Source organism: Streptomyces sp. DvalAA-43 (genome assembly GCF_900091725.1).
Lineage (GTDB): Bacteria > Actinomycetota > Actinomycetes > Streptomycetales > Streptomycetaceae > Streptomyces > Streptomyces pulveraceus.
This window is the reverse complement of record NZ_FMBW01000077.1, coordinates 57,269-142,218: the sequence shown is the minus strand read 5'-3', so window position 1 is coordinate 142,218 and position 84,950 is coordinate 57,269. Positions and strand designations below refer to the sequence as shown.

75 protein-coding genes and 1 CRISPR repeat array (1 of these 76 cut by a window edge) are annotated in these 84,950 nt (G+C 71.7%); of the genes, 31 read left to right on the top strand and 44 right to left on the bottom strand.

The genetic code is table 11. The features are described 5' to 3' along the window. Positions 1–39 precede the first annotated feature (39 nt). Positions 40–1,419: an NADP-specific glutamate dehydrogenase gene (gdhA, locus tag GA0115234_RS33315; protein WP_093549182.1), complete on the bottom strand. Its 1,380-nt coding sequence runs from the start codon at positions 1,417–1,419 to the stop codon at positions 40–42. A gap of 209 nt (positions 1,420–1,628) precedes the next feature. Further along, positions 1,629–1,799, bottom strand: coding sequence for a hypothetical protein (locus GA0115234_RS42610; RefSeq protein ID WP_176729343.1), 171 nt, complete (start codon positions 1,797–1,799; stop codon positions 1,629–1,631). Between the two features lie 298 nt (positions 1,800–2,097). Here GA0115234_RS42610 and GA0115234_RS33310 point away from each other — a divergent pair, with 298 nt between their 5' ends. From GA0115234_RS33310 to GA0115234_RS33300, 3 genes are all read left to right on the top strand, one after another. Further along, positions 2,098–3,651 carry a hypothetical protein gene (locus GA0115234_RS33310; protein ID WP_093549207.1) on the top strand — a complete coding sequence of 518 codons (1,554 nt, stop codon included), beginning with the start codon at positions 2,098–2,100 and terminating at the stop codon, positions 3,649–3,651. A gap of 255 nt (positions 3,652–3,906) precedes the next feature. Continuing rightward, on the top strand, positions 3,907–4,335 hold the full coding sequence (locus tag GA0115234_RS42605) for a hypothetical protein (protein ID WP_161275707.1): 429 nt from the start codon (positions 3,907–3,909) through the stop codon (positions 4,333–4,335). Further along, positions 4,332–4,940 carry an RDD family protein gene (locus GA0115234_RS33300; RefSeq protein ID WP_237541924.1) on the top strand — a complete coding sequence of 203 codons (609 nt, stop codon included), beginning with the start codon at positions 4,332–4,334 and terminating at the stop codon, positions 4,938–4,940. Before GA0115234_RS42605 ends, GA0115234_RS33300 begins: the two co-directional genes overlap by 4 nt. A gap of 508 nt (positions 4,941–5,448) precedes the next feature. Here GA0115234_RS33300 and GA0115234_RS33295 read toward each other — a convergent pair. Together GA0115234_RS33295 and GA0115234_RS33290 are read right to left on the bottom strand one after the other, a co-directional pair. Beyond that, positions 5,449–6,708: a L,D-transpeptidase gene (locus tag GA0115234_RS33295; protein ID WP_093549178.1), complete on the bottom strand. Its 1,260-nt coding sequence runs from the start codon at positions 6,706–6,708 to the stop codon at positions 5,449–5,451. A gap of 278 nt (positions 6,709–6,986) precedes the next feature. Then, positions 6,987–7,391 carry a hypothetical protein gene (locus tag GA0115234_RS33290; RefSeq protein ID WP_093549176.1) on the bottom strand — a complete coding sequence of 135 codons (405 nt, stop codon included), beginning with the start codon at positions 7,389–7,391 and terminating at the stop codon, positions 6,987–6,989. 106 nt (positions 7,392–7,497) lie between these two features. Between GA0115234_RS33290 and GA0115234_RS33285 the strand changes: the two genes are divergently transcribed. After that, a complete protein-coding gene (locus GA0115234_RS33285) occupies positions 7,498–7,785 on the top strand; it encodes a hypothetical protein (RefSeq protein WP_093549174.1) in 288 nt (95 codons plus the stop codon). 44 nt (positions 7,786–7,829) lie between these two features. On the opposite strand, the gene hutH is transcribed toward GA0115234_RS33285, so the two are convergent. From hutH to GA0115234_RS33260, 5 genes are all read right to left on the bottom strand, one after another. Next, positions 7,830–9,380, bottom strand: coding sequence for a histidine ammonia-lyase (gene hutH, locus GA0115234_RS33280; protein ID WP_093549172.1), 1,551 nt, complete (start codon positions 9,378–9,380; stop codon positions 7,830–7,832). 77 nt (positions 9,381–9,457) lie between these two features. After that, positions 9,458–10,627 (bottom strand): GGDEF domain-containing protein, encoded by a 1,170-nt coding sequence (locus GA0115234_RS33275; protein ID WP_093549170.1) that lies wholly within the window; start codon positions 10,625–10,627, stop codon positions 9,458–9,460. Positions 10,628–10,722: 95 nt separating this feature from the next. Further along, positions 10,723–11,535: an enoyl-CoA hydratase/isomerase family protein gene (locus tag GA0115234_RS33270; protein ID WP_093549169.1), complete on the bottom strand. Its 813-nt coding sequence runs from the start codon at positions 11,533–11,535 to the stop codon at positions 10,723–10,725. Positions 11,536–11,650: 115 nt separating this feature from the next. Then, positions 11,651–12,823 (bottom strand): adenylate/guanylate cyclase domain-containing protein, encoded by a 1,173-nt coding sequence (locus GA0115234_RS33265; protein WP_093549167.1) that lies wholly within the window; start codon positions 12,821–12,823, stop codon positions 11,651–11,653. Between the two features lie 468 nt (positions 12,824–13,291). Beyond that, the gene (locus GA0115234_RS33260; protein WP_093549165.1) at positions 13,292–14,158 is read right to left on the bottom strand and encodes a biotin--[acetyl-CoA-carboxylase] ligase; all 867 of its coding nucleotides are present in this window, start codon (positions 14,156–14,158) and stop codon (positions 13,292–13,294) included. 159 nt (positions 14,159–14,317) lie between these two features. Here GA0115234_RS33260 and GA0115234_RS33255 point away from each other — a divergent pair, with 159 nt between their 5' ends. From GA0115234_RS33255 to GA0115234_RS33240, 4 genes are all read left to right on the top strand, one after another. Then, positions 14,318–15,901, top strand: a complete 1,584-nt coding sequence (locus GA0115234_RS33255) for an acyl-CoA carboxylase subunit beta (protein WP_093549163.1) — start codon at positions 14,318–14,320, stop codon at positions 15,899–15,901. 14 nt (positions 15,902–15,915) lie between these two features. Then, a complete protein-coding gene (locus tag GA0115234_RS33250; protein ID WP_093549161.1) occupies positions 15,916–16,125 on the top strand; it encodes an acyl-CoA carboxylase epsilon subunit in 210 nt (69 codons plus the stop codon). Between the two features lie 152 nt (positions 16,126–16,277). Then, entirely contained in the window at positions 16,278–16,406 is a 129-nt protein-coding gene (mmpB, locus tag GA0115234_RS43925; protein ID WP_093549159.1) for a morphogenic membrane protein MmpB, read from the top strand. A 31-nt stretch (positions 16,407–16,437) separates the two neighbouring features. Further along, complete coding sequence (locus GA0115234_RS33240; protein ID WP_176729342.1) at positions 16,438–17,049, top strand: Maf family protein; 612 nt, start codon at positions 16,438–16,440, stop codon at positions 17,047–17,049. 65 nt (positions 17,050–17,114) lie between these two features. On the opposite strand, the gene GA0115234_RS33235 is transcribed toward GA0115234_RS33240, so the two are convergent. After that, complete coding sequence (locus tag GA0115234_RS33235; RefSeq protein ID WP_093549155.1) at positions 17,115–17,564, bottom strand: hypothetical protein; 450 nt, start codon at positions 17,562–17,564, stop codon at positions 17,115–17,117. A 422-nt stretch (positions 17,565–17,986) separates the two neighbouring features. Here GA0115234_RS33235 and GA0115234_RS33230 point away from each other — a divergent pair, with 422 nt between their 5' ends. Together GA0115234_RS33230 and GA0115234_RS33225 are read left to right on the top strand one after the other, a co-directional pair. Further along, positions 17,987–19,741 (top strand): acetyl/propionyl/methylcrotonyl-CoA carboxylase subunit alpha, encoded by a 1,755-nt coding sequence (locus GA0115234_RS33230; RefSeq protein ID WP_093549153.1) that lies wholly within the window; start codon positions 17,987–17,989, stop codon positions 19,739–19,741. Between the two features lie 132 nt (positions 19,742–19,873). Beyond that, entirely contained in the window at positions 19,874–20,473 is a 600-nt protein-coding gene (locus GA0115234_RS33225) for a TetR/AcrR family transcriptional regulator (RefSeq protein WP_176729341.1), read from the top strand. 84 nt (positions 20,474–20,557) lie between these two features. Here the strand turns inward: GA0115234_RS33225 and GA0115234_RS33220 are convergent, their stop codons facing one another. After that, positions 20,558–21,538, bottom strand: coding sequence for a DeoR/GlpR family DNA-binding transcription regulator (locus GA0115234_RS33220; RefSeq protein WP_093549152.1), 981 nt, complete (start codon positions 21,536–21,538; stop codon positions 20,558–20,560). Positions 21,539–21,725: 187 nt separating this feature from the next. Further along, entirely contained in the window at positions 21,726–23,165 is a 1,440-nt protein-coding gene (locus GA0115234_RS33215; RefSeq protein ID WP_093549150.1) for an NAD(P)H-quinone dehydrogenase, read from the bottom strand. A gap of 248 nt (positions 23,166–23,413) precedes the next feature. On the opposite strand from GA0115234_RS33215, the gene GA0115234_RS33210 reads away from it, so the two are divergent. The 3 genes from GA0115234_RS33210 to GA0115234_RS33200 all read left to right on the top strand — a co-directional run bounded on the left by GA0115234_RS33210 (position 23,414) and on the right by GA0115234_RS33200 (position 26,487). After that, on the top strand, positions 23,414–23,851 hold the full coding sequence (locus GA0115234_RS33210; RefSeq protein ID WP_093549148.1) for a gamma-glutamylcyclotransferase: 438 nt from the start codon (positions 23,414–23,416) through the stop codon (positions 23,849–23,851). 102 nt (positions 23,852–23,953) lie between these two features. Continuing rightward, a complete protein-coding gene (locus GA0115234_RS33205; protein ID WP_093549146.1) occupies positions 23,954–24,778 on the top strand; it encodes a purine-nucleoside phosphorylase in 825 nt (274 codons plus the stop codon). A gap of 59 nt (positions 24,779–24,837) precedes the next feature. After that, complete coding sequence (locus GA0115234_RS33200; protein WP_093549144.1) at positions 24,838–26,487, top strand: phospho-sugar mutase; 1,650 nt, start codon at positions 24,838–24,840, stop codon at positions 26,485–26,487. A 39-nt stretch (positions 26,488–26,526) separates the two neighbouring features. On the opposite strand, the gene GA0115234_RS33195 is transcribed toward GA0115234_RS33200, so the two are convergent. The 9 genes from GA0115234_RS33195 to GA0115234_RS33155 all read right to left on the bottom strand — a co-directional run bounded on the left by GA0115234_RS33195 (position 26,527) and on the right by GA0115234_RS33155 (position 37,993). Then, positions 26,527–27,351: a phosphate ABC transporter ATP-binding protein gene (locus tag GA0115234_RS33195; RefSeq protein WP_093549203.1), complete on the bottom strand. Its 825-nt coding sequence runs from the start codon at positions 27,349–27,351 to the stop codon at positions 26,527–26,529. 36 nt (positions 27,352–27,387) lie between these two features. Next, complete coding sequence (locus GA0115234_RS33190; RefSeq protein ID WP_107405828.1) at positions 27,388–28,335, bottom strand: sortase; 948 nt, start codon at positions 28,333–28,335, stop codon at positions 27,388–27,390. 164 nt (positions 28,336–28,499) lie between these two features. Then, positions 28,500–29,864, bottom strand: a complete 1,365-nt coding sequence (locus GA0115234_RS42600) for an Ig-like domain-containing protein (protein WP_093549140.1) — start codon at positions 29,862–29,864, stop codon at positions 28,500–28,502. Positions 29,865–29,962: 98 nt separating this feature from the next. Continuing rightward, on the bottom strand, positions 29,963–30,931 hold the full coding sequence (locus tag GA0115234_RS33180) for a substrate-binding domain-containing protein (protein ID WP_202554419.1): 969 nt from the start codon (positions 30,929–30,931) through the stop codon (positions 29,963–29,965). Between the two features lie 221 nt (positions 30,932–31,152). Next, complete coding sequence (locus GA0115234_RS41600) at positions 31,153–33,612, bottom strand: hypothetical protein (protein ID WP_107405827.1); 2,460 nt, start codon at positions 33,610–33,612, stop codon at positions 31,153–31,155. Then, entirely contained in the window at positions 33,609–35,312 is a 1,704-nt protein-coding gene (pstS, locus tag GA0115234_RS33170) for a phosphate ABC transporter substrate-binding protein PstS (protein ID WP_202554418.1), read from the bottom strand. Before pstS ends, GA0115234_RS41600 begins: the two co-directional genes overlap by 4 nt. A gap of 3 nt (positions 35,313–35,315) precedes the next feature. Further along, positions 35,316–36,533: a phosphate ABC transporter permease PstA gene (gene pstA, locus GA0115234_RS33165; protein ID WP_093549136.1), complete on the bottom strand. Its 1,218-nt coding sequence runs from the start codon at positions 36,531–36,533 to the stop codon at positions 35,316–35,318. Between the two features lie 13 nt (positions 36,534–36,546). Next, positions 36,547–37,551, bottom strand: coding sequence for a phosphate ABC transporter permease subunit PstC (gene pstC / locus GA0115234_RS33160; RefSeq protein ID WP_093549134.1), 1,005 nt, complete (start codon positions 37,549–37,551; stop codon positions 36,547–36,549). Positions 37,552–37,612: 61 nt separating this feature from the next. Next, positions 37,613–37,993, bottom strand: coding sequence for a hypothetical protein (locus GA0115234_RS33155; RefSeq protein ID WP_093549132.1), 381 nt, complete (start codon positions 37,991–37,993; stop codon positions 37,613–37,615). Positions 37,994–38,215: 222 nt separating this feature from the next. Here GA0115234_RS33155 and GA0115234_RS33150 point away from each other — a divergent pair, with 222 nt between their 5' ends. After that, positions 38,216–39,019 carry a hypothetical protein gene (locus GA0115234_RS33150; RefSeq protein ID WP_176729340.1) on the top strand — a complete coding sequence of 268 codons (804 nt, stop codon included), beginning with the start codon at positions 38,216–38,218 and terminating at the stop codon, positions 39,017–39,019. Between the two features lie 215 nt (positions 39,020–39,234). Here the strand turns inward: GA0115234_RS33150 and GA0115234_RS33145 are convergent, their stop codons facing one another. Continuing rightward, a complete protein-coding gene (locus GA0115234_RS33145; RefSeq protein ID WP_093549130.1) occupies positions 39,235–39,888 on the bottom strand; it encodes a PH domain-containing protein in 654 nt (217 codons plus the stop codon). 115 nt (positions 39,889–40,003) lie between these two features. Here GA0115234_RS33145 and deoC point away from each other — a divergent pair, with 115 nt between their 5' ends. The 3 genes from deoC to GA0115234_RS33130 are packed head-to-tail and all read left to right on the top strand — an operon-like array spanning position 40,004 to position 43,327. After that, on the top strand, positions 40,004–40,966 hold the full coding sequence (gene deoC, locus GA0115234_RS33140; protein WP_093549128.1) for a deoxyribose-phosphate aldolase: 963 nt from the start codon (positions 40,004–40,006) through the stop codon (positions 40,964–40,966). Positions 40,967–40,971: 5 nt separating this feature from the next. After that, a complete protein-coding gene (locus tag GA0115234_RS33135) occupies positions 40,972–42,411 on the top strand; it encodes an aldehyde dehydrogenase family protein (protein ID WP_093549126.1) in 1,440 nt (479 codons plus the stop codon). Beyond that, positions 42,401–43,327, top strand: a complete 927-nt coding sequence (locus tag GA0115234_RS33130) for an aldehyde dehydrogenase family protein (RefSeq protein WP_093549124.1) — start codon at positions 42,401–42,403, stop codon at positions 43,325–43,327. The genes GA0115234_RS33135 and GA0115234_RS33130 overlap by 11 nt, the downstream gene beginning before the upstream one ends. Before the next feature lie 75 nt (positions 43,328–43,402). Here the strand turns inward: GA0115234_RS33130 and GA0115234_RS33125 are convergent, their stop codons facing one another. Further along, entirely contained in the window at positions 43,403–43,822 is a 420-nt protein-coding gene (locus tag GA0115234_RS33125; protein WP_093549122.1) for a hypothetical protein, read from the bottom strand. A gap of 63 nt (positions 43,823–43,885) precedes the next feature. Here GA0115234_RS33125 and GA0115234_RS33120 point away from each other — a divergent pair, with 63 nt between their 5' ends. Continuing rightward, a complete protein-coding gene (locus GA0115234_RS33120) occupies positions 43,886–44,596 on the top strand; it encodes a uridine kinase family protein (RefSeq protein ID WP_093549120.1) in 711 nt (236 codons plus the stop codon). Positions 44,597–45,003: 407 nt separating this feature from the next. Here the strand turns inward: GA0115234_RS33120 and GA0115234_RS33115 are convergent, their stop codons facing one another. Further along, complete coding sequence (locus GA0115234_RS33115; protein WP_093549118.1) at positions 45,004–45,804, bottom strand: SigE family RNA polymerase sigma factor; 801 nt, start codon at positions 45,802–45,804, stop codon at positions 45,004–45,006. Positions 45,805–45,996: 192 nt separating this feature from the next. Here GA0115234_RS33115 and afsQ1 point away from each other — a divergent pair, with 192 nt between their 5' ends. From afsQ1 to GA0115234_RS33090, 5 genes are all read left to right on the top strand, one after another. Next, positions 45,997–46,674, top strand: coding sequence for a two-component system response regulator AfsQ1 (afsQ1, locus tag GA0115234_RS33110; protein ID WP_176729344.1), 678 nt, complete (start codon positions 45,997–45,999; stop codon positions 46,672–46,674). Further along, the gene (locus GA0115234_RS33105; RefSeq protein WP_093549116.1) at positions 46,671–48,209 is read left to right on the top strand and encodes a sensor histidine kinase; all 1,539 of its coding nucleotides are present in this window, start codon (positions 46,671–46,673) and stop codon (positions 48,207–48,209) included. The genes afsQ1 and GA0115234_RS33105 overlap by 4 nt, the downstream gene beginning before the upstream one ends. Then, entirely contained in the window at positions 48,206–48,850 is a 645-nt protein-coding gene (locus GA0115234_RS33100; RefSeq protein WP_370804641.1) for a hypothetical protein, read from the top strand. The genes GA0115234_RS33105 and GA0115234_RS33100 overlap by 4 nt, the downstream gene beginning before the upstream one ends. A gap of 188 nt (positions 48,851–49,038) precedes the next feature. After that, positions 49,039–49,587: a VanZ family protein gene (locus GA0115234_RS33095; RefSeq protein ID WP_093549114.1), complete on the top strand. Its 549-nt coding sequence runs from the start codon at positions 49,039–49,041 to the stop codon at positions 49,585–49,587. Positions 49,588–49,681: 94 nt separating this feature from the next. Continuing rightward, a complete protein-coding gene (locus tag GA0115234_RS33090; RefSeq protein ID WP_093549112.1) occupies positions 49,682–49,885 on the top strand; it encodes a PspC domain-containing protein in 204 nt (67 codons plus the stop codon). 69 nt (positions 49,886–49,954) lie between these two features. Here the strand turns inward: GA0115234_RS33090 and GA0115234_RS33085 are convergent, their stop codons facing one another. Together GA0115234_RS33085 and GA0115234_RS33080 are read right to left on the bottom strand one after the other, a co-directional pair. Continuing rightward, positions 49,955–50,269 carry a hypothetical protein gene (locus tag GA0115234_RS33085; protein ID WP_093549111.1) on the bottom strand — a complete coding sequence of 105 codons (315 nt, stop codon included), beginning with the start codon at positions 50,267–50,269 and terminating at the stop codon, positions 49,955–49,957. 135 nt (positions 50,270–50,404) lie between these two features. Next, positions 50,405–51,559 carry an adenosine deaminase gene (locus GA0115234_RS33080; RefSeq protein ID WP_093549109.1) on the bottom strand — a complete coding sequence of 385 codons (1,155 nt, stop codon included), beginning with the start codon at positions 51,557–51,559 and terminating at the stop codon, positions 50,405–50,407. 103 nt (positions 51,560–51,662) lie between these two features. Between GA0115234_RS33080 and GA0115234_RS33075 the strand changes: the two genes are divergently transcribed. Beyond that, positions 51,663–52,442: an alpha/beta hydrolase family protein gene (locus GA0115234_RS33075; protein ID WP_161275706.1), complete on the top strand. Its 780-nt coding sequence runs from the start codon at positions 51,663–51,665 to the stop codon at positions 52,440–52,442. Between the two features lie 134 nt (positions 52,443–52,576). Continuing rightward, positions 52,577–53,276: a CRISPR direct-repeat array (repeat unit 29 nt; unit sequence GTGGTCCCCGCGCGTGCGGGGGTGGTCCC). A 44-nt stretch (positions 53,277–53,320) separates the two neighbouring features. Here the strand turns inward: GA0115234_RS33075 and GA0115234_RS33070 are convergent. Continuing rightward, the gene (locus GA0115234_RS33070) at positions 53,321–54,274 is read right to left on the bottom strand and encodes a LysR family transcriptional regulator (protein WP_093549105.1); all 954 of its coding nucleotides are present in this window, start codon (positions 54,272–54,274) and stop codon (positions 53,321–53,323) included. A gap of 62 nt (positions 54,275–54,336) precedes the next feature. Here GA0115234_RS33070 and GA0115234_RS33065 point away from each other — a divergent pair, with 62 nt between their 5' ends. The 3 genes from GA0115234_RS33065 (at position 54,337) to GA0115234_RS33055 (ending at position 57,554) form a co-directional block, all read left to right on the top strand. Then, positions 54,337–55,656 carry an MFS transporter gene (locus tag GA0115234_RS33065; protein WP_093549103.1) on the top strand — a complete coding sequence of 440 codons (1,320 nt, stop codon included), beginning with the start codon at positions 54,337–54,339 and terminating at the stop codon, positions 55,654–55,656. 85 nt (positions 55,657–55,741) lie between these two features. Next, on the top strand, positions 55,742–56,458 hold the full coding sequence (locus GA0115234_RS33060; protein ID WP_093549101.1) for a L,D-transpeptidase family protein: 717 nt from the start codon (positions 55,742–55,744) through the stop codon (positions 56,456–56,458). A gap of 106 nt (positions 56,459–56,564) precedes the next feature. After that, the gene (locus GA0115234_RS33055) at positions 56,565–57,554 is read left to right on the top strand and encodes a sigma-70 family RNA polymerase sigma factor (RefSeq protein ID WP_093549099.1); all 990 of its coding nucleotides are present in this window, start codon (positions 56,565–56,567) and stop codon (positions 57,552–57,554) included. A gap of 33 nt (positions 57,555–57,587) precedes the next feature. Here the strand turns inward: GA0115234_RS33055 and GA0115234_RS33050 are convergent, their stop codons facing one another. After that, positions 57,588–58,064 (bottom strand): STAS domain-containing protein, encoded by a 477-nt coding sequence (locus tag GA0115234_RS33050; protein ID WP_093549097.1) that lies wholly within the window; start codon positions 58,062–58,064, stop codon positions 57,588–57,590. Positions 58,065–58,414: 350 nt separating this feature from the next. Between GA0115234_RS33050 and GA0115234_RS33045 the strand changes: the two genes are divergently transcribed. After that, on the top strand, positions 58,415–61,702 hold the full coding sequence (locus GA0115234_RS33045; protein ID WP_093549194.1) for a S8 family peptidase: 3,288 nt from the start codon (positions 58,415–58,417) through the stop codon (positions 61,700–61,702). 144 nt (positions 61,703–61,846) lie between these two features. On the opposite strand, the gene GA0115234_RS33040 is transcribed toward GA0115234_RS33045, so the two are convergent. From GA0115234_RS33040 to GA0115234_RS32980, 13 genes are all read right to left on the bottom strand, one after another. Next, positions 61,847–62,437: a Uma2 family endonuclease gene (locus tag GA0115234_RS33040; RefSeq protein WP_093549095.1), complete on the bottom strand. Its 591-nt coding sequence runs from the start codon at positions 62,435–62,437 to the stop codon at positions 61,847–61,849. Positions 62,438–62,535: 98 nt separating this feature from the next. Then, positions 62,536–63,813: a thymidine phosphorylase gene (locus tag GA0115234_RS33035; RefSeq protein ID WP_093549093.1), complete on the bottom strand. Its 1,278-nt coding sequence runs from the start codon at positions 63,811–63,813 to the stop codon at positions 62,536–62,538. Between the two features lie 131 nt (positions 63,814–63,944). Continuing rightward, a complete protein-coding gene (locus GA0115234_RS33030; protein ID WP_093549091.1) occupies positions 63,945–64,343 on the bottom strand; it encodes a cytidine deaminase in 399 nt (132 codons plus the stop codon). Next, entirely contained in the window at positions 64,340–65,629 is a 1,290-nt protein-coding gene (locus GA0115234_RS33025) for an ABC transporter permease (RefSeq protein ID WP_093549089.1), read from the bottom strand. Before GA0115234_RS33025 ends, GA0115234_RS33030 begins: the two co-directional genes overlap by 4 nt. Beyond that, positions 65,626–66,741, bottom strand: a complete 1,116-nt coding sequence (locus GA0115234_RS33020) for an ABC transporter permease (protein ID WP_093549087.1) — start codon at positions 66,739–66,741, stop codon at positions 65,626–65,628. The genes GA0115234_RS33025 and GA0115234_RS33020 overlap by 4 nt, the downstream gene beginning before the upstream one ends. Further along, positions 66,738–68,330 (bottom strand): ABC transporter ATP-binding protein, encoded by a 1,593-nt coding sequence (locus tag GA0115234_RS33015; protein ID WP_093549085.1) that lies wholly within the window; start codon positions 68,328–68,330, stop codon positions 66,738–66,740. The genes GA0115234_RS33020 and GA0115234_RS33015 overlap by 4 nt, the downstream gene beginning before the upstream one ends. Positions 68,331–68,578: 248 nt before the next feature. Beyond that, positions 68,579–69,619 carry a BMP family lipoprotein gene (locus GA0115234_RS33010; RefSeq protein ID WP_093549083.1) on the bottom strand — a complete coding sequence of 347 codons (1,041 nt, stop codon included), beginning with the start codon at positions 69,617–69,619 and terminating at the stop codon, positions 68,579–68,581. Positions 69,620–70,006: 387 nt separating this feature from the next. After that, entirely contained in the window at positions 70,007–71,236 is a 1,230-nt protein-coding gene (locus tag GA0115234_RS33005) for an amidohydrolase (protein WP_093549081.1), read from the bottom strand. A gap of 230 nt (positions 71,237–71,466) precedes the next feature. Further along, positions 71,467–72,126: a hypothetical protein gene (locus tag GA0115234_RS33000; RefSeq protein WP_141718517.1), complete on the bottom strand. Its 660-nt coding sequence runs from the start codon at positions 72,124–72,126 to the stop codon at positions 71,467–71,469. 451 nt (positions 72,127–72,577) lie between these two features. Then, a complete protein-coding gene (locus GA0115234_RS32995; RefSeq protein ID WP_093549077.1) occupies positions 72,578–73,633 on the bottom strand; it encodes a hypothetical protein in 1,056 nt (351 codons plus the stop codon). Between the two features lie 11 nt (positions 73,634–73,644). Continuing rightward, positions 73,645–74,580 carry an N-acetylneuraminate synthase family protein gene (locus GA0115234_RS32990; protein WP_093549075.1) on the bottom strand — a complete coding sequence of 312 codons (936 nt, stop codon included), beginning with the start codon at positions 74,578–74,580 and terminating at the stop codon, positions 73,645–73,647. A gap of 78 nt (positions 74,581–74,658) precedes the next feature. Beyond that, positions 74,659–75,900, bottom strand: coding sequence for an acylneuraminate cytidylyltransferase (locus GA0115234_RS32985; protein ID WP_093549073.1), 1,242 nt, complete (start codon positions 75,898–75,900; stop codon positions 74,659–74,661). 20 nt (positions 75,901–75,920) lie between these two features. Beyond that, positions 75,921–77,270, bottom strand: a complete 1,350-nt coding sequence (locus tag GA0115234_RS32980) for a DUF6716 putative glycosyltransferase (protein ID WP_093549071.1) — start codon at positions 77,268–77,270, stop codon at positions 75,921–75,923. 209 nt (positions 77,271–77,479) lie between these two features. On the opposite strand from GA0115234_RS32980, the gene GA0115234_RS32975 reads away from it, so the two are divergent. Together GA0115234_RS32975 and GA0115234_RS32970 are read left to right on the top strand one after the other, a co-directional pair. Further along, positions 77,480–78,469, top strand: coding sequence for a glycosyltransferase family 2 protein (locus GA0115234_RS32975; RefSeq protein WP_093549069.1), 990 nt, complete (start codon positions 77,480–77,482; stop codon positions 78,467–78,469). Next, positions 78,466–79,851, top strand: coding sequence for a polysialyltransferase family glycosyltransferase (locus GA0115234_RS32970; protein ID WP_093549067.1), 1,386 nt, complete (start codon positions 78,466–78,468; stop codon positions 79,849–79,851). Before GA0115234_RS32975 ends, GA0115234_RS32970 begins: the two co-directional genes overlap by 4 nt. A gap of 107 nt (positions 79,852–79,958) precedes the next feature. Here the strand turns inward: GA0115234_RS32970 and GA0115234_RS32965 are convergent, their stop codons facing one another. From GA0115234_RS32965 to GA0115234_RS32955, 3 genes are all read right to left on the bottom strand, one after another. Further along, positions 79,959–82,313 (bottom strand): glycosyltransferase, encoded by a 2,355-nt coding sequence (locus GA0115234_RS32965; RefSeq protein WP_093549065.1) that lies wholly within the window; start codon positions 82,311–82,313, stop codon positions 79,959–79,961. Then, the gene (locus GA0115234_RS32960; protein WP_093549063.1) at positions 82,310–83,824 is read right to left on the bottom strand and encodes a hypothetical protein; all 1,515 of its coding nucleotides are present in this window, start codon (positions 83,822–83,824) and stop codon (positions 82,310–82,312) included. Before GA0115234_RS32960 ends, GA0115234_RS32965 begins: the two co-directional genes overlap by 4 nt. 208 nt (positions 83,825–84,032) lie before the next feature. After that, a complete protein-coding gene (locus tag GA0115234_RS32955; RefSeq protein WP_093549061.1) occupies positions 84,033–84,677 on the bottom strand; it encodes a TetR/AcrR family transcriptional regulator C-terminal domain-containing protein in 645 nt (214 codons plus the stop codon). Between the two features lie 38 nt (positions 84,678–84,715). On the opposite strand from GA0115234_RS32955, the gene GA0115234_RS32950 reads away from it, so the two are divergent. Further along, positions 84,716–84,950, top strand: partial view of an FAD-dependent monooxygenase gene (locus tag GA0115234_RS32950; RefSeq protein ID WP_093549059.1) — the start only. The gene runs 1,193 nt beyond the window's last position; only the first 235 of its 1,428 coding nucleotides appear in the window; the start codon lies at positions 84,716–84,718; its stop codon lies beyond the right edge, outside the window.

The following is an 84,950-nucleotide window of genomic DNA, read 5'->3' as shown; positions in this document are numbered from 1 at the left end:
GAGGCGGGCGGGCCACTGTGGTGTCGAGGGGCCGTCGGGTCAGATCAGGCCCTGGGCCAGCATCGCGTCCGCGACCAGCTCGAAGCCGGCGATGTTGGCGCCGACCACGTAGTTGCCGGGGCTGCCGTAGCGCTCCGCCGTGGTGTAGCAGGAGTCGTGGATGTGGCGCATGATCTCCGCGAGGCGCTCCTCCGTGTGGGAGAAGGTCCAGGAGTCGCGCGAGGCGTTCTGCTGCATCTCCAGGGCGCTGGTGGCCACGCCGCCCGCGTTGGCCGCCTTGCCGGGGGCGAAGGCGACGCCCGCCTCCTGGAGGACGCGTACGGCCTCCGGGGTGGTGGGCATGTTGGCGCCCTCGGCGACCGCCTTCACACCGTGGCGCACCAGGGCCACCGCGTCGGCCTCGTGGAGTTCGTTCTGGGTGGCGCAGGGCAGGGCCACGTCGCAGGGGACGTTCCAGACGCCGGTGCCGGGGACGTACGTGACGTGCTCGCCGCAGCGCTCCGCGTACTCGGAGACGCGGCCGCGGCCCGCCTCCTTGATCTCCTTGAGGAGGGCGAGGTCGATGCCCTTCTCGTCCACGACGTAGCCGGTGGAGTCGGAGCAGGTCACCACGGTCGCGCCGAGCTGCTGGGCCTTCTCGATCGCGTAGATCGCGACATTGCCCGAGCCCGAGACGACGATGCGCTGGCCGTCGAGGGATTCGCCCCGGCTGCGGAGCATCTCGGCGGTGAACAGGACACAGCCGTAGCCGGTGGCCTCGGTGCGGGCCTGGGCGCCGCCCCAGCCGAGGCCCTTTCCGGTGAGGACGCCGGACTCGTAGCGGTTGGTGATCCGCTTGTACTGGCCGAACAGGTAGCCGATCTCCCGGCCGCCGACGCCGATGTCACCGGCCGGGACGTCGGTGTACTCGCCGAGGTGGCGGTGGAGTTCGGTCATGAACGACTGGCAGAACCGCATGATCTCGGCGTCCGAGCGGCCCTTGGGGTCGAAGTCCGCGCCGCCCTTGCCGCCGCCGATGGGCATGCCGGTGAGCGCGTTCTTGAAGATCTGCTCGAAGCCGAGGAACTTCACGATGCCGAGGTTGACCGAGGGGTGGAAGCGCAGCCCGCCCTTGTACGGTCCGAGCGAGCTGCTGAACTCGACCCGGAAGCCGCGGTTGACGTGGATGTCGCCGGAGTCGTCCGACCACGGCACCCGGAAGATGAGCTGGCGCTCGGGCTCGCAGATGCGCTCGATGATCCTGGCGTCCACGAACTCGGGCCGCTTGGCGAGAACCGGGCCGAGGGTCTCCAGGACCTCCCGGACCGCCTGGTGGAATTCCTTCTCGCCCTGGTTGCGCCGGAGGATCTCGGCGTACAGCGGCTCGATGACGCGGTTCTCGGTGGCGTGCGGGGTTACGGAATCAGGGGTGGCCTGCATCAGGTCAAGACCTTCCGTCGATGGGCGTCGCGCGCGAAGACGCCCCCGTCCCGGGAGGCGTCAGCGGTCCCCCTCCCCATTGAGGGCGTCGCCCAGACATCGCACGCTCTGCGGCTCACGGAGGCGACGTACAGAACCGTTGTGGCAGGTCGATTGTCCCAGCCGCCCCGGTGGCCCTCGCAACGGGACCCGCGCAGTGCCGGCCGGGGCTACTGCCGGGCCTCGCGGCGCAGCATCCACAGGCCCGCTCCGGACGCGAGCACGACCACTCCGCTGACCACGCTCAGCGCGATGTGCAGACCGTTCTCCTCCGTCAGGAAGTTCAGTGAGACGTTCGCGGCGATCGCCGCGCAGAGCACGAACCAGAGCAGTGCCTTCATGGGGTTCCTCCGTGGTGGGGACGGTGTCTCGCGGTGGGGACGGTGTCTCGTGATGTCCCCATCCTGCTGGCCGGAGACGGCCGCCACGAGGGGACGGTCCCCCGGGTCCGTGGTGTAGCCAGCTGCACCACGGTGCAGGTGTGCGCACGCCGCCGACCGGTGCGAACGGCGCCGCTAGGGTGTGCCGGTGGGGATCACCGAAAGCACCGGGACGCGCGACGCGGAACGTGGCGGGGAGTGCGGCAGGGAAGACGGGCGGAATCCCACCGGTACGCGCAGGGTCCCGGCGCGGTGGTGGGTGCCGGGGGTCGCCGTGCTCGTCGTCGTGCCGCTGTACCTGCTGTGGGCGCTGGCGCTGGCCACCGGCGGCGGTGATCTGGCGGCGCAGCTCGCCTGGGCCGGCTTCGCCTCCCGGCACCCGGGGTCCGCGTACAACCTCTCCTGGTACGGCGGGATGCACACCGCCAACTACAGCCTGCTGGCCCCGCCGCTCATGGCGGTGTCCGGGGTGCGGACGGTGACCGTCGCCGCCGGGCTCTGCGGCTCGTGGGCGCTGGGGCGGCTCTGTGTACGCGGCGGGGTGCGGTGGCCGGTCGCGGTCGCGGTGCTGGGCTCGCTGGCGCTCTGGTGCAATGTCGCGTCCGGGCGCACCACGTTCGCGCTGGGCGTCGCGATCGGGCTGGTCGCGCTGGTGTACGTACCGCGCCGTACGGGCGTCGCGGCGGGATGCGCGGCGCTGGCGACGGCGGCGAGCCCGGTGGCGGGGCTGTTCCTGGTGGTGGCGGGCGCGGCGTACGGGCTGGACCGGCAGTGGCGGCGGGCAGCCGGGCTGGTCGTGCCGCCGTTCGTGGTGGTGGCCGCGACGACCGTGGTGTTCCCCTTCACCGGCGAGCAGCCGATGGCGGCGGGCAGGCTGTGGGTGCCGTTGGCGGCCTGCGCGGCTCTGTGGTGCGCGGCGCCGCGCGAGGGCGGCTGGCGGGTGGTCCGGTTCGCGAGCCCGGTGTACGCGGCCGGGGTCGTCCTGACCTTCCTGGTCCCCTCCCCCATCGGGACGAACGTGGAGCGGCTGGTGGGGATGGCCGGCCCGCCCGTGCTGCTGGCGGCGTCGGCGGCCCTGCTGCCCCGGTGGGCGCGGGGCGGTACGGCGGTACGGGTACGGGCCGCGCTGCTCGCCGGGACGCTGGTGTTCACCTCGGGCTGGCTGATCGACAAGACCGATGACGATCTGCGGGTCTCCAGCACCGTGCCCGCCTGGGCGGAGCACACCGACGGCGTGGTCGCCGAGCTGCGCCGGCTCGGTGCCGAGCGGACCCGGGTGGAGGCCGTACCGGCCCGCAACCACCGCGAGGCCACGGTGCTCGCCCCGTACGTGAACCTGGCGCGCGGCTGGAACCGGCAGCTCGACGTGGAGCGCGGGCGGCTGTTCTACGGGGAACGGCCGACCCCGGCGGCGTACCGGGCCTGGCTGGACCGGTGGGGCGTGGGTCTGGTCGTGCTGCACAACGGCAGGCCGGACGGGCCCGCCGAGGCGGAGGCGGCGATCGTCCGGCACGGCATCGACTGGCTGCAGCCGGTGTGGCGGGACGCGGAGTGGCGGATCTACCGGGTGCGCGGGGCGGTGCCGCTGGTCTCCGCGCCCGGCGCGGTCGTACGCGGCGACGACGCGTCCCTGGTGGTACGGGTGCCCGCCGCCGGGTCGGTGACGGTACGGATCGCGTACTCGCCGTGGCTGCGGGCGGACGGCGGCGGATGTCTGCGGCGGGACGGCGAGTGGACGCGGCTGACGGTGGGGCGGGCGGGCGAGTACCGGCTGGATTCGCGGTACCGGCTGTGGCCGTTCGGTGCCTGCTGAGGGGGCGGGCGGATGTGGCCTGCCGAGGGGCGGGCGGGGCCTCGCCGACGGAGCCGAGCCCCTGTGGGTGGCCCCGGCCCACGACGCCGAGTCAGGCCCGAGGTCCCGGCGCATCAGCTCCCACATCCGGTCGAGGCAGGGGTCGGCCGCCTTCAGGTCCTCCAGGGCCCGTCCGACGTTCTCGCCGTCGCGGGCGAGGCCACGGTCGAGGCGTTTGGCGGTGGCGTCCCCGGCGGCGAGCACCCGGTTGAGATCGTGGGACGTCTGGAGTATCCGTTCGGGGACGATCATCTGCGCCTCGGCGTAACGGTCGCGGTGGTCGGGGCGGGCCTCTTCCAGCTGGGTGCGCTCCTGCTCCGTGTAGACGCCGTCGCGGATCCGGCGCAGGGCGTCCTTGAGGAGGGTGTGGAACTGCCGGGAGGCCCGGTTCATGGCCGTGCAGTGGGCGCGCCGCTCCTCGAACTTCCGCCGCCCGCCCGCCAGTCGGGCCTCCTCGGCGCGCTGACGCGCGGTCAGCCGTTGCGCGAACACCGGGGCGAGGAGTGTGCCGAGCACACCGACCACTGCGATGATCACGGCGGTGATGGCGGCGGTCATGGCGGCGAGAGCAGTGCGGGGCGCGGGCGGCGTGTGTTCGGTTACCGGGCACATGGTGATGCCTCATCGGCCATGATGCCGTCATGACCATTCCACGGGGTGAGGGACGCTCCCGGAACCTCTCCGTACCGCCTCTGCCGACGGCTCGTGCGGCCCTCCCGCCCACGCCCGGGTACCGCACCGCACCGCACGCACCGCACACGGTGCGCGTACCGCCTCGTGCGGGCGACATGCGCCGCTATCTCGCGGTCGGCCTCGACTGCTATCTCTGCCTGGTCGCCGCCGGCTTACTGGCCCGGCCGTACGTGCATACGGCCGCAGTCACCGAGGCGGTCGGCCTGCTGCTCGGCCCGGCGCTCGCGTTCTCGTTCCTCAACCATGTGGTCCTCACCTCGCTCACCGGGGCCGGCGCGGGCAAACTGATCATGGGGATACGGGTGGTCAGACTGCCCGACGCCGGGCGCCCGGGGCCCTGGCTGCTGCTGCGGCGCTGGCTGTACGGGCTGTGCTGGCTGCCGCTGCAACCCTGGTACGGGCTGCGCTCGTTGCTCTCGGGCCCCGACGCCCTGCCCCGCACCACGCTCTGGAACGGCGGGAACGGCGAGCCGTGCACCGACCCGCTGGGCCTGCGCCAGGTCCGCCACAGCGGCCTCACCGCCCACCGGGCCGCCACCGCGCCGGCCCACCGTTGAGCCGGGCACGCGAGCCCCGGTTCGCAGGCACTGGACCACGACCCTGTCGATGCTCCGCGTCGCGTCGTCGTCACCCCGGCGTCGAGCCGTGGGCGCACGTCAAGGCTGCGCCTCCCCGTCCTGCTCCCGGGGGCGTTCCCACTGGGTGCTGATGTACCGATGATCTCCCACCGGCGCTCCTCCGCCTTCCGGCGGACCGGTTTCGTCCAGGCCTTCCGCGACCCGGCCGCCGAGGACCGGACGGCGGCACTTCGGGCACCGCACCACGCGACAGGTCTGGTCGCGTCCTGGTCCGTGACGCGGCTCAATGGTGCTGATCCATGGGGACAGTTGATGTCAGAACAGTCCAAAGGAACGATTCCCCACCCTCGCTGGGGCGGCCGGACGAGAAGGCCCACGAACGCCGGAGGCGGCGGCACCGCGGATCCGAGGGGATCCGGGTGCCGCCGCCTCCGTACGGGATTCGGGCCGCGCCGGGGATGACGCGTGGAGTCGGACCGGGGTCGGGTCAGGCCTGGGAGCCCGCCGTCCACTCGGCCCAGCTCATGTTCCAGCCGTTGAGGCCGTTGTCGGGGGTGATGGTCTTGTCCGGGGAGTTCTTGACGATGACCACGTCGCCGACCATGGAGTTGTTGTAGAACCAGGCGGCGGGCTGGTTGGCGTCGCCCGCGCCCTTCACATCGGCGAGACCGACGCAGCCGTGGCTGGTGTTGGCGCTGCCGAAGATCGACCGCGCGCCCCAGTAGTTGCCGTGGATGAAGGTGCCCGAGGTGGACAGCCGCATGGCGTGCGGCACGTCCTTGATGTCGTACTCGCCCTTGCCGTCGTCGTCGGTGAAGCCGACCGTCGCACCGTTCATCCGGGTCTCCTTGAACTTCTCGGAGATCACCATCTGCCCGTTGTACGTGGGGTTGGAGGAGGAGCCCGAGGAGATCGGGATGGTCTTGATCGTCTTGCCGTCCTGGGTGACGGTCATCATCTTCGTGTTGGCGTCGACCGTCGAGACCTGGTTGCGGCCGACCTTGAAGGTGACCGTCTTCTGCTGGACGCCGAAGACGCCGTCCGCGCCCTCGACGCCGTCCAGCGCCAGCTTCAGGGTGACGGTGGAGCCGCCCTGCCAGTACTTCTCGGGGCGCAGGTCGAGACGCTGCGAGTTGAACCAGTGGCCGACGACCTGCTGGCCGCTGCTGGACGTCACGGTGATACCGGCCTGGACGGCCTTCTTGTCCGTGATCGCCTTGTTGAAGTTGATCGAGACCGGCATCCCGACGCCGACCGTGGAGCCGTCCTCGGGGGTGAAGTTCCCGATGAAGCTGTTGGCGGGCGAGACGGTGGTGAAGGAGGAGTTCTCGTGCGCCTCGCGGCCCTTGGAGTCCTTCGCCGTCGCGGCGATCTTGTACGTGGTCGAGCGCTCCAGCTGGACGTCCGGCTTCCAGCTCTTGTTGTCGGCGGAGAGCGTGCCCTTGACGGCCGCCCCGGCCGCGGTGGTCATGGTGACTTCGGAGAGCGTGCCCTTGGCGACCGTGACCTTCGCGTCGTTGTTGATGCTCGCGTTGGTCGCGCCGTTCTTGGGCGCGATGGCTATCTGGGCCTCGGACGCGTCCTGGGCCGCCGCCTTGTCGACCTCGGCCGCCTGCGACTTCTTCGAGCCCTCGGCACTGCTGTCGCCGTCGTTGCAGGCGGTGAGCACCAGTACGCCGCCGAGCAGTGCGGACGCGGCCATCAGGCCCCTGCGCCGCTTGCTGTCCGTCATCACACGCTTCTCCATCGTTGCCGAATCCCCAAAATCCCCGAGCGGAAACACCGTCGCCGGCGAAACCCGTCAATGGTCCTAGAACCCATGGAAAGGGTCCTCCGTTCCACATCCAAGAAGGATGTGGGGAACAACACTCATCGACGCGTCCGCGGTGGCGGTGGTTCCCGATGCCGATCGCGTAGGGGCGACCGGCGGACGACACCGGCCCCGGACCGCGTGCGAAGCGGTCCGGGGCCGGTGTTCACCAGCTGCTGGTCCCGCCGCGCGCGGCGACGTGACCGTCGTCGCCCTCACCCATTGTGCGGGACGCGGGCACCACCCTCGGCGTCGTTCTCGAAGTCCGCTTCGTCCTCCTCGCCGTCCTCCTCGTCGTCCTCGTCGTCGAGGTCCCAGGCGTCCGGGTCGTCCGGGTCGTAGTCGACGGTCTCGCTGCTCCAGGACGCCTGGGCGAGCTCGACCCCGGGTACCTCGCTGATCAGGTCGAAGGGGTCGACGAGGGAGGCGAGGGCCTCCGCGCCGTCCTCCCGTACGGCGGTCTCGGCGCGCGTGCGCTCCTCGGCGGACTCGCCGCCCGGTTCCCCGTACTCGGCGGCGATGGACTCCAGTGCGGTGCCGCTGAGGGCGGCGGGGTCGGTGATCTCCAGCACCATTTCGACGCGAAGCCGAACGAACCGTGATGTCTCAGAAGTGCTCATGTGCCGGAGCGTAAGCTCCCCGCGCCCCCGGCTTTCCCGCGACCCGCTGCTTTCACTAGCATCCGCACATGCCTAACTCACGGCTGTGACAAGGGGGATCGATTCCGTGGCCGTCGCTCGCCGCCCGCTCCTGACCGCCACCGCCGCGGCCACGTTGCTGGCCGCCCTGTGGTTCGTCCCGTCCGCCAACGCGACGGACCGGCCGACGCCCGCGCCGGGCGCACGGAGCCAACCGGCCACCACCGCCACGGACACCGGTCCCGGTCCGCGGCTGGCCGACACCGGGACCGGGATCGGGACCAGGCCGTATCTGATCGGCGGCATGGCGTTCCTGGGCATCGGAGCGGCGCTGGTCTCCCACTCGGTACGCCGCCCCGACACCCTGCTCGTCTAGAACACGCCCTGGAGCACGTCGTCCGGAACAGGCCCGCGAGCGGCCTACGCCAGCGGCCCGGTCACCGGCTCGACCGCCGCGACCAGCTTCCCCGCACGGACGAACGCGTCCGCCGCGGCCAGATCCGGCGAGAGGAAGCGGTCCGGCCCCGGCCCCTGGACCCCCGCCGCGCGCAGCGCCTCGATGGCGGCCCGTGAGGCGGGCGCGGGGGTGAGGCCCCCGGCGGCGCGCAGCTCGATGGCGCGGGTCGCCGCGTAGAGCTCGACGGCGACGATCCGGGCCAGGTTGTCGACGGCGGTACGGAGCTTGCGCGCCGCCGACCAGCCCATGGAGACGTGGTCCTCCTGCATCGCGGAGGACGGGATCGAGTCGGCCGAGGCGGGCACGGCGAGCCGCTTCATCTCGCTGACCAGGGCGGCCTGGGTGTACTGGGCGATCATCAGGCCCGAGTCCACCCCGGCGTCGTCGGCGAGGAACGGCGGCAGCCCGTGCGAGCGGTTCTTGTCCAGCAGCCGGTCGGTGCGGCGCTCGGTGATGGAGCCGAGGTCGGCCGCGACGATCGCCAGGAAGTCGAGTACGTACGCGACGGGGGCGCCGTGGAAGTTGCCGTTGGACTCGACCCGGCCGTCGGGAAGGACGACGGGGTTGTCGACGGCGGAGGCCAGCTCGCGGTCCGCGACGATCCCCGCGTAGTCGAGGGTGTCGCGTCCGGCACCGTTGACCTGGGGCGCGCAGCGCACCGAGTAGGCGTCCTGTACGCGGGGCGCGTCGTCCTGATGGTGGCCGGTGAGGCCCGATCCGGCGAGCACCCGCAGCATGTTGTCGGCACTGACGCCCTGGCCCGGGTGCGGGCGGATGGCGTGCAGCTCCGGGGCGAGCACCTTGTCCGTGCCGAGCAGCGCCTCCAGGGAGAGGGCGGCGGTGATGTCGGCGGACGTGTAGAGGGTCTTCAGGTCGGCCAGGGCCATGACGAGCATGCCGAGCATGCCGTCGGTGCCGTTGAGGAGGGCGAGGCCCTCCTTCTCGCGCAGCTCGACCGGGGTGATGCCATGGGCGGCGAGCAGCTCACCGGCGGGGCGCACGGTGCCGTCGGGGCCTTCCGCGTCGCCCTCGCCCATCAGCGTCAGGGCGCAGTGGGAGAGCGGGGCCAGGTCGCCGGAGCAGCCGAGCGAGCCGTACTCGTGGACGACGGGCGTGATGCCCGCGTTGAGGACGTCGGCCATGGTCTGCGCGACCCCGGGGCGTACGCCGGTGTGCCCGGAGGCGACCGTCTTCAGCCGCAGGAACATCAGCGCGCGGACGACCTCGCGCTCGACCCGCGGCCCCATGCCGGCGGCGTGCGAGCGGACGATGTTGCGCTGGAGCTGTGCGCGGAGGTCCTGGCTGATGTGGCGGCTGGCCAGCGCCCCGAATCCGGTGGAGACGCCGTACACCGGCTCGGGCTTGGCGGCGAGCGCGTCCACGATCTCGCGGGCGGCGGCGAGCGCGTCGACGGCGGCGGCGGAGAGCTCGACGCGGGCGTTGCCGCGGGCCACGGCGATGACGTCCTGGGCGGTGGTACCGGACGTCCCCACCACGACTGTATGCATATCCATATTCAGAAGCGTACGGATTGAATCCCTTCATGTCACTAGTGGTCGTACGGTTGACCCCTTACCGATCACCGCACCCCTCAGGGGCGACTGCCGCGCAGGTGGCGGCGGTCGTGCGGGGACCTGGGCGGCGCGTCGGCCAGCCGGATCACCTCGTCGTCGCGCCCCGCCACCACCGGCTTGACCGAACGGGCCGCCTTCGCCCGGTACTGGGCGGCGTCCGCCAGCCGGAACAGCCGCCGCGCCGACACCACCGGACCGATCGGGTCACCGGTCGAGGCGATCCCGCACGCCACCCCGTCACCCAGCTCCAACTCGCCAGCCCGCTCGCAGAGTTCGGTGGCCACCCGGACCACGTCGTCCACCTCCGGACCCACCGCGAGCAGACAGAACTCGTCACCGCCGAGCCGGGCCGCCAGGGCGCCGGGCAGCATGGCGCCACAGCGGGACAGCACCGAGCCGAAACGTTCCAGCAGCCGGTCGCCGACCGCATGGCCATGGGTGTCGTTGACCTGCTTCAGGCCGTTGAGATCGCAGACGACCAGGCTGACCACCGCCCCGTCCTCCCGGTGCCGCTCCACCGCCTCGTCCAGCCGCACATCGACGGCACGGCGGTTGGCCAGACCGGTGAGCGGATCACTGAAGGCGAGCTTGCGGACCTCTTCGAGCCGCTCGCTCTGGGAGATCCCCGCGGCGACCACCGCGGCCAGCACGGTCGCGAAGTCCGCGTCCGCCCGCCCGAACACCGGCACCCCGACCGGGCGGGCCACGTACAGCTCACCCCAGGCCCGCCCGTGCAGCACGATCGGCGCGACCACGCAGCAGCCGCGCCCGCGCCGGCGCAGGGCGGCCACCCGCTCCCGGCCGTAGCCGCTCCCGTACTCCCGCAGCGCCGCACCCCCGCCCGGCGCGGCCTCCGCCGAGCCGTCGGCGGTCTCGACCCAGGCGTCCGGCTCACCGCCCCCGGCCCACCGTTCGTGCAGGAACTCGGTGATCTCCGGGAACTGGTGCACCGGATACGCCTCCGCCTCGGGGAACTCCTCCTCCCCCTCGGCCCGTTCGCCCGCGTTCACCAGGACGCGCAGCTCCCCCCGTCCGCGCTCCCACACGGAGAGCGCGGCGAAACTGCCGCCCAGTGCCTCGCACGCCCCCAGCGCAGCCGCTCGCCACGACCCCCGCGGGGTGTGTGCCGCCGCCATCGCCTGCGCAAGCGCCACCACGGCCCGCAGCCGTGCATCATCACCACCCATCGTTACAGCTTATGTAGTTTTGTGGTGATTTGATCAGTTTGAGACGTCCATCGCGTGCACTTCGCGCCCTTTCAGCGACGAGAGGTCACGCTGCGTCACTCGCCGGGCCAGTTCGGCTTCCGCTTCTCGTTGAACGCGGCCACGCCCTCGGCCCGGTCGCCGGAGAAGGCCACCGACCGCCAGGCGGCGTCCTCGACTTCGAGCCCGGCCCGCAGATCGAGGCCGTGGCCCAGCCGCAGCGCCCGCTTGGCGGCCCGCAGCCCCACCGGGGAGTTGGCGGCGATCCGCCCGGCCAGCGCCAGCGCGGCCGCCCGGTCCTGTCCGGCCTCCACCAGTTCGTCGACGAGTCCGGAGTCGAGCGCCTCGGCCGCCTCCACCCGCCGGGCCGTGAAGACCAGCTCGGCGGCGCGCGCCGCACCGATCCGCCGCGGCAGCAGCTGCGTGCCGCCGCCGCCCGGGATGACGCCGACCGACACCTCGGGCAGCCCGACCACGGCGGTGCGGTCGGCGACGATCAGGTCGCAGGAGAGCGCCAGCTCGAATCCGCCGCCGAGCGCGAAGCCGTGCACGGCGGCGATCGTCGGCATCGGCAGTTCGAGGACCCCGGTGTACGCGGACCGGGCGGTGGGGCGCTGGCGGAGCAGATCGGCGTCGGTGAAGGAGTTCCGCTCCTTCAGGTCCGCGCCCACGCAGAAGGCCCGCTCGTGGCTGGAGGTGAGGACGGTGACCCGTACGGCCGGGTCGGCGGCGAGCGCGGCGCAGGCGGCGGCGATCGAGCGGGCCATGTCCGTGGACACGGCGTTCATCGCCTTGGGCCGGTCGAGAACCAGCTCGGCGACGTGCTCCTGCCCCTCGTGGACCCGTACGACGACGAATTCCCCGAACCGCTGCTCGGACGTGACGGTCATGACTTCACCCCTCCGGTTAACGAGCGTTACCGGAGGGATCCTATGGGGCGGCCCGGACAGCGGCCCCGGGGCGTCCGGGGCCGACCGGATCGGCAGGATCACGCACGTGCGGGAATCAGGACGTGCCGCGGCGCGCAAGCAGCCAGGGTTCCACCACGCCGAGTCCGCGCACCGGGCGCTGCCACATCGGCTGGAGCCCGTAGCGGTACGTGGGCGCGGCGGTCGGCTCCATGCCTTCCTGACGCTCCTTCTCGGCCACCGCGGCCTCCTCCGCCGCCTGCGCCTCGGAGGCCGGGGCGTCGCCGGTACGGGTCAGCTCCTCGGCGAAGGCGCCGTCCACCAGCACGGCGTCCTTCGGCGCTATCGACGTCAGCCGGCTGGCGAGGTTCACGGTCGTACCGAAGACATCGCCCATCCGGGTGGTGACCGTGCCGAACGCGATGCCCACGCGCAGCGCCGGCATGGTCTCGTCCTGGGTCATCGCCTCGATCAGGCGCAGCGCGATCTCGGCCGCGGTGCCCGCGTCGTCGGCGGCGAAGAGGACCTCGTCGCCGAGGGTCTTGATGAGGCGGCCGCCGTGGGCGGCCACCAGGTCGGCCGAGGTGGTCTCGAAGGCCTCGACCAGCTCGCCGAGTTCCTCCTCCTCCAGCCGCCGGGTCAGCCGGGTGAACCCGACGAGGTCGGCGAAGCCGACGGCCAGGCGGCGGTCGACCATCTCCTCGTCGTCGGCGGCCTGCACGACCCGCCCGGTGGCGGCGGCCAGCTGGCGCCGCCACACGTAGACCAGGAACTCCTGGAGCTCCGGGAGCAGCAGCTCGATCAGCGGGTACGTGACCTCGGTACGGGTCATGCCGGGCTCGGGCGGCTCGGTCAGCCCCTCCAGGAAGGAGTCGATCTGCCACTCCGCCAGCCGGGCGGTGGTCTGCCCGGTGGACCGGGCCACCTGGATCGCCATCGGCTCGCTGAGCAGCCCCGCCTCGACGAGACCGGCGAGCCGGCGCAGCGCCAGCACATCGGCCTCGGTGAGCGCCTTGGCCTGCCCGATGTCGGCGAAGCCCATGGCCCGCCAGAACCGGGAGGCCAGATCCATCGAGACACCGGCGGTGCGGGCCGCCTGGAACGGTGTGTAGCGACGGTCGGCGCCCAGGATCAGCTGTTCCAGCCGGATCGCGAGGGGGTCGTCGGTCGGTTCCGCCGTATGGTCGACCTCGTGATGCGGCGTCGCGTGGACCGAAGGGCCCGACGGGGGCTGTGCGCCCGCACCGGAGGTCGTGTCGTCGACGGTCACCAGCCGCCTCCTGCCCGTTCCCTGCGCACTGCCCTGCCGATCTCTCTGTCGGTGGATCGCCTCAACGATACGGCAGGTGTGCCGTGGCTCACGCCCCTATGGCATCCGGGAATGTTCCTGGGTGAGCCGGGGGGCGTGGGTGGTTTCGGCCGGTGGGTGGTTTCCAGGAGGGCACGGATTCATACCCCCGGGCCTCCCGAAACGGATCACGGGTGAGCCGGGGGGCGTGGGTGGTAACGGTCGGTGGGTGGTTTCCAGGAGGGCACGGATTCGTACCCCCGGGCCTCCCGGAACGGATCACGGGCGAGCCAGGGGGCGTAGGTGGTGACGGCCGGTGGGTGGTTTGCAGGAGGGCATGGATTCATGCCCCCGGGCACGTGTTCGGGTGAGGCGGAAGGCTCGGCGGGGCGGCACCGGCGAGCGGTGCGGCGTACCCCGTACATGTCGCAGTGGTCCCCACCCGCCGCCTCAGACCAGCCCGCCCCCCACGCCCCGCAGGTGGACGATGTCGCCGGCCGAGACGGGTTCCTGGAGGCCGTCGTCGGTGGACAGGATCAGGCGGCCGTCGCCGTCGATCGCCACGGCCTCGGCTACGAGCGTGCGGTCGCCGGGCAGCTGGGCGCGCACCGTCCGGCCGAGCGTCGCGCAGCCCGCCGCGTACGCCTCCTGGAGGCCGCTCGCCGCCGCGTCGCCGTTCGCCGCGCGCCACTGGCCGTACCAGTGCTCCAGCGAGCGCAGCACGGCCCGCAGCAGTGTCTCGCGGTCGGTGGAGACGGCCCCGGCCAGGGCCAGTGAGGCGGCCGTGGGGGCGGGCAGTTCCTCGGCGCGCAGGGAGACGTTGAGGCCGATGCCGACGACGACACCGTCCCCGGCGCGCTCGGCCAGGATGCCGCCCGCCTTGCGCTCCTCGCCCTCCACTGTCACCAGGAGGTCGTTGGGCCACTTCAGGGCCGTGTCGACGCCCGCGGCCCGCGCCAGGCCGGTCGCCGTGGCGACGCCCGCGAGCAACGGCAGCCAGCCCCACCGCTCGGCGGGGATATCGCCCGGCTCCAGGTAGACGGAGAAGAAGAGGCCCGAACGGGCCGGAGCCGTCCAGGTGCGATCGAGCCGGCCGCGGCCCGCGGTCTGCTCCTCGGCGACCAGCACGGTGCCCTCGTCGAGTTCGCCCGCCGCACGGCGGGCCAGCTCGGAGTTGGTGGAGCCGATGGTCTCCACGACGTCGAGCGAGGTCCACAGTCCGCCCGGCCGCAGCAGTCCGCGGCGCAGCGCGGGGACGTTCAGGGGTGGCCGGTCCAGGTCCGACCAACGGTTCCGTGGCGCATCCGAAGGTGTCATGCAAGCCAGACTAGGTGTGGCAAACGACGCACTGCCGATCCGTATCCGCGCCGATACCCTACGGATCAGTAGGTGTTCTGCGCCCTACGGATCAGTAGGTGTTCTGCACCTGATCAGCAGCACAGTCGTCCCCGTGACCAGGCAGGGAGCCGCCACCCGATGTCCGAGCCGGAAGAGACCGACATCCACACGACCGCTGGCAAGATCGCGGACCTGCAGCGCCGGATCGACGAGGCGACGCACGCGGGCTCCGCGCGCGCGGTCGAGAAGCAGCACGCCAAGGGCAAGTTGACCGCGCGCGAACGGGTCGGCCTGCTGCTCGACGAGGGTTCCTTCGTCGAGCTCGACGAATTCGCCCGGCACCGCTCCACCAACTTCGGCATCGAGAAGAACCGCCCGTACGGGGACGGCGTCGTCACCGGCTACGGCACGGTCGACGGCCGCCCGGTCTGCGTCTACTCGCAGGACTTCACCATCTTCGGCGGCTCGCTCGGCGAGGTCTACGGTGAGAAAATCGTCAAGGTGATGGACTTCGCGCTGAAGACCGGCTGCCCGGTCATCGGCATCAACGACGGCGGTGGCGCCCGGATCCAGGAAGGCGTGGCCGCGCTCGGGCTGTTCGCGGAGATCTTCCGCCGCAATGTGCACGCCTCGGGTGTCGTGCCGCAGATCTCGCTGATCGTCGGCCCGTGCGCGGGCGGTGCGGTCTACTCCCCCGCGATCACCGACTTCACGGTCATGGTCGACCAGACCTCGCACATGTTCATCACCGGCCCCGACGTCATCAAGACGGTCACCGGCGAGGACGTCGGCTTCGAGGAGCTCGGCGGCGCCCGCACCCACAACACCACCTCCGGTGTGGCGCACCACATGGCGGGCGACGAGAAGGACGCCATCGAGTACGTCAAGTCGCTGCTGTCGTACCTGCCTTCCAACAACCTGTCCGAGGCCCCCGCCTTCCCCGAGACGGCGGACCTCGCCACCACGGACGAGGACCGCGAGCTCGACACCCTCATCCCGGACTCGGCCAACCAGCCGTACGACATGCACACCGCCATCGAACACGTGCTGGACGACGGCGAGTTCCTGGAGACCCAGGCCCTGTTCGCGCCGAACATCATCACCGGTTTCGGGCGCGTCGAGGGCTACCCGGTCGGCATCGTCGCCAACCAGCCGATGCAGTTCGCGGGCTGCCTGGACATCAACGCCAGCGAGAAGGCCGCGCGCTTCGTCCGCACCTGCGACGCCTTCAACGTGCCCGTGCTGACCTTCGTCGACGTCCCCGGCTTCCTGCCCGGCGTCGATCAGGAGTACGGCGGCATCATCCGCCGCGGCGCCAAGCTGATCTACGCCTACGCCGAGGCGACCGTCCCGCTGATCACCGTGATCACCCGCAAGGCGTTCGGCGGCGCGTACGACGTCATGGGCTCCAAGCACCTGGGCGCCGACATCAACCTCGCCTGGCCGACCGCGCAGATCGCGGTGATGGGCGCGCAGGGCGCGGTGAACATCCTGCACCGCCGGACGATCGCCGCCGCCGAGGATCAGGACGCCACCCGCGCCGAGCTGATCGCCGACTACGAGGACACCCTGCTCAACCCCTACGTGGCGGCCGAGCGCGGCTACGTCGACGCGGTGATCATGCCGTCCGACACCCGCGCCCACATCGTGAAGGGGCTGCGCCAGCTGCGTACCAAGCGGGAGTCGCTGCCCCCGAAGAAGCACGGCAACATCCCCCTCTAGAAAGGGTCCTGGCCATGATCAAGGTCGTACGGGGCAACCCGACCCCTGAGGAGCTGGCCGCCGCGCTGGCGGTGGTGCGGGCGCGCGCGGCGGCGACGGCGTCCGACGCGCCGGCCGGCGGGCCGCCGCTGCCCGGCCAGTGGTCCGACCCGGGACGCATCGCCCGGAGCACGCGCCATCTGCCGGGGCCGCGGGCCTGGGCCCGGACGTACTGGCCCGGGTAGCCGCCGGAGTCTCCCCCACGCACGTTTCCCGAGGTCCGGGCCCTTTGGTCCGGACCTCCGGTGCGTCCGGGAACGATCTGGTCCGTACGCACCACGGCGGCTGAGTACCCGTACTCAGGCGCACCGCCCGCCGCGGCAGCAGGATCGTTTCCATGCTGTGGTCCGACCCGGAGAACAAGCCGCCGAAGGAACTGCGCGACGCCCAGGCCATGATGCGTCGCGCGGGGCTGCTGCTCGCTCTCGCGATGATGATCGGGATGCTCGCGGTCGGGATCCGCTGACCGCGGCCGGGGCCCGCCCGGCTCTTCTACGATGACGTGTATGACTGATCAGCGCCGTCTCGTGCTCGCCTCCGCCTCCCCCGCCCGTCTCGGTCTGCTGCGGCAGGCCGGTTTCGCGCCCGAGGTGATCGTGAGCGGGGTGGACGAGGACGCGCTGAGCGCCCCGACACCGGCCGAGCTGGCGCTCGTGCTCGCCGAGGCCAAGGCCGCCGCGGTGGCCGGCCGGGCGGAGGCGGCGGGCGCCCTGGTCATCGGCTGCGACTCGGTGCTCGAACTCGACGGCGAGGCGCTCGGCAAGCCCGCCGACGCCGAGGAGGCCATCGCCCGCTGGAAGTCCATGCGCGGCCGGGCCGGTGTGCTGCGGACCGGCCACAGCGTGACCGACACGGGGACCGGACGCACCGCTTCGGCGACCGCCTCCACGACCGTCCGTTTCGGCGAACCGACGGACGCCGAGATCGCCGCCTACGTGGCCACCGGCGAGCCGCTCCATGTCGCGGGCGCCTTCACCCTGGACGGCCGTTCGGCACCGTTCGTCGACTCCATCGAGGGCGACCACGGCAATGTCATCGGGCTCTCGCTGCCGCTGCTGCGCCGGCTGCTGGGCGAGCTGGGGATCTCCGTCACCGAGCTCTGGGCCTGAGCCGACGCCCTCCGGACAGGCGCCGCCCGGCCCCGGACGGGCGCCGCCCGGACGGGCGCTCCGGATCAGGCCGGGGCCGGAGCATCCGTTCCGGCGCCGTCGGCGGGCTCGTCCGACGGAGCGCCGTACGCCACCAGCGTCAGCACGATCAGTCCGAGCACCACCATCAGGACCGCGAACGCGGCCCAGCCGACCAGCCCGACCGTCAGCGCGCCCAGCACCCCGTGCACCACGGCACAGACGATCAGGACGATGCGGGCGAGACGGCCGGGGGCCCGGTCCCGGACGCCGGCCACCAGCAGGAGCAGCCCGCACAGCACCAGATACAAGCCGAAGACGCCGCCCATCACCCAGGTGCCGTCGGACACGACCTCGGGGTCCGTCCCGGCCAGTGACATGTCCTGGTTCTTCACGACCGTCGCCAGGACGCCGTTGACGAGCACCACGCCCACGGCCTCCACGAACAGCACGATCGCGGCCACGAACGCCACCGGTCTGCGCACCACGGTGCTCACCCCCTGTTACCTGCAGTACGTGCGATAGCGCGGACCCTACTCATGGGTAATGCTCCGGACAAGGGTTCCGGCGATCTCCGCTTTCACTCCGCGTTTCACTCCGCGCGCGTGGCGTGCGCGGGCGTGCGCTCCCTACGCCCCCTTGTCGCGGCTCCAGTACGTCGGGCAAAGAATCGTTCGCCCATTAGTGGGGACTCGACAAAGAAACACGAGAAGTCGCAGTCCGTACGAACAGAGACCTGGACCACACCTCGTGGCTACTGTGCGGTTATGAAACCCGGCGTACCGTGGTGCCACAAGGGATTTCGCGACTTGAGCAAGCCTCGAATCACACTCCGTGTGGGCAAGCTCACCATTGGGGACGGGTCGTAGGGCCGTGTCGGTAGTCCCTAAACTCAGCTTGTTTCAAGGAGGGAGCCATCGTGCGCAAGGTGCTCATCGCCAACCGTGGCGAAATTGCTGTCCGCGTTGCTCGGGCATGCCGGGATGCCGGGATCGGGAGCGTGGCCGTCTACGCAGACCCGGACCGCGACGCTCTGCATGTGCGTGCGGCCGACGAGGCATTCGCTCTGGGCGGTGACACCCCGGCCGCCAGCTATCTCGACATGGCCAAGGTGCTCCAGGCTGCCAAGGACTCCGGGGCCGACGCGATCCACCCGGGCTACGGCTTCCTGTCGGAGAACGCCGAATTCGCGCAGGCCGTGCTGGACGCGGGCCTGACCTGGATCGGCCCGCCGCCGCAGGCGATCCGGGACCTCGGCGACAAGGTCGCGGCGCGGCACATCGCGCAGCGCGCCGGGGCCCCGCTGGTGGCCGGCACGCCCGACCCGGTCTCGGGTTCCGAGGAGGTCGTCGCCTTCGCCGAGCAGCACGGGCTGCCGATCGCGATCAAGGCCGCCTTCGGCGGCGGCGGCCGCGGGCTGAAGGTGGCGCGCACGCTGGAGGAGATCCCGGAGCTGTACGACTCCGCGGTCCGTGAGGCCGTCGCGGCCTTCGGCCGGGGCGAGTGCTTCGTGGAGCGCTACCTCGACCGCCCGCGCCACGTCGAGACGCAGTGCCTGGCCGACAGCCACGGCAACGTCGTCGTGGTCTCCACCCGTGACTGCTCGCTCCAGCGCCGCCACCAGAAGCTGGTCGAGGAGGCCCCGGCCCCGTTCCTGAGCGAGGCGCAGAACGCGGAGCTGTACGCGGCGTCCAAGGCCATCCTCAAGGAGGCCGGCTACGTCGGCGCCGGCACGGTGGAGTTCCTCGTCGGCACGGACGGCACCATCTCGTTCCTGGAGGTCAACACCCGCCTCCAGGTCGAGCACCCGGTCACCGAGGAGGTCACCGGCCTCGACCTCGTACGCGAGATGTTCCGCATCGCCGACGGCGAGGAGCTCGGCTACGGCGACCCGGCCGTGCGCGGGCACTCCTTCGAGTTCCGGATCAACGGCGAGGACCCGGGCCGCGGCTTCCTGCCCGCCCCGGGCACCGTCACCACCTTCGCCCCGCCGACCGGTCCCGGTGTCCGCCTGGACGCGGGCGTCGAGTCCGGCTCCGTCATCGGCCCCGCCTGGGACTCGCTGCTGGCGAAGCTGATCGTGACCGGCGCGACCCGTGAGCAGGCGCTCCAGCGTGCCGCCCGTGCGCTGGCCGAGTTCAACGTCGAAGGCATGGCCACCGCCATTCCCTTCCACCGCGCGGTCGTCGTCGACCCGGCCTTCACCAGCGAGCCGTTCCAGATCCACACCCGCTGGATCGAGACCGAGTTCGTCAACGAGATCAAGCCCTTCACCGCCACCGCCGACGCGGAGGCCGAGGAGGAGGTCGGCCGCGAGACGGTCGTCGTCGAGGTCGGCGGCAAGCGCCTCGAGGTCTCCCTCCCGTCCTCGCTCGGCATGAGCCTGGCCCGTACCGGGCTCGCCGCGGGCGCCAAGCCCAAGCGCCGTGCCGCGAAGAAGAGCGGCTCGGCGGTCTCCGGCGACACCCTGGCGTCCCCGATGCAGGGCACCATCGTCAAGATCGCCGTCGAGGAGGGCCAGGCGGTCCAGGAGGGCGATCTGATCGTCGTCCTGGAGGCCATGAAGATGGAGCAGCCGCTGAACGCGCACCGCTCCGGCACCGTCAAGGGCCTCGCCGCCGAGGTCGGCAGCTCGGTCTCCTCCGGCGCCGTCATCTGCGAGATCAAGGACTGACCGGGCGGTACCCGTACCGGCGAGGGCCCCTGCGAGGTCGTACGACTGCGCAGGGGCCCTCGCCGTGCGGTCACTCCCCCGGACGCGCGGTGGCATCCTGGACCCCGAGGCGGAAGAAGGGATGACCGCGCCATGGCGAGCAGTACGGCACAGACGCCGCCCCGGCCCATGCGGGCCGACGCGCGCAGGAATTACGACCGGCTGCTGGCCGAGGCCCGGACCGCCTTCGCGGAGCACGGCACCGACGCGTCCCTGGAGGACGTCGCGCGCCGCGCGGGCGTGGGGATCGGCACGCTGTACCGGCACTTCCCGAACCGGCACGCGCTGATGAACGCGGTCTTCCAGGAGGCCCTGGCGTCCCTGATCACCCGCTCCCGTGAGCTCGCGGCGGCGGAGCATCCGTGCCGGGCCCTGGTGGAGTGGCTGGGTGCGATCATCACTCACGCGGGTGAGTACCGGGGGCTGGCCCAGGCGCTCATGTCGACGTCGCGGGACGAGACTTCGGCCCTGGCGCAGTGCAATGTGCCGTTGCGCGAGGCAGGGGCGGTGCTGCTGGTGCGGGCGCAGGCGAACGGGGCCGTGCGGCCGGACGTGTCGATCGACGATCTGTTGCAGCTGACGAACGCGATCGCGCTGGCCGCCGAACAGGCGCCGGACGACCCGGAGTTGGCGGGGCGGCTGCTGATGCTGACCTTGCAGGGGCTGAAGGGGCCGCACGCGGAGGTGTGTTGAGCGGGTGGGGGCGGTGCGTCGCGGTCCGCTGCGCGAGGCCGTTCCCCTGCCCGCCCTTTCCCCGGCCGGGGTTCCGCCCCGGCCCTACCGGCGCCGCAGGTCCGCGACCCTCGCCCGGTCTCCCGGGCCCTGGCCAGGCTCCGCCAGGGACGCCGCGCCCCGTAGTTGCTGGGAGCTCTGGCCCCCGGGGCCGCCGTGCGGCGTACGGCGCTGCCCGGGCAGCGGCATGTCGCGGCGGCCCTGGCGGCCGTGCGGAAGGGGCTCGGTCGCCGTGGGGCCGTTCCCCGCGCCGGCCACCGCGATCTGCACCCCCTGGTCCGCCAGGGCCTGGAGCTCGGTGGCGGCGCGGTCGTCGTGGCCCGGAGGCTCGTCCGTCACCAGGCGGGTGATGAGGTCCGTCGGCACCGTCTGGAACATGGTGTCGGCGCCGAGCTTGGTGTGGTCGGCCAGGACCACCACCTCGGCGGCCGCCTGCACCAGCGCCCGGTCCACGCTCGCGGAGAGCATGTTGGACGTGGAGAGACCGCGCTCCGCGGTGAGCCCGCTCCCGGAGAGGAACGCGCGCGAGACCCGCAACCCCTGGAGGGACTGCTCGGCGCCGCTGCCCACCAGGGCGTAGTTGGAACCGCGCAGCGTGCCGCCGGTCATCACCACCTCCACCCGGTTGGCATGGGCCAGCGCCTGGGCGACCAGGAGGGAGTTGGTGACGACGGTCAGACCGGGGATCCGCGCGAGCCGGCGGGCCAGCTCCTGCGTGGTCGTACCGGCGCCGACGACGATGGCCTCGCCCTCGTCCACGAGACCGGCGGCCAGGTCGGCGATGGCCGTCTTCTCGGCGGTGGCGAGATGGGATTTCTGCGGAATGCCGGACTCCCGCGTGAAGCCGCCCGGCAGTACCGCACCGCCGTGCCGGCGGTCGAGGAGTCCTTCTGCCTCCAGTGCCCGCACGTCCCGCCGTACGGTCACTTCGGAGGTCTGGACGACGCGGGCGAGCTCACGGAGCGATACCGCCCCGTTGGCACGCACCATTTCGAGGATCAATTGACGACGTTCTGCAGCGAACACGAAACTGACAGTAACGTGACCGCCCGAGTCTTTTCAGCAGTTTGCACCGAATAGCGGAAGTTGCACATACAAGGGGCCGCCAAGTGGTATAGGCGGCCCCGTTGTTGTTCCGTACTGATCGGACGGCGATCGTCACACCGCCCGAGCCGCCGGGAGTTGCCGGGGAATACCGGGTTCCCGAAGGCGCTTACGCCTCGCCGGCGCGCTTACGGGTGTGCAACTGCCGGGCCACTTCCGCGATCGAACCCGACAGGGACGGATACACGGTGAAAGCGTTTGCGATCTGTTCTACCGTCAAATTGTTGTCGACCGCGATCGAGATCGGGTGGATGAGTTCGCTCGCGCGCGGCGCGACGACACAGCCGCCGACCACGATGCCGGTGCCGGGACGGCAGAAGATCTTGACGAAGCCGTCGCGGATGCCCTGCATCTTGGCGCGCGGGTTGCGCAGCAGCGGCAGCTTGACCACCCGGGCGTCGATCTTGCCGGCGTCGACGTCGGCCTGGGTGTAGCCGACGGTGGCGATCTCGGGGTCGGTGAAGACGTTCGAGGAGACCGTCTTCAGGTCCAGCGGGGCCACCGCGTCGCCGAGGAAGTGGTACATCGCGATCCGGCCCTGCATGGCGGCGACGGAGGCGAGGGCGAAGATCCCGGTGACGTCACCGGCCGCGTACACGCCCGGCGCGCTGGTGCGGGAGACCTTGTCGGTCCAGATGTGGCCGGACTCCTTGAGCCGGACCCCGGCCTCCTCCAGGCCCATGCCCGCGCTGTTCGGGATCGCGCCGACCGCCATGAGGCAGTGCGAGCCGGAGATGACCCGGCCGTCGGCGAGGGTGACCTCGACCCGGTCGCCGACGCGCTTGGCGGCCTGGGCGCGGGAGCGGGCCATGACGTTCATGCCGCGGCGGCGGAAGACGTCCTCCAGCACGGCGGCGGCGTCCGGGTCCTCGCCCGGCAGCACCCGGTCGCGGGACGAGACGAGGGTGACGCGCGAGCCGAGCGCCTGGTAGGCGCCCGCGAACTCGGCGCCGGTCACGCCGGAGCCGACCACGATGAGCTCCTCGGGGAGCTCGTCGAGGTCGTAGACCTGGGTCCAGTTCAGGATGCGCTCGCCGTCGGGGAGCGCGTCCGGGATCTCCCGGGGGTGGCCGCCGGTCGCGATCAGCACGGCGTCGGCGGTGAGGGTCTCCTCGGTGCCGTCGGCGGCGGTCACGACGACCTTGCGGGAGCCGTCGGCGGCCTGGAGGCCGTCCAGCCGGCCGCGGCCGCGCATCACGCGGGCGCCGGCCCGGGTGACGGAGGCGGTGATGTCGTGCGACTGGGCGAGCGCCAGGCGCTTCACCCGCCGGTTGACCTTGCCGAGGTCGACGCCGACGACGCGGGCGGCCTGCTCCACGTGCGGGGTGTCGTCCGCGACGATGATCCCCAGCTCCTCGTACGAGGAGTCGAAGGTGGTCATCACCTCCGCCGTCGCGATCAGGGTCTTCGAGGGCACGCAGTCGGTGAGCACGGACGCGCCGCCGAGGCCGTCGCAGTCGACGACGGTCACCTCCGCACCGAGCTGGGCGCCCACCAACGCCGCCTCGTAGCCGCCGGGTCCGCCGCCGATGATCACGATCCGGGTCACGAAAAGTCCGCCTCGCGTATGTCATCCCGCGGCCGTCTGCTGCCCCGGCCGGGGGTCCGGGGGAGCGCCCCGGGGGAATGCAGTACGTACTTCATTGTCCCGCACGCGCCAAGGTGCTTCGCCCCGGGGCCCTCCATACGTGCGCCGGGGCGTGCGCGCCGGGGCCCGGGGCGGCCCGCGGAACCCCGTAAGGGGTCTTCCGCACCGGAGTCGACGTTCTCCCCTTCCCCTCCCGTACCCTCGAACCCATGTCGCTCTACGCCGCGTACGCCGGCAACCTCGACGCGCGGCTGATGACGCGCCGCGCACCGCATTCCCCGCTGCGCGGCACCGGCTGGCTCAACGGCTGGCGGCTGACCTTCGGCGGGGAGCAGATGGGCTGGGAAGGCGCGCTCGCCACGGTGGTGGAGGCACCCCGTTCCCAGGTCTTCGTGGCGCTGTACGACCTGGCGCCGATGGACGAGGACTCCATGGACCGGTGGGAGGGCGTCGGCCTCGACATCTACCGCCGGATGCGGGTGCGGGTGCACACCCTGGACGGCGAGGAGCCGGCCTGGATGTATGTGCTCAACGGCTACGAGGGCGGGCTGCCGTCCGCCCGCTATCTGGGCGAGATCGCCGATGCGGCGGAGTCCTCGGGCGCCCCGCACGACTATGTGATGGAACTGCGCAAGCGCCCCTGCTGACCCGGTCGACCAGCCTTTTTGTGTGAAAGTACGAGTAAGTTCGCGCAGACTCTGTTCCTGGGCATCTACGCGCGTAGGGAATCACCGGCTACCCTCGTCCGCGTGAACGCATCAGTTATTCCGGACCACATCCAGGGCGACCCGTACGCCGCCGCCGCCGACGCCGCCGCCCGCCTGCGCGAGCTGACCGGCGCCGAGACCCACGACGTCGCGCTCGTGATGGGTTCCGGCTGGGCACCCGCCGGCGATGCGCTCGGCACCCCGGAGGCCGAGTTCCCGGTGACCGAGCTGCCCGGCTTCCCGGCGCCCGCCGTACAGGGGCACGGCGGCACGATCCGCTCGTACAAGATCGGTGAGAAGCGCGTCCTGGTCTTCCTCGGCCGCACCCACTTCTACGAGGGCCGGGGCGTCGCCGCCGTCGCGCACGGGGTCCGTACCGCCGTCGCGGCGGGCTGCGGAACCGTCGTCCTGACGAACGGCTGCGGCGGTCTGCGCGAGGGCATGCGCCCCGGTCAGCCGGTGCTGATCAGCGACCACATCAACCTGACGGCGTCCTCCCCCATCGTCGGCGCCAACTTCGTCGACCTGACGGATCTGTACTCGCCGCGGCTGCGCGCGCTCTGCAAGGAGGTCGACGAGACCCTCGAAGAGGGCGTGTACGTGCAGTTCACCGGCCCGCACTACGAGACCCCGGCCGAGATCAACATGGTCCGCGTGATGGGCGGCGACCTGGTCGGCATGTCCACCGTGCTGGAGGCCATCGCCGCGCGCGAGGCCGGTGCCGAGGTGCTGGGCATCTCGCTGGTCACCAACCTCGCGGCGGGGCTGAGCGGGGAGCCGCTCAACCACGAAGAGGTGCTCCAGGCGGGGCGGGACTCGGCGACCCGGATGGGTTCGCTGCTGGCCCGGGTCCTCGAACGCATCTGAGCCGGCCCCGGCCGGTCTCGCGCACCCACCCACGACGCACCCGCAGGAAGGCGGACACCGTGCAGCAGGACCTCATCGCACAGGCCAGGGCATGGCTGGCGGAGGACCCCGACCCCGAGACCCGCGACGAGCTCGCCCGGCTCATCGAGTCCGGGTCCGCCGAAAGTGCCGACGAGCTCGCCGCACGGTTCGCCGGCACGCTGCAGTTCGGCACCGCCGGACTCCGCGGTGAGCTGGGGGCCGGCCCGATGCGGATGAACCGCTCGGTCGTCATCCGCGCGGCGGCCGGGCTCGCCGCGTATCTGAAGGCGCAGGGACAGGGCGGCGGTCTCGTCGTCGTCGGGTACGACGCCCGGTACAAGTCCGCCGACTTCGCCCGCGACACCGCGGCCGTGATGACCGGCGCGGGCCTGCGCGCGGCGGTGCTCCCCCGCCCGCTCCCCACCCCCGTGCTCGCGTACGCCATCCGGCACCTGGGCGCCGTCGCGGGCGTCGAGGTGACCGCCAGCCACAATCCGCCGCGCGACAACGGCTACAAGGTCTACCTCGGCGACGGCTCGCAGATCGTCCCCCCGGCGGACGGCGAGATCGCCGCCGAGATCGCCGCGGTCGGCCCGCTCGACCGCGTGTCCCGCCCCGAGGACGGCTGGGAGATCCTCGGCGACGAGGTCCTGGACGCCTATCTGGCGCGTACGGACTCCGTGCTGGACACGGACTCGCCGCGCACCGCCCGCGTCGTGTACACGGCGATGCACGGGGTCGGTACGTCCGTGCTGACCGCCGCCTTCGACCGGGCCGGATTCCCCGCGCCGGTGCTCGTCGCCGAGCAGGCGGAGCCCGACCCGGCGTTCCCCACCGTGGCCTTCCCCAATCCGGAGGAGCCGGGCGCGATGGACCTCGCCTTCGCGACCGCGCGCCGTGCGGACCCGGACATCGTCATCGCCAACGACCCGGACGCCGACCGCTGCGCCGTCGCCGTCCCGGACCCGGGCGCCGACGGCGGCTGGCGGATGCTGCGCGGCGACGAGGTCGGGGCGCTGCTCGCCGCCCATCTGGTGGACCGCGGCGCGACCGGTGTCCTCGCCGAGTCGATCGTGTCGTCCTCGCTGCTGGGCCGGATCGCCGAGAAGGCGGGGCTCGGCCACGAGGAGACGCTGACCGGCTTCAAGTGGATCGCCCGGGTGGACGGCCTGCGGTACGGGTACGAGGAGGCGCTCGGCTACTGCGTCGACCCCGACGGCGTACGCGACAAGGACGGGATCACGGCCGCCCTGCTCGTCGCCGAGCTCGCCTCGGTGCTGAAGGAGCAGGGGCGCACGCTCCTCGACCGTCTCGACGACCTCGCGGTCGACCACGGGCTGCACGCCACCGACCAGCTGTCGGTCCGGGTGGAGGACCTCTCGGTCATCGCGGACGCCATGGCACGGCTGCGCGAGCAGCCCCCGACCGCACTCGCGGGCCTCGCCGTCACCTCGGCCGAGGACCTGTCGCGGGGGACGGAGCAGCTGCCGCCCACGGACGGGCTGCGCTACCACCTCCGGGGCGCCCGGGTGATCGTCCGCCCGAGCGGCACCGAGCCGAAGCTCAAGTGCTACCTGGAGGTCGTGGTGCCGGTCGGTTCGGCGGACGAGCTGCCGGCGGCCCGTGCGAAGGCGGCGGAGCTGCTCGCCGGGATCAAGCGCGATCTGGCGGCCGCGGCCGGGATCTGAGCGGGCGCGGACGAGGCGGCGCGGCGCACCCGCGCCGCCTCATCCGAAGCGGCCGTTCACGTAGTCGGCGGTCCGGGTGTCCTGCGGGGAGTTGAACATCTCGTCGGTCGGGCCGTGTTCGACGATGACGCCGGGCGTGCCCTGTTCGGCGAGGAAGAACGCGCAGTGGTCGGAGACCCGCGCCGCCTGCTGCATGTTGTGCGTGACGATCACGATGGTGACCTCCTCGCGGAGATCGGCGATGGTCTCCTCGATCCGGCGGGTGGAGGTCGGGTCGAGCGCGGAGCAGGGTTCGTCCATCAGGAGCACCCGGGGGCGTACCGCCAACGACCGTGCGATGCACAGGCGTTGCTGCTGTCCGCCGGAGAGCGCGCCACCGGGCTGGCGGAGCCGGTCCTTGACCTCGCGCCAGAGGCCCGCCTTGGTCAGGCACTCCTCGACGAGGTCGTCCCGGCCGTCCCTGGACGCCTTGATGCCGTTGAGCTTCAGACCGGCCAGGACGTTGTCGTACAGGGACATCGCGGGGAACGGGTTGGGCTTCTGGAAGACCATGCCGATCTCGCGGCGGGCGCGGGTGATGCGGCGGCCCCGGTCGTAGATGTCCTCGCCGTCCAGCAGGACCCGGCCGGCCAGGGAGGCGGAGCCGATCAGCTCGTGCATCCGGTTGAGGATGCGCAGGAAGGTCGACTTGCCGCAGCCCGAGGGGCCGATCAGGGCGGTGACCTCCAGCGCGGGCATGTGCAGGGAGACCCGGTCCAGCACCTTGTGGTCGCCGAACCAGGCGGACACCGCCTCGGCTTCGAGGGTGGCGGGGGAAGCGGTGACGGTACGCGCCCGGTTCGGCGCGGTGACGGGCAGCGGCATGGTCTCGGTCATCGGGATGCGTCAACTCCTGTTTTTTCAGAGCAGGTTGGGGAGAAGCCTGGTGGCGGCGCCGGCGACCGCGAGGCCGAGCGCGGTGAGCACGGGTACGGCGGTGATCCACGTCTGCCAGCTCCCCCAGACCCGGTGCAGCCAGACCGTGAGGAGCGCGGCGGCCAGCAGGGCCTGCGACCAGAGGAAGACCGCGAGCCAGGCTCCGCCCTCGCCGCTCTCCCCGCCGAGCGGCTCCTCGGCGGGGGCGATCCAGCCGAGGCGGAGGGGGCGGGGCGGGCTGGGCTGGACGGGGGTGGCGAGCTCGGCGTCGACGTAGAGCACGCCCGCGGGGGTGTACGGGCTGCCGGACGCGGTCACGAGGGTGAGCCGGCCGCGGTTCCCGGCGGGGGCCGGAAGCTTGTCGCCCGAGCGCCGGACCGCCGACACCGCGAACACGGCCCGGCCCTGACCGGTCGTCACCTCGATCCGCGTCCCGGCGGGGAGCTTCGACAGGCCGTTGAACGGGCTGCCGTACCCCCACTGGCGCCCCATGATCACGCTGGTGCCCGCCTGGCCGGGCATCGGGGTGTCGCGGCGGTGTCCGGGGCCGGACATCAGGATGCCGGAGGTGGTGCCCTCGCCGACGACCTCGCGCAGGCCGAGGGCGGGGATGCGCAGGAGGGCGACGGGCGCCCCCGGGGCGATCGGCTTGTCGTCGTAGGTGCGCTGGCCCACCGGGGCGGTGCCGAGCGCGAGTTGTCCGCGCAGTTCGGCGTAGCCGGTCCGCTGGTCGCGGGCGTGCTGGAGGTGGCCGACGACCGTGAGGGCGGCGGCGAAGCCGAGGAGGACGGCCGCGAGGACGCAGAGCGCCGCTCCGGCCAGGGCGAGACCCGGGCGGGCGGGGGGCCGGGGCGCGGCTCCGGGCCCCGGCGGGGGCGGCGCGATGGGTGGGGCGGGGGCCGCCGGTGGCGGCGGGGTCAGCACGGTCGTCACGTCGGGTGCGCTCCTCGTCGGGGCGGGTCGGGGGCGGAGGCCGGTACGGGAACGGGTCGGGCGGGGGCCGGTACCGGAGAGGGGCGGGCGGAGGCCCGTTCCGGCACGGGGCGGACAGGAGCCCGCACGGGGCGGGCGGGGGCCGGGGCCCCCGCCCCCGTGCGTCAGAACCGGAGCAGGCCCTTGCGGCGGGTGTGCAGCACGAGCGCGGTGCCGAGCCCGCAGAGCGCGAGCGCCGCCGTGCCGAGCGCGAGCGCGCTGGTGCCGGTCGAGGCGAGCGGGCCGGTGGCGGTGTCCGGGCCGCCGCCCGAGCCGCCGGTGGCCGAACCTCCGGTGGACGACCCCGAGGCCCCGCCGTCGTCCGCGCCCGCGGTGTCGCTCGGGCCCGGGTCGGGGCCCGGTGCGTCACCGATGGCGAAGAGGAACTCGACGCTGTGGCCGCCGGTCCCCGGCTCGGCGAGGGTGAGGGTGTACGAGCCGTCCTCGATGTCCGCCGGGACGGTGAACGCGTAGGCGGAGACGGTGCCTTCGGCGTCGGCGGTGGCGTCGGGGAAGACGGCCGCGCTGTCGGCGAGGGCGACCTTCACCTTGGCGCCCTTGGTGTAGCCGCGGGCGGTGATGAGGACCTTCTGCCCGGCGGTGAGCGTCGGGTTGGCCTCCAGCGCCTTGCCGTCCGCGTCGGTGACGTCGAGGTCGGCGGGCGTGTCCGGGCTGGGACTGCCGGTGTCGCCCGGGTCCGGGGAGGGCGAGGAGCCCGCCTCGGTGACGGTGTGGGCGACGGCGGCGGAGACGGATTCCGCGTAGGCGCCGGAGTCCGCCGGGACGAACCTCGCGGTGAGCGTGTGGGCGCCCTCGGCCAGCGTCTTCGTCCTCAGCCCGGCGGTCCCGGAGGCGACGTCGGCGCTGCCCAGCTCGGTGGTCCCGTCCAGGAAGGTGACCTTCCCGGCGGCGGCCGGGGGCGTGACGGCGGCCTTCAGCACGACCTCGGTCCCGGCGGGGGCGGTGGCCGGGGCGGCGGTGAGGGCGGTCGTGGTGGCGGCGGCCGCCTGAAGGGTCCAGGAGTCGCCGGTGACCTGGATCTTCGCGGGGAAGTACGTGCCGCCGATGTTGGCGGCGTCGCGGCACATGAGCCGGACGTCGTACGTACCGTCCAGGGACCCGCCGGGGATCCAGCTCCGCAGCAGGGATTCGAGGGACTTCCCGGCGGGGATGTCGGCGCCGAACGGCCCCTGGTCGAACGGGGCGCCGACGGTCGTCTTCCCCAGGGTGACCGTCCCACCGCCCGGCTTGGCCAGCACCAGGGAGACCTGCTGGGCGTTCTCGGCGGGGCAGGGGCCGTCGGTGGTGACACGGGGGAAGGTCGGGTTGTCGGCGGTCATCCCCGAGGCGACCGGGAACGTCAGGGTGCCCAGCGCGTCCTCGGCGCGGGCCGTCGGCGCGAGACCGAGGACCGCGGCCGCCGCGGCCAGCAGGAGCGAGCAGCAGAGCAGCAGCGCGGCGGGTGTTCTCGGTGGTGCGAGGTGTCTCATGGTGGTCGGTCCCCCCAATGGGATGCGGTGGTGGTGGGTACGCGTGGGGGCCGGGCACCCTGGGGGTGCCCGGCCGTCGCGCGGTTACGGGGTGGTGGTCAGCTCTCGCCCCGGAGGCCGGTGCTGCCGCAGTTGGCGATCGTGCCGAAGCCGTACGTGGCGATCACGGCGTTCTGCTTGCAGACCTTGGACGTGGCGCCGACGAAGGCGGCGGCGATCGTCGGGTCGGTCAGCTTGGCGGTCGGGACGACGTTGTAGACGTCGCGGTTGAAGGGGAAGGCGGTGTTGAGGGTGCCGTCCGCGTTCCGCGGCGCCACCCCGTTCACCGAACCGAGCACGGCCGCGCCGCGCCGGTCGACGACGTCGCCCGGCTCGTTGCTCTGCGCGATGTACTGCGCGACCGAGTACGGGGCGATGTCGCCCGCGCTGTCCAGCGCCTCGCCGTTGTGCTCCTGGACGGTGTCGTCGACGCAGGAGCCGAAGGTGGATTCGGTGAGGCCCAGCTGTCCCAGGAAGAAGGAGCGGGTGCCGGAGCCGGACTGGGGCAGCAGCGGGGTGAGCGCCACACCGTTGAGGGAGGTCGTCTGGCAGGTGTAGATGGAGACGAGCTGCGCCTTGGTGAGCGCCTTGGGCAGTGCGCTGTCGGAGCGGACGGCGAAGGTGACCGCGTCCTTGCCGAACGGGATCCAGGTCAGGTCGGTGGACGAGGTGTTCGCGACGCCGCGCGAGGAGCGCGCGAAGTCCAGACAGCCGGTGTTGTTGTCCACAGCGTTGCGCAGCGCGTCGATGCCGGCCGAGGAGCCGTTGGGCCGGGCGATCTGGCAGCCGGTGGCGCGGGTCTTGACCGTCGGGGTGCCGAGGGCGTTGTACGAGGCGATCAGCGTGCCGTTGTCGACGGCGGTGCCCAGGCCGTTCACGACGTCCTGGGTGGTGTCCGAGCCGACACCGGCGAGGACCCGGTAGCTGCCGGCGGCCGGGTCGGCCGTGGCGGGGGCCGCCATGGCGCCGAGGGCGAGGGCGGCGGTGCCGACGACGGCACCGATGCGTGCGCGGGACTTGACGTTCACTTCTGTTCTCCTCCGTGCATACGGATACGAGGAATGGAAGGAATGGACGCTCAAGCAGAATTCTGAATTCTTTTTTCACCGGCCCGTCGACCGGCCACCGATGACTTTTCCGTATCCGGTCATCGGCGGCCACCAACGGCGACGGTTGATCAGGTTACGAAATGCTTTACGAGGTGACACCTAAGGGCTGTTCCGCAGGCGCTCTTCCTGGCATCGAGAACTCAGCCGGTCCGGACGGATTTCCGTGCCGAAAGGCGGAGCAGAACGGGTCCGGAAAGTCCGGCGACGCCGCCCGCGAGCAGCACTCCGATCAGCACCCAGCGGACGATCCCGAGGACCGTGGCGGGGGTCGTGCCGCCGGAGTCGGCGACGTTCTGCTGCTTCGGGTCGCCGGGGCCCGCCCCGTGCGGCGGCGGGCCGCCCGTGCCGGAGTCCGCGCCGCCCCCGCCGGAGGCGCCCGTACCGCCACCGGCCCCGCCCGTACCGCCGCCCGCTCCTCCGGACCCGCCGCCGGACGCGCCGGAGCCGCCGGAGCCCCCCGGTCCGCCCGTGCCGGGGCTCCCCGGCGCGGCCTTCGGGTGCTGGAGCCGGTCCGCGGCGGCGAGCGCCCGGGTGCGCAGGGCGGCGGGCAGCGGCGCGTATCCCGGCGGGAGCTGTCCGGCGGCGGCCCCCGGGGTCTGGCCGGCCCCCGCCGCGTAGCGGATCAGCCCGGCGAAGTCCTTGCGCTCGGCCGCCGGGGTGCCGGTGTAGGCGCCCGCGTAGACGACGGAGGCCAGCGGATAGGCCCCTCCCCTGGCGCCGCCCGGGTTCGGGGCGAGCACGCCCGGAACGGCCGAGTCCTTCATGGCGGTGACTCCGGCGAGCAGCGCGGCGGGGGTGGGGGCGACGAAGTGACCGTCGGCGTTGCGCAGGGCCGCGGTCTGGAGTCCGTAGCGGGCCGCGGAGGCGGCGTCGACGATCGCGAGCACCATGCGCTGGCCGGCCAGCGGAGGCGTGTTGACCAGTTTGGCCGGTGCGCCGTTGCCCCCGGCGGCCGCGGTGGTGGTGGCTCCGTTGTTGCCCCGGCGGGTGCGCAGCGCGCCCTCGTGCATGTCCTGGACGTACGGGGCGATCTCGGTGGTGCCGTACTCCAGGGACTCCTCGCCGACGGTCACGGTGATGCGGGTCGGATCCGCCTTGGGGAAGTCGTTCATGCTCGTGTCGGTGTCCAGGTGCAGCTCCTGGAAGTACGGGTTGACCTTCGTGCCCCAGGGGTCGGGGGTACCGGCCAGGAATTCCCGTGCCTCATTGTCGGACCGCAGCCATTTCCACAGCATTTCGGTGGTGTCGGAACTCTCCAGCTGCACCATGATGCTCGACGGCGCCAGATAGGGAACCCAGTCCTTGAAGGCCGGATTGAGCTGCTTGAATTCTTCGTCGTGGAAGAGGCTGAGCGGATTTCCCTTGATGTGCTCGGGGGGTTCCTTGGCTCTGCTGACGACGTCCTTCTGGTACGACGAGGTGAGCATCTTGGCGAGCAGTCGCGGGGTGAGTCTCATCGAGGCGAGCTGTCCGGAGCCCGGCATCTCGACGAAGAAGCCGACCACCAGTCCGCTGACCGCCACCGGCGCGTGCACCGCGCTCCCGTCGTCCTCCTCCTCCGGCGGGAGCAGTGGGTCGACGGTGAAGCCGAGGTGCGGGGAGCCCGGGGTGGGCCTGGAGAGGATGTCCCGCGCGCCCTCCTCGCCGCTCTGGCTGAACGCGAACTTCGCGCTGCCCGCGCCCGCGCAGAGGGTCGACTGCCAGGAGCTGATCGCCTCGGTGACGAGTTCCGAGCCGGTCACCCGGCGCTCCGCCCGGTCGGCCGGGCAGGTGTTGCCGACCGGCTGGAAGTGCAGCGGCACCACGAGGCGCTGGGCCCAGTTGGTGCTGGTGAGGGGCGAGGTCTCCAGCCGGTGGTTCGAGCCGGTCCCGCCGTCCACGTCGTGCCCGCCGCGCGGTACGACGACGAGCCAGCAGGGGCGGGTCGCGGTCCGGCCGGACTTCTTCACCGGTTCGCCGCAGCCGAGCTGCGAGGCCTCCTGCCCGGACTGCAGCTGGAAGGTGAACTCGCCGGTGCCGTCCGCGTGCGTGACGGCGTAGGGCTCCTCGTTGGAGTCGATCGAGCTGAAGTAGGTCCAGTCCCGCGACCCGGTGGTCGCGGGTCCGCCGTCGGCGGGGCGGAACGGGACGTAGGACTCGCCGGAGCCGTTGCCCACGTACTCCTTCTCGGCGGGGTCGGCGGCCCCCACCCCGATCTGGCGCAGCGCGGTCCAGTTGCCGCCCTGCCCGCCGCTGCCCTGGGCGCCGAACTGGCACTGCTCGCGCGAGGGCCCCCGGGGGTCGTCGCCCCAGCACTGCATGATCTGGAGGTAGTCGTACGTGAAGCCGTCCTGCGTGGGCCGGCCGCCGGTCCAGGTGATCCGCACCCCCTGGCCCCGCAGCTGTTCGGTCTGGTGGACGGTGACCTTCAGCTCGGAGAAGTCGTCGTACGGGCCCTTGTGGCCGCTCACCGTCACCGCCGAGCCCGCCGCCGCCCGTGCGGCGGGCGTGGTGGCGGGCAGCGGCAGCAGGGCGGTCGCCAGGGCGGCGAGCAGGGCCCCGACGCCGGTGACGAGGCGTCGGCGGGCGGGCTGTCGGCGGGTGCGCTGTCGGTGGGTCATCGCGGCCCTTCCTTGCGGCGGTTGCGGGCGGTGAGCGCCCGTGCGGTGAGCGGTGGTCCGACGACCACGCCGACGAGCAGGACGGCGGAGAGCGCCATCAGTACGCCCCGCAGCCCCGGTGAGCCGCCCGCGGCGAGGGTGACCGGGTTGCCGACGACGGAGGCGTCGCCGCCGCCCGCCCCGGCCGAGGAGTCGATCGCCTCGCCGGTGCCGGGGTCGACGGCGCCCGAGGCCGCCCCGCCCGCCGTACCGCCGGACGCCCCGTCCGTACCGGCGGAGGATCCCGACGATCCCCCGGCCCCGGCGCCGCCGGTACCGCCCCCGGAAGCCGCGCCGCCGCCGGTACCGCCGCCGGTGGCCCCGCCGCCGGAACCGCCGCCGTTCGCACCGGGGTTCACCCGGGTCTGCTCCTTGGCGCCCGCCGTGCCGTCCGCGCACTGGGTGATGCCGCGCTTGTCGCAGGCCCTGGGGTACGGGGCGTTCCTGGCGAGGGTGTTGGAGCCGTCGGCGGAGAAGGTGGGGTTGTGGCAGCTCTTGATGTCGATGGAGGAGGCCGGTGCGCCGGGGATCCTGCGGACCTGGGTGAATCCGGCTTCGACCAGGTTCTTGGGCAGGGGCGAGTAGCCGAGCTCCTCGGCCTGCTGCTGGCCCTCGCAGAGGAAGTAGTTGGCGAAGGCGCCGAGCGTCCTGCCCTTGGCCTCGGTGAACGGCGACTCGGCCGCGGTGGGCACGATCATGTAGCTGTAGGAGGAGAGCGGGTAGGTGCGGCGGTCGGCCGAGCGGTAGACCCCGTCGAGGATCTGGGTGAGGTAGTCCTCGGAGTTCTTGTCCTCGTTGATCCGGGCCTTCAGCAGGGCCACGGCGACGCTGGAGGCGGTCGGTTCGACGTAGTAGCCGGAGGCGTTGAGCACCTTCGCCACCGGGAAGTGGGTCTTGATCGCGTACGAGTACTCGACGTAGGTGATCGCGCCTTCGGCGTGCCCCTGCTTGGTGTAGCCGGAGACGCCGAGCGAACCGGACTTGGCGATCGTCGAGGAGCCCGGCACGACCGGGAAGTACGAGGTCATCCCGCAGGGCGTGGAACGCCCGGCCCGACGGCAGTACGCGTCCCACAGCGCGCCGTGCTCCTTGGCCAGCCAGGTGGTCAGCTGGGCGGTCGTACCGGAGCCGTCGGAGCGTACGACGGGGATGATGCGGCGGGCCGGGAGCACCAGACCGGGGTTGTCGGCCCGGATCTCGGGGGCGTTCCACATCGTGAGCGTGCCGGTGAAGATCTTGGTGATGACCTCGCCGGAGAGCCGCAGGTTGGTGACCTTCTTGCCGCCGATCCGCAGGTTGTACATGAAGGCCGTGCCACCGGCCACGATCGGCATGTACGCGTATCCGCGCCTGGGCGGCGCGTCCCGCATCCCGGACTCGGTCAGTCCGTACGGGATCTCGGAGACGGCGAAGTCCGCCGTGCCGTTCTTGAACTGCTCACGGCCCACCGAGGAGCCGACCGGCGAGTAGTTGACCGTCATGCCGCTGTTGGCGGCGACATTGCGGCGCCACTGGTCGAGCGCGTTGGAGCTCCAGGTGGAGCCCCCGCCGCTGATCTTGGTGTACGAGGCGGCCTGGGCGGTCGTCGGGTGCAGGGCGAGCAGCGCGCACACCAGTGCCGCCACCGCCATGGTCAGTCGGGAGACGGTTGCCGGTCTCACTGGTCACTCACTCCTCGTATCCATGGGTGTGTCCCGGGGCGCGGGCCGCCCGGACCGGGCGGCGAACCGTTCGGCGTCGCGCCGTGACGCCTCGACCCGGCGGTGCTCCTGGCGCCTGGTCAGCTGCCCGGGTCCCCGGCCGCCGATGACGCGGGCGACGACGAACAGCACGAGCACCAGCGCCATCAGGACGGCCGCCGTGCCGAAGCCGCGGGCGATCATCGTGGGCTCGGGCGACTTGACGAACTCGAAGGTGGCGAGCGGCAGCGAGACCTGCGGCCCCGACAGCGGATCGCCGTTGATCTCGGCGGTGAATCCGGCGGTGAGCAGCACGGGCGAGGTCTCGCCGATCCCGCGCGCGGTGCCGAGGATCACGGAGGTGGTCAGCCCGGAGCGGGCGGTCGGCAGCACCACGTGCCAGACGGTGCGCCAGCGCGAGGTGCCCAGCGCGTACGAGGCCTCCCGCAGCGTCCCCGGCACCAGCCGGATCACCACGTCGGCCGCCCGGATGATGATCGGCAGCATCATCACGGCGAGCGCGAGGGACGCGGCGAGACCGGACCGGTCGAAGCCGAGGGCGAGGATCACCGTCGCGTAGATGAACAGACCGGCGACGATCGACGGCAGCGCGGTCATCGCCTCGACGACGGTCCGTACGAACCGGGCGAAGCGGCCCGGCACCTCGTTGAGGAAGACCGCGCAGACCATTCCGGTGGGGACGGTCAGGGCGAGCGCGACGGTGATCTGCTCCAGCGTGCCGACGATCGCGTGCAGGATCCCGCCGGCCGAGAGCGGGTCCAGGGGCCCCGCCTCCGCCATGTCCTGGGTGAAGAAGTTCAGGTGCGGCAGCGCCTTGCGGCCCTCCCACAGCGTGAAGACGACGACGAAGCCGAGCGCGACGACCATGACCAGGCCGAGGCTCTGCACCACGACGGCGGCCAGCCGGTCCCGTACCGCGGGACCGTTCTCGTCGAACGAGACCAGCAGCCCGTACAGGCCGAGGAACAGCCCGTACGCGACGACCAGGAAGCCGATGGTCCCGCTGAGCGGCAGCAGCCGGGCGAACAGCAGCCAGGTGAGCGACAGGGCGGCGGCCGCGGCGCCGAGCAGCGCGTACACGTCGGTGGCGCGCAGCAGGCTCACCGACCGCCGCCGCTCCCCCACGGACACGGACGCGGCCCGCTCCGCGGTGGTGGCGGGCCTCTCGGGTGCGATGGTCATCTGTGGGGTCCCCTCACTCACTCGCCGCGCCGGACCGGCTGCGGGCGACGATCGACGACGCCGCGAAGTTGACGACGAGCGTCATCAGGAAGAGCGCGAGGCCCGCGGCCATCAGCGCCGACATGCCGAATTCGCTGGCCTCGCCGTAGCGCAGGGCGATCAGCGCGGCGACCGAGCTGGCCCCGCTCTGCACCACGTGCCACTGGATCTCGAAGACCGGCGAGATGATCAGGTAGACCCCGATGGTCTCGCCCAGCGCCCGGCCCAGGCCGAGCATGGTGCCGCCGATCATGCCGCCCTTGCCGAACGGCAGGACGACGCTGCGGATCATGCCCCAGCGGGTGGCCCCCAGCGCGTACGCGCCCTCGCGCTCGCCGACCGGCGCCTGCGAGAACACCTCCCGCATCACCGAGCAGGCGATCGGCGCGACCATCAGCGCCACGACGACCCCCGCGACCAGCGTGGAGGAGGTGTACACGCTCTCCGGTGCGAGCGGGTCGGACGGATCGGCGCCGTCCACCCGGAAGACCGGGATCCAGCCCAGGTAGGTCGCGATCCACCGGGCGGTGGGGAGGATCTTCCCCTCGAAGAAGAACAGCCCCCACAGCCCGTAGACGACCGACGGCACGGCCGCCATCAGGTCGACGACGCTGATCAGCGTGCGGCGCAGCCGGGGCGGCGCGTACTCGGAGATGTACAGCGCCCCGCCGACCGCCAGCGGTACGGCGACGGCGACGGCCACCAGCGCGATGAGCACCGTCCCGACCAGCACGGCGGCGATCCCGAAGCGGCCGGCGTCCGGCTCCCAGGCCTCGGTCGTCAGGAACGACCAGCCCGCCCGGGACAGCGCCTCCCAGGCCCGGTAGAGCAGGAATCCGCCGACCAGCAGCATCACCGCGAGCACCAGCCCGCCGCCGCCGCGGGCCACGCCCCTGAACACGCGGTCGGGCAGCCCCGGGTCCGCGTACAGCCGCCGCGGCACGTCCTGCGCCGCGGTCCCCCTCGTATCTCTCGTCACGCGGTCGACGCTGCTGCCGCGTCATGGACGCGCACGCTCCGAGATGTGAATGAGGTGTGCCCTAAAGGCAACTTCCGGTGACGCCCTCCATCGCGGCGAGCAGCCCGCGGAACCGTTCGTAGGCGGCCCGGCAGGTCGAATGGCGCTCGTAGGCCCGCGCCGAGACGACCGTGGCCCGTCCGTCCCGGTCCCTGAGCAGCCACATCCAGCCGTTGCCGCCGGGCGTGTGCTGCACCCCGCCCGTCAGGCCCTGCTGTCCCGCGCACAACTCCTCGAAGGCGGCCCGGCATGCGCCGTGCTCGCCGTACGAGAGCGCGGAGACCGCGACCACGCGTCCGTTCTGCGCGATCATCCGCCAGCCGTAGCCGCCGTCGGTCCCGATGTCTATCCGGCAGCGCGCACCCATGGCGTCCGCTCTGCCGGAACCGCCGTCGTCCGTCATCTCGCCCCACCCCCCGCCGCCCGCTTCGGAAGTCGGGCGGCACGCGCAATGTATGGAGACGGGCGGGACCACCGGGACCCGAAACAGGCACAACGGTCGGCTTTCACCCGGAAGTTGCCCCTCGTGCGCCCGGCATACACGGGGGCGTTCCGCCCGGCGCCGCGGCTGTATTCTGCGGCGACTCGAACCCCTGCTCGAACCCTTACCGATGAGAGGCCGTGCATGCGCACTGGCAGAACCGGCACCGTGGCCGCCCTCGCGGGAACGCTCGCTCTCGCGGCGTTCACCGCACCGGCCGCGGAAGCCGCCGACACCGGGATCACGGTGTCGAAGATGGTCGTGAACTCGGGCAAGCCCATCGTCGTGGGCACCACCGAGAAGAAACACCCGAGTGTCAGGTTCCACGTCAGCTGGTCCGCGGGCCACTCCCTGTCCGACGTGGACGCCAATCCGTACCTGTACCACGGCACCACGGCGCGCAAGGGCGCCGACCACGGCGGCATCTACCTGGGCAGCATGACCTGCTACGAGGACGGCTCGCGCGCCGCCGACTGCACGGGCGACCTGTACATCGAGCCGCGCTACACCCTGGACTCGAACAACGACGCCACGACCTGGAAGGTCGGCGCGGCCGCACGCATCTGGGGCGCGAACGGCCAGCCGAAGAGCGAGGACTACCTGCCCGCCCTCGCCACGGCGCAGGTCAAGCGCGCGGCGCGGGCGACCGTCAACGCCTCGCCCGAGCCGGTGACCAAGGGGAAGACGCTCACCGTGACCGGGCGGCTCACCCGCGCCGACTGGGTGAAGCACTCCTACGCCGGCTACGGCGGCAAGGCCGCCAAGCTCCAGTTCCGCAAGGCGGGCAGCAGCACCTACACCACGGTCAAGATCGTCAAGGCGGACTCCACGGGCAGCCTGAGGACCACGGTCAAGGCGGCCTCGGACGGCTACTGGCGCTGGACCTTCGGCGAGACGTCCACGACCGGCGGCGCGACCGCGGCGGGCGACTACGTCGACGTCAAGTAGCCCCCGGAGCATCAGGAACATCCGGAACATGCCGAAGCCCGCACCGGCAAACACGGTGCGGGCTTCGGGCTTCGGGCTTCGGGCTTCGGGCTTCGGGCTTCGGGCTTCACCGGATCAGGCCCTCGTACGGGCCTTCCCTGACCGTACGAGCCGTCCCCGACCCTACGGGCCTTCCGACCCGCCCTCAGAGCCTCTCGGGTGGCCCCCGCCCGGCCTCAGCCGGTCGCGAACAGCACGACGAGCAGCACCGCGCCCACCACCGCCGGTGCGATCACCTCGTACGCCCAGCGCACCGAGACGGACGACTCCGTGGACCCCGCGGCGGCGCCCGCACCGCCCGTCCTCGCCCGCTCCGCCAGCTCGCGCAGATCGGCCAGGGTCTGGTCGGCCGACGCCGTCCGGGCCCGGGTGTCGCGCACATCGGCCTGCACGGACGTGCGGTCGTAGGGGTCGTCCAGCGACCGCCGGGACTGCTGCCGGGCCGCCTTCTTGCGCTGCCGCAGCGAGACCGGCACCGCCCACAGCTGGTACTTGGCGCCGCCCTCGGTGAACAGCTCGCTCGAATACCCGGCCCGCAGGTCCGCGACCTCGGTCCACGGCATGGTGATCGTCCGGAACGGGTTGCGGATCCGGATGCGCCGGTCACCGGCGGACACGACGGGCCGCAGCGTGAACGCGACGACCAGCGGCACCGAGGTCAGCATCCCCGCCAGCGCCAGCCACGGCACCCGGCCGTGCCCGCGGATCGCGGCGTCCCCGCCGATCCAGAAGATGAGCAGAAGCAGCAGGACGCCCCCGACGATCCCGGCGGGCGAGCGGAAGGTCCGGTCGGCGTAGACCGGCTCGGCGGGTGGTGTGGGGCTCGTCATGGGCCCGATTCTGCCTGACGGGGGCGAGGGCCTGCCCGGCGGACCGGGGCCGGTCGCGGAGAAGCGGTCCCCCTGTACAGGTCGCTACGCGCGTAGATATGCTCCTCTGGTGACCATGCCCACCACAGCTCCTGCATTCTCCGACGCGACCGCGTCCGACAGTGCGCTGCGCCGCTTCCTGCACGGGCTGCCCGGCGTCGACGCCGTCGGCCTCGAAGCGCGCGCCGCGTCCCTCGGCACCCGTTCGATCAAGACGACGGCCAAGGCCTACGCCATCGACCTGGCCATCTCGATGATCGACCTGACGACGCTGGAAGGCGCGGACACCCCGGGCAAGGTCCGGGCCCTCGCCGCCAAGGCCGTCCATCCCGATCCGACCGACCGCACGACCCCGCGCACCGCGGCGGTCTGCGTCTACCCCGACATGGCGGCGACCGCCGTCGCCGCGCTGGCCGGCTCCGGTGTGAAGGTGGCCTCCGTGGCGACGGCCTTCCCCGCCGGCCGCGCCGCGCTCGACGTGAAGCTCGCGGACGTCCGCGACGCCGTGGCCGCCGGGGCGGACGAGATCGACATGGTGATCGACCGGGGCGCCTTCCTCTCCGGCCGCTATCTGAAGGTGTACGAGGAGATCCTCGCCGTGAAGGCGGAGTGCGCGCGGGCCGACGGCCCCGACGCCCGCCTCAAGGTGATCTTCGAGACGGGCGAGCTGTCCACGTACGACAACATCCGCCGCGCCTCCTGGCTCGGCATGCTGGCGGGCGCCGACTTCATCAAGACGTCGACCGGCAAGGTCGCCACGAACGCCACTCCCGCGAACACCCTGCTGATGCTGGAGGCCGTGCGCGACTTCCGCGCGCAGACCGGCGTGCAGATCGGTGTGAAGCCGGCCGGCGGCATCCGTACGTCCAAGGACGCGGTCAAGTTCCTGGTGCTGGTGAACGAGACCGCGGGCGAGGACTGGCTGGACAACCACTGGTTCCGCTTCGGCGCCTCCAGCCTGCTGAACGACCTGCTGATGCAGCGCCAGAAGCTCAGCACCGGCCGTTACTCCGGCCCCGATTACGTGACGGTGGACTGATCCCCATGGCATCTGCATTCGAGTACGCCCCCGCCCCCGAGTCGCGCTCGGTCGTCGACATCGCGCCCTCGTACGGGCTGTTCATCGACGGCGAGTTCACCGAGGCGGCCGACGGCAAGGTCTTCAAGACCGTCTCGCCGAGCACCGAGGAGGTGCTCTCCGAGGTCGCGCAGGCCGGTGCGGCCGACGTCGACCGGGCCGTGAAGGCGGCCCGCAAGGCGTTCGAGAAGTGGTCGGCGCTGCCCGGCTCCGAGCGCGCCAAGTACCTCTTCCGGATCGCCCGGATCATCCAGGAGCGCAGCCGCGAGCTCGCCGTCCTCGAAACCCTCGACAACGGCAAGCCGATCAGGGAGACCCGCGACGCGGACCTCCCCCTGGTCGCGGCGCACTTCTTCTACTACGCGGGCTGGGCCGACAAGCTCGACCACGCCGGTTACGGCGCGAACCCGCGCCCGCTCGGCGTCGCGGGCCAGGTCATCCCGTGGAACTTCCCGCTGCTCATGCTCGCGTGGAAGATCGCCCCGGCGCTCGCCACCGGCAACACCGTGGTCCTCAAGCCCGCCGAGACGACCCCGCTCTCCGCGCTGTTCTTCGCGGACATCTGCCGCCAGGCGGGCCTGCCCAAGGGTGTCGTGAACATCCTTCCCGGCTACGGGGACGCGGGCGCCGCCCTCGTCGCGCACGAGGACGTCAACAAGGTCGCGTTCACCGGCTCGACCGCGGTCGGCAAGGCCATCGCCCGCCAGGTCGCCGGTACGGACAAGAGGGTGACGCTCGAACTGGGCGGCAAGGGCGCCAACATCGTCTTCGACGACGCCCCGATCGACCAGGCCGTCGAGGGCATCGTCACCGGCATCTTCTTCAACCAGGGCCAGGTCTGCTGCGCGGGCTCGCGGCTCCTGGTCCAGGAGTCGGTCCAGGACGAGCTGCTGGACTCCCTGAAGCGCCGGCTCTCCACACTCCGGCTCGGCGACCCGCTGGACAAGAACACCGACATCGGCGCGATCAACTCCGCGGAGCAGCTCGCCCGGATCACCGCGCTCGCCGAGACGGGCGAGGCGGAGGGCGCCGAACGCTGGTCCGCCCCGTGCGACCTCCCCTCCTCCGGCTACTGGTTCGCCCCGACGCTGTTCACCAACGTCACCCAGGCGCACACCATCGCCCGCGACGAGATCTTCGGCCCGGTGCTGTCGGTGCTGTCCTTCCGCACGCCCGACGAGGCGGTCGCCAAGGCCAACAACAGCCAGTACGGCCTCTCGGCCGGCATCTGGACGGAGAAGGGCTCCCGCATCCTCGCGGTGGCGAACAAGCTCCGGGCGGGCGTCGTCTGGGCCAACACGTTCAACAAGTTCGACCCGACCTCGCCCTTCGGCGGCTACAAGGAGTCGGGCTTCGGCCGCGAAGGCGGCCGTCACGGCCTGGAGGCGTACCTCGATGTCCGATAACCGTCTGAGCGTCTTCAAGACCTACAAGCTGTACGTCGGGGGCAAGTTCCCCCGCTCCGAGAGCGGCCGGGTGTACGAGGTGACGGCGAAGAAATCAGCCACCGGCGAGGCGGGCACGGGCAAGTGGCTGGCGAACGCGCCCCAGTCCTCCCGCAAGGACGCGCGCGACGCGGTCGTGGCCGCCCGCAAGGCGTTCGGCGGCTGGTCGGGCGCGACGGCGTACAACCGCGGCCAGGTCCTCTACCGCGTCGCGGAGATGCTGGAGGGCCGCAAGGAGCAGTTCGTACGGGAAGTGGCGGACGCGGAGGGCCTGTCGAAGTCCAAGGCGGCGGCCGTCGTGGACGCGGCGATCGACCGCTGGGTCTGGTACGCGGGCTGGACCGACAAGATCGGCCAGGTCGTGGGCGGGGCGAACCCGGTCGCGGGCCCGTTCTTCAACCTGTCCACCCCCGAGCCGACCGGTGTGGTCACGGTCCTGGCCCCCCAGGAGTCGTCGTTCCTGGGCCTGGTCTCGGTGATCGCCCCGGTGATCGCGACCGGCAACACGGCGGTCGTCGTCGCCTCGGCGGACTCCCCGCTCCCGGCCCTGTCCCTGGGCGAGGTGCTGGCCACCTCCGACCTGCCGGGCGGCGTGGTGAACATCCTGTCCGGCAACACCGCGGAGATCGCGGCGCCGCTCGCCTCCCACCAGGACGTGAACGCGATCGACCTCACGGGCGCCGACGCCGCGTTGGCGAAGGAGCTGGAGATCGCGGCGGCGGACAACCTGAAGCGGGTCGTCCGCCCACAGCCTGTGGACGGCGGGTCCGTCGACTGGACGGCCGACCCGGGCACCCACCGCCTGACGGCCTTCCTGGAGACCAAGACGGTCTGGCATCCGACGGGCGCCCTGGGCGCCTCGGGCTCCTCGTACTGACCGTCACCGGCCCTGCGCACAAGGGCGGCCCGTTCCCCCGGAACCGGAACTCCGGGGGGACGGGACGCTTCCGGTTCAGCCGCCGTGCAGCGCCGTCACCAGCGACCCGACCAGCGGCAGGTCCTTCAGCGCACCGCCACTGGTCAGCGGGTCGGTGACGGCGGCCGTCGAGATCGGCTTGAAGTCGGCGATCTGCGTCCCGACCGCGTTGTTCAGCGGGTCCGTGCCCGTGCCGGCCAGCGGGTCGAGCCGCAGGTGGGTCACCGGGGCGACAGCGCCCCGGAGCGAGTGACCGAGCGCCCCGGTCACCGCGCCCCCGGCGGCCTCACCGGCCGCGCCGAGGCCGCTGTCGGCGCCCACGACCGGCACGTGGGGCAGCGGCGCCGCCTGGGCCGCCGCACCCCCCGCACCGAGCGCGGCACCCACCGCGGTGACGGTCAGCCCTGCCCTGAGCAGGGCGCGGCGCCGGGACCTGGAGAATGCGTGACGTGCCATGGAGTTCCCGCCTGATCGAGACCGTTGAGTAATCATCTGGGTGCGTAGAGTAGTTGAGGTGTGATGCTCGATACCAACACAGGCACCGGGGGATCCCCTGCGCGGGTCAATGCCTCACACTCGTGTTCTGTGAATTCCCAATCGATCCCGACCCGCGTGGTACTGCTCGCGGGCCCTTCCGGCTCCGGCAAGTCCTCCCTGGCCGCCCGCACCGACCTCCCGGTGCTGCGCCTGGACGACTTCTACAAGGAGGGCGACGACCCCACGCTGCCGCTCGTTCCCGGCAGTACGGACATCGACTGGGACTCCGCACAGTCCTGGGACGCCGACGGCGCGGTCGCCGCGATCACGGAGCTGTGCCGCACGGGCCGCACCCACGTACCGGTCTACGACATCTCCACCAGCTCCCGGGTCGACCGGGAGGCCCTGCACATCGAGCGCACCCCGCTGTTCGTGGCCGAGGGGATCTTCGCGGCGGACATAGTCGAGCGCTGCCAGGAGCTGGGCGTACTGGCGGACGCGCTCTGTCTGCGCGGCCGTCCGACGACGACGTTCCGCCGCAGGCTGCTGCGGGATCTGCGCGAGGGACGCAAGTCGGTGCCCTTCCTGCTGCGCCGCGGATGGCGGCTGATGCGCGCGGAACGGCGCATCGTGGCACGGCAGACGGCACTGGGCGCGTACCCGTGCGGCAAGGAGGAGGCCCTGGGCCGACTGGCCGCGGCGGCGGCCGGACGGTGCCGACGGGCGCCGGTGGGGACGCCGGTTCCGGAGTAGGGGCAGGGCCGCGGGGCGCGGGCGAGGTGTCCCGCCGGCCCCGCCCCGAGAAAGCGGGAACAGCGGCTGGACGCGTCTTGCGCCCAACCTGGTCCGGCCACGCATCGCGCCCGGCGCACACAGGAACGTGAGCAGCGCCGGGTCCTCGGACACTCCTCGCATCACCTGGACCAGATCTTCGCGTTCACCGCGAGATGCGAACCGTTGACGTCGGCGAAGCAGCCATCGGTGGCAGGCTTTTCCCGCACGACGGCCACCAGGGCGACGCCCCAGGCAAAGGCACACGCCAACGGGGCCGGACAGGACCCCCCGGCCCATCCGACCCCGCAGCACTTCCCCCGTACTCCGCCGCCTCCCCCGAAGCAGCGGCCCCGTGTCCCCCTCGTTCCCCCGTGTTCCCCCTCGCCTCAGGCCACCAGCTCGCCGAAGGACTCCTCCTCGTCACGGCCGAAGCTGAGGACCTCGTCCTCGCGCAGCCGGCGGAGCGACCGCCAGATGCTGGACTTCACCGTGCCGACACTGATGTCGAGGATGGCCGCGATCTCCGGATCGGTGCGGCCCTCGTAGTAACGCAGGACCAGCATCGTGCGCTGGAGTTCCGGCAGCCGTGCCAGCGCCTGCCAGAGCACGGCGCGCAGTTCCGTGCCGCGCATCGCGTCCGTGTCGCCCGCCGTCTCCGGCAGCTCCTCGGTCGGGTACTCGTTGAGCTTGCGCCTGCGCCAGGCGCTGATGTGCAGGTTCGTCATGGTGCGGCGCAGATAGCCGCCGACCGCCGCCTTGTCGCTGATCCGGTCCCATGCCCGGTACGTCGAGAAGAGGGCGCTCTGCAGCAGGTCCTCGGCCTCGAACCGGTCGCCGGTCAGGTGATAGGCGGTCGCGTACAGGGAGGCGCGGCGCTCCTGGACGTAGGCCGTGAACGCCGCTTCGGCGTCCTCGCCCTGCGCCGGGACCTTCCGCTCCCCCGTGCCCTCCCCGTACGCACGGCCCCCGTTGTTCCCCCCGTTGCCCCCCACAGGCGCGTCGACCACCGTCATGTACGACGTGTGCTGACGCCCGGCGCCACGAACGCACCCTCGCCCTCCCCCGAGGTCTCGGCTGCGCTCGACCAGGGAGGTGCCCCCTCCGGCGCCGGACTTCTCGGTGCCCCGGCCGACGTCGTGGAGACGCGTGACAACTGCGCTTGCGGTGATGCTGTGAGTTGCGTTCATCTCGCGCCCCCCATCGGTGGAGTCCGTCCGTTCCTTGTGCCAATGAGCTTGCCGGGGCAGTTTCATGACGCTGTCCGCCGACTGTCACAGCCCTGTCACAGGGCCCGCCGTCCCCGTGTCCGAGCGTCGCCGAACGCATGAGTCGGCCCCAACTGTCGAACTGGGGCTCTGCCATGGGTCAGAATGACCAGCGTGCCTTTCCTGTTGCTGATCGAGGACGACGACGCCATCCGCACGGCCCTCGAACTCTCGCTGTCGCGCCAGGGCCACCGTGTGGCCACTGCGGCGACGGGAGAGGACGGCCTGAAACTGCTGCGCGAGCAGCGGCCGGACCTGATCGTGCTGGATGTGATGCTGCCCGGGATCGACGGTTTCGAGGTGTGCCGGCGTATCCGGCGCACCGACCAGCTGCCGATCATTCTGCTGACCGCCCGTAGCGACGACATCGACGTCGTGGTCGGGCTGGAATCCGGTGCCGACGACTATGTGGTGAAACCCGTACAGGGCCGGGTGCTCGACGCCCGTATCCGCGCGGTGCTGCGCCGCGGCGAACGCGAATCGACCGACTCCGCGTCCTTCGGGAACGTGGTGATCGACCGCTCCGCGATGACCGTGACCAAGAACGGGGAGGATCTGCAGCTCACGCCGACCGAGCTGCGCCTCCTGCTGGAGCTGAGCCGTCGGCCGGGCCAGGCCCTGTCGCGGCAGCAGTTGCTGCGGCTGGTCTGGGAGCACGACTACCTCGGTGACTCCCGGCTGGTCGACGCGTGTGTGCAGCGGCTGCGGGCCAAGGTGGAGGACGTGCCGTCCTCGCCGACGCTGATCCGTACCGTCCGGGGTGTGGGCTACCGACTGGACTCGCCTCAGTGAGCGATGTCGTCAAACGGAGCCTGCGCGCCGGGCTTCGCTGGACCAGTCTGCGGCTGCGTCTCGTCGTGGTGTTCGCCCTGGTGGCGCTGACCGCCGCGGTCTCCGCGTCGGGGATCGCGTACTGGCTGAACCGCGAGGCCGTGCTGACCCGTACCCAGGACTCCGCGCTCGGGGACTTCCGCCAGGAGATGCAGGGCCGGGCGGCCTCGCTGCCGCTCCATCCGACCAGGGACGATCTCCAGAACGCCGCCGTACAGATGGCGAACAGCTCGCCCGGCTACAGCGTGCTGCTGGTCGACGAGCGCGACACCGGCAAGCCGATCGTCGGCAACTCCGACCTGGACACCTTCACGCTCGACAACGTGCCGGCGGCGCTCCAGAAGGCGGTCAACAAGCAGCAGCGGGTGGAGGCGGGCAACAAGTACGAGTACCACCTGTTCTGGCAGCGGACCAGCATCCGCGGCACGCCGTACCTGGTGGGCGGTACGAAGATCATCGGCGGTGGCCCGACCGGCTACATGCTGAAGTCGCTCGACCAGGAACGGCAGGATCTCAACTCCCTCGCCTGGTCCCTGGGGATCGCCACCGGACTCGCCCTGATCGGTTCGGCGCTGCTCGCACAGGCCGCGGCGACAACCGTGCTGCGACCCGTGCAGCGGCTCGGCGACGCCGCCCGCAAGCTCGGCGAGGGCAAGCTCGACACCCGCCTCACGGTGTCCGGCACGGACGAGCTGGCCGATCTCTCCCGTACGTTCAACAGGACCGCGAGCGCGCTGGAGAAGCGGGTCGCGGACATGAGCGCGCGGGACGAGGCGAGCCGCCGGTTCGTCGCCGACATGTCGCACGAGCTGCGTACCCCGCTCACCGCGCTGACCGCGGTCACCGAGGTGCTGGAGGACGAGGCGGACAGCCTCGACCCGATGATCGCGCCCGCGGTACGCCTGGTGGTGAGCGAGACCCGGCGCCTCAACGACCTGGTGGAGAACCTGATGGAGGTCACCCGCTTCGACGCGGGTACGGCCCGGCTCGTCCTCGACACCGTCGACGTCGCCGACCAGGTCACCGCCTGTATCGACGCCCGTGCCTGGCTGGACGCGGTGGATCTGGACGCCGAGCGCGGCATGATGGTCCGCCTGGACCCGCGCCGCCTCGATGTGATCCTGGCGAATCTCATCGGCAACGCGCTCAAGCACGGCGGTTCGCCGGTGCGGGTCGCGGTGCGGACCGAGGGCGACGAACTCGTCATCGAGGTCCGCGACCACGGCCCCGGCATCCCCGAGGACGTCCTGCCCCACGTCTTCGACCGGTTCTACAAGGCCAGCGCCTCGCGCCCGCGTTCCGAGGGCAGCGGTCTCGGCCTGTCGATCGCCATGGAGAACGCGCACATCCACGGCGGTGACATCACGGCCGCGAACTCGCCGGACGGCGACGGCGCGGTGTTCGTGCTGCGGCTGCCGCGCGATGCCGAGCAGCTCACCCGTTCCGCCGGTGGGCACGGTGCCGGGGACCGGGACGAGGAGGACGACGCCACGTGAGGAACAGCGTGAAGGGCAGCGTGAGGGGCAGCGGCAACCGCCGGGCGCGCCGTTCGGCCCTGGCCCTGGTCGCGGCCGTGGCCGGGGCCGTGCTGGCCGCGGGCTGCGGCATCAGGTCGACCTCGGTGCCGGTGGACGCCGGGGCCGCGCCGTCCCGGGTGCCGTGCACGATGTCGGCGCAGGACGTCACGACACAGGCCGCCAAGGGCGTGCCCGTACAGATCTATCTGGTCTGTTCCTCGCAGCTGGTCACGGTGGACCGTACGGTGCACATCGACCGGACCGGTGCGGACCGGCTCCAGGTGGCACAGGTGCTCCTGGACGAGCTGCGCCAGAAACCGCCCGCCACCGAACGGCGGGCCGGGTACTCCACCGCCGTCCCGCAGAACCTCCGGGTCGGCGGGCCCCGCAGCGGCGACCGGCAGGGCACCCTGCGGCTCAGCGAACAGCCGGAGGACCTCCGGTCCGAGGCCCTGGCGCAGATCGTGTGCACCTACGCGGAGAGCGACGCCCTCGCACCGGAGGGCACGGTGGTCCTGGGCGGGCCCGGGAACTACGCGCCGCGCGGATATCTGTGCACCTCGGAGATGAAGACGAGACCCAAGGCTGCCTCGGCAGTGGGGACGGGCGCGGGGGCCTGAGGACCGGGACCGGGACCGGGGCAGGGCCTCAGGCGCTCTGGGGGCAGACACGCACCCCCGGACGTCCGGACACAGCCCTTTCCTCCCCTCCCCCTCCCCCTTCCTCTTCCTCCCCTTCCTCCGGCACCGCGCGGGCCGGATTCCGGGGCGGCGGAACCGATCCTGCCGTTCGTCGCGTCTTGGGTGGCGTGCGTCAAGGTTCGGACGGCCAAGCCGTCATCCGCTTCCGCGCGACCGGAGTTTCCCTCCTTCTCGCGCATCTGCTGCTTGTCGGGTGGCTGACCCTGCGCCCGCTCGATGTGCCCTGGGCGACCGCCTCGAATCTCCACCTCTTCGCCGGTATCAGGGCCGATCTCTCCCTCGGCCCGGTCGAGGCCGCCCGCCGGATCGGTGAGGGGCTGCTGCTCCTCGCCCCGCTGGGCGTACTGCTGCCGATGGCCGGGGGCAGGCTCACCGTCTCCCCGTGGGCCTCGCTGATCCGCACCGTCGCGGCGGGGACGCTGATCTCGGCGACCATCGAACTGGCCCAGACCGGAGTGCCCGGACAGGTCGTGGACGTCGACTCACTGCTGCTGAACACCACCGGCGTGGCCCTCGCCCACCTGCTCGTCGTACCCATGTGCCGGGCGCGGCTGCGCCGCAGGAAGCAGGAGCGGGTAGGGGTGCTACCCCGCCCCAGGGACGAGGCGGGCCAGGGTGCGACCCCGACGATTCCCAGGGTCGGGATCGCCCCGTAGAGCGACGCTTTGCCCCTGTTCGCCGGGCCACCATGGAGCCATCGGGAGCACGACGGAGCTGCTCCCCCAGCGACGGTTCGCGAAGGAGCCCACCATGGCCGCACTTGCCCGCCCCCTCGAAGGACGCATGATCGGCGGAGTGTGCGCAGCGCTGGCACGGCGCTTCGGCACCTCCGCGGGAACCATGCGCGTCATCTTCCTGGTCTCCTGCCTGCTGCCGGGGCCCCAGTTCCTGCTCTACCTGGCGCTGTGGGTGCTGTTCCCGTCCGAGAAGTCGTCGTCGGCCACCGCCTGGTGACGCTCGTACGCAAACGCCCGTGGGGCGGACACCCGGACCGGGTGTCCGCCCCACGGGCGTGTACGGGTGTCAGCCGAGCGGGAGACCGTTGGCCGACAGGCCGCCCGTCTTCAGGCCACCGGCCGGCAGACCGCCGAGCAGGCCCTTGACCGGGGCGGTGGCGCCGCCGACGAGCTTCTGCTGGCCGGTGCCGAGGAGTTTGGTGGCCGTCTCCTGGACCGGCAGGCTCTGGGTCGCGGTCTCCAGCGCCGCGCCCGCGACCGGCAGGGCGGTGTTCGCGACGTCGGTCGGCAGCACCGCGGCGGAGGCGGTACCCGCGGCGGCGGCGGCGAAAGCGGCACCGAGAGCGGCGACGCCGAGAGTCCTGACAGCAGACTGCTTCATGTGAAATTCATCCTTGGGGAGAGGGATATGGGGGGCTCCGCAACGTAGCCATTCCACCAACCTTCCCGCAATCACGCCGACACGCGGAAAGCGGCCGGGAATTCGCTTCCCGGCCGCTTTCCACCAAGGCGTCGATCAGCCCACGGAATCGGAAGAAACGCTGGTAGCAGCGGTCTGCTCGAAGAGCCACTCGGACTTCAGCTCGGCGTATCCGGGCTTGATCACATCGTTGATCATCGCCAGACGCTCATCAAAAGGAATGAATGCCGACTTCATCGCATTGACGGTGAACCACTGCATGTCGTCGAGCGTGTATCCGAAAGTCTCGGTCAGCTTCTCGAATTCGCGGCTCATGCTCGTACCGCTCATCAGCCGGTTGTCCGTATTCACGGTGGCCCGGAAATGCAGCTTCCGCAGCAGCCCGATGGGGTGCTCGGCGTACGAGGCGGCGGCGCCGGTCTGGAGGTTGGAGGTCGGGCACAGCTCCAGCGGGATGCGCTTGTCCCGCACGTAGGAGGCGAGGCGGCCGAGCTTCACGGCGCCGTCCTCGGCGACCTCGATGTCGTCGATGATGCGGACCCCGTGGCCGAGCCGGTCGGCGCCGCACCACTGGAGCGCCTGCCAGATCGACGGCAGGCCGAAGGCCTCGCCCGCGTGGATGGTGAAGTGGTTGTTCTCGCGCTTGAGGTACTCGAAGGCGTCGAGGTGCCGGGTGGGCGGGAACCCGGCCTCCGCGCCCGCGATGTCGAAGCCGGCCACGCCCTGGTCGCGGTAGCGGTTGGCCAGCTCGGCGATCTCCAGGGAGCGGGCGGCGTGCCGCATGGCGGTGAGCAGGGCGCCCACCCGGATGCGGTTGCCGTCCTGGCGGGCCCGCTGCTCGCCCTCGCGGAAGCCCTCGTTGACCGCCTCGACGACCTCTTCGAGGCTCAGTCCGCCCTCCAGGTGCTGCTCGGGGGCGTACCGCACCTCGGCGTAGACGACACCGTCCGCGGCCAGGTCCTCGGCACATTCGGCGGCCACCCGGACCAGCGCCTCGCGGGTCTGCATGACGGCGCAGGTGTGGGCGAAGGTCTCCAGGTAGCGCTCCAGCGATCCGGAGTCGGCCGCCTCGCGGAACCAGATGCCGAGCTTGTCGGGCTCGGTCTCGGGCAGTCCTTCGTATCCGCTCGCCAGGGCGAGGTCGACGATCGTTCCCGGGCGCAGTCCGCCGTCGAGATGGTCGTGCAGAAGCACCTTGGGGGCACGCCGGATCTGATCCTGGCCGGGCACATGAAGGGTCGGGCTCATCATCTGCGCACTCTAATCCCTACGCGCGTAGATTGTCGCTCGCCGATACGTAACAGTGACCGCCAATACAGGTGGAGTACACCTGCCCTTCTGACACTGTTCTGTCATGGCACAGAGCGCACTCCCCCTGCCTGCCGCAAGGCTGGGACGGGCCGTCAGGACGGCCGGAGCTCCGACCTCGGTCAGCGGCGTGGTCCTGCTGCTCCCGGACGGCAAGCCCGACTCGCACCGCCGCCCCTCCCCCCTCTCGTACGCCCTCCAGCTCCCCCTCGCCCGCACCCTGGCCCGCGCCGGCCAGGAGGACGGCCTCGCCGCGCATGTCGTGCGCTACCGCTGCCGGGGCTGGAACGCGACCGACGCGCACCTGGCGGCGGACGCCGAATGGGCGGTGGACGAGGTCGTACGACGCTACGGCGACGTCCCCGTCTGCCTGGCCGGCCACGGCATGGGCGGCCGCGCCGCACTCCGGGCGGGCGGCCACCCGGCCGTCAACTCCGTCCTGGCGATGGCCCCCTGGCTACCGGAGGCCGGGGCGGACGGCCCGGACGGCCCCGACGGCCCGGAACCGGTGAAGCACCTGCTCGGCCGTCAGGTACTGCTCGTCCACGGCACCAACGACGCCCGCACGGACCCCGAGCTGTCCTTCCGCCTGGCCGAGCGGGCCAAGAAGACCAACCGCGACACCTGCCGCTTCGAGGTCCACTCGGACGGCCACGGCCTGCGCCAGCACCGCGCCGAAGTAATGGCCCTGGCCACGGACTTCGTCCGGGGATCCCTGTTCGGCCGGGCCTACGCACGACCGGTGGCCGATGCCCTGGCGGCGCCGCCACCACTGGGGCTGCGGATGCCGCTGGCGGCGGGGTTCGGGAAGTCGCTGCGGGGGTGATGGGTGGCCTGGTAGCGACGTGCCGTTCGAGAGCAGGAGGAAGAGGAGCAATGACGCTTATATCGCGTATGCCTGGTTCGGTGAAAGTGAAGAAAACCAGCATCTCCCGCCGATAAAATCGCAGGTCACGAACTGTGGTCCCCGCGCGTGCGGGGGTGGTCCCGTCACCACCGAGGTCACCGAGCTGATCTCGGAGTGGTCCCCGCGCGTGCGGGGGTGGTCCCGCCAGTGCGCGCCCTTCCGCGTCGGGGTGCAGGTGGTCCCCGCGCGTGCGGGGGTGGTCCCTCGGGCTCGGGGTTCGGGGCGGGGGCCGGCGGGTGGTCCCCGCGCGTGCGGGGGTGGTCCCGGGGGGGGTGTCGGCGGCTGTGTCGCGCAGGTGTGGTCCCCGCGCGTGCGGGGGTGGTCCCTACGTACACGGCCTGGTCGCCAAACTCCACGAGTGGTCCCCGCGCGTGCGGGGGTGGTCCCAACGCGGTCACAGGGCAGCACTACATTGCCGCGTGGTCCCCGCGCGTGCGGGGGTGGTCCCCAGGTGAGCTCGTAGACGCCCGGCGCGCAGCGGTGGTCCCCGCGCGTGCGGGGGTGGTCCCTTCGATCACCTGGACCAGGTGGAACGAGGGCTGTGGTCCCCGCGCGTGCGGGGGTGGTCCCGCAAGACGGGGCCGCCCCGGACGGACAGGTCCGTGGTCCCCGCGCGTGCGGGGGTGGTCCCTTCAATGTCCGCGACGCCCGTTCAGCCGATGCGTGGTCCCCGCGCGTGCGGGGGTGGTCCCGCGTCGTCGGAGGCCGGCAGAAGATGGAGGCGGTGGTCCCCGCGCACGCAGGGTTGGTCCTGCCGGGCGGCGGGGCGGTGGTGGCCCTGTGCGAGGGGATCCCGGTCAGTCCGGCAGCAGGTGTCCCCGCCTCGACAGCAGGAAGCGTTTGAAGGCGGCCACCGGTGGGGTGTCGGGGTGGCCGTCCAGCCAGGCGACGCCGATTTCGCGGGCCGCTCTCGGGGCCGTCACGGTGAGTTCGACGACGCCGGGGCGGGGCACCGCGGGGGGTGGCAGGAGGGCCACTCCCAGGCCGGCCGCCACCAGGCCGCGCAGGGTCTCCGCCTCCTCGCCCTCGAAGGCCACGCGGGGGGTGAAACCCGCCTCGGTGCAGAGGTCGTCGGTGATCCGGCGGAGGCCATAGCCCGGTTCCAGGGTGACGAACTTTTCGTCGGCGGCCTCCGCGAGGCGGATGCGGCGGCGGGTGGCCAGGCGGTGGTCCTCGGGGACGACCAGGCGCAGGCGCTGTTCGTCCAGGCGGCGGGCGACGAGGTCGGGGGCGTCCGGGACGGGTGAGGTGAGGCAGAGGTCGAGGCCGCCGGCCCGCAGGCGTTCGATCATCGCCTCGCCATAGTTCTGGACGAGCTGGAAGCGGACCCGGGGGTGGTCGACACGGAAGGCGCGGATCAGGGCGGGGACGGTCTCCGAGCCCATGGTGTGCAGGAATCCGAAGGCGACCTTGCCGGTGGCCGGGTCGGCGTCGGCGCGTACCGAATCGGCGGCCTTCTCGACCTCGGCGAGGGCCCGCTCGGCGGAGCCGAGGAAGGTGCGGCCCGCCGGGGTGAGCGAGACCGTGCGGCCCTTGCGGGCGAACAGGGCGACGCCCAGGTCCTGTTCGAGCCTGACCATGGCCCGCGACAGCGTCGACTGCGGTACGCCCAGCTCCTGCGCGGCGCGTGTGACGTGCTCGTGGCGGGCCACCGCCTCGAAGTGGGCCAGTCGCGGCGCGAGCACGGCGCGAATGTCTTCTTCGTAACTACTCGGTGACAGCCGGGGCTGTGAGCTGCGTTCATGCACCATGGGATTGATTATCGCCACTTCGTGCATTGGACGCATGAAACCGGAGAGCCTACTTTCGGAGCATGCCTCCTGCCAGTACCGGGGCGTCCACGCTCACCGTGGCCGCCTCGCCCCAGCCGTCCCCCGTCGCCGCCCCCACCGCCCTCGCGGCCACCGCTCCGGAGCGGCTCGAACCGGGCCGTCCCGGCTACCGCCGGATGAGCTTCGCGCTCTTCGCCGCAGGTGTCGCGACGTTCGCACTCCTCTACTCCACGCAGGCCCTGCTGCCCGCCGTCTCCGCCTCCTTCGGCGCCACGGCCGGGCAGGCCAGCTGGACGGTCTCCGCGGCGACCGGCGCACTGGCACTGTGCGTGCTGCCGATGAGCGCGCTCTCCGAGCGGTTCGGGCGGCGGCAGATGATGACCGCCTCGCTGACGGTCGCCGTACTGGTCGGGCTGCTCGTCCCGTTCGCCCCCTCGCTGGGCTGGCTGATCGCGCTGCGCGCCGTCCAGGGCGCGGCACTGGCCGGGCTGCCCGCCTCGGCGATGGCGTACCTGGCCGAGGAGGTACGGCCGAAGGCCCTGGTCGCCGCGATCGGACTGTTCGTGGCCGGCAACAGCATCGGCGGCATGAGCGGCCGCATCCTCACCGGCTGGATCGCCCAGCTCTGGGGCTGGCGCGCGGCGCTCGGCGCGGTCGGGGTGCTGGCCGTGGCCTGCGCGGTCGTCTTCCACTTCATGATCCCGAGGGCGCGGAACTTCACCCCGGGGACGCTGAACCCGAAGGCCCTCGCGAAGACGGTGGGCGGGCATCTCGCCGATCCGCTGCTGCGCCGGCTGTACGCGATCGGCGCGCTGTTCATGACGGTGTTCGGCGCGGTGTACACGGTGATCGGCTACCGCCTGGTGGAGGCGCCGTTCAACCTCCCGCAGGGTGTCGTCGGCTCGATCTTCCTGGTCTACCTCGTCGGTACGGTCTCCTCCGCCGCGGCCGGCCAACTGGTCGCCCGGCTCGGCCGCCGGGGCGCGCTGTATCTGGCCGTCTCCACCACGGCCGCCGGTCTGCTGCTCTCGCTCTCCGACCAACTGGCCGCCGTGCTCCTCGGCCTGGTCCTGATCACGGCGGGGTTCTTCGCCGGGCACGCGGTCGCCTCCTCGTCCGTGAGCCGTACCGCGACCAAGGGCCGTGCCCAGGCGTCGGCGCTCTACCAGTCCGCGTACTACCTGGGCTCCAGCGCGGGCGGCACGCTCGGCGCGGTCGCCTTCCACGCCGGGGGCTGGGCCGGGACCGTGTCGCTGGGACTGCTCGCGGTCCTCGGTGTCGTCTCGATCACCCTGTACGGGACACGGGCCGCCCGCGCCGAGCGGCGCCGGCTGATGCCGGTGGCGTCCGTACAGAACTGAGACATACGGCGCACAACCATCGACTCCCCGACGCGCGTCTAGCAGGCGGAATCACCGCACGGCGCGCGAAGGGGAGCTGGCGTACATGAGAGTCGCGGGGAACATACGGGGAGCACGGCTGCGGCGCGGGCTCGCGCTGTCGGTCGCGGGCCTGACGGCGGTACCGGCCCTGGTGCTGGCCACCGGCGGTTCGGCGCAGGCGGCGTCCTGCACGGCGTCCACCGGGCCGTACCAGAAGCAGGTCGAGAAGTATCTGCACCGGCCGGTCGACGGCAAGCAGTCGGCCGCCGACTGCAAGGCCATCCGGTCCTTCCAGAGCACCTACGGGGTCACCCCCACCATCGGGTACGCGGGTCCGGTCACCTGGCGCACGATGAAGACGCTCACGGCCCAGAAGGCGGCCGGGAAGAACCCGAACAAGGACAAGAAGTGCCCCACCAACAAGGGGCGCATCGCGTGCGTGGACCTGACGCGGCAGCTGAGCTGGATCCAGGACGGCAGCAAGCTGAAGTTCGGCCCCGTGCCGGTGCGGACCGGGCGGGACAAGTACGAGACCCGTACCGGGGCGAAGAAGATCTACTGGCGGCACATCAACCACGTCTCGTCGATCTACCACGTGTCGATGCCGTACTCCCAGTTCTTCGACGGGGGCCAGGCGTTCCACGCGGTGGGCGTGAAGATGTGGAACCCGCCGGGGTCGCACGGCTGCGTCAACATGCGTACCGCCGACGCGAAGTCGTACTGGAATCTGCTGAAGAACGGCGACGACGTCTACGTGTACGGGCGCAAGCCCGGAACGTGACCGGAAACCGGGCGGCTTCGGTACTTCCCGCCCCCGTTGTCAGTGGCCTGAGGTAGCTTCCGAAGTGCTGAAGTGAGCGGTGTCACAGCGCAACAGGGGTGGAGCGATGAGTGATCTGACAGCGACGACGGATATCGACAGCCGTCTGGAGGGACACCGGGTCGAGCTGACCGGATACTGCTACCGGATGCTCGGCTCGGCCTTCGAGGCCGAGGACGCGGTGCAGGACACGCTGGTGCGTGCCTGGCGCAGCTTCGACAAGTTCGAGGGGCGTTCCTCGCTGCGGTCCTGGCTGTACCGCATCGCCACCAATGTCTGCCTGGACATGCTGAACGCCGGGAACAAGCGGGCCCGTCCGGTCGATCTGACGGGCCCGACGCCGCTCGCCCAGGCCGCGCTGAACCCCTTGCCGGAGAACACCTGGCTGGAGCCGATGCCGGACGGGCGCATCCTGCCGACGGTGGCCGACCCGGCGGAGGCCGCCGTGGCGCGGGAGTCGGTGCGCCTGGCGTTCGTCGCCGCGCTTCAGCATCTGCCGCCCAAGCAGCGTGCCGTGCTGATCCTGCGCGAGGTGCTGGCCTGGAAGGCGAGCGAGGTCGCCGAGTTGCTCGACACCTCGGTCGCCTCGGTCAACAGCGCCCTCCAGCGGGCGCGGGCCACCCTGACCGAACACGAGGGCAAGCCCGTCGACGCCGCGAATCCGCTCGACGAGGAACAGCGCAAGCTCCTTGAGCGGTACGTGGCGGCCTTCGAGGGCTACGACATGGCCGCGCTGACCGCGCTGCTCCATGAGGACGCCGTGATGACCATGCCGCCGTTCGACCTCTGGCTCCAGGGGCACGACGACATCACCGGCTTCATGCTCTCCATCGGCGCGGGCTGTGCGGGCTCCCGCCTGGTGGCGACGTCGGCGAACGGCACCCCTGCGTTCGCGCACTACAAGCCGAATCCGGACGGGCCCGGGTTCGTGCCGTGGGCGGTGCAGGTCATCGACATCTCGGAGGGCGCCATCACCGGGATGCACTGCTTCCTGGACACTCCGCGCTGGTTCCCGCTCTTCGGGCTGCCGGATCACCTCGACGCCGACGCGGCGTAGAGCGGGCGCGGGAACGGCGTGGGGCGGGGGCGCTCAGCCCACGCCGTTCCCGGGGCCGGGGCCGGGCCCTTGCCCGTACCCCACGTCCACCACGTCGGCCAGCCCGACCAGGTCGAGCAGGCTCCGCAGCTCGGGCGGCACGTGGCGCAGCCGCAGCCGCCTGCCGCCCGCCCGGCGCGCGACGAGCCCCAGCCGCGCTACCGCCTCGACCAGAGCCAGGTCCACGTGCGCGACCCCGCCCACATCGCAGTCCACCCAGGCGTCCGGGACACAGGCGTCCGGGTCACGGACATCCGGGACACAGGCACCCGGGGCGCGGGCATCCGAGTCGCGACCGTCCCGGCCGCAGGCACCCCGATCACAGGCGGCGCCGTCCAAGTCACGCAGCAGCGCCTCCAGCTCGGCGCAGAGTCCCGGTACCGCGGCCCGGGTGACGCGGCCGGTGACGATGAGAACGTTCGGGGTCATGGGTTCCACATCAGGGAGACCGGCCCGGCGGCCGAAACTCATCGCTGTCCAACCCCTGTTCGCACCGGGCCGCCCGGACCCGCGAACGGCCCCGTACCCGCCCGGCGGCTGCCCTCGCACCTCCGCGCACCCGCTCCGCACCCGCCCCGGCACACCGCGCAGTAGCGGTGAAGTTCCGTCAACTCCCGTTATCTGTGTGCTTTCTGTGAACCTCCGCAGTCGATTTCCCCTCTAGATATCTGAACCGGCCGGCACCGGCGTCCCAGCGGTGCCGACTGACCAGTGGCCCCTCGGGGCCGCCTGATTCTCCAGGGGGAGAGTTGCGCAGACACGTGAAGAACGCGTGTGTTTCGACCGTCGCCGCGGCCGCCGCCGTGGCACTCGCGGCCGGGATGACCACCCCGGCCATGGCCCAGCCCGACGCCACCCGCCCCGGCACCCTCCGCCCGGCCGGCGGCGGGTCCGCCACCGGGCACGAACTGACGCTCATCACCGGCGACCGCGTCACCGTGGACGCCAAGGGCAGGTTCGTGGCCTTCCGGGCCGCCAAGGGGCGCGAGCACATACCCGTACAACGGCAGATACGCGACGGCCACACCCTGCTCGTCCCGGCCGACGCACACCGGCTGATCAGCTCCGGCAAGCTGGACCGCCGGCTGTTCGACATCACCGAGCTGAGCCGTGCGGAGAACCGCAGGGCCCAGAAGTCGGGCCTGAAGCTGATCGTCTCCTACCGGGGCGCCCAGGCCGCGACCGCCAAGGCCGAGGTCCGGAACGCGGGCTCCACCCGGGTCGACCGGACCCTGAACTCGCTGAACGCCCAGTCGGTGACCACGCCGCAGCGCGACGCCCAGGACATCTGGCAGGCACTCACCGCCAAGGCGGCGCACAGTGCGCAGCGCACCACGGCCGCCGGTATCGACCGGGTCTGGCTGGACGGCGTCCGCCGGGCGAGCCTCGACAAGAGCGTGCCGCAGATCGGCACCCCTGCCGCCTGGAAGGCCGGTTACACCGGAAAGGGCGTCAAGATCGCCGTACTGGACACCGGTGTGGACGCCACCCACCCCGATCTCCAGGGCCGGATCCTCGACGCGAAGAACTTCACCGCCTCGCCCGACACCAAGGACCGGGTCGGCCACGGCACCCACGTCTCCTCGATCGCGGCCGGTTCGGGCGCCAAGTCGGGCGGCAAGTTCAAGGGCGTGGCCCCGGACGCCAAGCTGCTGGAAGGCAAGGTGCTCGACGACGACGGCTTCGGCGACGACTCCGGCATCCTGGCCGGCATGGAGTGGGCGGTCGCACAGGGCGCCGACATCATCAACCTGAGCCTCGGCGGCAGCGACACCCCCGAGGTGGACCCGCTCGAAGCGGCGGTCAACAAGCTGTCGGCCGACCAGGGCGTCCTGTTCGCCATCGCGGCGGGCAACGAGGGCGACATGGCCGGCACGGTCGACTCCCCGGGCAGTGCGGATGCCGCGCTGACCGTCGGCGCGGTCGACGACAAGGACCAGCTGGCCGACTTCTCCAGCCGTGGCCCGCGCATCGGCGACGGGGCGATCAAGCCCGATGTCACCGCGCCCGGCGTGGACATCACGGCGGCGGCCGCACCCGGCTCCGCCATCGACCAGGAGGTCGGGCAGAACCCGCCCGGCTACCTGACGATCTCCGGTACGTCCATGGCGACCCCGCACGTCGCGGGTGCCGCGGCGCTCCTCAAGCAGCAGCACCCGGAGTGGAAGTACGCCGAGCTCAAGGGCGCGCTGACGGCCTCGACCAAGCCGGGCGCGTACACGCCGTTCGAGCAGGGCTCGGGCCGGATCGCGGTCGACCGGGCGATCACCCAGACCGTCGTCGCCGACCCGGTCTCGGTGAGCTTCGGGGTGCAGCAGTGGCCGCACACCGATGACACCCCGGTCACCAAGAAGGTGACGTACCGCAACCTCGGCACGGCCGATGTCACCCTGGACCTGGCGGTCACGGCCACCAACCCGAAGGGCAAGCCCGCCCCGGCCGGCTTCTTCGGCCTCGGCGCCACGAAGGTGACCGTCCCCGCGGGCGGCACCGCGGAGGTGCCGCTGACCGTCAACACCAAGCTCGGTGGCACGACGGACGGCACCTACTCCGCGTACGTCGTCGCGACGGGCGGCGGCCAGAGCGTCCGCACCGCGGCCGCGGTCGAGCGGGAGATCGAGTCCTACGACCTCACGGTCAAGACCATCGGACGCGACGGCAAGCCCGCCGAGTTCGCCGATTCCGACCTCTTCGGCCTCACCGGAAAGGCCAACGGCGAGTGGTTCAACCCGACGAGCACCGCCGGTACGGCCAAGATCCGGGTCCCCGCCGGCGGATACGTACTGAACACGGGCGTCACCGTCGACCCCGAGGACTACGCCAAGGGCACCGACTGGCTGGCCCAGCCGAAGCTGGACGTCACCAAGAACCTCACCGTGACGCTCGACGCGCGCAAGGCGAAGCCGGTGAACATCACCGTGCCCGCCACCGGGACGACGTCCCTGCTGGCCTCGCCCGACCTTGAGCGCACGACCCAGGACGGCGGCTACTCCTACGGCTGGATCCTCGACACGTACAAGAACTTCCGCACCGCGCACTTCGGCCCGAAGGTGACCGATGGTTCGCTCTCGCAGCACTGGATCGGCAGCTGGTCCAAGGGAGCCTCGACCCGGTACGACATCGTGGCCGGCGGTCCGGTGACCCAGGCGGCCACCGGTTTCGAGCGGAAGTACACCGCGGGCCAGCTGGCCAAGGTCGGTGTCTCCCTCGGCTCGCCCGCCAAGGGCAAGACCGGTGAATTCGCCGCCTCGGGCATGCTGCCCGACTCGGACGGCGGCTGGTCGGCCTGGTCGCTCCACAAGATCCCCGGCAATGTCACCTCCTACGTCTCCACCGCCGACAAGGTGAAGTGGAGCCTCGACTTCGCCCAGGACGGCGGAGTCGACTCGGACGGCTACCCGGTGACCGACGCGTCGTACTCCCTCGCCCCGCAGTCCTTCAAGGCGGGCAAGTCCTACACGAAGAAGGTCAACACCGCGGTGTTCGGCCCCGCGGTCACCTCCGAGTACGGCATCCTCCGCGACGGCAACAACATCGTCGGCATGCTGCCGCTGGTGGCCGACGGGCAGGGCAACCTCGGTGGTTCCGCCTACAGTTCGGCCACGACGGTCCTGTACCGCAACGGCAAGAAGCTCGCCCAGAACGAGGACCCGCTGCTGGGCGACACCCCCTTCGCCGTTCCGTCCGCCGCCGCCGACTACCGGCTGACGACCTCGGCACGGCGCAGCACCAAGCTGTCCCCGGTCTCCACCCGGATCGACGCGAGCTGGACCTTCCGCTCCCAGCGGACCTCGAGTCCGGCGATGCTGCCGGTCTCCACGGTGCGGTTCACGCCCAACGTCACCATCGACAGCAAGGTCACGGCCGGCCGGACCGCCTCCGTGCCCGTGACGGTGCAGGGTGCGGCCGCCGGGAAGAACCTCAAGTCGCTGACGGTGTACGTCAGTTACGACGCCGGCAAGACCTGGAAGAAGTCCACGGTCAAGGCGGGCAAGATCTCCGTGAAGAACCCCGCGAAGGGGAAGTCCATCTCCTACCGGGCGAACGTCACGGACAAGAAGGGCAACAAGTCGTCGGTGTCGATCTACAACGCGTACTTCGGCAAGTGACCGGCCATCGGTGAGCCACTGAGCCCACCGGCCCCATGACGGCGGCCCGCCGGGACGGATCCCCCCTGTCCCGGCGGGCCGCTCCACGTCCGCGCCCCGCACCGGGAGCACCGGCGCCGCGCCACCGCAGCGCCACAACGCCGCTCAACTGACGGGGAACATCCCCGTGTCCAGGTCCAGCCCGAACGGCTCGGGCAGCGTCAGCTTCCCCCCGTACTCGACCGTGTCCAGCACCCGGTAGGTGCCGTTGTCGGGCTCCCCGTAGAGGGTGGCGGTGGGGCGGCCCGAATGCCATGGGTCGAGCAGCAGGAACAGCGCGACACCGGCCTTCGCGTATCCCTGCACCTTGCGGATGCGGTCGTGGTCGGCGTTGGCCTGCGAGGTGATCTCGACGACGAGTCGTGCCTCCTCGGCCGGGATGCGGTTGCCCGGCCCGATCACCACGGAGTCCGGCACGACGACCAGGTCGGGGATGTAGAGCCCGGCCCGCCCCGGCACCGAGACGCCGAGGGTCTGGAAGATCTCCCAGTCCTCCGGAATGACTCCGTAGAGACTGCGCTGCAGCCGCGCGGCGGTGAGATTGTGGTCCCTGGACGGCGGTGGCGACACGGTGACGATCCCCTCGATGATCTCCACCTTGCAGCCCTCGGGTGCGTCCGTCTCCTCCCAGATCCGGACGAGGTCGTCCCACTCCTGGCCGTGGCCGGGGGCGGGATCGACGGTGAGTGCGCTCATGGCGGTCTCCTCTTATCGGTGCGTCACCGAGTCCAGCATGCCGAACGGGACCGGTGGCAGTCCACCGGTCCCGTTCACGCGAATGAGAAAGCCGCAGGTCAGGCGATACGTTCCCGCACCACCGGAGTAGCGGTGAAGGCCGTGCCGGCCGGGGCGATGTCGTACGCGTCGGGGAGGGCCCCCAGGGCGTAGTCGAACTTCTCGGGGGTGTCGGTGTGCAGCGTCAGCAGCGGCTGGCCGGCCGTCACCGTGTCGCCCGGCTTGGCGTGCAGTTCGACGCCCGCGCCCGCCTGGACCGGGTCCTCCTTGCGGGCCCGGCCCGCGCCGAGGCGCCAGGCGGCGACGCCGATGTCGTACGCGTCCAGGCGGGTCAGTACGCCGGTGGACGGGGCCGTGACCACGTGCTGCTCGCGGGCGACCGGGAGCGGGGCGTCCACGTCGCCGCCCTGGGCGGAGATCATGCGGCGCCAGACGTCCATCGCCGAGCCGTCGGCGAGGGCCTTCTCCGGGTCGGCGTCCTTGAGCCCGGCCGCGTCCAGCATCTCGCGGGCCAGGGCGAGGGTGAGGTCGACGACGTCCTTGGGGCCGCCGCCGGCCAGCACCTCGACCGATTCGCGCACCTCCAGGGCGTTGCCCGCGGTCAGGCCGAGCGGGGTGGCCATGTCGGTGAGCAGGGCGACCGTGCGCACACCGCTGTCGGTGCCCAGCGCGACCATGGTGGAGGCCAGTTCGCGGGCGTCCTCGATGGTCTTCATGAAGGCGCCGGACCCGACCTTGACGTCCAGGACGAGCGCCCCGGTGCCCTCGGCGATCTTCTTGGACATGATGGAGCTCGCGATGAGCGGGATGGCCTCGACGGTGCCGGTGACGTCGCGGAGCGCGTAGAGCTTCTTGTCGGCGGGGGCGAGCCCGTCACCGGCGGCGCAGATCACCGCGCCGGTGGTGTCCAGGACGTTCAGCATCTCCTCGTTGGAGAGGTGGGCGCGCCAGCCGGGGATGGACTCCAGCTTGTCCAGGGTGCCGCCGGTGTGGCCGAGGCCCCGGCCGCTGAGCTGCGGCACCGCGGCGCCGCAGGCGGCGACCAGCGGGGCGAGCGGCAGGGTGATCTTGTCGCCGACGCCGCCCGTGGAGTGCTTGTCGGTGGTGGGCCGGGAGAGCGCGGCGAAGTCCATCCGCTCGCCGGAGGCGATCATCGCGGCGGTCCAGCGGGCGATCTCGGTGCGGTTCATGCCGTTCAGCAGGATCGCCATGGCCAGCGCGGACATCTGCTCGTCGGCGACCTCACCGCGGGTGTACGCGTCGATGACCCAGTCGATCTGCTCGGGGGTCAGCTCGCCTCGGTCCCGCTTGGTGCGGATGACGGAGATGGCGTCCATGTCCTGGGAGTCCTTCCGGCCGGTACGTACGGTACGCAAGAGTCCCGAATGACTCTACGCGCATAGAGGGTGGAGATGGGGGTGGCCCTCCCGGCGGGCGGGAGGGCCACGGTGGACGCTGCGGGCGTCCGCTACTTCAGATGGTCCGGTCCGAACGCCTGCGGCAGCATCTCGTCGAGCGTGCGCAGCCCGTCCGGCGTCTCCAGGACGAGTTCGGGGCCGCCGAACTCGTACAGCAGCTGCCTGCACCTGCCGCACGGCACCAGGATCTCGCCCGCCCCGTCCACGCAGGTGAAGTGGGTGAGCCGGCCGCCGCCGGTGGCCTGGAGCTGGGAGACCAGTCCGCATTCGGCGCAGAGTCCGATGCCGTACGAGGCGTTCTCGACGTTGCAGCCGGACACCGTACGGCCGTCGTCGACGCGTGCCGCGGCGCCGACCGGGTAGTGCGAGTACGGGACGTACGCGCGGGTCATCACGGACCGTGCGGCGCTCCGCAGCGCCGCCCAGTCGACCTCCGCCGCGGCCGTCACTTGCCCTGGCCCTTGCGGTAGCGCATGCCGTCCGCCTTCGGCATCCGCAGCCGCTGGGCGGAGAGCGAGAGGACGAGCAGCGTGACGATGTACGGGGTGGCGCTCACGAACTCGGTGGGCACGGTGTCCGTACCGAGGTACCAGACCAGCACCGCGGCGGCGATGACCGCGCTGACCACGCCCTGGACGAAGCTCTTGCGGTAGAGCTTCCAGGCCGCGAGCACGGCCAGCACGACCACGAGCAGCAGGAGCAGCGCGTGGACGGACTCGCCGCCGTTGCGCAGCTGGAGCGCGTCGGCGAAACCGAACAGGCCGGCGCCCATGGCGAGCCCGCCGGGCCGCCAGTTGCCGAAGATCATCGCGGCGAGACCGATGTAGCCCCGGCCGCCGGTCTGGCCCTCGTTGTAGATGTGCGAGGTGACCAGCGAGAGGAAGGCACCGCCGAGACCGGCCATGCCGCCGGAGACGATCACCGCGATGTACTTGTACGTGTAGACGTTCACGCCGAGCGACTCGGCGGCGATCGGGTTCTCGCCGCAGGAGCGCAGCCGCAGCCCGAACGAGGTCTTCCACAGCACGAAGAACGTGAGGACGAACAGGACGATGGCCACGATCGTCAGCAGCGACACGTTGGTGACCAGGCCGCCGAGGACACCGGCCAGGTCGGAGACGAAGAACCAGTGGTGCTTCTCGATGGAGTGCAGCCAGTCGGAGAGGCCCGGGACCGTCACCGAGGTGATGTCGTCGGCCGGTGGGGACTGCTTCGGGCTGCCGCCCTTGGCCGCCGCCTCGCCGGAGTTGAACCAGAGCTTGGCGAAGTAGGTGGTGAAGCCGAGCGCCAGGATGTTGATGGCGATACCGGAGATGATGTGGTCGACGCCGAAGGTGACGGTCGCGACCGCGTGCAGCAGCCCGCCGAGCATGCCGCCGACGACCCCGGCCAGGACGCCGAGCCACGGGTTGGTCTGCCAGCCGGCCCAGGCACCGAAGAAGGTGCCGAGGATCATCATGCCTTCGAGGCCGATGTTGACCACACCGGCCCGCTCGGCCCAGAGGCCGCCCAGACCGGCGAGGCCGATCGGCACGGCCATCGCGAGGGCCGCGCTGATCTGCCCGGCCGAGGTGACGTCCTGCGCGCCGGTGATGGCGCGCACGGCGGACAGCGCGAGCAGGACGCCCGCGATGATCAGCAGGACGACGGGGAAGGAGAGGCGGGTGCGGCCGCCCTTGCCGCCGGAGACCTTGGGGGCCGCGGGGGGCGGGGTGGAAGTCGCCGTGGCGCTCACGCCGACACCTCCTGCTGGTCGTTGTTACGGGCGGCCTGTGCGGCGAGTTCCGCGCCGACCTTGCTCTGCTGGCGCTTGAGTCCGAAGCGGCGGACGACTTCGTAGGCGATGACGACGCACAGGACGATGACGCCCTGGATCACGCCGACGATCTCCTTGTCGTAGCCCTCGAATTCGAGCTTGCCGGTGCCGCGCTCCAGGAAGCCCCAGAGCAGTGCGCCGAGCGCGATGCCGACGGGGTGGTTGCGGCCGAGGAGGGCGATGGCGATGCCGGTGAAGCCGATGCCGACCGGGAAGTCCCCGCTGTACTCGTAGCTGTCGTTGAGGAGGGTCGGCATGCCGATCAGACCGGCCACCGCGCCGGAGATCAGCATCGAGGTGATGACCATCTTCTTGACGTCGACGCCGCTGGCCTCGGCCGCGGAGCCGGACTGGCCGACGGTGCGCAGGTCGAAGCCGAAGCGGGTGCGCGAGAGCGTGAACCAGTAGGCGACGCCCGCGACGACCGCGACCACGATGAAGCCCCAGACGGGCGACGGGGTGGTCGGGAACTCGAAGAAGTGCGAGGACTCCGGGAGCGGCTTGGTGGAGATCTTCGTGCCGGCCTCGTCCAGGTGGCCGAGGCGGCCCTGCTGGAGGAGGTAGCCGATGACCGCGGTCGCGATCGCGTTCAGCATGATCGTCGAGACGACCTCGCTGACGCCCCGGGTGACCTTGAGGACACCGGCGATACCGGCCCACATCGCGCCGACGATCATCGCGGTGAGGATGATCAGCGGGATCTGGAGGGCGCCGGGCAGTGTCAGCGCGCCGCCGACCGCGGCGGCGAAGAAGGCGGCGAGGCGGTACTGGCCGTCGACGCCGATGTTGAAGAGGTTCATCCGGAAGCCGACGGCCACCGCGAGACCCGCGAGGTAGTACGTCGTCGCCTTGTTGAGGATGTAGACCTGGCTGTCCGACTTCAGCCCGTAGTCGAACATGATGCCGAAGGCGCTGAACGGCTCCTTGCCGGTGGCGGCCAGCACGAGTGCGGTCACCAGGAAGGCGACCACGATCGCGAGTACGGGGGCCGCGATCCCCAGGAGCAGCCGCTCCTTGTCGATCTTCTTCATCGGTCCTCTCCCCCGTTCCGGGGGTCGGTGTCGGTGCTGTCGGCACTCTCGGCGCCTTCGGCACCCGAGTCGTCCGGCGCTTCCAGGTGGCCGGTGGCCGCGCCCGTCATCGCCGAGCCGAGTTCTTCCGGAGTGATGGTCGCCGGGTCGGCGTCCGCGACCAGCCGGCCGCGGTACATGACGCGCAGGGTGTCGGAGAGCCCGATCAGCTCGTCCAGGTCGGCGGAGATCAGCAGCACCGCGAGGCCCTCGCGCCGCGCCTCGCGGATCTGGTCCCAGATCTGCGCCTGCGCGCCGACGTCCACGCCCCGGGTCGGGTGCGCGGCGATCAGCAGCTTCGGGTCGTGGCTCATCTCGCGGCCGACGATCAGCTTCTGCTGGTTGCCGCCGGAGAGCGAGGCGGCGGTGACGTCGATGCCGGGGGTACGGACGTCGTACTCGCGCACGATCCGTTCGGTGTCCGCGCGGGCGCCCTTGAGGTCGAGGAACGCGCCCTTGCTGTTGGGGCGTTCGGTGACGTGGCCGAGGATGCGGTTCTCCCAGAGCGGGGCCTCCAGCAGCAGTCCGTGCCGGTGGCGGTCCTCGGGGATGACGCCCATGCCGTCCTCGCGACGCTTGCGGGTGGGCGTGCGGGAGATGTCGGCGCCGTCGAGGGTGACCGTTCCGGCGTCGAGCTGGCGCATGCCCATGATCGCGTCGACCAGTTCGGACTGGCCGTTGCCCTCGACGCCCGCGATCCCGAGGACCTCGCCCTTGTGGATGGTGAAGCCGATGCCGTCGAGGACCGAGCGGACCACGCCGTCCGGGTCGGTGGCGCTCAGCCGCATGCCGTCGACGGTCAGCATCGGTACGTCGGTGACGGTCGACTCGCGGGTCTCGGGCGAGGGGAGTTCGCTGCCGACCATCAGCTCGGCGAGCTGCTTGGTCGTGGTGCTCTTCGGGTCGGCGGTGCCCACCGTCGTACCGCGCCGGATGACGGTGATCTCGTCGGCGACCGACAGGACCTCGCCCAGCTTGTGCGAGATGAAGATGACGGTCAGGCCCTCGGCCTTGAGCTCGCGCAGATTGTCGAAGAGCGCGTCGACCTCCTGCGGTACGAGGACGGCGGTGGGCTCGTCGAGGATCAGGGTGCGGGCGCCGCGGTAGAGGACCTTGAGGATCTCCACGCGCTGCCGGTCGGCGACCCCGAGGTCCTCGACCATGGCGTCCGGGCGGACCCCGAGGCCGTACGAGTCGGAGATCTCCTTGATCTTCGCGCGGGCCCGGTCGCCGATGCCGTACAGCTTCTCGGAGCCGAGGACGACGTTCTCCAGGACGGTGAGGTAGTCGGCGAGCATGAAGTGCTGGTGCACCATGCCGATGCCGCGCGCGATGGCGTCACCGGGGTTGTGGAACGAGACCTGCTCGCCGTCCACCGCGATGGTGCCCTCGTCCGGCTTCTGCATGCCGTACAGGATCTTCATCAGAGTGGACTTGCCGGCGCCGTTCTCGCCGACGAGGGCGTGGACGGTGCCACGGCGCACGGTGATGTCGATGTCGTGGTTGGCCACGACCCCGGGGAACCGCTTGGTGATGCCGCGGAGCTCCACGGCATGGGGACTGCTGGACGCGTTGATGGCGCACTCTCCTTGGCAGGAGCGGAGGGCGGAGGCGGTGGGAGCGTGAAAGGTATCGCGCCCGGCGGACGCTACGCGCGTAGCGCCACCGAATCGTTGGCCACCTGATGACAGGTCGCGGACCGTGTGCGTACGGCTACGGCAAGACAGCCGGGCCCGTACGTGAAATCGGGGCCCGAGTGAAGCCGAAGCGGCTCACCCGGGCCCCGATCGACGGTGGATCAGGTCGTGGTCTTGACCTTGATGGTGCCGTCGGCGATCTTCTTCTTGGCCTCGTCGAGCTTGGCCTGGATGTCCTTCAAGTGGTCACCCGTGGTGGTCAGGCTGACGCCGTCCTTCGCCAGGGTGTACGTCTGCGTGCCGGCCAGCGGCTTGCCGTCCTTGACGGACTTGACCAGGTCGTAGACGCCGCCGTCGACGTTCTTGACGACGGAGGTCATGATCGTGTCCTTGTACTTCGCCAGGGACGGGTCGAGGGCCTGGTCGGAGTCGACGCCGATGGACCAGGCGCCCTTCTTGCCCGCGACGGCCTCGATCGAACCGGCACCCGAGCCGCCCGCGGCGGCGAAGATGACGTCGGCGCCCTTGTCGAGCATGCCCTTGGCGGCGTACGAGCCCTTGTCGGGGCTGCCGAAGCCGGACAGGTCCGAGCCGGTGGACAGGTACTGGATCTGCACCTTGGCCTTCGGGTTCGTGTCCTTGACACCCTGCTGGAAGCCCGCGGCGAACTTCTTGATCAGCGGGAGGTCCACGCCGCCGATGAAGCCGACCTGGCCGTCCTTCGACTTCAGCGCGGCGGCGACACCGGCGAGGTAGGAGCCCTGCTCCTCGGTGAAGACGATGCTGTCGACGTTCTTGGCGGAGGCGACCGAGTCGACCAGGCCGAAGTTCACCTTCGGGTACTTGGCGGCGATCTTGTCGACCGCGTCCTTGTACGCGAAACCGACGGCGACGACCGGGTTGTAGCCGCCCTCGGCGAGCGACTCCAGGCGCTGCTCACGGTCGGCGGGGGTCTCACCGGTCTTGGCGGTGAGCTCCTTGGTCTCGGCGCCGAACTCGGACTTGGCCTTGTCCAGACCACGCGCGGCGGAGTCGTTGAACGAGTTGTCACCACGGCCGCCCACGTCGTAGGCCATGCCGATCTTCATCTTGCCCTTGTCGGAGCCGGAGCTCTCGGTGGACGACTCGCCGCACGCGGAGGCGGTGAGGGCGAGGGCCGCAGTGACGGTACACGCAGCGGTGATCTTGGATACCCGGCGCAAGGGAAGGCTCCTTCAAACCTGACCGAAGCGCCTCTTCCGGCGCTGGTTTCGCGGCGATCGTAACGCGCGTAGATGTCAGATAAAGCCCTGTACGGAAGCCGTTATCGGATCGTCGCGAACGAGGGGCGACCCATCCGATTACAGGTGGTTGCCGCCGGGTGACGCGGAGGCGGTGAACGGCTCGACGACACGGTACTCCGCCGGGCGGAGGCACGGACCGGGCGGTCGGATCGGGCGGTCGGATCGGCCGACACCGCCCTCGCCACCGAATCACCTCAAACAGGCCGACGCCTCCTGTCCGTTCCCGTCCGCGCCTGTCCGCTACCGCCCACTCCTGTCCGCTTCCGTCCGTGCCCGCCCGCTCCCGTCCGACCCGTCCGCTCCTGTTCAGCCGAGGCGGCCGTTCAGCAACGCGGAGGCGGTGAACAGCTCGACGGCGACCGTGATCGCCTCCTCGTCGGCGTCGAAATCGCCGCGGTGCAGATCGAGCCGGGCGGTGTCGCCGGGGGTACGGACGCCGAGCCGGGCCATGGCGCCGGGGACGTGTTCCAGGTACCAGGAGAAGTCCTCGCCGCCCAGGCTCTGTTCGGTGTCCTCGATCGCATACGATCCGCGGCGCGCGGTCATCGCCGTGGCGAGCAGATCGATCGCGGCGGCGTCGTTCACCACGGGCGGGACGCCCCGTACGTAGTCGATCACCGTCTTGGCGCCGTGCATCCCGGCCACCTCGTCGATCGCCGCGTGCACCAGGTCGGGGGCCTCCCGCCAGGCGCCCAGTTCCAGGCAGCGGACGGTGCCCGACAGTTCGGCGTGCTGCGGGATCACATTGCAGGCGTGGCCGGTCTCCAGCCGCCCCCAGGTGACGGCGAGCCCGGCCCGTGCGTCGACCCGGCGGGCGAGCAGTGCGGGCACCTCGGTGGCGACCTTGGCGGCGGCGGTGACCAGGTCGGTGGTCAGGTGCGGACGGGCGGTGTGCCCGCCCGGACCGTCGAGCGACACCTCCAGCCGGTCGCAGGCCGAGGTGATCGCCCCGACCCGCAGCCCGATCCGCCCGACGTCCACCTTCGGGTCGCAGTGCACGCCGATGATCCGCCCGACGCCCTCCAGCGCCCCGGACAGGATCGTGTCGGGCGCCCCGCCGGGCAGCACCTCCTCGGCCGGCTGGAAGATCAGCCGCACGGGGTTCGGCAGCAGCCCCCGCTGGTCGAGCTCGGCGAGCACCAGCCCGGCGCCGAGCACCGAGGTGGTGTGGATGTCGTGCCCGCACGCGTGCGCCCGGTCGGGGACGGTGGAGCGGTACGGGACACCGGTCTTGGTGTCCGGAATGGGCAGGGCGTCGATGTCGGCGCGCAGGGCGAGCACGGGCGGGGTGGAGTCGTCCCGCGTGCCCACGTCACAGATGAGCCCGGTTCCGGTCGCGAGCACCCGGGGCCGGAGTCCGGCCTTCTCCAGCCGGGCCTTGATGGCCGCGGTGGTACGGAACTCCTGGTTGCCCAGCTCGGGGTGCATGTGCAGGTCGCGCCGGAAGGCGATCAGCTCGGCACGCAGGGCCTCGGGAAGGGTGCCGGGGAGCGGTTCGTCGTGGGGCGTCGGCTCGGCTTCGGACTCGCGGGACATCAACTGGTTCACCTGGTGAAGGGTAAGGCCCTTCCCCCTTCAACTGACCATGAAACAAGAAAAGTTCAGCCACATAGACGAATAAAAGATGGTGTCACGGCGAGTGACGTGTAGGGGAGATGGGTACACTCCGCCGCCCCTCCCGGGGCGTGCGCCCCCGGGGCATCGAGGTGTTCCGTACACCGAGGCCCCCTCCGCGACCGGTTCGCGGCGGGGGCCTCCGGGCTCCGTCAGCCGGACAGCCCCCGGCGCACCGGCAGCAGGGCCACCCCGAGGCACAGTGCGCCGACCGGCAGCAGGTCCAGGCTCACGGCCATCGCCGCCGTCCCCGCCAGCACCAGCACCGGGGTCCACGCCTTGACCAGGTCGCGGCGGAGGAAGGCGAGCAGGGTGACGAGGGCCAGCAGACCGAGCCAGAACAGCATCGGCACCACGGTGTAGACCAACGGCATCACACCGGGCACGCCCTGCACCCGGTCGAACATCTCGCTCATGGCCTCCTTGTCCGCCGAGACGAACCCGGCCGTGAGGTCGATCACCGCCTGCACCACCACGGCCGCCGCACCGAGCAGCCCGGTCCAGGCGGCCACCTCGGCGGCGACCCGGCCGCCCCCGCGCTCCCCGGCGAGTTTCCGCAACCCCAGGAACACTGGCACGAAGGCGAGCACCCCGGCCAGGAACAGCAGATGCGCCGCCGTCCACCAGACCCCGGGCCCGTAATCCCCGACGGCCCGCCCGACCAGCCGCACCACCCCGTACCCCGCCATCAGGACCGGCCCCGCGAGCAGGGCCGCTCCGACCGGCATCCGGCCCGTACCGGTCGTGCCGGCCATGTCGGCCGCATCGGCCGTCCCGCTCTGTCGCTCCGTCGCCATCCGCATCGTCGTCATGCGTCGATGCTCGCGCCGGTGCGACCCTGCCCGCTATCGGGGCTTCCCCCCAACCAACCCTGGGGGCAGACAACTTACGGCTCAGGGTGATCCATGACGTCGACGGGGCGTCCGTCCCCTGCATCTGGTGGAGCTCGACGCCGAAGCCCTCGGCCGGCAACCCGTTGAGGCACTCTGCGTGCGCCCCGAGCCACTGGCGGGTCGGCAGATGCTCCACCGTCATCTCCACGGTGACGCAGTCCGACGCACCGGCCGTGTCACCGCCGCAGACGCAGCAGCGAGACCTCTGCGGGGCGTTCCTCTTCGATGTGCATGTCCCTCACCGCTCCTTGCCGATCCGGCTCCGAACGTACAGGCCACGCAGGAAACGGGCACACGGCGTGATCCGCTACGGTACAGTCGGCTCACCTCGGGGCCGACCGGCGCGAGGCGCCGCCCCCGCAGGATCCGGTTACGCCTCCGTCACCGCCGTCGCCCGCCAGGGCGCCAGGCGCTGGACGTCGCGGGCGGTCTCCGTGACGCCGCTCAGGAAGCCCTGGGCGCGGGGGGAGGCCGTGTCGCGGAGCCATTCCGGGGCGATGTCGCAGACCGCGACCTTCACCTCGGTGCCGACCAGGGCCAGCGGCAGGGTGTGGACGACCGTGGAGGGGAAGCTCAGGACCGTGCGGCCGATGGGGCCGCGGCGGGCGATGAGTTCCAGGGGGAGGTCGGGGCGGACGATCTCCAGGCCGGTGGCGGCCTCCAGGGCGTGGAGCTTCTCCGTGGACTCGCGGCGGTGAGCGAAGTAGCGGGTCGCGCCGTGCGTGCGGGACAGGGACGCGACGGCCTCCAGGTACTGGTCCCGGTCGACCACGCCCGTCTCGACCAGCGAGGTGCCGACCAGGTCCGCGCCCTTGGTGAGCAGCGGCGGGCCGAAGCGGGCGCGGGTCCAGGCGAAGGTGTTGGGGGTGACTCGCACGCCGGGCGGAGCCTCGACCGGCATGGCCGTGAAGACCTCGACCGTACGGGTCGCGGACGGGGTGAAGCGGCTGCGGGCGCGGGCGGTGACCGGGGCCAGGACCAGTTCGCGCGGGCCCGAGCTGCCCTTGCGGTGCCAGCGCACCAGGCGTTCGCCGCGCGCCAGTTGGGCGACGAACTCCATGGTGGCCGTGCCGTCGTCGACCACGGTGAGGCGGCGGGCGCGGACCATGGTGAGGAGGAGTTGTACGTACCGGGAGAACGGGTCGCCGATGACGACGTGTTCGGCCCTGCGGACGAGTCCGGACAGGTCGCGCAGGCTCTTCAGGGGCGCGCCCGCACCGCCGCGCGCCTCCTGCCAGCGGACGTTGACGCCCTCGTCGCGGGCCAGCTCCGCCATCCGGCGCAGCTGACCGCGCGACATCGGGTCGACCGGGGGGAGGACGACGACCGTGATGTCCGTGAGGACCCGGTCGTCGCCTCCCTCTGTGTAGGCCCACTCCAGGACGTTCAGGAGCTGGACCGGGCTCTCGACGAAGGCGAGGTTCACCGGTCGGCCCGTCAGACCGCGACCGGCTCGGCGGCCGGGGCCGCCTCGGCGTTCTCGGCGACGACGCCCGCGACGCGGCGGAGCTTCTTCATCGGGCCGAGCTCGGACTCGTACACCTTCTTGACGCCGTCGCCGAGCGAGGCCTCGATGGTGCGGATGTCGCGGACGAGGCGGGTGAGGCCCTGCGGCTCGACGGAGGCGGCCTGGTCGGAGCCCCACATGGCGCGGTCGAGGGTGATGTGGCGCTCGACGAACGCGGCGCCGAGCGCGACGGCGGCGAGGGTGGTCTGGAGGCCGGTCTCGTGGCCGCTGTAGCCGATCGGGACGTTGGGGTACTCCTGCTGGAGGGTGTTGATGACCCGGAGGTTCAGCTCCTCGGCCTTCGCCGGGTACGTCGACGTGGCGTGGCAGAGCAGGATGTTGTCCGAACCGAGGACCTCGACCGCGTGGCGGATCTGCTTCGGGGTGGACATGCCGGTGGAGAGGATGACGGTGCGGCCGGTGGCGCGCAGGGCGCGCAGCAGCTCGTCGTCGGTGAGGGAGGCGGAGGCGACCTTGTGGGCGGGGACGTCGAACTTCTCCAGGAAGGCGACGGCCTCGGTGTCCCACGGGGAGGCGAACCAGTCGATGCCGCGCTTGGCGCAGTGCTCGGAGATGGCCTGGTACTCGGCCTCGCCGAACTCGACGCGGTGGCGGTAGTCGATGTACGTCATCCGGCCCCAGGGGGTGTCGCGCTCGATGTCCCACTGGTCGCGCGGGGTGCAGATCTCCGGGGTGCGCTTCTGGAACTTGACGGCGTCGCAGCCGGCTTCGGCGGCCACGTCGATCAGGGCGAGGGCGTTGTCGAGGTCGCCGTTGTGGTTGATGCCGATCTCGCCGGTGACGTAGACGGGGTTGCCGGGGCCGGCGGTGCGGGTGCCGAGGGTGCGCAGACGGGAGGTGCTCATGAGGTGTGTTTCCTTAGCTCGGATGAGGTGGTGGGTTTGGGGGACCCGGAGTTACTGGAGTCGCTTGGGGGACTGGGGTTACTGGGGTTGCTTCGGGGACTGGGCGGTGGGACTCGTGAGGGTGGGGCCGAGCAGCCAGGCCGCGATCTCGCGGATGGCGCCGGAGCCGCCGGGGGTGGTCGTGACGGCGCGGGCGGCCGCCCTGACCGAGTCATGGGCGTTGGCGACGGCGACGGGCCAGCCGGCGAGTGCGAAGCACGGCAGGTCGTTGACGTCGTTGCCGACGTAGAGGACACGTTCGGGAGCGATGGACTGTTCGTCGCACCACTGCTTGAGTGCCAGGTCCTTGCGGTCGATGCCGTGCAGGACCGGGATGCGGAGTTTGTGGGCGCGGGCGGCGACGACCGGGTTCTGTTCGCTGGAGAGGATCAGCAGCGGCATTCCGGTCTTGCGCAGGGCGGCGATGCCGAGGCCGTCGCCGCGGTGGACGGCGACGATCTCGCGTCCGTCGGCGTCGATGAGGACCCGGTCGTCGGTCTGCGTGCCGTCGAAGTCGAGGACGACCGCGTCGACGTCGTCGAGGGTGGGCAGCGGCGAGGGGTCGAGCAGCGGCGCGAGGGCGCGGGCGCGGGCCAGGTCGTGCGGGTCGTCGATCTCCAGGGTCCGCGCGGCGTCGGTGCGCACCAGGGCGGTGTGGCCGAAGAAGCGGTGGCGGTGGGTGCGGAAGCCCGCGGCGTCCATGGCGTACGCGGTGCCCGTTTCGAGGAGGTCCTCGGGGCGGTCCTGGCGCATCTGGCGTACGGACTTGTCGTGGTTGACACCGTAGTTGTCCTCCTCGATCGCGCTGCCGTCGCGCCAGAGGAAGCCGTGGAAGGGGGCGACCGTGACGGCCGTGTCGGCGCCGTCGCGGGCGACCGCGGCGGCGACGCCGTCGATGTCCTCGCGCCGTACGAAGGGGCTGGTGCACTGGACCAGCAGCACCACGTCGGCGGTCCGCTCGCGCATCGCCTCGTAGGCGTCCAGGGCGTGCAGCACCGCGTCCTCGCTGCTGGACTTGTCCCCGGCGATGGCCACGGGGCGCTGGACGATGTGCAGCCGCTCGGGGGTGCCCAGCGTGGCGCCCGCGGCGCGGGCCGCCTCCGCGATGGCCGCGTCGTCGGTCGTCACGACGACGTCGGTGACCTCGCGGGAGGCCAGGCAGGCGCGCACCGCGCGGGCGATCAGCGGTACGCCGCCGACCTGGGCGAGGTTCTTGGCCGGTACGCCCTTGGATCCGCCGCGGGCGGGGATCACGGCGAGCACGGTGGGGGTCGGGGTCATCTCTGCTCCTGAAGTGGTGTTCACAGCTCGCCCATCCGTCGGATCACCGGGGCGACCCGCTGGACGCCCTGCCGGTACGCGCCGCGCGCCGCTTCCCGCACCGCCTCGCGCACCGCGCCGCGCACTCCCCCGGTCTCGCGCGGCCGTTCGGCGCCCGGCAGCGGGTGGCCGTCGGGGGCGAGGTGGTGGCGGGCGAGGATGCCGGGGAGGTAGCCGGGTGCGGTGGCGGGTGTGTAGTACGGGGCGAGGCCGGGCAGCCGGGCGGCGCCGAGCAGCTCGGCGACGCGGGCGCGGGCGTGGTCGTAGGCGGTGGCGTACGTGCCGTCGGCGGCGACGCCCTGGCCGGCCAGCCACTCCGGGTCGGGCTCCGGGCGGAAGCCCCCGTCCAGGTGGTCCCAGGAGGTGAGCAGGCCGGAGCCGACGAAGTGGTGGTTGCCCAGTGCCTCGCGGACGCCGAGGTCGGTGAGGACCGCGGTCGGGACACGTCGGTGCAGGGACTCCAGGGCGGCGGTCGAGGAGACCGTGACCAGCAGGTCGGTGCGGTCCAGGACCTCGCCCATGTGCCCGTACACCAGGCGGAAGTTGGGCGGCAGGCCGCCGGGCAGCTTCTCGGCGAGCCGCTGGTACGGGAGTTCCTCGATGTGCGTGGTGTGCTCGCCGGGCTTGGAGCGCAGCTTCAGCAGCACCTCGCGGTCCGGGTGCAGCCTGGCGTGCTCGACGAGCCTGCGCAGCAGGTACATCCGGTCGTCGCGGGAGGCCGGTACGGAGGGCTGGGCGGCGAAGACGACGGTGTCGCGGCCCTCCTGCGGGCGGTGCGGCTCGCCGCCGAGGAACGGCAGGGCGGCCTCGGTGACGGCCGAGGCGTCGGCGCCCACTCCCTCGTACACCGCGCGGAAGCGCTCGGCGTCGTGGCGGGAGTTGGCGAGGACGATGTCCGCGCCGTGCCGCAGCAGCAGTCCGTCGGCGAGCTTCTCGTAGACGACGCCGACATAGCCGGTGACGACGACGGGCCTGGCGGGCAGTCGCAGGGCGGCGAGTCCGTGCAGCATCGCCTGGACGGCGCCGCCGACGAGGGCGAGGACGACGACGTCGTACCCCTCGTCCCGCACGCTGTGCAGGAACTCGACGGCCGTGACCTCGCGCACCCGGCCGGCCTCGATGCCGACGTCGCCGACCTCGGCGAGCTGGCGCGGGGTCGGGGTGGCCCGGCCGCGCAGCAGCAGTCCGCTGATCTCGACGTGCTGCGCCGACGCCCCGGACGCACCGGAGGTGAGGCGGCGCGCGGTGAGCGCGCCCCATTTCCACCGGGTGTCGGAGTCGGCGAGTACGGCTACCCGGAGGGCGGTCGTCTTTTCGGTACGTGGGGGCACGTCCCAGAACTTAGGAAGGCATTCCGATTCGCGGCCCAACGTGACGGCAACAGCTGGTTAACAGCCCGCCGACGCTTGGCGAATCGCCTTCACAAAGGGGACGCAATCGCCCGTGAATCGGCCCGGTTCATCATTCCGACATTCGCCGTTCACCCGACGTCCCTCCTGGGGCCAAGGCAAATGACGGGCTCGCGCCTAGCGTGAGACGGGTGGTTAAGCTCTCGGTCATCGTGCCGTTCTACAACGTGCAGACATACGCCCCCGACACCTTGAGAAGCCTGCGGGCCAACGCCCGCGAGGACTTCGAATTCATCCTCGTCGACGACTGTTCGACCGACGGGACCGCGGACATACTGCGCCGCGCCGAGGACGAGATTCCGGGGGTGGTCGTACGCAGACACAAGCAGAACGGCGGACTGGCCACCGCCCGCAACACCGGCCTGGACGCCGCGCGCGGCGAGTACCTCGCCTTCCTGGACGGGGACGACTGGCTCGCCCCCGGGTACTATGCCGAACTCCTCGCCAGGACGGAGGAGTTGGGCTGCGACTTCGTCCGTACCGACCATGTCCAGGTCGAGGGCAGGACCCGCAGCGTGCACCGCGTCCCGCACGGCAGACGGGGCGAGGTGCTGGACCCGCGGGACGCGATCCTGCCCGCCGAGCGCTCGACCTCGGTCGACTATCCGTACGCCTGGGCCGGGCTGTACCACCGGCGGCTGCTGGACCGGGGGCTGCTGCGTTTCACGGACGGTCTGCGCACCGCGGAGGACCGCCCGTGGATCTGGCGGCTGCATCGCGAGGCGGATTCCTTCGCGGTGCTGGGGCTTCTCGGTATTTTCTACCGGCGCGGCGTCGCCTCTTCGCTCACACAGATCGGCGACGTACGTCAGCTCGATTTCATTCGCTCGTTCGACCAGGTCATTCGGGAAACCGCGGAAGACCGTGATGCGCAGGTACTGCTGCCGAAAGCGGTCCGTACCTATTGCGCGATCATTTTCCACCACATGAGCTCGATCGAAAGGTTTGAACCCGCCGTGGCCCGCACACTGAAGTCCATGAGCGGAGCCGCGCTCAAGCGAATGCCTCAGCAGGTGCTCGACGACGCCCTCGACTCGATGGACGTGCAGCGCGCCACCCTGCTGCGCCGGCTGCGCCGCCGCCCGGCCCCCACGGGCACCAAGGAGGTGACGGCCGCGTGAACACCGCCCGGTCCCGCACCACGCAGATCTTCCTCGCCTCCACGCTCTACGGCACCGCCACGCTCGCCGCCGCGCTCGACGCGGGCTGCTTCCCGGACGCGGACCGCCGCATCCTGCTCGTCTCGAACAACGCGGCGGTGCCGGAGACGACGGCCTCCCTCGACACGATGCCCGGGTTCGACGCGCTGCGCGGCCGTTTCGACGACGTGGTCTCGTGGAACACGACGATCGCCCCCTTCCACCCGGGCGGCTGGGCGCCGCGCCCCGACGACGTACCGCTGTGGGAACGCCATCTGCGCCTGGCCTGGGAGCTCGGCGACGACGACATCGAGCTCGCGGTCGAGTCGATCCAGGTCAACCCCGCGCTGGCCGTCGCACAGATCTTCACCGGCGCGCCGGTCGACGTGTACGCGGACGGGCTGATGAGCTACGGCCCCACCCGCAACAAGATCGACCCGCTGGTCGGCACCCGGGTCCGCCGGCTGCTCCACCTGGACCTGGTGCCGGGGCTGAAGCCGCTGCTGCTCACGGAGTTCGGGGTGGCGCCGCAGATCCTGCCGACCGAGGTGTTCCTGAAGGTGCTCGGCGAGCTGGCGGACGCGCCCGGGGCCCAGGACGGCGTGCCGTCCGTGGAGGCGCCCGCGCTGCTGCTCGGCCAGTACCTCTCGGCGCTCGGGCTGATCAGCGCGGCCGAGGAGGAGGAGCTGCATCTGCGGATGATGCGCGGCGCGGTCGCGCTCGGCCACACGCGCCTCGTCTTCAAGCCGCATCCCACGGCCCCGGCGCAGTGGTCGAAGGGGATGCGGGAGGAGGCAGGGAGGCTCGGCGCGGAACTGACGGTGCTGGACGACGGGGTGCTCACGGCGCCGGTCCTCGCCGAGGTGCTCTACCAGCGGATGCGGCCCGCGCTGGTGGTCGGCTGCTTCTCGACGGCGCTGCTCACCGCGTCGGCGTTCTACGGGCTGCCGGTGGCCCGGGTCGGCACGGAGATGCTGCTGGACCGGCTCGCCCCGTACGAGAACAGCAACCGCGTCCCGGTCACGCTGGTGGACGCGCTGGTGCCGGAGGTGACGGACCGGGCGGCCGTCGAGCGGGCGGCGACGGAGCCGGGCGCGGAGCCGGTGGATCCGGCGGATCTGACCGGGCTGGTCACCGCGGTCGGGTTCGCGATGCAACCGAAGATCTACCCGGGGCTGCGGCCCGCCGCCGAGCGCTATCTGACCGCGCACCTGTCCGCCACGACCTGGCGCTACTTCAAGCGCAGACGGCTGACCTCGCTGGCGCTGCCGGGGGCGGTGCCGGCCCAGCTCGCGTTCCTGCCGCGCAACGCGGTGGTGCGCCGGGTGGCCCGGTCGGTGCGGCGCCGGGTGGTGCGGCAGTAGCGGGGGCGTCGGGGGCGGGGGCGGTGGGCCGAGTACGGCCGCCGCCCCCGTCCCGTACCAAGCCCCGCGCTCCGTACCGAGCCCTGCCCCCGCCCGCCCCGGTGCCGTCAGGCCGGTACGCCGCCCTGGATCACCCTCAGGTCCGCCGCGTTGGCCTCGGTGACCTTCCAGAGTTCCCGCTGCCGGCCGTGCACATCGGCGACCGTCGCCGCGTGGTCGTCGAGCAGTCCGGCCGCCCGCTCGGCGAGCCGGGCCCCGAGGTGCCGGTCGTGGACCGAGATGCCCCACTCCGGACGGTCGATGTCGGCCAGGAAGTACGCCATCTTCGGGTGCGAGATCAGGCTGATGATCGGCGTTCCGCAGCCGAACGGGATCATCCCCGCGTGCCCGCGCATCCCGATGACCAGCTTGGTGCGGGCGTAGGTGTCCCGGATCTCGTCGTTGCCGAAGTCGTACATCGGGATCACCGGCAGCGCGATCCCGTGCTCGCGGCGCAGGTCGAAGGCGATCCGCTCGTCGTCCAGCGAGTGGGCGACGCACTGGACCTCGGCCCGCTTGCCGAGCTCCCGCACCGCGGTCGCCATCTCGGCCAGGAAGTGCCCGTAGTCGTGCCCGAAGCGGAGCCCCGAGCGGTCGTACGCGGCGTTGACCAGCACGGTGTCCTCGCGCCGCTCCGGGTCCGTCCAGCCGTCCACCAACTGCCGGGTGACCGTCGTCGGGCAGGGCTGGAAGCGCACCTTGTCGTGGAGCGAGGCGGGCAGCAGCTCCCGGACCTTCTCGATGGACCCGTGGTTGCGCAGCCCGAAGAACGAGGCCCGTTCGACGAGCCGCCGCAGGCTGGAGAGGAACCGGTCCCGGCCGTGCCCGTACGCCTGGCCGTCGAAGGCGTTGAAGCCGACCGCGTACACCATGACGGGTACGTCGATCCGGTCGAGGAGCGCGTCCGGGACGTTCCACTGCCAGCCGCTGTTGCCGTTGGGCGCGGTGTCCGGGATGAAGAGGCCGCCGCCGCCGATGACCAGGCCCCGGCGCTCGTTGACCCGTTCCAGCGCGGCCTCGTCGAAGAGCCGGTGGGCGTGGATCGAGTGCCACCGCCGCGGACCGGTGTCCCGGCCGAAGGCCAGCCGTACGCTCTCGGGCAGCAGCTTGTCCCCGGCGTTGCCCTGGCGCTCCATGTAGAAGGCGACATGGGCGAGCTGGCCGGAGGCCGGGCCCTCCACGGGTCCGGTGGCCTCCTCCGTGGTGCGCTTGCGCATCAGCCGGTTGGCGCGGTGGGTGGGGTCGACCGCGAGGCCCTTCAGGGCGTACCCGGCCGCCGCGTCGTCGTCGCCGTGGATCCAGGCGATCTGGGCGAGGCGGGCGAAGGCGGTCGCGGCCCGGTTGGGCGCCGCGGTGGCGAGCAGCAGCCGGGCGCGGGCCTCCTCGTAGCGCGAGACGCTCATCAGGGCGTGGCCGTACACCTCGTGCGGCCAGGCCTCGTCGACGGGGATCCGGACCCGGCCCAGCAGATCGGCCGCCTCCTGGTACTCGCCCGCCGCGATGTGGGCGGCGGCGACCTTGCGGGCGTCCTCCGGGGAGCCGGTGCGCCGCACGTGCGGGGTGCCGTAGTGGACCAGCAGATCGTGGTGCTTGGCGCCGGGCAGCGCCAGGTAGGCGGCGTGGAACTCGGCGTCGGACAGCTCGAATTCGTGCCAGCGCGTCTCGGCCTCGCGGTAGCCCGCCTCGCCGCCCTGCCAGGGCTTGTGCCGCCCGGTGAAGTGCAGGATCGCGGTGGAGTCGGGGACCGGGAGGTCGCCGGAGAGCCGCCGCTTGACGAAGTTGTAGCGGGCGTCGAGCTGGACGAAGTCGCCGTCGAGCACGGCGTTGAGGATGCCCTGGTCGTGCTTGTCGAGCTCGTACGTGCCCGCCCGGCCGACCTCGTCGATCCTGGCGCAGAACGCGTCGCTCAGATACTCGCGCTGGATGACCAGCAGTCCGCTGTTGAGTTTGTGCTGCCCGTAGAAGAACTGCGGTACGGCGGCCAGCCCGTCGCGCAGGGTGAGCAGTTCGCCGAGATCGTCGAGGACCACCATGTCGGTGTCCAGGGTGATCACGGTGTCGTAGTCGCGGACCCGGAAGACGTCGAGGATGAAGTAGGCCTTGCGCACCAGGTAGTTGTCCTGGTCGCCCTTGGCGTACGTGTCGTAGTGCGCGGCGTCGACCCGGCGGAAGTCGACGCGGGGGTGCAGGGCGCGGATCTGCGCGACGGACGCGGGACGCAGCCCGTCGTGCAGGACGAGGAAGTCCTCGCAGACGTCCGGGTTGGAGAGGGCCAGGCTGCGCAGCAGGGCGAGGAAGCCGGGCAGGTAGTTCTCGTCGACGAAGCTGGCGAAGGCGACCCGGCGCTTGCCGGTGAGCGAGTTCGCGGGCGCGGACGGCACGGGGGCCGCCGCGACGGAGGCGGGCGTGGCGGTCGTCGTCATCGCAGTCGGATCCTCATGTCGGTGACGCTCTGGGCGCGTTCCATGACCCACGCCTTTTCGCTGGTGTACTCGTGGACGGAGGTGATGGGCATCCGCATCGCGCCGGGCAGGCGGTAGGCGCCGCTCTCGTAGAAGTCGAAGCCGATCAGATCGAGCCGGCTGCTGACGTCCAGGTGGTCGAGGAGCCACAGCATGTTGAACCCGGTGGTGGGAATGGCCGGCCAGACGTCGGCGCCGACGCGTCCGATGTCGCGCAGCGGCCAGCGCAGCGACTCGTCGCCCAGGTACTGCTGGGCGCCCGGGACGAGCCGGTTGCGCAGGGAGTGCTTCCAGTCGCCGGAGACCCCGCCGAAGACCAGCCGGGTGTGCACCTTCTGGTCCCAGTTGAACCCGTGCTTGTGGATGGTGGCGTGGATGTCGGTGCGTCGTCCGGTCGCCGCCGGGTCGATCCGGTACGAGTTGAAGCGGACGACCAGGTCGTAGCCGTCGATCTCTTCGCCCATCGAACTGCTGCCGACGCGCTGGGAGTTGGCGACGAGGCAGATCGACCGGCCCGCGATGCGGTTGCGGAACTCGCCGACCGTGGTCCACTCGACACCGCCGAAGGTGGGGTCCTCGACCGGTCCGCGCATCCGGCTGCGGCGCTGCTCGGCGTAGAGGCCGGCGATCTCGGCGAGCCGGGCCACGGCGGCGGGGTCCGTCCCGGCCGCCTCCATGGCCAGTCCGAGGTACTGGGAGGTGGCCTCCTGGATCTCGGTCACCGGGGCCCCGGAGCGTTCCTGGGCGAGCAGGGCGCCGATCAGCCGGGGTTCCGCCCCTTCCCGGTCGCCGCGCGCCCGGCGGGCCAGTCCCTCGGCCCAGGACTCGGTGACGGGCCGGTCGGCGTACGCGGCGGCGGCGGGGCAGTCGCGTTCCAGCCGCCGCAGCAGCTCGTCCTGGTGCCGTGCCCCGGCCCGCAGGCCGACGACCTTGGCCGCGATGCCGAAGCCGTCGTCCTCGGTGAACGAGAGGTAGCGCTCGTACGCCTCGACGGCCTCGGCCTCCGCGCCCATCGCCTCCAGCGTCCTGGCCCGCAGCCGCCAGCCTGCCCGCGAGCCCTTGCGCTGGGTCAGCACGGTGTCCGCGATGAGCAGCGCGAGCTTCAGCTCGTCCTCGTAACCGCAGTCCAGCGCCTTGTTGCCGACCGCGAACAGCGGGTCGAGCAGTTCGTCGGCGAGGGGTGCGGCGGCGGCCGCGGCGGCCTTGCCGGTGCGCCGCATCAGCGGGATCGAGGACGCGGCGGGCGCGGGGCCCGCGGGCGTCGCGGCGTGCACGGACAGCAGGTGCCGCAGCGCCTCGGCGAGTGCGGTGCGCCGCCGGTCGAGCCCCGCCACCAGCTTGGTGCTGTGCGCGGCGCAGGCGCGCAGGCACACGTCCGCGTCGGTCGGGGTGACGGAGGCGAGCGGCGAGGCGGCGCCCCCGGGCGGGGCCGCGTCGCGCTGCCGTGGCCAACGGGTGCGGGCTTCTCTCATGGCGCTCCAAGCGTCTGGGCCCGTGGGGGGAGGGGGCGTTTCCGGTCCTGCGGTCACCGGAGCGCACCGGGGCCCCGCCCCGTCGGGGGCGGATGCCCGGCGCGCGTGTTCGGTTCCGCGACACGCTAAGAAACCTGAACGGCCACCGGATGAACTCGCCCTTTCGGTACCGGAAACTGCGCACCGACCCCGCAGGTACGTGTGCTGGTCAGCGCGCCCCGTACCGTGCCTCGATGCCCGCGACGATCAGCCGCAGCCCGTCCTCGAAGCGTTCGTCGTAGCGGGCGAAGATCTCGGCACCGGCGGCCGCGGCGAGCGGGTACGCGGTCAGGCGGGCGGCCCGCTCGTCGACGTCGAAGCCGTCCCGCCGTTCGTCCGGCATCGGCTGGACGCTCTGTTCCTCGGTGACGAAGCCCATCGTGTACGCGTAGGCGGTGGTGCTCGCCCGGACGGCCTGCCACAGCTCGAACCCGGCGTCGACCATCGTCCGCAGATGGGATTCGAGCCCGTCCGCGTGGTCGGTTCCGGTGAACCGGGCCCCGCTGTAGACCTTCGCCCCGTCGCGGTAGCGCAGCAGGGCGGTGCGCAGGGCGCTGTTGTACGCGACCAGCTGGTCCTGCCAGCGCTCCGGGGCCGGACCCGGCAGGTCCTCGGCGAGCATCCGGCGGTACATCACCGTGGCCATCTCGTCGAGGAGCGCCTGCTTGTCCTCGAAGTGCCAGTAGAGCGCGGGTGCCTTGACGTCCAGCTCCCGGGCGATGGCGCGCAGGGTGAGGCCGTCGAGGCCCACCTCGTTCAGCAGCCGCAGCGCGGTGTCGGCCACCCGTGCCCGGTCGATCTTCGTCGTACCCACCTTGACAACTTAACAGCGTTAAGCACACACTCAAAACCATGGAACTTAACAGCGTTAAGGAAACAGAGGTCCTGATCGTCGGCGCCGGTCCCTGCGGCCTGGCCCTCGCCTGCGATCTGGCCCGCCGCGGCGTGCGCGCCCTGGTCGTCGAGCAGGCGCCCACGCTCTTCCCCGGCTCGCGTGGCAAGGGCATCCAGCCCCGCACCCGGGAGGTCCTGGACGATCTCGGCGTCGGCGACGCGGTGCGCGAGCACGGCGGTCCGGCCCCGGTCG

What these genes read in the sequence shown, in the direction of transcription:
- GA0115234_RS33045 (WP_093549194.1), top strand. Translation starts at nt 58,415, where the DNA reads ATGACCACCCCGGCCATGGCCCAGCCCGACGCCACCCGCCCCGGCACC.
- GA0115234_RS33005 (WP_093549081.1), bottom strand. Translation starts at nt 71,236, where the DNA reads ATGTCCCGCGAGTCCGAAGCCGAGCCGACGCCCCACGACGAACCGCTC.
- GA0115234_RS33065 (WP_093549103.1), top strand. Translation starts at nt 54,337, where the DNA reads ATGCCTCCTGCCAGTACCGGGGCGTCCACGCTCACCGTGGCCGCCTCG.
- GA0115234_RS33080 (WP_093549109.1), bottom strand. Translation starts at nt 51,559, where the DNA reads ATGATGAGCCCGACCCTTCATGTGCCCGGCCAGGATCAGATCCGGCGT.
- GA0115234_RS33210 (WP_093549148.1), top strand. Translation starts at nt 23,414, where the DNA reads ATGTCGCTCTACGCCGCGTACGCCGGCAACCTCGACGCGCGGCTGATG.
- GA0115234_RS32960 (WP_093549063.1), bottom strand. Translation starts at nt 83,824, where the DNA reads ATGAGAGAAGCCCGCACCCGTTGGCCACGGCAGCGCGACGCGGCCCCG.
- GA0115234_RS33275 (WP_093549170.1), bottom strand. Translation starts at nt 10,627, where the DNA reads ATGGGTGGTGATGATGCACGGCTGCGGGCCGTGGTGGCGCTTGCGCAG.
- GA0115234_RS33040 (WP_093549095.1), bottom strand. Translation starts at nt 62,437, where the DNA reads ATGAGCGCACTCACCGTCGATCCCGCCCCCGGCCACGGCCAGGAGTGG.
- GA0115234_RS33050 (WP_093549097.1), bottom strand. Translation starts at nt 58,064, where the DNA reads ATGAGTTTCGGCCGCCGGGCCGGTCTCCCTGATGTGGAACCCATGACC.
- GA0115234_RS33055 (WP_093549099.1), top strand. Translation starts at nt 56,565, where the DNA reads ATGAGTGATCTGACAGCGACGACGGATATCGACAGCCGTCTGGAGGGA.
- deoC (WP_093549128.1), top strand. Translation starts at nt 40,004, where the DNA reads ATGCCCACCACAGCTCCTGCATTCTCCGACGCGACCGCGTCCGACAGT.
- GA0115234_RS33135 (WP_093549126.1), top strand. Translation starts at nt 40,972, where the DNA reads ATGGCATCTGCATTCGAGTACGCCCCCGCCCCCGAGTCGCGCTCGGTC.
- GA0115234_RS33255 (WP_093549163.1), top strand. Translation starts at nt 14,318, where the DNA reads ATGTCCGAGCCGGAAGAGACCGACATCCACACGACCGCTGGCAAGATC.
- GA0115234_RS33150 (WP_176729340.1), top strand. Translation starts at nt 38,216, where the DNA reads ATGCGCACTGGCAGAACCGGCACCGTGGCCGCCCTCGCGGGAACGCTC.
- gdhA (WP_093549182.1), bottom strand. Translation starts at nt 1,419, where the DNA reads ATGCAGGCCACCCCTGATTCCGTAACCCCGCACGCCACCGAGAACCGC.
- GA0115234_RS33070 (WP_093549105.1), bottom strand. Translation starts at nt 54,274, where the DNA reads ATGGTGCATGAACGCAGCTCACAGCCCCGGCTGTCACCGAGTAGTTAC.
- GA0115234_RS33225 (WP_176729341.1), top strand. Translation starts at nt 19,874, where the DNA reads ATGGCGAGCAGTACGGCACAGACGCCGCCCCGGCCCATGCGGGCCGAC.
- GA0115234_RS33120 (WP_093549120.1), top strand. Translation starts at nt 43,886, where the DNA reads ATGCTCGATACCAACACAGGCACCGGGGGATCCCCTGCGCGGGTCAAT.
- GA0115234_RS33035 (WP_093549093.1), bottom strand. Translation starts at nt 63,813, where the DNA reads ATGGACGCCATCTCCGTCATCCGCACCAAGCGGGACCGAGGCGAGCTG.
- GA0115234_RS33250 (WP_093549161.1), top strand. Translation starts at nt 15,916, where the DNA reads ATGATCAAGGTCGTACGGGGCAACCCGACCCCTGAGGAGCTGGCCGCC.
- GA0115234_RS32985 (WP_093549073.1), bottom strand. Translation starts at nt 75,900, where the DNA reads ATGACCCCGACCCCCACCGTGCTCGCCGTGATCCCCGCCCGCGGCGGA.
- GA0115234_RS33300 (WP_237541924.1), top strand. Translation starts at nt 4,332, where the DNA reads ATGACCATTCCACGGGGTGAGGGACGCTCCCGGAACCTCTCCGTACCG.
- GA0115234_RS33060 (WP_093549101.1), top strand. Translation starts at nt 55,742, where the DNA reads ATGAGAGTCGCGGGGAACATACGGGGAGCACGGCTGCGGCGCGGGCTC.
- GA0115234_RS33155 (WP_093549132.1), bottom strand. Translation starts at nt 37,993, where the DNA reads ATGACGGACGACGGCGGTTCCGGCAGAGCGGACGCCATGGGTGCGCGC.
- GA0115234_RS42600 (WP_093549140.1), bottom strand. Translation starts at nt 29,864, where the DNA reads ATGAGACACCTCGCACCACCGAGAACACCCGCCGCGCTGCTGCTCTGC.
- GA0115234_RS33290 (WP_093549176.1), bottom strand. Translation starts at nt 7,391, where the DNA reads ATGAGCACTTCTGAGACATCACGGTTCGTTCGGCTTCGCGTCGAAATG.
- GA0115234_RS41600 (WP_107405827.1), bottom strand. Translation starts at nt 33,612, where the DNA reads ATGACCCACCGACAGCGCACCCGCCGACAGCCCGCCCGCCGACGCCTC.
- mmpB (WP_093549159.1), top strand. Translation starts at nt 16,278, where the DNA reads ATGCTGTGGTCCGACCCGGAGAACAAGCCGCCGAAGGAACTGCGCGAC.
- GA0115234_RS33020 (WP_093549087.1), bottom strand. Translation starts at nt 66,741, where the DNA reads ATGAAGAAGATCGACAAGGAGCGGCTGCTCCTGGGGATCGCGGCCCCC.
- GA0115234_RS42610 (WP_176729343.1), bottom strand. Translation starts at nt 1,799, where the DNA reads ATGAAGGCACTGCTCTGGTTCGTGCTCTGCGCGGCGATCGCCGCGAAC.
- GA0115234_RS33240 (WP_176729342.1), top strand. Translation starts at nt 16,438, where the DNA reads ATGACGTGTATGACTGATCAGCGCCGTCTCGTGCTCGCCTCCGCCTCC.
- GA0115234_RS33270 (WP_093549169.1), bottom strand. Translation starts at nt 11,535, where the DNA reads ATGACCGTCACGTCCGAGCAGCGGTTCGGGGAATTCGTCGTCGTACGG.
- GA0115234_RS33130 (WP_093549124.1), top strand. Translation starts at nt 42,401, where the DNA reads ATGTCCGATAACCGTCTGAGCGTCTTCAAGACCTACAAGCTGTACGTC.
- GA0115234_RS32965 (WP_093549065.1), bottom strand. Translation starts at nt 82,313, where the DNA reads ATGACGACGACCGCCACGCCCGCCTCCGTCGCGGCGGCCCCCGTGCCG.
- GA0115234_RS33000 (WP_141718517.1), bottom strand. Translation starts at nt 72,126, where the DNA reads ATGACGACGATGCGGATGGCGACGGAGCGACAGAGCGGGACGGCCGAT.
- GA0115234_RS33195 (WP_093549203.1), bottom strand. Translation starts at nt 27,351, where the DNA reads ATGCCGCTGCCCGTCACCGCGCCGAACCGGGCGCGTACCGTCACCGCT.
- hutH (WP_093549172.1), bottom strand. Translation starts at nt 9,380, where the DNA reads ATGGATATGCATACAGTCGTGGTGGGGACGTCCGGTACCACCGCCCAG.
- GA0115234_RS33260 (WP_093549165.1), bottom strand. Translation starts at nt 14,158, where the DNA reads ATGACACCTTCGGATGCGCCACGGAACCGTTGGTCGGACCTGGACCGG.
- GA0115234_RS33145 (WP_093549130.1), bottom strand. Translation starts at nt 39,888, where the DNA reads ATGACGAGCCCCACACCACCCGCCGAGCCGGTCTACGCCGACCGGACC.
- GA0115234_RS33295 (WP_093549178.1), bottom strand. Translation starts at nt 6,708, where the DNA reads ATGGAGAAGCGTGTGATGACGGACAGCAAGCGGCGCAGGGGCCTGATG.
- GA0115234_RS33115 (WP_093549118.1), bottom strand. Translation starts at nt 45,804, where the DNA reads ATGAACGCAACTCACAGCATCACCGCAAGCGCAGTTGTCACGCGTCTC.
- GA0115234_RS33125 (WP_093549122.1), bottom strand. Translation starts at nt 43,822, where the DNA reads ATGGCACGTCACGCATTCTCCAGGTCCCGGCGCCGCGCCCTGCTCAGG.
- GA0115234_RS33085 (WP_093549111.1), bottom strand. Translation starts at nt 50,269, where the DNA reads ATGAAGCAGTCTGCTGTCAGGACTCTCGGCGTCGCCGCTCTCGGTGCC.
- GA0115234_RS33075 (WP_161275706.1), top strand. Translation starts at nt 51,663, where the DNA reads ATGGCACAGAGCGCACTCCCCCTGCCTGCCGCAAGGCTGGGACGGGCC.
- GA0115234_RS33090 (WP_093549112.1), top strand. Translation starts at nt 49,682, where the DNA reads ATGGCCGCACTTGCCCGCCCCCTCGAAGGACGCATGATCGGCGGAGTG.
- GA0115234_RS32990 (WP_093549075.1), bottom strand. Translation starts at nt 74,580, where the DNA reads ATGAGCACCTCCCGTCTGCGCACCCTCGGCACCCGCACCGCCGGCCCC.
- pstA (WP_093549136.1), bottom strand. Translation starts at nt 36,533, where the DNA reads ATGACCATCGCACCCGAGAGGCCCGCCACCACCGCGGAGCGGGCCGCG.